At 69.7% G+C, this 111,070-nt stretch carries 112 protein-coding genes, 1 pseudogene and 1 riboswitch (2 of these 114 running past the window's edge); of the genes and pseudogenes, 49 read left to right on the top strand and 64 right to left on the bottom strand.

Annotation, left to right across the window (positions count from 1 at the left end; genetic code table 11):
* From C882_RS03315 to C882_RS03305, 3 genes are all read right to left on the bottom strand, one after another.
* Positions 1 to 915, bottom strand: the 5' portion of a protein-coding gene (locus C882_RS03315) for a formate dehydrogenase beta subunit (RefSeq protein WP_009539126.1). It extends 645 nt beyond the left edge of the window; only the first 915 of its 1,560 coding nucleotides appear in the window; the start codon lies at positions 913 to 915; its stop codon lies beyond the left edge, outside the window.
* On the bottom strand, positions 912 to 1,388 hold the full coding sequence (locus tag C882_RS03310) for a formate dehydrogenase subunit gamma (RefSeq protein ID WP_009539125.1): 477 nt from the start codon (positions 1,386 to 1,388) through the stop codon (positions 912 to 914). Before C882_RS03310 ends, C882_RS03315 begins: the two co-directional genes overlap by 4 nt.
* A 119-nt stretch (positions 1,389 to 1,507) precedes the next feature.
* Positions 1,508 to 2,431, bottom strand: a complete 924-nt coding sequence (locus tag C882_RS03305) for a LysR family transcriptional regulator (protein WP_009539124.1) — start codon at positions 2,429 to 2,431, stop codon at positions 1,508 to 1,510.
* 129 nt (positions 2,432 to 2,560) lie between these two features.
* On the opposite strand from C882_RS03305, the gene C882_RS22895 reads away from it, so the two are divergent.
* A complete protein-coding gene (locus C882_RS22895; RefSeq protein WP_009539123.1) occupies positions 2,561 to 3,133 on the top strand; it encodes a hypothetical protein in 573 nt (190 codons plus the stop codon).
* Between the two features lie 72 nt (positions 3,134 to 3,205).
* On the opposite strand, the gene C882_RS03295 is transcribed toward C882_RS22895, so the two are convergent.
* The 3 genes from C882_RS03295 to C882_RS03285 form a co-directional block, all read right to left on the bottom strand.
* Positions 3,206 to 3,901, bottom strand: coding sequence for a cytidylate kinase-like family protein (locus C882_RS03295; RefSeq protein ID WP_009539122.1), 696 nt, complete (start codon positions 3,899 to 3,901; stop codon positions 3,206 to 3,208).
* A gap of 137 nt (positions 3,902 to 4,038) precedes the next feature.
* Positions 4,039 to 5,025, bottom strand: coding sequence for a PDC sensor domain-containing protein (locus C882_RS03290; protein WP_009539121.1), 987 nt, complete (start codon positions 5,023 to 5,025; stop codon positions 4,039 to 4,041).
* 106 nt (positions 5,026 to 5,131) lie between these two features.
* Complete coding sequence (locus C882_RS03285) at positions 5,132 to 6,052, bottom strand: LysR family transcriptional regulator (protein WP_009539120.1); 921 nt, start codon at positions 6,050 to 6,052, stop codon at positions 5,132 to 5,134.
* Positions 6,053 to 6,194: 142 nt separating this feature from the next.
* Here C882_RS03285 and wrbA point away from each other — a divergent pair, with 142 nt between their 5' ends.
* Both wrbA and C882_RS03275 read left to right on the top strand, forming a co-directional pair.
* Positions 6,195 to 6,794, top strand: coding sequence for an NAD(P)H:quinone oxidoreductase (wrbA, locus tag C882_RS03280; protein ID WP_009539119.1), 600 nt, complete (start codon positions 6,195 to 6,197; stop codon positions 6,792 to 6,794).
* 80 nt (positions 6,795 to 6,874) lie between these two features.
* Positions 6,875 to 7,804 (top strand): glutathione S-transferase family protein, encoded by a 930-nt coding sequence (locus C882_RS03275; protein ID WP_009539118.1) that lies wholly within the window; start codon positions 6,875 to 6,877, stop codon positions 7,802 to 7,804.
* Positions 7,805 to 7,816: 12 nt separating this feature from the next.
* Here the strand turns inward: C882_RS03275 and C882_RS03270 are convergent, their stop codons facing one another.
* The 5 genes from C882_RS03270 to C882_RS03250 all read right to left on the bottom strand — a co-directional run bounded on the left by C882_RS03270 (position 7,817) and on the right by C882_RS03250 (position 11,290).
* The gene (locus C882_RS03270; protein WP_009539117.1) at positions 7,817 to 8,803 is read right to left on the bottom strand and encodes a hypothetical protein; all 987 of its coding nucleotides are present in this window, start codon (positions 8,801 to 8,803) and stop codon (positions 7,817 to 7,819) included.
* Positions 8,800 to 9,210 carry a hypothetical protein gene (locus C882_RS03265; RefSeq protein ID WP_009539116.1) on the bottom strand — a complete coding sequence of 137 codons (411 nt, stop codon included), beginning with the start codon at positions 9,208 to 9,210 and terminating at the stop codon, positions 8,800 to 8,802. Before C882_RS03265 ends, C882_RS03270 begins: the two co-directional genes overlap by 4 nt.
* Before the next feature lie 187 nt (positions 9,211 to 9,397).
* The gene (locus tag C882_RS24895) at positions 9,398 to 9,697 is read right to left on the bottom strand and encodes a hypothetical protein (protein WP_009539115.1); all 300 of its coding nucleotides are present in this window, start codon (positions 9,695 to 9,697) and stop codon (positions 9,398 to 9,400) included.
* 142 nt (positions 9,698 to 9,839) lie between these two features.
* Positions 9,840 to 10,778, bottom strand: a complete 939-nt coding sequence (locus C882_RS03255) for a PRC-barrel domain-containing protein (protein WP_009539114.1) — start codon at positions 10,776 to 10,778, stop codon at positions 9,840 to 9,842.
* Between the two features lie 161 nt (positions 10,779 to 10,939).
* A complete protein-coding gene (locus C882_RS03250; protein WP_009539113.1) occupies positions 10,940 to 11,290 on the bottom strand; it encodes a RidA family protein in 351 nt (116 codons plus the stop codon).
* 237 nt (positions 11,291 to 11,527) lie between these two features.
* Here C882_RS03250 and C882_RS03245 point away from each other — a divergent pair, with 237 nt between their 5' ends.
* The 4 genes from C882_RS03245 to C882_RS03230 all read left to right on the top strand — a co-directional run bounded on the left by C882_RS03245 (position 11,528) and on the right by C882_RS03230 (position 14,011).
* Positions 11,528 to 12,010 carry an acyl-CoA thioesterase gene (locus C882_RS03245; RefSeq protein WP_009539112.1) on the top strand — a complete coding sequence of 161 codons (483 nt, stop codon included), beginning with the start codon at positions 11,528 to 11,530 and terminating at the stop codon, positions 12,008 to 12,010.
* The gene (locus C882_RS03240) at positions 12,007 to 12,942 is read left to right on the top strand and encodes a 2-hydroxyacid dehydrogenase (protein ID WP_009539111.1); all 936 of its coding nucleotides are present in this window, start codon (positions 12,007 to 12,009) and stop codon (positions 12,940 to 12,942) included. The genes C882_RS03245 and C882_RS03240 overlap by 4 nt, the downstream gene beginning before the upstream one ends.
* Positions 12,943 to 13,035: 93 nt before the next feature.
* Positions 13,036 to 13,536 (top strand): hypothetical protein, encoded by a 501-nt coding sequence (locus C882_RS24890; RefSeq protein WP_009539110.1) that lies wholly within the window; start codon positions 13,036 to 13,038, stop codon positions 13,534 to 13,536.
* A gap of 178 nt (positions 13,537 to 13,714) precedes the next feature.
* Entirely contained in the window at positions 13,715 to 14,011 is a 297-nt protein-coding gene (locus C882_RS03230) for a hypothetical protein (protein ID WP_152415171.1), read from the top strand.
* A gap of 12 nt (positions 14,012 to 14,023) precedes the next feature.
* On the opposite strand, the gene C882_RS03225 is transcribed toward C882_RS03230, so the two are convergent.
* Together C882_RS03225 and C882_RS03220 are read right to left on the bottom strand one after the other, a co-directional pair.
* Positions 14,024 to 14,791, bottom strand: coding sequence for a protein phosphatase CheZ (locus tag C882_RS03225; protein WP_009539108.1), 768 nt, complete (start codon positions 14,789 to 14,791; stop codon positions 14,024 to 14,026).
* A gap of 82 nt (positions 14,792 to 14,873) precedes the next feature.
* On the bottom strand, positions 14,874 to 15,389 hold the full coding sequence (locus tag C882_RS03220; protein ID WP_009539107.1) for a bacteriohemerythrin: 516 nt from the start codon (positions 15,387 to 15,389) through the stop codon (positions 14,874 to 14,876).
* Positions 15,390 to 15,661: 272 nt separating this feature from the next.
* On the opposite strand from C882_RS03220, the gene C882_RS03215 reads away from it, so the two are divergent.
* Positions 15,662 to 18,328 (top strand): PAS domain S-box protein, encoded by a 2,667-nt coding sequence (locus tag C882_RS03215; protein WP_009539105.1) that lies wholly within the window; start codon positions 15,662 to 15,664, stop codon positions 18,326 to 18,328.
* A gap of 28 nt (positions 18,329 to 18,356) precedes the next feature.
* On the opposite strand, the gene C882_RS03210 is transcribed toward C882_RS03215, so the two are convergent.
* A complete protein-coding gene (locus C882_RS03210) occupies positions 18,357 to 18,932 on the bottom strand; it encodes a DUF2938 domain-containing protein (protein ID WP_201448327.1) in 576 nt (191 codons plus the stop codon).
* A 77-nt stretch (positions 18,933 to 19,009) separates the two neighbouring features.
* Here C882_RS03210 and C882_RS03205 point away from each other — a divergent pair, with 77 nt between their 5' ends.
* Together C882_RS03205 and C882_RS03200 are read left to right on the top strand one after the other, a co-directional pair.
* Entirely contained in the window at positions 19,010 to 19,423 is a 414-nt protein-coding gene (locus C882_RS03205; RefSeq protein ID WP_009539103.1) for a helix-turn-helix domain-containing protein, read from the top strand.
* Between the two features lie 64 nt (positions 19,424 to 19,487).
* Complete coding sequence (locus tag C882_RS03200; RefSeq protein WP_009539102.1) at positions 19,488 to 19,916, top strand: DUF4112 domain-containing protein; 429 nt, start codon at positions 19,488 to 19,490, stop codon at positions 19,914 to 19,916.
* Here C882_RS03200 and C882_RS03195 read toward each other — a convergent pair.
* The 3 genes from C882_RS03195 to C882_RS03185 all read right to left on the bottom strand — a co-directional run bounded on the left by C882_RS03195 (position 19,898) and on the right by C882_RS03185 (position 24,337).
* Positions 19,898 to 20,794, bottom strand: coding sequence for a 4-(cytidine 5'-diphospho)-2-C-methyl-D-erythritol kinase (locus C882_RS03195; RefSeq protein WP_009539101.1), 897 nt, complete (start codon positions 20,792 to 20,794; stop codon positions 19,898 to 19,900). The two genes, C882_RS03200 and C882_RS03195, sit on opposite strands and share 19 nt — an antisense overlap.
* A 6-nt stretch (positions 20,795 to 20,800) precedes the next feature.
* Positions 20,801 to 22,627, bottom strand: coding sequence for a tetratricopeptide repeat protein (locus C882_RS03190; RefSeq protein WP_009539100.1), 1,827 nt, complete (start codon positions 22,625 to 22,627; stop codon positions 20,801 to 20,803).
* A 75-nt stretch (positions 22,628 to 22,702) separates the two neighbouring features.
* Entirely contained in the window at positions 22,703 to 24,337 is a 1,635-nt protein-coding gene (locus tag C882_RS03185; RefSeq protein WP_009539099.1) for an electron transfer flavoprotein-ubiquinone oxidoreductase, read from the bottom strand.
* A 159-nt stretch (positions 24,338 to 24,496) separates the two neighbouring features.
* Between C882_RS03185 and C882_RS03180 the strand changes: the two genes are divergently transcribed.
* The 3 genes from C882_RS03180 (at position 24,497) to moaB (ending at position 27,904) form a co-directional block, all read left to right on the top strand.
* Positions 24,497 to 25,405: a uracil-DNA glycosylase gene (locus tag C882_RS03180; protein WP_009539098.1), complete on the top strand. Its 909-nt coding sequence runs from the start codon at positions 24,497 to 24,499 to the stop codon at positions 25,403 to 25,405.
* 92 nt (positions 25,406 to 25,497) lie between these two features.
* Positions 25,498 to 27,369 carry a lytic transglycosylase domain-containing protein gene (locus tag C882_RS03175; RefSeq protein WP_009539097.1) on the top strand — a complete coding sequence of 624 codons (1,872 nt, stop codon included), beginning with the start codon at positions 25,498 to 25,500 and terminating at the stop codon, positions 27,367 to 27,369.
* The gene (gene moaB, locus C882_RS03170; protein ID WP_009539096.1) at positions 27,350 to 27,904 is read left to right on the top strand and encodes a molybdenum cofactor biosynthesis protein B; all 555 of its coding nucleotides are present in this window, start codon (positions 27,350 to 27,352) and stop codon (positions 27,902 to 27,904) included. Before C882_RS03175 ends, moaB begins: the two co-directional genes overlap by 20 nt.
* Positions 27,905 to 27,910: 6 nt before the next feature.
* Here moaB and C882_RS03165 read toward each other — a convergent pair whose 3' ends face one another.
* The 6 genes from C882_RS03165 to C882_RS03140 form a co-directional block, all read right to left on the bottom strand.
* The gene (locus C882_RS03165; protein WP_009539095.1) at positions 27,911 to 28,210 is read right to left on the bottom strand and encodes a YrhK family protein; all 300 of its coding nucleotides are present in this window, start codon (positions 28,208 to 28,210) and stop codon (positions 27,911 to 27,913) included.
* A 27-nt stretch (positions 28,211 to 28,237) separates the two neighbouring features.
* Positions 28,238 to 28,834, bottom strand: a complete 597-nt coding sequence (locus C882_RS03160; RefSeq protein WP_009539094.1) for a TIGR04282 family arsenosugar biosynthesis glycosyltransferase — start codon at positions 28,832 to 28,834, stop codon at positions 28,238 to 28,240.
* A complete protein-coding gene (locus tag C882_RS03155) occupies positions 28,831 to 29,526 on the bottom strand; it encodes a TIGR04283 family arsenosugar biosynthesis glycosyltransferase (RefSeq protein WP_009539093.1) in 696 nt (231 codons plus the stop codon). The genes C882_RS03160 and C882_RS03155 overlap by 4 nt, the downstream gene beginning before the upstream one ends.
* A gap of 343 nt (positions 29,527 to 29,869) precedes the next feature.
* Complete coding sequence (locus tag C882_RS03150) at positions 29,870 to 30,658, bottom strand: response regulator (protein ID WP_009539092.1); 789 nt, start codon at positions 30,656 to 30,658, stop codon at positions 29,870 to 29,872.
* A 472-nt stretch (positions 30,659 to 31,130) separates the two neighbouring features.
* The gene (locus C882_RS03145) at positions 31,131 to 31,400 is read right to left on the bottom strand and encodes an anti-sigma factor family protein (RefSeq protein ID WP_009539091.1); all 270 of its coding nucleotides are present in this window, start codon (positions 31,398 to 31,400) and stop codon (positions 31,131 to 31,133) included.
* Between the two features lie 20 nt (positions 31,401 to 31,420).
* Positions 31,421 to 31,888: a sigma-70 family RNA polymerase sigma factor gene (locus C882_RS03140; protein ID WP_009539090.1), complete on the bottom strand. Its 468-nt coding sequence runs from the start codon at positions 31,886 to 31,888 to the stop codon at positions 31,421 to 31,423.
* A gap of 264 nt (positions 31,889 to 32,152) precedes the next feature.
* Here C882_RS03140 and C882_RS03135 point away from each other — a divergent pair, with 264 nt between their 5' ends.
* The 5 genes from C882_RS03135 (at position 32,153) to C882_RS03115 (ending at position 37,755) form a co-directional block, all read left to right on the top strand.
* Complete coding sequence (locus tag C882_RS03135; protein ID WP_009539089.1) at positions 32,153 to 32,542, top strand: hypothetical protein; 390 nt, start codon at positions 32,153 to 32,155, stop codon at positions 32,540 to 32,542.
* An 88-nt stretch (positions 32,543 to 32,630) separates the two neighbouring features.
* Positions 32,631 to 33,629 (top strand): protein-methionine-sulfoxide reductase catalytic subunit MsrP, encoded by a 999-nt coding sequence (gene msrP, locus C882_RS03130; RefSeq protein ID WP_009539088.1) that lies wholly within the window; start codon positions 32,631 to 32,633, stop codon positions 33,627 to 33,629.
* Positions 33,620 to 34,333, top strand: coding sequence for a protein-methionine-sulfoxide reductase heme-binding subunit MsrQ (locus tag C882_RS03125; RefSeq protein ID WP_009539087.1), 714 nt, complete (start codon positions 33,620 to 33,622; stop codon positions 34,331 to 34,333). Before msrP ends, C882_RS03125 begins: the two co-directional genes overlap by 10 nt.
* 68 nt (positions 34,334 to 34,401) lie before the next feature.
* A complete protein-coding gene (locus C882_RS22890) occupies positions 34,402 to 36,933 on the top strand; it encodes a sensor domain-containing protein (protein ID WP_009539086.1) in 2,532 nt (843 codons plus the stop codon).
* A 186-nt stretch (positions 36,934 to 37,119) separates the two neighbouring features.
* A complete protein-coding gene (locus tag C882_RS03115) occupies positions 37,120 to 37,755 on the top strand; it encodes a response regulator transcription factor (RefSeq protein ID WP_009539085.1) in 636 nt (211 codons plus the stop codon).
* Between the two features lie 941 nt (positions 37,756 to 38,696).
* On the opposite strand, the gene C882_RS03110 is transcribed toward C882_RS03115, so the two are convergent.
* The 8 genes from C882_RS03110 to C882_RS22885 all read right to left on the bottom strand — a co-directional run bounded on the left by C882_RS03110 (position 38,697) and on the right by C882_RS22885 (position 46,839).
* On the bottom strand, positions 38,697 to 39,233 hold the full coding sequence (locus C882_RS03110; RefSeq protein ID WP_009539084.1) for a F0F1 ATP synthase subunit B family protein: 537 nt from the start codon (positions 39,231 to 39,233) through the stop codon (positions 38,697 to 38,699).
* Positions 39,233 to 39,724, bottom strand: a complete 492-nt coding sequence (locus C882_RS03105; RefSeq protein ID WP_009539083.1) for a F0F1 ATP synthase subunit B family protein — start codon at positions 39,722 to 39,724, stop codon at positions 39,233 to 39,235. Before C882_RS03105 ends, C882_RS03110 begins: the two co-directional genes overlap by 1 nt.
* Positions 39,725 to 39,933: 209 nt before the next feature.
* Entirely contained in the window at positions 39,934 to 40,161 is a 228-nt protein-coding gene (locus C882_RS03100) for a F0F1 ATP synthase subunit C (RefSeq protein WP_009539082.1), read from the bottom strand.
* Between the two features lie 112 nt (positions 40,162 to 40,273).
* The gene (locus C882_RS03095; RefSeq protein ID WP_009539081.1) at positions 40,274 to 40,996 is read right to left on the bottom strand and encodes a F0F1 ATP synthase subunit A; all 723 of its coding nucleotides are present in this window, start codon (positions 40,994 to 40,996) and stop codon (positions 40,274 to 40,276) included.
* A 73-nt stretch (positions 40,997 to 41,069) separates the two neighbouring features.
* Complete coding sequence (locus C882_RS03090) at positions 41,070 to 41,441, bottom strand: AtpZ/AtpI family protein (RefSeq protein WP_009539080.1); 372 nt, start codon at positions 41,439 to 41,441, stop codon at positions 41,070 to 41,072.
* 259 nt (positions 41,442 to 41,700) lie between these two features.
* On the bottom strand, positions 41,701 to 45,192 hold the full coding sequence (gene smc / locus C882_RS03085) for a chromosome segregation protein SMC (protein ID WP_009539079.1): 3,492 nt from the start codon (positions 45,190 to 45,192) through the stop codon (positions 41,701 to 41,703).
* Positions 45,193 to 45,356: 164 nt separating this feature from the next.
* A complete protein-coding gene (locus C882_RS03080) occupies positions 45,357 to 45,947 on the bottom strand; it encodes a thioredoxin domain-containing protein (RefSeq protein ID WP_009539078.1) in 591 nt (196 codons plus the stop codon).
* 331 nt (positions 45,948 to 46,278) lie between these two features.
* Positions 46,279 to 46,839, bottom strand: a complete 561-nt coding sequence (locus C882_RS22885) for a DUF721 domain-containing protein (RefSeq protein WP_009539077.1) — start codon at positions 46,837 to 46,839, stop codon at positions 46,279 to 46,281.
* A gap of 46 nt (positions 46,840 to 46,885) precedes the next feature.
* Between C882_RS22885 and mutY the strand changes: the two genes are divergently transcribed.
* The 7 genes from mutY to C882_RS22880 all read left to right on the top strand — a co-directional run bounded on the left by mutY (position 46,886) and on the right by C882_RS22880 (position 55,047).
* Complete coding sequence (gene mutY / locus C882_RS03070; RefSeq protein WP_009539076.1) at positions 46,886 to 47,965, top strand: A/G-specific adenine glycosylase; 1,080 nt, start codon at positions 46,886 to 46,888, stop codon at positions 47,963 to 47,965.
* A gap of 136 nt (positions 47,966 to 48,101) precedes the next feature.
* Entirely contained in the window at positions 48,102 to 48,392 is a 291-nt protein-coding gene (locus tag C882_RS03065; RefSeq protein ID WP_009539075.1) for a hypothetical protein, read from the top strand.
* Positions 48,393 to 48,565: 173 nt separating this feature from the next.
* Positions 48,566 to 49,216 carry a uracil phosphoribosyltransferase gene (upp, locus tag C882_RS03060; protein WP_009539074.1) on the top strand — a complete coding sequence of 217 codons (651 nt, stop codon included), beginning with the start codon at positions 48,566 to 48,568 and terminating at the stop codon, positions 49,214 to 49,216.
* A gap of 144 nt (positions 49,217 to 49,360) precedes the next feature.
* The gene (gene tenA / locus C882_RS03055; RefSeq protein WP_009539073.1) at positions 49,361 to 50,050 is read left to right on the top strand and encodes a thiaminase II; all 690 of its coding nucleotides are present in this window, start codon (positions 49,361 to 49,363) and stop codon (positions 50,048 to 50,050) included.
* Between the two features lie 38 nt (positions 50,051 to 50,088).
* Positions 50,089 to 51,720, top strand: coding sequence for an alpha-glucosidase (locus C882_RS03050; RefSeq protein WP_009539072.1), 1,632 nt, complete (start codon positions 50,089 to 50,091; stop codon positions 51,718 to 51,720).
* A gap of 100 nt (positions 51,721 to 51,820) precedes the next feature.
* Positions 51,821 to 52,912, top strand: coding sequence for a TRAP transporter substrate-binding protein (locus C882_RS03045; protein WP_009539071.1), 1,092 nt, complete (start codon positions 51,821 to 51,823; stop codon positions 52,910 to 52,912).
* A 17-nt stretch (positions 52,913 to 52,929) separates the two neighbouring features.
* Positions 52,930 to 55,047, top strand: coding sequence for an ATP-binding protein (locus C882_RS22880; RefSeq protein WP_009539070.1), 2,118 nt, complete (start codon positions 52,930 to 52,932; stop codon positions 55,045 to 55,047).
* A gap of 21 nt (positions 55,048 to 55,068) precedes the next feature.
* Here C882_RS22880 and C882_RS03035 read toward each other — a convergent pair whose 3' ends face one another.
* On the bottom strand, positions 55,069 to 55,410 hold the full coding sequence (locus tag C882_RS03035) for a hypothetical protein (RefSeq protein WP_009539069.1): 342 nt from the start codon (positions 55,408 to 55,410) through the stop codon (positions 55,069 to 55,071).
* A 108-nt stretch (positions 55,411 to 55,518) separates the two neighbouring features.
* Positions 55,519 to 56,754, bottom strand: coding sequence for an O-succinylhomoserine sulfhydrylase (metZ, locus tag C882_RS03030; RefSeq protein WP_009539068.1), 1,236 nt, complete (start codon positions 56,752 to 56,754; stop codon positions 55,519 to 55,521).
* Positions 56,755 to 56,816: 62 nt separating this feature from the next.
* Positions 56,817 to 56,894, bottom strand: a riboswitch (SAM riboswitch).
* 182 nt (positions 56,895 to 57,076) lie between these two features.
* Here metZ and thrC point away from each other — a divergent pair.
* Complete coding sequence (gene thrC / locus C882_RS03025) at positions 57,077 to 58,474, top strand: threonine synthase (RefSeq protein ID WP_009539067.1); 1,398 nt, start codon at positions 57,077 to 57,079, stop codon at positions 58,472 to 58,474.
* A gap of 20 nt (positions 58,475 to 58,494) precedes the next feature.
* Complete coding sequence (locus C882_RS03020; protein ID WP_009539066.1) at positions 58,495 to 59,754, top strand: M16 family metallopeptidase; 1,260 nt, start codon at positions 58,495 to 58,497, stop codon at positions 59,752 to 59,754.
* A 218-nt stretch (positions 59,755 to 59,972) separates the two neighbouring features.
* Here C882_RS03020 and C882_RS03015 read toward each other — a convergent pair whose 3' ends face one another.
* The gene (locus tag C882_RS03015) at positions 59,973 to 60,548 is read right to left on the bottom strand and encodes a YqgE/AlgH family protein (protein WP_009539064.1); all 576 of its coding nucleotides are present in this window, start codon (positions 60,546 to 60,548) and stop codon (positions 59,973 to 59,975) included.
* Between the two features lie 198 nt (positions 60,549 to 60,746).
* Here C882_RS03015 and C882_RS03010 point away from each other — a divergent pair, with 198 nt between their 5' ends.
* From C882_RS03010 to C882_RS02995, 4 genes are all read left to right on the top strand, one after another.
* Positions 60,747 to 62,864 carry a protein-disulfide reductase DsbD family protein gene (locus C882_RS03010; RefSeq protein WP_009539063.1) on the top strand — a complete coding sequence of 706 codons (2,118 nt, stop codon included), beginning with the start codon at positions 60,747 to 60,749 and terminating at the stop codon, positions 62,862 to 62,864.
* A 69-nt stretch (positions 62,865 to 62,933) separates the two neighbouring features.
* On the top strand, positions 62,934 to 63,416 hold the full coding sequence (locus C882_RS03005; RefSeq protein ID WP_009539062.1) for a peroxiredoxin: 483 nt from the start codon (positions 62,934 to 62,936) through the stop codon (positions 63,414 to 63,416).
* Positions 63,417 to 63,483: 67 nt separating this feature from the next.
* Positions 63,484 to 63,702, top strand: a complete 219-nt coding sequence (locus C882_RS03000) for a hypothetical protein (protein WP_009539061.1) — start codon at positions 63,484 to 63,486, stop codon at positions 63,700 to 63,702.
* A 59-nt stretch (positions 63,703 to 63,761) separates the two neighbouring features.
* Complete coding sequence (locus C882_RS02995) at positions 63,762 to 64,157, top strand: hypothetical protein (protein WP_009539060.1); 396 nt, start codon at positions 63,762 to 63,764, stop codon at positions 64,155 to 64,157.
* Positions 64,158 to 64,226: 69 nt separating this feature from the next.
* Here C882_RS02995 and der read toward each other — a convergent pair whose 3' ends face one another.
* Genes der through C882_RS02980 form a run of 3 tightly spaced genes read right to left on the bottom strand, consistent with a single transcriptional unit; the run spans position 64,227 to position 67,755 of the window.
* Complete coding sequence (gene der, locus C882_RS02990) at positions 64,227 to 65,666, bottom strand: ribosome biogenesis GTPase Der (protein ID WP_009539059.1); 1,440 nt, start codon at positions 65,664 to 65,666, stop codon at positions 64,227 to 64,229.
* 26 nt (positions 65,667 to 65,692) lie between these two features.
* Positions 65,693 to 67,039, bottom strand: a complete 1,347-nt coding sequence (locus C882_RS02985; RefSeq protein ID WP_009539058.1) for an outer membrane protein assembly factor BamB family protein — start codon at positions 67,037 to 67,039, stop codon at positions 65,693 to 65,695.
* A 2-nt stretch (positions 67,040 to 67,041) separates the two neighbouring features.
* Positions 67,042 to 67,755, bottom strand: a complete 714-nt coding sequence (locus tag C882_RS02980; RefSeq protein WP_009539057.1) for a tetratricopeptide repeat protein — start codon at positions 67,753 to 67,755, stop codon at positions 67,042 to 67,044.
* Between the two features lie 171 nt (positions 67,756 to 67,926).
* Between C882_RS02980 and C882_RS02975 the strand changes: the two genes are divergently transcribed.
* Together C882_RS02975 and C882_RS02970 are read left to right on the top strand one after the other, a co-directional pair.
* Positions 67,927 to 68,298 (top strand): hypothetical protein, encoded by a 372-nt coding sequence (locus C882_RS02975; protein ID WP_009539056.1) that lies wholly within the window; start codon positions 67,927 to 67,929, stop codon positions 68,296 to 68,298.
* Positions 68,299 to 68,418: 120 nt separating this feature from the next.
* A complete protein-coding gene (locus tag C882_RS02970; protein ID WP_043643141.1) occupies positions 68,419 to 68,760 on the top strand; it encodes a DUF2794 domain-containing protein in 342 nt (113 codons plus the stop codon).
* A gap of 3 nt (positions 68,761 to 68,763) precedes the next feature.
* Here the strand turns inward: C882_RS02970 and C882_RS02965 are convergent, their stop codons facing one another.
* From C882_RS02965 to cobT, 3 genes are all read right to left on the bottom strand, one after another.
* Complete coding sequence (locus C882_RS02965) at positions 68,764 to 69,453, bottom strand: dimethylsulfonioproprionate lyase family protein (RefSeq protein WP_009539054.1); 690 nt, start codon at positions 69,451 to 69,453, stop codon at positions 68,764 to 68,766.
* A gap of 87 nt (positions 69,454 to 69,540) precedes the next feature.
* The gene (locus C882_RS02960) at positions 69,541 to 70,443 is read right to left on the bottom strand and encodes an OmpA family protein (protein ID WP_009539053.1); all 903 of its coding nucleotides are present in this window, start codon (positions 70,441 to 70,443) and stop codon (positions 69,541 to 69,543) included.
* 161 nt (positions 70,444 to 70,604) lie between these two features.
* Positions 70,605 to 71,642, bottom strand: a complete 1,038-nt coding sequence (gene cobT, locus C882_RS02955) for a nicotinate-nucleotide--dimethylbenzimidazole phosphoribosyltransferase (protein WP_043643138.1) — start codon at positions 71,640 to 71,642, stop codon at positions 70,605 to 70,607.
* A 77-nt stretch (positions 71,643 to 71,719) separates the two neighbouring features.
* On the opposite strand from cobT, the gene C882_RS02950 reads away from it, so the two are divergent.
* From C882_RS02950 to C882_RS23820, 8 genes are all read left to right on the top strand, one after another.
* A complete protein-coding gene (locus C882_RS02950) occupies positions 71,720 to 72,508 on the top strand; it encodes an adenosylcobinamide-GDP ribazoletransferase (RefSeq protein ID WP_043643135.1) in 789 nt (262 codons plus the stop codon).
* Positions 72,509 to 72,511: 3 nt separating this feature from the next.
* The gene (locus C882_RS02945; protein WP_009539050.1) at positions 72,512 to 73,102 is read left to right on the top strand and encodes a histidine phosphatase family protein; all 591 of its coding nucleotides are present in this window, start codon (positions 72,512 to 72,514) and stop codon (positions 73,100 to 73,102) included.
* A complete protein-coding gene (gene cobU, locus C882_RS02940; protein ID WP_009539049.1) occupies positions 73,102 to 73,707 on the top strand; it encodes a bifunctional adenosylcobinamide kinase/adenosylcobinamide-phosphate guanylyltransferase in 606 nt (201 codons plus the stop codon). Before C882_RS02945 ends, cobU begins: the two co-directional genes overlap by 1 nt.
* A complete protein-coding gene (gene cobW, locus C882_RS02935; protein ID WP_009539048.1) occupies positions 73,704 to 74,798 on the top strand; it encodes a cobalamin biosynthesis protein CobW in 1,095 nt (364 codons plus the stop codon). The genes cobU and cobW overlap by 4 nt, the downstream gene beginning before the upstream one ends.
* A 3-nt stretch (positions 74,799 to 74,801) precedes the next feature.
* Positions 74,802 to 78,530 (top strand): cobaltochelatase subunit CobN, encoded by a 3,729-nt coding sequence (gene cobN, locus C882_RS02930; protein ID WP_009539047.1) that lies wholly within the window; start codon positions 74,802 to 74,804, stop codon positions 78,528 to 78,530.
* On the top strand, positions 78,527 to 79,159 hold the full coding sequence (gene cobO, locus C882_RS02925; protein ID WP_009539046.1) for a cob(I)yrinic acid a,c-diamide adenosyltransferase: 633 nt from the start codon (positions 78,527 to 78,529) through the stop codon (positions 79,157 to 79,159). Before cobN ends, cobO begins: the two co-directional genes overlap by 4 nt.
* Positions 79,160 to 79,232: 73 nt before the next feature.
* Positions 79,233 to 80,189 (top strand): lipid-binding SYLF domain-containing protein, encoded by a 957-nt coding sequence (locus tag C882_RS02920; RefSeq protein ID WP_009539045.1) that lies wholly within the window; start codon positions 79,233 to 79,235, stop codon positions 80,187 to 80,189.
* A gap of 9 nt (positions 80,190 to 80,198) precedes the next feature.
* Positions 80,199 to 81,734, top strand: a complete 1,536-nt coding sequence (locus C882_RS23820; RefSeq protein WP_236262454.1) for a cobyric acid synthase — start codon at positions 80,199 to 80,201, stop codon at positions 81,732 to 81,734.
* Here C882_RS23820 and C882_RS25365 read toward each other — a convergent pair.
* From C882_RS25365 to C882_RS02895, 3 genes and pseudogenes are all read right to left on the bottom strand, one after another.
* Positions 81,734 to 83,203: pseudogene (locus C882_RS25365) on the bottom strand (phytoene desaturase family protein); the annotation flags it as partial. The gene C882_RS23820 and the pseudogene C882_RS25365 sit on opposite strands and share 1 nt — an antisense overlap.
* Positions 83,204 to 83,827: 624 nt before the next feature.
* A complete protein-coding gene (locus C882_RS02900; protein WP_009539043.1) occupies positions 83,828 to 84,160 on the bottom strand; it encodes a hypothetical protein in 333 nt (110 codons plus the stop codon).
* On the bottom strand, positions 84,160 to 84,708 hold the full coding sequence (locus C882_RS02895) for a hypothetical protein (protein WP_009539042.1): 549 nt from the start codon (positions 84,706 to 84,708) through the stop codon (positions 84,160 to 84,162). The genes C882_RS02900 and C882_RS02895 overlap by 1 nt, the downstream gene beginning before the upstream one ends.
* A 146-nt stretch (positions 84,709 to 84,854) precedes the next feature.
* Here C882_RS02895 and C882_RS02890 point away from each other — a divergent pair, with 146 nt between their 5' ends.
* Entirely contained in the window at positions 84,855 to 85,235 is a 381-nt protein-coding gene (locus C882_RS02890; RefSeq protein WP_009539041.1) for a DUF2237 family protein, read from the top strand.
* On the opposite strand, the gene C882_RS24885 is transcribed toward C882_RS02890, so the two are convergent.
* Together C882_RS24885 and C882_RS24880 are read right to left on the bottom strand one after the other, a co-directional pair.
* On the bottom strand, positions 85,214 to 85,816 hold the full coding sequence (locus tag C882_RS24885) for a DUF2269 family protein (RefSeq protein ID WP_009539040.1): 603 nt from the start codon (positions 85,814 to 85,816) through the stop codon (positions 85,214 to 85,216). The two genes, C882_RS02890 and C882_RS24885, sit on opposite strands and share 22 nt — an antisense overlap.
* On the bottom strand, positions 85,813 to 86,271 hold the full coding sequence (locus C882_RS24880; protein ID WP_009539039.1) for a hypothetical protein: 459 nt from the start codon (positions 86,269 to 86,271) through the stop codon (positions 85,813 to 85,815). Before C882_RS24880 ends, C882_RS24885 begins: the two co-directional genes overlap by 4 nt.
* Positions 86,272 to 86,398: 127 nt before the next feature.
* Between C882_RS24880 and C882_RS02870 the strand changes: the two genes are divergently transcribed.
* Positions 86,399 to 86,896, top strand: a complete 498-nt coding sequence (locus C882_RS02870; RefSeq protein WP_009539038.1) for a MarR family winged helix-turn-helix transcriptional regulator — start codon at positions 86,399 to 86,401, stop codon at positions 86,894 to 86,896.
* On the opposite strand, the gene C882_RS02865 is transcribed toward C882_RS02870, so the two are convergent.
* From C882_RS02865 to C882_RS02820, 10 genes are all read right to left on the bottom strand, one after another.
* Positions 86,870 to 87,367: a CIA30 family protein gene (locus C882_RS02865; RefSeq protein ID WP_009539037.1), complete on the bottom strand. Its 498-nt coding sequence runs from the start codon at positions 87,365 to 87,367 to the stop codon at positions 86,870 to 86,872. The two genes, C882_RS02870 and C882_RS02865, sit on opposite strands and share 27 nt — an antisense overlap.
* A 76-nt stretch (positions 87,368 to 87,443) precedes the next feature.
* Entirely contained in the window at positions 87,444 to 88,448 is a 1,005-nt protein-coding gene (locus C882_RS02860) for a BMP family ABC transporter substrate-binding protein (RefSeq protein WP_009539036.1), read from the bottom strand.
* A complete protein-coding gene (locus C882_RS22870; protein ID WP_009539035.1) occupies positions 88,445 to 90,973 on the bottom strand; it encodes a putative bifunctional diguanylate cyclase/phosphodiesterase in 2,529 nt (842 codons plus the stop codon). The genes C882_RS02860 and C882_RS22870 overlap by 4 nt, the downstream gene beginning before the upstream one ends.
* Positions 90,974 to 91,112: 139 nt before the next feature.
* A complete protein-coding gene (locus tag C882_RS02850) occupies positions 91,113 to 91,940 on the bottom strand; it encodes an acyl-ACP desaturase (RefSeq protein ID WP_009539034.1) in 828 nt (275 codons plus the stop codon).
* A 287-nt stretch (positions 91,941 to 92,227) separates the two neighbouring features.
* Positions 92,228 to 92,629 (bottom strand): F0F1 ATP synthase subunit epsilon, encoded by a 402-nt coding sequence (locus C882_RS02845; RefSeq protein WP_009539033.1) that lies wholly within the window; start codon positions 92,627 to 92,629, stop codon positions 92,228 to 92,230.
* A 123-nt stretch (positions 92,630 to 92,752) separates the two neighbouring features.
* Positions 92,753 to 94,177, bottom strand: coding sequence for a F0F1 ATP synthase subunit beta (gene atpD / locus C882_RS02840; RefSeq protein ID WP_009539032.1), 1,425 nt, complete (start codon positions 94,175 to 94,177; stop codon positions 92,753 to 92,755).
* 73 nt (positions 94,178 to 94,250) lie between these two features.
* A complete protein-coding gene (locus C882_RS02835; RefSeq protein WP_009539031.1) occupies positions 94,251 to 95,141 on the bottom strand; it encodes a F0F1 ATP synthase subunit gamma in 891 nt (296 codons plus the stop codon).
* A gap of 41 nt (positions 95,142 to 95,182) precedes the next feature.
* A complete protein-coding gene (gene atpA / locus C882_RS02830; RefSeq protein WP_043643114.1) occupies positions 95,183 to 96,718 on the bottom strand; it encodes a F0F1 ATP synthase subunit alpha in 1,536 nt (511 codons plus the stop codon).
* On the bottom strand, positions 96,718 to 97,275 hold the full coding sequence (locus C882_RS02825; RefSeq protein ID WP_009539029.1) for a F0F1 ATP synthase subunit delta: 558 nt from the start codon (positions 97,273 to 97,275) through the stop codon (positions 96,718 to 96,720). The genes atpA and C882_RS02825 overlap by 1 nt, the downstream gene beginning before the upstream one ends.
* A 229-nt stretch (positions 97,276 to 97,504) precedes the next feature.
* Entirely contained in the window at positions 97,505 to 99,760 is a 2,256-nt protein-coding gene (locus tag C882_RS02820; RefSeq protein ID WP_152415169.1) for a primosomal protein N', read from the bottom strand.
* Between the two features lie 139 nt (positions 99,761 to 99,899).
* On the opposite strand from C882_RS02820, the gene fsa reads away from it, so the two are divergent.
* From fsa to C882_RS02795, 5 genes are all read left to right on the top strand, one after another.
* Positions 99,900 to 100,562 (top strand): fructose-6-phosphate aldolase, encoded by a 663-nt coding sequence (fsa, locus tag C882_RS02815; protein WP_009539027.1) that lies wholly within the window; start codon positions 99,900 to 99,902, stop codon positions 100,560 to 100,562.
* A 3-nt stretch (positions 100,563 to 100,565) separates the two neighbouring features.
* Complete coding sequence (locus C882_RS02810) at positions 100,566 to 101,279, top strand: DUF484 family protein (protein ID WP_009539026.1); 714 nt, start codon at positions 100,566 to 100,568, stop codon at positions 101,277 to 101,279.
* Positions 101,276 to 102,259: a tyrosine recombinase XerC gene (locus tag C882_RS02805; protein ID WP_009539025.1), complete on the top strand. Its 984-nt coding sequence runs from the start codon at positions 101,276 to 101,278 to the stop codon at positions 102,257 to 102,259. The genes C882_RS02810 and C882_RS02805 overlap by 4 nt, the downstream gene beginning before the upstream one ends.
* A gap of 95 nt (positions 102,260 to 102,354) precedes the next feature.
* A complete protein-coding gene (locus C882_RS02800) occupies positions 102,355 to 102,546 on the top strand; it encodes an entericidin A/B family lipoprotein (RefSeq protein ID WP_009539024.1) in 192 nt (63 codons plus the stop codon).
* Between the two features lie 14 nt (positions 102,547 to 102,560).
* Positions 102,561 to 102,884 (top strand): hypothetical protein, encoded by a 324-nt coding sequence (locus tag C882_RS02795; protein WP_009539023.1) that lies wholly within the window; start codon positions 102,561 to 102,563, stop codon positions 102,882 to 102,884.
* A gap of 7 nt (positions 102,885 to 102,891) precedes the next feature.
* Here the strand turns inward: C882_RS02795 and C882_RS23810 are convergent, their stop codons facing one another.
* The 3 genes from C882_RS23810 to C882_RS24330 form a co-directional block, all read right to left on the bottom strand.
* Positions 102,892 to 103,236 (bottom strand): PGPGW domain-containing protein, encoded by a 345-nt coding sequence (locus C882_RS23810; RefSeq protein WP_160166763.1) that lies wholly within the window; start codon positions 103,234 to 103,236, stop codon positions 102,892 to 102,894.
* Between the two features lie 105 nt (positions 103,237 to 103,341).
* Entirely contained in the window at positions 103,342 to 103,908 is a 567-nt protein-coding gene (locus C882_RS24335; RefSeq protein WP_009539021.1) for an MFS transporter, read from the bottom strand.
* A gap of 9 nt (positions 103,909 to 103,917) precedes the next feature.
* Positions 103,918 to 104,562 (bottom strand): MFS transporter, encoded by a 645-nt coding sequence (locus tag C882_RS24330; protein WP_009539020.1) that lies wholly within the window; start codon positions 104,560 to 104,562, stop codon positions 103,918 to 103,920.
* 127 nt (positions 104,563 to 104,689) lie between these two features.
* Between C882_RS24330 and C882_RS02780 the strand changes: the two genes are divergently transcribed.
* Entirely contained in the window at positions 104,690 to 105,046 is a 357-nt protein-coding gene (locus C882_RS02780; protein WP_009539019.1) for a DUF427 domain-containing protein, read from the top strand.
* 119 nt (positions 105,047 to 105,165) lie between these two features.
* On the opposite strand, the gene C882_RS02775 is transcribed toward C882_RS02780, so the two are convergent.
* From C882_RS02775 to C882_RS02750, 6 genes are all read right to left on the bottom strand, one after another.
* A complete protein-coding gene (locus C882_RS02775; protein WP_009539018.1) occupies positions 105,166 to 105,666 on the bottom strand; it encodes a sigma-70 family RNA polymerase sigma factor in 501 nt (166 codons plus the stop codon).
* A 357-nt stretch (positions 105,667 to 106,023) separates the two neighbouring features.
* Positions 106,024 to 106,293 (bottom strand): hypothetical protein, encoded by a 270-nt coding sequence (locus C882_RS02770; protein WP_009539017.1) that lies wholly within the window; start codon positions 106,291 to 106,293, stop codon positions 106,024 to 106,026.
* 49 nt (positions 106,294 to 106,342) lie between these two features.
* On the bottom strand, positions 106,343 to 106,708 hold the full coding sequence (locus tag C882_RS25205) for a hypothetical protein (protein WP_009539016.1): 366 nt from the start codon (positions 106,706 to 106,708) through the stop codon (positions 106,343 to 106,345).
* Positions 106,709 to 107,042: 334 nt separating this feature from the next.
* A complete protein-coding gene (locus C882_RS02760; protein WP_043643434.1) occupies positions 107,043 to 108,683 on the bottom strand; it encodes a DUF3369 domain-containing protein in 1,641 nt (546 codons plus the stop codon).
* A 47-nt stretch (positions 108,684 to 108,730) separates the two neighbouring features.
* Entirely contained in the window at positions 108,731 to 110,770 is a 2,040-nt protein-coding gene (locus C882_RS22855) for a PAS-domain containing protein (RefSeq protein WP_009539014.1), read from the bottom strand.
* Positions 110,771 to 110,944: 174 nt separating this feature from the next.
* On the bottom strand, positions 110,945 to 111,070 hold the 3' portion of the coding sequence (locus C882_RS02750) for a hypothetical protein (protein ID WP_009539013.1). 396 nt of this gene lie beyond the right edge of the window; 126 of the gene's 522 nt are visible here — the last part of the coding sequence; its start codon lies beyond the right edge, outside the window; it ends in the stop codon at positions 110,945 to 110,947.

The following is a 111,070-nucleotide window of genomic DNA, read 5'->3' as shown; positions in this document are numbered from 1 at the left end:
GACGGTGGGCTTGCCGAACAGCCCCTCCAGCGCCGGCAGGGGCGGCTTGGGCCGGACCTCGCCGCGCCGGCCCTCCAGGCTTTCCAGCATGGAGGTTTCCTCGCCGCAGATGTAGGCCCCGGCGCCGACGCGCACCTCCAGGTGGAACGACCGCCCGCTGCCGTGCATGTCCGCGCCCAGCCAGCCCTCCGCCTCGGCCAGACGGATGGCCTCGCGCATGGTGGCGACGGCGTGCGGGTATTCCGACCGGATGTAGACGAACCCCTCCGCCGCGCCGACGGCCAGGGCGGCGATGGTCATGCCCTCGATCAGCAGGAAGGGGTCGCCTTCCATGATCATGCGGTCGGCGAAGGTGCCGCTGTCGCCTTCGTCGGCATTGCAGCAGATGAATTTCAGATCGCCCGGCGCCTCCAGCACCGTGCGCCACTTGATGCCGGTGGGGAAGCCGGCGCCGCCGCGCCCGCGCAGGCCGCTGTCCTTCACCTCGTCGCAGATCGCCGCCGGCTCCAGCGCCAGCGCCTTTTCCAGCCCGGCGAAGCCGCCATGGGCGCGGTAGTCCGCCACCGACAGCGGGTCGGTGATGCCGCAGCGGACGAAGGTCAGGCGCTCCTGCTCCGCCAGGTACGGGATAACCTCCGTCGGCCCCAGGGCCAAGGGATGAGCGTCGCCGAAGCCGGCGTCGAACAACCCCGGCACGTCGGCGGCGGTGACGGGCCCGAAGGCATGGCGGACGCCGTCGCGCACCACCTCCACCAGCGGCTCCAGCCAGAACATCCCGCGCGAGCCGGTGCGCATCATGTCGAGCGCGACGCCGCGCCGCCCGGCCTCGGCGGCGATGGCGTCGGCGACCTCCTCCGCGCCCACCGACAGGGCGGCAGAGTCGCGCGGCACGGACAGGATCAGGGCGCCGCTCATGCCGGTTCCTCCTGGCGCGTCAGGGCGTCGAAGCGGGCGGGTGTGACGCGGCCGTGCAGGCGGTCGTCGATCATCACCGCCGGCGACAGCGCGCAGTTGCCCAGGCAGTACACGGCCTCCAGCGTGAAGGCGCCGTCGGCGGTGGTTTCGCCCGGCGCGGCGGACAGGCGCCGCCGCGCGTGGTCCAGCAGGCGTTCGGCGCCCATGGACTGGCAGGCCTCGGCGCGGCAGACCTTGACCACGTGGCGACCGGGACGGGTGCGGCGGAAGTCGTGATAGAAGGACACGACGCCATGCACCTCCGCCCGCGAGAGGTTCAACTCGGCGGCCACAAGCGGCACCGCCGCGTCGTCGATACAGCCGAAATGCTCCTGCAGGGCGTGCAGGATGGGCAGCAGAGCGCCGCGCAAGGATCGGTGATCCGCGATGATGGTGCGGGCCCGGTCTTCCGACCAGGGGGCGGTGCCGGCCATGACGTGTCCTCCCGTGGCTGAGCCGCCGTTGCCCGGCGTGTTCGCGTGGCCACCAGAATGCCCCCGCCGAAGCCGGCGCCGCAAATTGCTTTTCGTCATCCCTTGATAGCCTGGAGCTATCAGGCGGCCAATGCTCTGGCGATGGCGCGGGGCACGCCGGCCTCCGCCACCGCGCGGGCCAGGGCGCGGGCGACGGGCGGGGCCGGGTCGCGGTCGGGATGGACCAGCCCCACCACCTGCGCCACGTCGGGCGCCACCAGGGGCAGCGCAACAACGGACTCGTCGGCCGGCAGCACGGTCAGCAGAGGGCCCGGCACGACGCTGGCGTACGGGCCGAGGCGGGCGTTGGTCAGCAGGTTGATGACCGAGTTGGTCTCCAGCGCCGGGGCCACCGATCGGTCGGCCATGCGGAAGGCGGCGTCAACGATGCGGCGGTTCTGCATGTCGGGCGTCAGCAGGCACAGCGGGTGCGCCGCCGCCTCGGCCCAGGTCGCCTGCCCGCGCCCCACCACCGCCTCCCCCAGCACCGCCCGCCGGCCGAGCAGGTGGTAGCGTTCCGAGTACAGCGGCACCATGCGCACATCGGCCAGCGGCTCGTTTTCCAGATAGGTGATCGCGGCATCCAGTTCGAAGGCCGCCAGGCCCCGCTCGATGGCGCGCGAGGACAGCGACAGCACCCGCACCGGCGCAGCCGGATGGCGGGCGGAGAATGCCTCCACCAGATGCGCGACCACGGGCAGGGCGGTGGGAATGGCGCCCAGGCGCAGGGGCGCCATCAGTCCGCCCTGGCGCTGCGCCAGGTCCTGCTCCAGCGCCTCCTGCAGGGCGAGGATGCGGCGGGCGTGGTCCAGCACCGTCAGGCCTTCGGGCGTGAAGCCCTGGAAGGTCTGGCCGCGCTCCACGATGGGCACGCCCAGGTCCGCCTCAAGCTGGCGGATGGCGTTGGAGAGCGTGGGCTGCGAGACGTGGCAGGCCGCCGCCGCACGGCCGAAATGCCGTTCCCGCGCCAGCGCCCGAAGGTAGAGGTATCTGCGCAGGCTCATGAACGGCCCCGGGGCTCCCGCTGGTGAAAGCCAAATCCTATCATGATCCGACGCCGGAGGGCCGCCCCTTGATCGTCGGGCCGGCGCGCCAAATGTGGAGGGATCGCGTCCCGCGCAGGAGGTTCCCCCATGCTCCGGCTGTCCGCCGTCGCTGCCGCCCTCGCGCTGATCCTGCCGACGTCCGTTCCGGCGGCCGCCCAGGGCTTCGGCGTGGACGAGCCGCCCGCCGACCTGACGGTGCGCTTCGAAGAGGGGATGGGCCCCGACCTCTTCCACGTGGAGAACACCGGCACCTGCCTCGCCACGGTGATGTCGGTGACCATCGACCTAAGCAGCACCGTCGGCGGGCTGGTCTTCGACACCGAGGCGGGGGGCGGCGGGGCCAACGCGGCCTATCCCTTCATTCTGCGGGAGGGCGGCGAGAAGATCACCGGCGCCGCCGGCGGCGAGGACGGCGGACGCCTGCTGACGCTGGAGCTTTCCGGCCTGCGGCAGGGGGAGCGCGTCGTGTTCTCCATCGACGTGGACGACGCGCTGGAGGACAGCCCCTGGGGCCGCACCCGCATTGCCGGGCCGGAATTCGACGGCGGCGGCGTGCGCGCCACGCTGCGGGCGCCCGACGGGCGGGAGATGGAGCACGTCGGGCGGTTCGGCCCCGACGCCCGTGCCTACGTCAATCCACGCAGTTGCGCCGTCGGCTGAGCGGCGCCCCAAACGCCAGAAGGGGCGCCGCAGCGCCCCCTTCGACCGGATGCCGCCCGACTCGGCGCCCGGTCATCCCGCCGCCGCGTCGGCCTCTGTCGTCATGCCGCCGATGGCGTGGTAGGCGTTTTCCAGCATGGCGGCAGCCTGGTTGAAGTCCACCAGGCGGTCGGTGTTGACCACGATGTCGAAGTTGTGGGCGTCGGACGTGCGGACGTGGAACAGGTCCCACACGAACTTGCCGCGGTTGTGGTTGATCTCGCGCACCTTGTCCAGGGCGTCGTCATAGGACAGCCCCTCGGCGGCGGCGACGCGGCGGGTGCACATTTCCGGCGAGCCGGTGATGCGCACGCGCAGGGCCGTGGAGGTCGACAGCACCACGTGCGCCCCGCGCCCCAGCAGCACACCCCCGGCGCGGCCCAGGCTGAGGATCACGTCCACCAGATGACGCTTGTAGGTGTCGGGCGACAGGTCCTGCCCACTGAACAAGCGCGTCAGCCACATCTCGCGCACCCGGCCGATGCCTTCGTCGAGCTGGCGGACCGTCTGCGGGTCGGTGCCGATGCGCTGGGCGACCTTGTCGATCATCTCGCGGTCATAGACCTTGAGGTGCAGGCGCTGCGAAAGAAGCTGGGCGATCTCGTCCCCGCCCGACCCGTAATCGCGCGAAATGGCGATGGCCGGCAGGCGCTCCCGCGGCTTGTCTTCGTGGCCGGGCGCGCTTGTGGCGGCGAGCATGGCTTGGATGATGGCTTGGACGTCGGGCATGGCTGCCTCCTCACCTGGCGGTCGCGGGTTTGAACATCGCCCGTCGGCCGGACCAATTCCCTGCCATTCATCCTATCAGATTGCGGGTATCCCGGTAAGGGAAACCACGGGATATGACCGATCGAATGCGAGCACCATCAGTCCCTTACCGCCCGTTCCACCGCCCGGGCGTAGGCCGCCAGTCCGATGAGCGCGATAAGCGCGAGGCCGCCGATCACGACGTAGTTGACCACCGACTCGCGCCACTCGGCGTCGATGGCGCGGCGGTCGAACCGCACCACGGCATAGACGGGCCATTCCGGCAGGCGGCGCATCCAGCCGACCGAATCGGCCTCCCGGAAACCGCCGACGGAGGCACCGCGCTCGATCCGCTCCAGCAGCGGCGCGCTCACCACCTCGCCGGTGCGGGCTTCGGGCTCGCTGACCAGCACCCGGCCGTCGGCGGCGCGCACCAGCATGATGCTGGCGTTGTACGGCAGGTCGAAGGTTTCGAGGAAACTGGAGAAATAGGCCGTGTCCAGCGTCACCGACACGATCCCGCGGAAGGTGCCCGTCTCCGGCGTGGTCAGCGGGCGGGTCAGCAGGAAGGTGGGCTTGTTGGTGACCCGCCCGACGATGGGTTCGCTGATGAACGGCCCGACCCCGCCATTGGCGAAGTGGCGGAAGAAATCGCGGTCGCTCGCATTGGACGCCGGCGAGGGAAACCGCAGGCTGACCTGCCGCAATTCGCCGTCGGCGTTGTTCAGCCACACGGCCTCGACGTGCTCGAACCGCTCGGCGTCTGCGGCCATGCCGCGCCACAGGGCGGCGTCGGATGCAATGTCGGCCCAGGGCCGTCCCTGAACCCGCTCGGCCACGTCATCGAGCAGGAAATCGGCCGAGTCCATCAGGCGGCCGGTGTTCTCGGCCAGAAGCTGCGCGGCGGTGCGCGCCTGGGTGTGGGCGGCGGCGCGGGTGGTCTCGCGCACCTCCAGCACATGGCCGACGATGCCGGCGATGATGATCGCCACCGCTGCCATGGACAGCCACACCAGAACCGGCCCGACGGTCAGCGGCGTCGCGCCGCTGCCGCGTCCGCCCGGCAAGCCCTTGTCCGCGGCCTCGGGGCGCCCGACCTCCGACATACGTTCGTATCCTTGAAATTATCTTAGCGTATCCCAGCGTGACACAAGACCTTCCGCTATGCCACCACAGGAGTCCAAGGGATGACCCGCACCGGCCGGTTGGGGGCTATCCGTCCCAGGAGTCCCAATAGGGATTCGGCCCGAAGGCCTCGGCCAGGAAGTCGACGAAGGCGCGCACCTTGACCGAGAGGTGGCGGCCCGGCGGATAGACGGCGTAGATGTGGATGGGCTCGGCCTCCCAGTCCGGCAGCACGCGCACCAGCCGTCCGGCGGCCAGGTCGTCACCGACGATGAAGGTGGGCGTGATGATGACCCCCAGCCCCGCCACCGCCGCCGAACGCAGGGCGTCGCCGTTGTTCACCCGCAGGCGCCCGGACAGGCTGACGTCGGCGCGGCTGCCGTCGGCGTGCACCAGGGTCCAGATGTTGGCGGTGGCCTGCAGCGTGTAGAGCAGGGTGTCGTGACCGGTCAGTTCGGCCGGATGCATGGGCATACCGCGCCGCTCCACGTAGTCGGGGCTGGCGACGACAACCCGGCGGCAGGGCGCCAGTTTGCGGGCAATCATGGAACTGTCGGCCAGCCGTGCGATGCGCACGGCCACGTCGAAACCTTCCGCCACCATGTCCACCAGCCGGTCGTCGTAGGCGGCCTCCAGCGTCAGGTCGGGGTAGCGCTGCAGGAAGGGGCAGAGCACCGGCCCCAGATGCTTGATGCCGAAGCTCATGGGCGCCGAGACGCGCAGCAACCCGCGCGGGCTGGCGTGCAACTGGCTGACCGCCAGCTCCGCTTCCTCGGCCTCGGCCAGGATGCGCAGGGCGTGCTGGTGGAAGGCCTGCCCCGCCTCGGTCAGCGCCAGCCGGCGGGTGGTGCGGTTGAGCAGCCGCGCGCCCAGGCGCTCCTCCAGCCGCGAGACCTGCTTGCTGATGGCGGACTTGCTGACCCCCAGCCGCTCGGCGGCGGCGGAAAATCCCCCGCAGTCCACCACGGCTGCGAATGTCGCATAGCCCTCCAACGGATCGCCCACCATGGCCGCCTCCAATCGTTCACGCTCTGGAAACGATATTATTCCAGAGGCGCCCATTGTCCACGAAAACGCAATCCTTATCCTTGTAGGCACGGAAACACCGAGGCCGCGACGCCGGCCCGCACGGAATGAAGGAGTTCAGATCATGGCGAAGGTTCTCGTCCTCTACTACAGCACCTGGGGCCACATCGAGACCATGGCCGAAGCCATCGCCGAAGGCGTGCGCGCCGTGCCCGGCGCCGAAGTGGTCATCAAGCGCGTGCCCGAACTGATGCCCGAGGACATCCAGGAAAAGTTCAACGTCAAGACCGACCAGGCCGCGCCCTTCGCCACGCCCCAGGAACTGGCGGACTATGACGCCATCATCTTCGGCACGCCGACGCGCTTCGGCAACATGGCCGCCCAGATGCGCAACTTCCTGGACCAGACCGGCGGCCTGTGGGCCGAGGGCAAGCTGATCGGCAAGGTCGCCAGCGTCTTCACCTCCACCGGCACCGGCGCGGGCAACGAGACCACCATCACCAGCTTCCACAACACGCTGATCCACCACGGCATGGTCATCACCGGCGTGCCCTACAGCTGCACCGAACTGTCGAAGATCGACGAGGTGCGCGGCGGCGGTCCCTACGGCGCCGGCACCATGGCGGGCCCCGACGGCAGCCGCCAGCCGACGGAGCGCGAACTGGCCATCGCCCGTTTCCAGGGCCAGCACGTGACCGAGATCGCCGCCAAGCTGGCGGGATAATCGACGGGCGACGGACGACGGACGAGGGATGATGGAGGCGGCATCGGCGCCGCCTCCGTCCCGCGACACAGGAGACCATCATGGGCCTGCTCATCGACGGCCAGTGGCACGACCAGTGGTACGACACCAAGTCCACCGGCGGCCGCTTCAAGCGCCAGGAAAGCGCATTCCGCGACCGCATCGGCACCGACCGCTTTCCGGCCGAGGCCGGGCGGTATCACCTCTATGTCTCGCTGGCCTGTCCCTGGGCGCACCGCACCCTGATCTTCCGGGCGCTGAAGGGGCTTGAGGAGGCCATCAGCGTCTCCGTCGTCGATCCGCTCATGCTGGACAACGGCTGGGAGTTCGGCGAGGGCGGCGATCCGCTCTACGGCCTGTCCTACCTGCGCGAGATCTACACCAGGGCCGACCCGCACTACACCGGCCGCGTCACCGTTCCGGTGCTGTGGGACCGCGAGGGCGAGACCATCGTCAACAACGAAAGCGCCGAGCTGATCCGCATGCTCAACGCCGATTTCGGCGCCCTCGCCAGCGGCCCGGACTTCTATCCCGAGGCCTTGCGCGGCGAGATCGACGCGGTCAACGCCCGCGTCTACGACGCCATCAACAACGGCGTCTACAAGACCGGCTTCGCCACCACGCAGGAAGCGTACGAGGAAGCCTACGACGCCCTGTTCGCGGCGCTGGACTGGGTGGAGGAGCGCCTGTCCCGCCACCGCTACCTGGTGGGCGACACGATGACCGAGGCCGACTGGCGGCTGTTCACCACCCTGGTGCGGTTCGACCCGGTCTACGTCGGGCACTTCAAGTGCAACCGCAACCGCATCGCCGACTTCCCCAACATGCTGGGATACCTGCGCGAGCTGTACCAGGTGCCGGGCGTGGCCGGGACGGTGAGCTTCGACCACATCAAGCGGCACTACTACGCCAGCCACACCATGATCAACCCGACGGGCATCGTCCCCAAGGGGCCGGCCATGGACCTGACCCTGCCCCACGGACGCGGGTGAGGCCGGCAGACGTCAGCTCCCGTTCTGGCCGTCGGAGGCAGCTCCCTCTCCCGGGCGCTTGTTCGCGGCGACGACCGGACGGCCGGCGCAGCTTCTCACGACGTCGGCGGAGATTGTCCCGCCGACGGCGTCCTTGGCGGCGGTGACGCAGGCCGCGACGGCCGCCGCATACTCGGCCCGGCCCTTGAACTGCAGGTAGTAGTTCTGGCCTTCCGTAAGCTGCTGGGCCGCGACACCGGTGGCAAAGACCTTCCCGAGGGAGACGCCCAGCGTCTGCGCGCCCCCGGCGTCCACGTCGGAGTCGAAGGAGCTGTAGACCGACAGCGAGTCGTGCATGACCTGCTTCTTTTCGTCCGCCGTGGCGAGGGCCGCGCCGTCCACGTCCGATTCCGTATCGGCATCACCTTGCACAGGAACCAGAACGTCACGAACCGGCAAGGCTGTCTGGAAATCCCCGGGCGAGAAGCTCATCGCCATCCGGTTGGCGGGGGCGAGAGTCACGTCGCGCGGCGCCCCGTTTCGCGACCCCGGCCGCGTCGAATGGGTCGCGCCTCGAGCGGTCGCCGCCGCGCCCGGGCCTGGCCCGCCCGAATTTTGCCGGGCGTCCCCCTCATCTTCGCCCGTTTCCCCGCCCGTTGCCTTGGCGGCCGCCTCTTCCGTAAGCTGCATGTCGCCCGCCCACGAATCCGCGCTGCACGTCACCAGCCCCGGGCCCTGGGCGGCGGTGTAACACCCCCGAACCGGATAGATCGTGTCGCCGGCGGCATTCATGACCGTCACCGGCACCAGCGAGACGTCCTCGGCGCTGTAGCCCAACGTGAGGCCGACCGTTCCGGTGGCGCTGGGCGACGTGTCGAGGGACACGCCGTAGACGTCCCTCGACACGAAGATCAGCGGCTGCTCCTGATTGGGCGCGCAGGCCGACAGCGGCACGGCCGCCCCGGCCGCCAGCGCGAGCGCCAGCGTGCGCCGGAACGCTCGCATGATGGTCGTGGTCATGGCTGGTCTTCCCCCTTCGTCTTCCCGCCCCCCGGCGGTGTCCCGATCACGCAGTGGCCCGGCACGTCCTTCAGGCGCGCCAGAACCGTCTCAAGCTCGGCGCCGGAGCGCGGCCAGACCACCAGCCGGCAGCCCGGCGCCACGGCAGCCACGGTCTCGCGCCAGGCGCCGACACTCAGCGCCCCGGGCCGCGCAAGGACGCCCGCCCCAATGGCCTCGGCCACCACGGCATCGGCGCCGTCGCCCGGTTCCAGGCGCACCACCAGCACGCCCGGATGCCACTCCGTCGCCACGACGTCTCCCGCTGGCGCGGTCACCTCCACGACGGCGCAGCCGGCAAGCCATGCCGGCACGACCGCGAGGATGACGGCGCGCGGAAGGCGCCCGCACAACCCGGCTGCCGACATGACAGGCCTTCCTCCCCGGCTTCTCCGGCGCGAAGATTAGACCACAAACACGTAAAGGGATAGCAAAAACATATATTGTGGGTTGCGCACACAGGATAACGCGCGCGCCGACGACCAAAAAAGATGCCCGACCCGCTGGGGGCCGGGCACAAGGTTATGCTGAGATGCCGAAAGAGCCGAAAACGGCTCACTCCCGGCCGTCGGGCGCCTCATCGGACAACGACGGGCCGTCGGTGGTCACCTCGTCCCAGGTGCGTTCCAGGTCGATGACCGCCTGGTCGAAGGTTTCCTTTGCCGACTGCCAGCGCTCGGCGGTGGCGGACTCAAGCTCTGTCCAAGCGTCCTCCACCGCCCGCAGGGCCTCGGACACCTGCTGCTGTTCCTCGCTTTCCAGCGGCGGCGCGGCCTGAGGCTCCTCCGCCATGGCGGGCGGAGAAAGCACCGGCAGGGCCGCCAATGCGGCGATCAGGATCAGGCGATGGCCCATGTCGATCCTCCAGCAACGGGCGCCAGGCCCTGTCCCATGAGTTGCCCGGCGCGGGGATACACCACCAACGCCGGGCACGATAGCATGGGATGCCGCTGTCGCACCTTTGCCACAGGTGCGTCACGGCGGACACAGTCCTCCGTCAGCCCGACACGGCCTGCTGGTACTGGGTCTTCAGTTCCTGCAGTTCGCGTTCGAAGCTCTGGCGGGCGGACTCCCAGTTCTCGGCACTGGCGCGGCGGACGTCGCCCCAGGCTTCGCGGACGGTGGTCCACTGGCGGTTCACCTCGGTGCGGACGTCCTCGGAGACGTCGGCCTCCTGCCACTCGTTGGACATGCGCTCGTACCAGGAGGCCATCCGGCCGCCCAGGGTGGTGACGTGCATGTCGATGCGCTCCAGCGCGTCGGGCGCATCGGAGGGCACCTGCATGGCAGAGGCCTCCGCCTGGTCGCGGCGCTGGGTGGTCATTTCACCGTCGCCGCCCTGCTGCTCGGCGGTCAGGTTCAGGTCGCCGGCCTGCTCGACCTCCACGTCCGACGGCACGTCGGCGGCGGCGGACTGCGGGGCGGTCATGGCGGCGGACGTGTCGCCGAAGCTGTACGCCTCAAGCGCCGCCAGTTCATCGGCCGACATGCGGCTGGTGAACAGCACGTCCTCGGGACCGCGGCCGGTGCGCAGGCGGATCTGGTCGAAGGGCACGGCGACCTGCCGGTCGTAATCATCCAGTTGCACCACGACGGCGCGCACGGTGTTGTCGGCACCAAGGATGATGTCCTCGATCTCGCCCACCTCGTCACCGAAGCCGGACGTCAGGTCCTTGCCGATCATCCGGCTGGCGGGAAAGGCGAAGCTGGGATCGCCGCCGGCGATGCTTTCCTGCTCCGCCATTTCGTGTTCCATTTCGCCGGTGTTGATGTTGCGGATATCCTCAACCTCGTCCGGCTGGTTGGCGGCGGCCTTCTCGCCGTAGCTCTTGCCGTTGTCCGCCTGGCCCTGATCCTGCGCGGCGGCAAGGCCCGGCATGGCGGCCGCGAGCGGCATGGCGAGCGCACTCGCCATCAGCATGGCGCGGAACTTCATATGGCTCCTCCCCTTTGCATCGATGGATTTGCTTTGCGAACGTCCCGCGAGGAAGCCCGGTTTCCCGACAACCGCCCCGCGCGTTCCGGGCAAAGGAAGGGCGGCGCCTCCACCATGGAGACGCCGCCCGTCCAGTCGATCCGATATGCCGGGGCGATGCCTCAGCGGGCGGCGACCGCCACCACCTCCACCAGCCACTTCTTGCTGGCAAGCTGGGCCTGCACCGCGGCGCGGGCCGGCGGGTTGGTGCGGTCGATCCAGGCGTCCCACACCTTGTTGATGGACTCGAAGTCGCCCGCCATGTCGGTGACGTAGACGGTGGCCGACAGCAGCTTGGACTTGTCCGTGCCCGCCTTCTTGAGCAGGCGGTCGATGTTCGCCAGCACCTGCTCCATCTGGCCCTCGGCGGGAAGGGTTGCGTCGTCCGCCACCTGCCCGGCCAGATACACCGTGTCACCATGGATGACGACCTGGCTCATGCGCGGTCCGGGGTCGATGCGTTCAATGCTCACGAGCAATCCCTTTCTTGAAAATGTCCTGTGGGGGCACCGGCATGGCGCCCTTGCCGGCCAAGTCTGACGCCCCGCCGCCGCCGGGGCAAGGCCCGTGCCCCGTGCGGCGGCGCGGGCGCCGGGTGACCGTGCATCCGCATCAACGGGATCGCCGGGCGGACAGTTGCGCCGCGCCGGGGGCCGTGGCAGGCTCGCCGCTCCGCTTCGAGCCCTTGTCGCCACCACCGGACACGCCGCATGACCGCAGCCCCCGCTCCCGATGCAGTCGACCCCACGGACCGCTCCGCCTACCGCCACTGGACGACGGAGAAAATCCGTTTCAACGACCTGGACGCCCTGGGCCACCTGAACAACTGCGCCTTCGCCGTCTTCTGCGAAAGCGCCCGCGTCGAGGTGCTGAGCCAGGCCCGCGGCCAGAAGCTGGGCGGCGGCGGCGATATCGACTGGGTGATCGTCAACCTGAACATCGATTTCCGCGCCCAGGGCCACTATCCCGGCACCTGTGAGGTCGGATCGCGGGTGGTGCGCATCGGCACCAAGTCGGTGACGCTGGGCAACGGCCTGTTCGTCGGCGACACCTGCATCGCCACCGCCACCGCGACGGTGGTGCTGTCGGACCTGAAGGCCGGAAAGGCCCTGCCCCTGCCAGACGACATCCGCGCCTTCATGGAAAGCCTGATGAGCCCGGACAACGCCACCACGACGGAGGCCGGCGCATGAGCATCGTCATCGTCGCCGCGGAAAGCGGGGAAGTTCTCGATACCTACCGTGCCGTTCTGGCCGAGGCCCTGCCCGACCTGGACGTCTGGACCTGGCCCGACGTGCCCGACCCGGCCGCCGTGCGCTATGCCCTGGTGTGGCAGCCGGAGCCCGGCGTGCTCGGGCGGTTTCCCAACCTGGCGGGCATCTTCAACCTGGGCGCGGGCGTCGACGCCATCCTGCGCGACACCACGCTGCCCGCGGGCGTGCCGCTCATGCGCCTCGCCGATGCCGGCATGGGCGACCAGATGGTGGAGTACTGCCTCTACGGCGTGCTGCACTTCCACCGCGACATGGACCTCTACCGCCGCGACCAGTCGGCGGGAGGCTGGCACCCGCGCCCCTTCGTCGCGCCGGGCCAACGCCGGGTCGGCGTGCTGGGGCTGGGCGCCCTGGGCGCGCAGGTGGCGGACGCCTGCACGGCCTTCGGCTTCGACACCGCCGGATGGAGCCGCTCGCCCAAGGTTCTGCGCAACGTCCATGCCTTCGCGGGGGCAGAGCGGTTCGACGCATTCCTGGCGCGCACCGACATTCTGGTGAACCTGCTGCCGCTGACCGACGCGACGCGCGGCATCCTGAATGCCGACACGCTGGGCAAGCTGCCGCGCGGGGCCTGTCTCATCAACGCCGCACGCGGGGCCCATGTGGTGGAGGCCGACCTGCTGGCGGCGCTGGACGACGGCCACATCCGGGGCTGCCTGCTCGACGCCTTCGATCCCGAGCCCCTGGCGGCCGACCATCCCTTCCGCCACCACCCGGGGGTGCTGATCACGCCGCACATCGCCGCGCAGACCCTGCCGCGCGAGGCGTGCCAGCAGATCGTCAACAACATCAAGCGGCTGGAGGACGGTCGCGCGCCCTACAACGTGGTGGACCGCACCAGCGGATACTAGCGGCACCCGTCTACCGTTCGGGCAACCGGACGGGCGGAGCATTGGTTGACGGGGGAGAACCACCCCGCAACCACGCCAAAGGAAGGATGGATCATGACCCGCCGTCCGACCACCACGACCGCCACCGCCACCGCCGCCGCCCTCCTGCTGGGCGCCACCGCCCTGTCCGCGCCCGCCCTGGCCGCCGATCCCGGCGACTACGGCGTCCTGAACGAGGAGCCGGGGGTGGAGTTGGACACGCCGCTGCCGCGCAACGCCCCCATCACCGACACCACGCCCGAGGCCCCGACCAGCACCACCATCGACGTCGATGTGGGCGAGGCCCCGGAATACGAGGTGACGGTGGAGGACCCCGACGACATCCCCGATGTCGGCGATTACGGCGGCGCGCCGGACCTTGAGCCCAACGTCGACGGTTTCGCGCCGCCGCCGCCCTACGAAACCCAGATCGGCGAAAGCCCCTCGGACCTTCTGTCGGGCCGCGACGAGGACACGCTGCTGGGCCGCCCCGAAACCGGCGACGTACCCGAATTCGAGATCACCGATCCCGAGAGCGACCCGCTGGCGCCCGACGTGGACATGCAGGTGGAGTAAGCGTCTCTTGCCTGAGCGCCGGGCTGATCCTTCCCCGGCGCCTGCGCGCGGATGCCGGGCTTCTGGGTCCGCGGGCAGTCGCCCGCTTGCGCGCGCGCCCGGGCGGCTCCATGTCACGGCGATGGGATGGAGTTACGTCAGGTTTTCAGCCGTGCCGGGCTTCGTGTGCGCCCTCGTCATGACAGGGATCGCGCCGCCGGTGCAGGCTGCCGACGATTCCGCGACGGCGCGCCGGGCGCCGCCCATCTTCGATGTGATGAAAGGGCCGGGCACGGCACGGTCGCGCGCCACCATCCCGACCATCACGCCGCCCGACATTCCCCGGCCGGAACACGTCCGCCCGCCGGACGACAGCCCGCCGGGCGGCAAGCCGTGGCCGCCGACCCTGCGGGAGCGCATGGGCTTTCGGGACAAGACGGAACCACTGGTGCCGAAGCGAAAGCCGTGCATCCCCGGAATGCCGGACTGCCGGTGACGCCGCGCGGCGTCAGTCGAACAGCTTGTCGATCTCGTCCTGGCTGATGCCGCTGTTTTCCAGTTGCGGGCCGTTGAGCAGGCGCTTTTCGTCGTCGGTGCTCGTGTCCTGCTCGATGACGATGTTGGCGAAGGTGTCGCGGCCCCAGATTTCGATCATCCGCTCCACCCGGTCCTCCACGAACTTGAGCGTGTTGACCACCTTGGTGATGCGCTGGCCGGTGATGTCCTGGAAGTTGCAGGCCTCGAAGATGCCCATCACGCGCTCGGTGATTTCGTCGGCCTGATGGCGGATGTAGCTGTCCTGCTCCTGCGCCTGAATGGTCTGCGCCAGCTGGTCGATCTTCTCCGCCGCGTCCAGGATGGACTCGGTCGCGCCTTCGGTCGCGCCCACCACCTCGTCAAGCTCGCTCGCCACCGCCATCAGGCGGTCCTGCTCGGAGTCGTTGGTCCGCAGCTGGGCGATTTCCTGCTTGGTCTGGTTGATGCAGTTCGCCAGCGCGTGAATCTCCATCTTCAGGAGCTCCACTTCCTGGCGCTGCTTTTCCAGCGCCGACATTTCCTCGCTCTCGCGGGCGAGCTGTTCCTCGACCTTCTGCTGCTCAATCTCCGGGTCGCCCAGGCGCTCGCGGATGAAGGTGTCCAGCGCCTTGAAGTCGGCGCGCAGGGCTTCCAGTTCGTCCCGCGAGACGCCGCCCCCGCCGCCGGCGGCCGCATGACCCGGATCGACACCCGCATCGCGCAGGCGGCGCAGTTCGGCGGAAAACAGCTTTCTTGTCATCGTGTCACTCGCCTTGCCGACGCCGCGGCGCGGCCGTCGTCCTCTGATCGCGGCGGCCTGGCCGCCGTCTCCCCCTACGCGCTCAGCCGCGGCCGGACCCGCTGCCCGCCAGCGCCTGCTCCCAGCCGTCCTCCTCGTCCATCGAGGCGTCTTCGAGGCCGAAGTTCATGGACGCCATCAACTCTTCCGGCGTCAGCGTCAGACCCTCGACATAGGGCGTGTACTTGCGGTCCACGCCCAGGATGTGGCCGGTCAGCCAGTTCTTGAGGAACTCCATCACCTCGGCGTCGACGCTGCCGATGTCGCCGGCGTTGTACCGATCGACGATGGCGCGGACCTGGCCGGTCAGCTTGGCGTGCTCCTTCTTGTGCGGCTCCAGTTCGGGGTAGCCGCCCTTTTCCATCAGCAGCTCTTCGCGGCCGAAGTGGGTCTCGGTGTACTCGATGAGCACGTTGAGCACGCTGCCCACCGTGTCGGCGCCCGCGCCCGACGCCATGGCGTCATCCAACTGGTTGATGAGGCTGACGAGCAACTGGTGATCGGCGTCGATCATGTCGACCCCGACGCTGTAGGAGTCCTGCCAGGTAATCAGCGCCATGCGGCGATCTCCCTCCCCCGCCGGCGGTGCCGGGGGGTCTGCATGTTCGTGACTTTCGACCGGACCGCCCACGCCGGGCGCACCGCACCTCGTGGATACACCACCACGCAGGCGCCGGACAAGATGGTCGATCCGCCGGAAGTATAATGCGTATACGCTTTTTTGTCGCCATGTTAACTAGGGACCGTGCAGACTTCCGGCGTCACGGGTGGAGGCATCCTGCCCCGACCCGCGACCAAGGTGGGACCCGCCGCCCGAGGAGAAAGACCGGCGTGAAGGACGACGCCACCAGGACGAGCCACGACGACGCCCACGTCGCCGCACTGACGGACGTGCTGGAGGCCCTGCACGAGGGCGTCGCCCTGTTCGATCCGCAAGACCGCCTGCTGAGCATCAACGCCCGCGCCGCGCTCATGCTTTCGCCCGCCGCCGCGCACCTGGACGAGGGCGCGCCGCTGGCCGAGCTTCTGCGGGCGCTGAAGGCGCGCGGGGTTGTCGGCCTGCCCGACGGCGACAGCAGCAGCGGCGCCGCCGGCGACGGCGCGCACGAGATCACCTTCCCCGACGGCCGCGTCGCCGAAATGCGGCTGAGCCGCAGCGCCCGGTCCCTCCGGGCCCTGACCCTGCGCGACATCACCGACCTGCGCCAGCGCGAGGCGCGGCTGGTGGACAGCGAACGCCGCACGGCCTCGGCCCGCGCGCTCCTGGGCCAGGCCGTGGAAAGCATGACGGAAGGCTTCGTCATGTTCGACACCGAGGACCGGCTGGTCCTGTGCAACGGCCATTACCTGAGCCTGCTGGAAGGGATGGAGGATGTCGTGCGCCCCGGCATCCCCTTCGAGACGATCCTGCGCGAGGCGGTGGCGCGCGACCTGATCGTGTCCGCCCGCAGGGACCCCGAAGGCTGGGTCGCCTCGCGCTTGGCCGACCACCGGGCGCCCAGCCTCCCGCGTGAGGTGGAATACGCCGACGGCCGGTGCATGCTGGTGCGCGAAGCCCGCATGCCCGACGGCGGCGTGGTGGGCATCCAGTCGGACATCACGCTGCGCAAGCGCGCCCAGAAGGCCCTGGCCGATTCGGAATCGCGCTACCGCCAACTGGTGGAGATGGCGCCGGACCTGATCTGCGTCGTCATTGACGGGCGGATCAGCTTCATCAACTCCGCCGGCGCCATGCTCCTGGCCCTGCCCGAGGACGACATCGTCGGCCGCCGCTGGCTCGCCTTCCTGCACCGCGACAGCCGCGACGCCGCCGAGGCCATGCTGGCCGACGGGCTGACCGCCGAGGACTGGACGCCGCTGCGCCTCATGACGCCCGACGGCGCCGGGGCGGAGATCGAGGCCGCCGTCATGCCCTTCAACGACGGCAACCGCCAGGGCGCCATGCTGGTGGGCCGCGACGTGACCGAGGTGCGCCGCGCCGCCCGCGAACTGCGCGACCGCCAGAACCTGCTGGAAGGCATCATGCACACCGTCGTCGACGGCATCATCACCATCGACGACCGTGGCCGCATCGAAAGCTTCAACGCCGCCGCCGAGCGCATCTTCGGCTATACCGCCGACGAGGTGATCGGCCGCAACGTCTCGGTGCTGATGGACGCCGAGAACGCGGCCCGTCACGACGGCTACATGAACCACTACGCGCGCACGGGGCAGAAGCGCATCATCGGCATCGGCCGCGAGGAGAAAGGCCGCCGCAAGACCGGCGAGACCTTCCCCATCGAACTGGCCGTGACCGAACTGCAGGTCCACGGGCGGCGCCTGTTCACCGGCGTGGTGCGCGACATCTCCGAGCGCAAGGCCGCCGAGCGCGCCCTGCGCCTGTCGGAGGAGCGCTATGCGCTCGCCATCGCCGGCTCCAACGAAGCCATCTGGGACTGGGACATGACGACCGACCGTCTGTTCTTCAGCCCCCACATGCGCGAGGTGCTGGGCGTCGACCCGGAACTGGTGCGCCGCCCCTACGACTGGCGGGCGCTGATTCACCCCGAGGACCGCGCCGCCTATCACGAGGCGCTGGCCGAGCACGTAAAGGGCCGCACGGCCACCTTCAACGTGGAGTACCGGCTGGTGGGCACGGTGGACGGCCGCACCCGCTGGGTGCGGCATCGCGGCATGGCGATGCGCCGCGAGGACGGCGTCGCCTACCGCATGGCGGGCTCCATCGGCGACGTCAGCCAGCGGCGCGAGGCCGAGCGCGACCTGCGCCGGGCCAAGGACGAGGCAGAGCTTGCCAACCGCGCCAAGAGCGAGTTCCTCGCCAACATGAGCCACGAGTTGCGTACGCCGCTGAACGCCATCATCGGCTTTTCCGAGGTCATCGCGCACGAACTGTTCGGCCAGGTCTCGCCGCCGCAATACAAGGAATACGCCGCCAACATCGAGGAATCGGGCCGCCACCTGCTGGACGTCATCAACGACATCCTCGACGTCTCGCGCATCGAGGCCGGCCACATGACCCTGACGCCCGAACCGGTGGACGTGCGCGCGGTGATCGAAAGCGCGGCACGCCTCATCTCGCAGCGCGCCGAGACGGCCGGCCTGACGCTGGAGCAGACGGTGGACACGGTCCTGCCGCCGGTGACGGGCGAGCCGCGGCGGCTCAAGCAGATCCTGCTCAACCTGCTGGGCAACGCCGTCAAGTTCACACCCTCAGGCGGCTCGGTCCGCCTGGGTGCGCACCCGGTCCGCGACGACGTGGGCGGCCACTGGGTGGAGATCACGGTGGCCGACACCGGCATCGGCATGGCCGCCGAGGACATTCCCAAGGCCCTCAAGCCCTTCCACCAGATCGACAGCCGCCTGCAGCGCCGCTACGAGGGCACGGGCCTCGGCCTGCCGCTGACCCAGGCCTTCGTGGAGATGCACGGCGGCACGCTGGACATCGCCAGCACGCCGGGGGCGGGAACCACGGTGACGCTGCACCTGCCCGCCGCCTGACGGGCCGGACGACGGACGGCCGGCGCGGTCAGATCGGTAGCAGGCTGACGGCCAGTCCCGCCAGATAGAGGCCGAGCCCGAAGGACAAGTGCGCGAGCAGGCTGCGGACCCGCGTCATCCTCGGGTTCGGCGTCTTCGCTCCCGCCAGGCCCAGGCCGAAGGCCGGCTGCATGATGAAGAACGGAAACACCACCGTGCCGGCGCCGACGATCAGGGCGGGCGGCAGGGTGGGCGCGCGGACCCAGTCCGTCCCCCAGCCTGCAACCAGCACCGCCGCGAAGGCGATCCCGACGACGTAATGCGTGAACCAGCCCAGCGCGGCCTCCCCCGGCACGGGCTCCGCCGCCGCAATGGACACATGCCGGATGCGCCCGCGCGGAAAATGACCCACCCATCGCCCGACCAGCGCCAGGTTCAGCATGGGCAGGCGAAACAGCGCCTGCTGGAGAATGGCCCAGACGTCGGCGACAAGGGTGGCGCCGATGCCGATCAGTACGACGTCGACCAGGGTGCTCCACGGCGCCATCATGACAGATCCCCCGGGACGGACGCGGAAACGGTTGCGGAAGCGGCCGTGCAGGGTACGAACGGTGCGGGACGACATGCCATCGGCTGGGTCTCCTCTTGCTCTTCAGCGGATCTCGTTTAAGGCTACAAGTTCAAGTGAACTTGAGGTCAACCGTGAAAGAACTGGATATCGCCGAAGTCGCGCGGCTCTCCGGCATCCCCGCCTCGGCGCTGCGGTACTACGAGGAAAAGGGCCTGATCGCCTCCGTCGGGCGGCGCGGCCTGCGGCGCCTCTTCGACCCTGACGTTCTGGAGCATCTGTCGCTGATCTCGCTGGGACAGGCGGCGGGGTTCTCCCTGGAGGAACTCGCCGCCATGTTCGGCTCCGACGGCCGCCCCCGCATCGACCGGGGCGCCCTGGCCGCCAAGGCCGACGCCCTGGACCGGACGATCCGCCACCTCGCGGCCCTGCGCGACGGCCTGCGCCACGCCGCCGCCTGCCCCGAGGCGGACCATTTCGCCTGCCCGACGTTCCGGCGGCTCATGAAGGCCGCGGCCGGCCGGCGCAAGCAGAAAGGCGGGCGGTAGAACGCAGCGGCCTGTCCCGGTGTTGATGGAAGGAGCCCGCAGCCGAAACCAGGGACAGCCACCCATGGCCCAGACGCAGCCTTTCCGGTCCAGCGCCACGCATGACACCGTCGCGGCCGCCGAGCGCGACCGCCGCATCAAGCGGCTGCAGACGCTCGGCTACTGGCTGGACGACCGGTTCCGCGTCCCCGGCCTCGGGCTGCGCATCGGCCTGGACGGCATTCTGGGCTTTATCCCCGGCATCGGCGACACGGCAACGCTGGCGCTGTCGGCCTGGATCGTGGCCGAAGGCTGGCGGCTCGGAGTCCCGAAGCGCACGCTCGGCCGCATGGCCGCCGAGGTCGGGGCGGACTACGCCATCGGGCTCGTGCCGCTGGTCGGCGACCTGATCGACGTCGGCTTCAAGGCCAACCGCCGCAACGTGCGCCGGATCCTGCGGCATGTGGGGGCCGAGGTGGGACCCGAGGACCTGCCCTACGGGCGGATTCCCTGACCGTTTGAGAGCAACGGCGCCGCCGTCGCCCACCAGTCCGGGCGGGCCTCTGACAGGCGGGCGGCGCCGGCGCGGGCGGCGGCTTCCGTCTCGAACAGACCCCAGCAGGTGGCGCCGGAGCCGGACATGCGCGCCAGAAGACAGCCCTCCAGCGCCCCCAGGTCCACCAGCAGCGAGCCGATTTCCGGGGCCAGCGACACCGCCGCCTTGGTCAGGTCGTTGGCCCGCACCGACAGCGCCCGCGCCAGGGTTCGGGCATCCGCCGGAGCCTCGGTCAGCGGCGCCGGCAGGTTGAAGCGGCCGCGCCGGGCCTTGAAGACCGCCGGCGTCGACACCCCCACAAGCGGATTGGCAAGGACAAGCCACGCCGGCGGCAGGGCCGGTGCATCCTCCAGACGCTCGCCCACGCCCGAAACGTTGGCCGCCCGGCCGTGCAGGCAGACGGGCACGTCGGCGCCCAGGTCGAGGGCCAGGGCGAACAGGTCGGGACGTGGCAGGTCGACCGCCCACAGCCGCGAGAGCAGCCGCAGCGCCGCCGCCGCATCGGCCGAGCCGCCGCCGATGCCCGCCGCGACCGGCAGGCGCTTGTCCAGCGTCAGCGCGGCACCGGCCGTCACGCCGACCGCGTCCGCCAGGCGGCGGCCGGCCTTGAGGACGATGTTGTCCGCACCCGCGGGCAGCGCCGCAGCCAGCGAGTCGGAAAAGGGGCCGGTGACCGTCAGCGACAGGGCGTCGGCGGGTTCGGCCGTCAGCACGTCGCCGATGCCGGCGAAGGCCATCAGGCTGTCCAGCAGGTGGTAGCCGTCATCGCGCTTGGCCACAACATGCAGGGTCAGGTTCACCTTGGCCGGCGCGACCTCCGTCAGCGTCTGCGACATGCCGTGTTACTGCCCCGGCACCGACGCCGGATCGGCCGGCGGCAGGCCCTCGGCGATCTTGCGTTCAAGCTCTTCCGCCTGGCCCGGCTCCGTCGGCCCCATGTCGAGCGCCCGGCGCCACTGGAAGCGGGCCTCGTTGCGCCGGCCGACGCGCCAGTAGGCATCGCCCAGGTGATCGTTGATGGTGGGGTCGTTGGGCGACAGCTCCACCGCGCGCTCCAGGTGGCGCACGGCGTCGGTGTAGTTGCCCAGCAGGTAGTGGACCCAGCCCAGGCTGTCGACGATGTAGCCGTCGCGCGGGCGCTGGGCGACGGCCTCCTCGATCATCTCGCGGCCGCGCTCCAGGTTCTCGCCCCGGTCGATCCAGGAATAGCCCAGGTAGTTGAGCACGAAGGGCTGCCCCGGCTCCAGTTCCAGAGCCTTGAGAAAATCGTCTTCCGCCTGCTCCCAGCGACCGGCGCGCTCGTGGGTGATGCCGCGGCTGTAAAGCCAGGCCCAGTGCTCCGGCCCGATCTCGCCGGCGCGCTCCAGCGCCCGGTCGTAGGCCTCGGTGGCCTTGTCCCAGCGTTCGTTGCGGCGCAGGATGTCGCCCAGCACCACCAGCGGCTCGGCGCGGTCGGGGTGGGTTTCCGCCACCTGTTCCAGCAGCGCCTCAGCGCCGTCCAGGTCGCCCATGCGTTCGCGGTTGTCGGCCATGCGCAGGCGCGCGGTGTACCAGCCGATCTCGCCGGGTTCCACCAGGGCATAGGCCTGGTTGGCTTCCTCCAGCCGGTCCATGCGCGTCAGCACGTCGCCGATGAGCAGGTCCGACAGGTCGAGGTCCGGGTCCAGGTGCTCCGCCAGGCGGGCGAACACCAGCCCGGTGTCCAGGGCGTTGCCCTGGGTCAGCGTCGAGGCGGCGCCGTAGAAGGCTTCCGCCATGCCCTCGCGCGCCGTGCCGACGATGGGCTCCGCCGCGGCTCCGGCGCGCATGTCCTCCACCGCCGCGTTCAGCAGGCCCGAGGACGCCATCTGGGCGTTGTAGGCGTCGATCAGGTTGGTCGCGCGATCCTCCTGCCCGCTGCGGCGCAGCCAGGAAATCCCGGCCTGCATGGCGCGCAGCGAAAGGTCCGGCGCATCGTCCAGCAGCGTTTCGTAGTGGGTGGCGGCCTCCGCCTCCAGCCCGCCCACGTCGGCGATCAGCGCCGCGTGCAGGGCGTGCAGGTCGAGGAACTGCGGCTGCTGGGCCAACGGCTCCAGCGCCGCCAGGGCGTCCTCGGGCCGGTCCTGCGCGGCCAGCGTCCAGGCCCGCACCAGCGGCGCCATGAAGGAATTCAGGCCGCGCGGATCGGTGCGGGCGATGATTTCCTCCGCCGCCCGGGCGCGCCCGTCGGCCATGGCGGAAACCGCCAGGACCAGGGGCGCCACGCCGCTGTCGGGCTCAAGCTCCAGCGTGTGGCGGGCCAGCGGGACGGCGTCTTCCACCCGGCCCTCGGCGATCATGTAGAAGAAGGCCCGGCGCAGAAGGGTCGGGTTGTCGGGGTCGCCCTTCAGCGCCTGCCCGAAGTAGTCCGCGGCGGCGCGGGTGTCGCTCTCGCGCTGGGCCTGGCGCGCGGCCAGGTACTTGCCGGCGGCGGCCGGGCCGGGCGTCAGCGGCGCGGCCTCGCGCACCTTGCCCAGGCCCCAGGCCCGCAGGTCGAGCACGCGGCCCTCGCCGGGTTCGGTGGCCGCCGTGCGCGGCGCGGAAGCCTCCCCTTCCGCCCCGGCGCTCGCGCAGCCGGCGGCGGAAAGCGTCAACACCACGGCGAGCGCCGTGGAGCGGAGAAGGCGGTGCGGCAAAGGGCTGAAGGTCATGCAAATCCTTCAATCAGCAGTCGGCGAACCGGACCGCCCCGCGCCGGAGAGGCGGGGGCGGTCCGGCGGATCACCTTACATATTGGGATAGTTCGGCCCGTCACCACCCTGCGGCACCACCCAATTGATGTTCTGGGTGGGGTCCTTGATGTCGCAGGTCTTGCAGTGCACGCAGTTCTGCGCGTTGATCTGCAGCTTCCGGCCGCCCTGGTCCTCGTCCTCGACGTACTCGTAGACGCCGGCGGGGCAGTAGCGCTGCTCCGGCCCGTCGAACTCGGGCAGGTTGGTGCCGGTGGGGACCTTGTCGTCCTTCAGCGTCAGGTGGACGGGCTGGTCCTCGGCGTGGTTGGTGTTGGAGATGAACACCGAGGACAGCTTGTCGAAGCTGATGACGCCGTCGGGCTTGGGGTAGTCGATCTTCGGGCAGTCCTTGGCCTTCTTCAGCGCCGTGTGGTCGGCGTGGTTCTTGAAGGTCCAGGGCGCCTTGCCGCGGAACAGGTAGGTGTCCAGCGCCGAATAGGCCAGCGCGTACCACAGGCCCTTGTGGAAGGACGGGCGCACGTTGCGCACCTTGTACAGCTCGTCCCACACCCAGCTGTTCTTCACCGCGTCAGTGTAGCTGGTGACCTCCTTGGCCGGCTCGTCCTTGCCCAGTTCGGCGAAGATGCTGTCGGCAGCCAGCATGGCGGACTTCATGCAGGTGTGGGTGCCCTTGATCTTGGGCACGTTCAGAAAGCCGGCCGTGTCGCCCACCAGAACGCCGCCCGGGAAGGTCAGCTTGGGCAGGGACTGCACGCCGCCCTCGGTCAGCGCGCGGGCGCCGTAGGACACGCGGCGGCCGCCTTCCAGCAGGGTCTTGATGGCCGGGTGGTGCTTGAATCGCTGGAACTCGTCGAACGGCGACAGGTGCGGGTTCTGGTAGTCCAGGCCGACCACGAAGCCGATGGCGAGCTGGTTGTTGTCCAGGTGATAGATGAACGACCCGCCGTAGGTATGGCTGTCCAGCGGCCAGCCGATGGTGTGCACCACGCTGCCCGGCTTGGACTTCTCCGGCGCGATCTCCCACAGCTCCTTGATGCCGATGCCGTAGGTCTGTGGGTCGCAGTCCTTGCGCAGGTCGAACTTGTCGAACAGCGTCTTGGTCAGGTTGCCGCGGCAGCCCTCGGCGAAGATGGTGTACTTGGCGTGCAGTTCCACGCCCGGCTCGTAGGCGGCGGTCTTCTCGCCGGACTTGGAGACGCCCATGTCGCCGGTGGCGACACCCTTGACCGAGCCGTCCTCGTTATACAGCACCTCGGCGGCGGCGAAGCCGGGGTAGACCTCCACCTCCAGCGCCTCGGCCTGCTCACCCAGCCAGCGACAGACGTTGCCCAGCGACACGATGTAGTTGCCGTGGTTGTGCATCTGCGGCGGCGTCGGCAGCTTGGTCGCCTTGCCCTCGGTCAGGAAAAGGAAGCTGTCGTCCTTGGCCTCGACGGTCAGCGGCGCGCCCTTGTCCTTCCAGTCGGGGATCAGTTCGTCCAGCGCGCGGGTTTCGACGACGGCACCCGACAGAATGTGGGCGCCGACCTCGGACCCCTTCTCGATGACGCAGACGCTGCACTCCTTGTCGTTCTCCATCGCGAGCTGGCGCAGCCGAATCGCGGCCGAGAGGCCGGCAGGGCCGGCACCGACGACCACGACGTCGAATTCCATCGATTCCCGTTCCATCCTTCACTCCAAATTCGTGCGGCCCGCTCATGCGCGGATGAGGCTTCCCGTTCCCGTGGAACGCCTTATAGCACACAGCGTCCCACTGTATCCAACGATCGCGCGCATTGCGGCGGCGCCATCTGTATTCGCCCGCGCGGTCGTGGTATGCAAACGGCCATGACCGAGACCGCCCGCCCCGACGCCATGGACCTGGATCTCTCGCCCGAAGCCATTCTGCGCTGGTATGCCGACGCGGGCGTGGACGAGTGCATCCTGGACGCGCCCGTCGACCGCTTTCACCTGTCGGCCGAGCTTTTGGCCGAGGCGGAGGCGCGGCGCCGTCAGGCCCCCGCCGCCCGGCCCGAAAGCCCGGCGCCCGGCGGGCGGGCCGCGCCTGCGCGTCAGGCACCGCCGGCGCAGCGTCCGGCTTCGCCGCCGGTGGCGCGCGGCCCCGGGGATCGCGCCGGCGAGGACATCCGCTCCGCCGCCCGCATGGCCGCCGAGGCACAGACCCTGGAAGACCTGCGCGGCGCCGTGGAACGCTTCGAGAGCTGCCCGCTCAAGGTCACGGCCACCAACACGGTCTTCGCCGACGGCAACCCGGACGCCGACCTGATGATCATCGGCGAGGCGCCGGGCGCGGAGGAAGACCGGCAGGGCAAGCCGTTCGTCGGCGCCAGCGGTCAGTTGCTGGACCGCATGCTGGCCTCCATCGGTTTCGACCGGAGCACCTTCTACATCACCAACGTCATTCCGTGGCGCCCGCCCGGCAACCGCAAGCCGACGCCGCAGGAAGTGGGCATGTGCCTGCCCTTCATCCGCCGGCATGTGGAGCTGGCCGCGCCCAAGGCCATCCTCATGGTCGGCGGCCTGTCGGCGCAAAGCCTGTTGGACAGGACGGAAGGCATCACCCGCCTGCGCGGCCGGTGGTTCGAGTACGCCTCTCCCAACCTGCCGGCGGCCGTGCCGGCCATCGCGTCCTTCCACCCGGCCTACCTGCTGCGCAGCCCGCAGATGAAGAAACTGGCCTGGCGTGACCTGCTGCTGCTGCGCGAACGCCTGCGTGAGTTGGGCGCAGCACAGTAGTGATCACATCGATCAACCTCGACCCCATCCAGTATCGGGGTTGAGGCATTTTACTTCTTTCGATATAAGCTTCCGCCATGACTTGTGAAGACTTGCCGCACCTTCGCCGGCGCCGCCGCCTGACGGCGGGCGCCCTGGCCCTAAGCCTGATTGCCCCGGCCCTGTCCGCGCCGGCGGCGGCAGAAACGGCCATGGTGCCCGCACCGCATCCGCCGGCGGCGGAGAACGGGACCCCGCCCGCCGCAACGGAGGCCCGGCAGGCACCGACGGTGCTGGGCGAGGAGGACGTCGCCCTCTACCGCCGCATCTTCGCCCTGCAGGACGCCGGCGAGATGGCAAAGGCCGACGCGCTCATCAAGCAGGTCTCCGACGACATCCTCATGGGGCACGTGCTGTTCCAGCGCTACATGCACCCTACCGCGTGGCGCAGCACGTTCCCGCAGCTTCAGGGGTGGATGGCCGACTACGCCGACCACCCCGGCGCCGACCGCATCCATGCGCTCGCCCGTCAGCGCGGCAGCGGACCGCTGGAGCGCCCGCGCCTGTCCACCCCGCTGACCGGAGCCGGCGGGGCGGAGCATCACGCCTGGCTGCCGCGCGACGATTACCGCCACCTGGGCGCCCGCGACCGCAAGATCGCCATCGGCCTGTGGCGCGCCTTTCGCAAGTGGATCGGCCGGGGCGCGACGCTCAACGCCAAGCTGGTGGTCACCGACGACGACGCCATCCGCCTGCTGACCAAGCTGGACCACGACCGCATGCGCGCCGCGCTCGGCTATGCCTACTTCATCGACGGCATGGACGACCGCGCCATGAAATGGGCCACCATGGCCGTGGAAGGCTCGGGCGACCGCGCGCCGGAAGGCCTGTGGACCGCCGGCCTCGCCACCTGGCGGCAGGGCGACCTCGCGGCCTCGGCCAAGTGGTTCGAGCGCCTGGCCGGCTCGGACAGCGCCTCGCCCTGGCTGCGGGCGGCGGGCGCCTACTGGGCGGCGCGCGCCTACCTGCGCACGCGCCAGCCGGAAAAGGTGTCGGGGCTGCTGGCGACGGCGGCCGAGGCGCATCACACGTTCTACGGCCTGCTCGCCCGGCGGGCGCTCGGCCTGCCGCTGCCCTTCCGCTGGCGCGACGGACTTCTGGACCCCGAGGAGTTCGCCCGGCTGGATGCCGAGCCCGCCGGACGCCGCGCCATGGCGCTGGTGCAGGTGGGCCGGCGCGACCTGGCGGAGGCGGAACTGCGCCACCTCTATCCCGGCGCCGACCCGGACCTCGCCCATGCGGTGGAGGCCCTGGCCGACGTCGCCGCCCTGCCCTCGCTCGCCATGCGGCTCGGCTTCGTGCGCTCCCAGCGCTTTCCCGAGACGCTGACCGGCCCGCGGCTGGACATGGCTGCACGCTACCCGCTGGGCCCGTGGAAGCCCATGGACGGCTGGGTGGTGGACCGGGCGCTGGTCCATGCCTTCATCCGCCAGGAAAGCGGCTTCAATCCCGGCGCCCGCAGCTGGGCCGGCGCACGCGGGCTGATGCAGCTGATGCCGACCACCGCGCAACTCATGCGCCGCCATGCGGGCATTCCGGCCGAAGCGGGCTCCATCCACGATCCGGCGGTGAACCTGGCGCTGGGCCAGGCCTACATCGACCGCCTGATGGAAGAGCCCGAAGTGGGCAACAACCTCTTCTTCGTCGCCGTGTCCTACAACGCCGGGCCGGGCAACCTGATGAAGTGGAAGGCGCGCGAGCGCCACATGGACGATCCGCTGCTGTTCATCGAGGCCATCCCCAGCCGCCAGACCCGCGTGTTCGTCGAGCGCGTGCTGTCCAACTTCTGGATCTACCGCCACCGGCTCGGCCAACCCCTGCGGTCGCTGGATGCGGTGGTCGCGGGCGACTGGCCGCTCTATACTGCGGCCGACCGACAAGACCCTCAGACGGCAGAGGCAACGTATGTCCAAGATCACCGGTGACCGCCCCTTCGTCCCCGTCCGCATCGCGGTGCTGACGGTCTCCGACACCCGCTCCATGGAAGAGGACCGTTCCGGCCAGACGCTGGTCGATCGGCTTGAAGCCGATGGCCACACGCTGGCCGACCGCCAGATCGTCAAGGACGACATCGAGGCCATCCGCGCCGTCGTCTCGGGCTGGATCAACCGCGAGGACGTGGACTGCGTCATCGCCACCGGCGGCACGGGTGTGACCGGTCGCGACGTCACGCCGGAAGCCTTCGAGAGGCTGTACGAAAAGGCGATCCCCGGCTTCGGCGAACTGTTCCGCTGGCAGAGCTATCAGAAGATCGGCACCTCGACGATCCAGAGCCGCGCCACCGCCGGCGTCGCCCGCGGCACCTACCTGTTCGCGCTGCCCGGCTCCACCGGCGCCTGCAAGGACGCCTGGGACGGAATCCTGCACCAGCAGCTGGACAGCCGCTTCCGCCCCTGCAACTTCGTGGAACTGATGCCGCGCCTGCAGGAGCACCTGAAGGATACCCGCGGCGTGCTCTGACCGCCGTTATCCGGCGCCGCCAGGGGCCTGGCGGTGCCGCCCGTCCCGGGACCGGTCCCGCCGGCCGTCGATGTCGCGCCAGTCCTTGTGGTGCTCGTGGTGGTGGCGGGCGAAGCTGACGACGCCCGAGCCGGTCGACCCGATCCACATGCCGCTCGCGCCCACGATGAACAGCCACGTGCCGATGGTCTTGGTGCTTTCCCACAGGAACAGCACCGAGCCGACGACGAAGCACGTGTTGCCAATGAAGCCCAGCGTCAGGTGAACCCATTCATACTTGCGCAGAAGCTGGCGTAGGGGATGCACGGCGTTTCTCCGGGACCGGTCGGTTCATCATTCCCGGAAAGGACGCCGGGGGGCACCGCACCGTTCAGAGATCGCGGGTTTGCGAAGATCCGCCGGTTCGTCCACATCGTCCAGCGTGTCCCCCAGTACGACGCCCGGCAGCAGCCTGGTCGTGTCGGCCAGCGCGTGCGCCGAGGACCAGCGCACTGGCGCCAGCCGCGGCACCGGCTTGCGCGCCCCGATGAGCCAGTACCCGCCGTCGGAGGCCGGGCCAAGCACGTAGGGATGCCGGCGGAGCAGCGTGAAGGCGCGGGCGATATGGGCGGGCGCCACACCGGGAATGTCGGCACCGATCAGCACCGTCGGTCCCGACGGAACGGCATTCAGGCAGCGCGCCATGCGGGCGCCCAGGTCTCCGCCGCCCTGGGGCAGAACCGCCCAGCCGCGCGGACGCCAGGTGTCCGGAGAGACGGCGACCACGGTGCGCCAGCGCGGATCATCGCCCAGCAGGCGCAGGGTGCGGGCCAGGGTGCGGCGGTAGAACGCGGTCGCCGCCACCGGACCGATGCCGGCCGCCAGCCGCGTCTTCACCCGGCCAAGCACCGGGCGCTTGGCCATTACGATCAGCGTCTGCCGCGCCCTCATGACCGTGCGCCCCGTCCCCGATAGAGCGCGGCCACCCGCGCCGCCGGCACGCCGAGCCACCACAGCGCCAGGCATGTCAGGTTGCGGGCCGGGCGCGCCGTCCAGCCGTCGCGCCGGTATCGCACGGCGGACGTGACGGCGGCGGTTTTCAGAAGCGCGATGCGTTTCCGGCCGAGGCGGCGGACAAGATCCACGTCCTCCATCAGCGGCAGCGGCCGGAACCCGCCGACCGCGTCGTAGAGGCCGCGCGGGATGAGCAGCCCCTGGTCGCCGTAGGGCAGGCCCATGCGCCGGCAGCGCCAGGCCACCAGACGCTCGATCCGCCGCGCCTGGGGGGCAGGGTCCTCCAGCGCGAAACGGAACGCCGCCGCCATCTGCGGCCGGTGCCGCATATGCGCCTGCACCTCGGCCCACCAGCCGGGGGCAAGGCGCGTGTCGGCGTGCAGGAACAGCAGCCACGCCCCCCGCGCCGCCGCCGCGCCGGCCGCCAGCTGCGATCCCCGTCCGCGGGGGGCGCTGACCGGGCGGGGCGCCAGGTCCGGCGTGCCGTCGGTGGAGCCGCCGTCAGCGACGATGACCTCGACCGCCGCACCGGCCTCGGCCAGCGGCACCAGCGTGGCAGGCAGCGTGGCGGCGGCGTTCAACGTCGGGATGATGACGGACAGGCGTGGCGGATCGGCGGGCGGGGTCATGGCGGGCGACGGCGGGTCCGGGCTGAAGGAGATCGGATGCCCAGCCTACCACCGGCCATCGCCCGCCCCCAGGTGCGGCGCGCACAAAAAAATGCGGCGGTCCGCCGGACCGCCGCCAAGGTCGAGGGAATTGGCCTGTCGGAGAGTGGTGACGTGCTTGGGATGCCGTACACGTCGAAACAGAGCCAACGCCTCTCAAACAGTCCGATGCCGCAAGAGTTCCATGGAGAATTCAGTTTTTCGACAAAGGTTGGCCGAAAACGGGAAAAGGGCCGGACAGACGTGTCCGGCCCTTTTCCGAATGATGGCGCACTCAAACTTCTGGACTGCTCGGTCCGCCTTATCAGGCCGCCGGCATGGTCATGGTCCGCCGGACCATGGTCTTGAAGGCGCTGGTGGAGAACGGCTTGGGCAGCACCCGGTCCTTGGATACCGCGGGATCGGCCAGCGGGATCTCGGGGAAAGCGGTCACGAAGACAACCGGAGTGTTGCTGCGGCCCGTCAGGCGCCGCGCCAATTCCACGCCCGAGTCGCCGTTGCTCAGCTTGACGTCGGCAATGATCAGGTCCGGCTCGCCGCCGGCCGCGGCCTCGAAGGCCTCGATGCTGTTGGCGGCATGGATGCAGTCGCCGTAGCCCATTTCTTCCAGGCTCGCGGCGATGTCCAGGCCGATCAACTGGTCATCCTCGATGATCATGGCGCGCAGGGCCCGGCGCGGAGTCGACAGGTGGCGACGGCCTTCGATGAGCAACTGTTCCAGCCGGCGCGCGTCCATGCGCAGGATCTTGGCGGCATCGGCGGGCGAGAAATTCTCCACCGTCACCAGCGCCACGACACGGCGTTCCATGGGCGCCAGGCCGAACAGCCGGTCGCGGGCGTCCGCCAGCTTCGGGTCCCGCTCGCAGGCGGCGTCCGGTCCGGGAACGGGGCGGGTCGGCACCAGCAGGCCCATGTGGAACGACCGGAAGAGGTCCATATCATCGGCCGCCGTCGGTCGACCGTCGTCGCCGCGGCGGAGCGCGCCGAGGCAGGCTTCCACGGCGGCATCGGCGCTGTGCATGTTGCCTGTCAGGAGGTAGGCGTGACGACGCAGGCGCGGGATACGCGCGCGCAGGTCCTGAATGGTGAACATCCGTTCATGTCTCCCCGAGTGCTTCCATTCCCCCTGAGCGCCGCCGCACCGCCTATGCCCTTAGTTATACCCCGCAGTATCCGTTCGGGCTGCATGTAACGCGGTAGACGCTCCTCGTATCCCCTGCTCATGATAGTGTCACAAGGCAGGGAACATTGTCAACGCGGCAATAATCCTAGGGTTGTTGCAATGCAGCATTGTCGACCGACCACACTTCAAAATACCCTGAAAGGACCAACCGGCTACCTCTTGTGGTTCGCAAGCAAGAGACCGTCTATGACGTTGGTCATATTTCGTCGCCGGGCATCCTGCCCGCGACTCGATGGGTGCATGTGTCGACGGTGTACTGCTGGCAGCATCTAGTGCGGCACGACGCCATGTCCAGATGCCGACTTGATTTCCCCGAGCGACGACGGGGCACGGCCGATCAGCCGCACCCCGCCCTGATGTCGCCGTCCGTGCGGCGGGGCTGTCAGCGCCCTGCGTCCGACTCGTCCTCCAGGTCAAGCCCGAGGGCCTCCAGCAGGCGGTCGGGCAGCGGTTCGTCGAGGATGTCTTCGCCCAGGTGACGCAGGGCCTCTTCCTGCGACTGCAGGGTTTCGACCCGATGCCGCACCTCGGGATTTTCGTCAATCAACGCTTCCAGGCGCGACCGTTCCTCGGCGGAGAGGCGCCCCGCGAGGTAATCGTCGATCGCCGCGTCCAGCGTTTCCGACGCCATGGGAGAGCGGTATTGCGTCATCGAGTCCCGATCCTTGACTGTCATTTGCCGCCGGCCTTCCGGTGCGACTCGAGAAACGCCCTGATGTCCTGGCGCGCCCGCGACAGGCGCGACTTCACGGTTCCCACCGGAACCCCCAGGACGGCAGCGGCATCCTCGTATTCCATGCCTTCCACGGCCACCAGCAGCACGACCTCTTTCTGGATGGGCGGCAGATGGTCGAAGGCGCGCTGCACGTCACGCATGGCGAGCGCCTCCTCCTGACCGCCGGAGATCGCCGATACCGGCTCCTCCGTCTGCTCCACCGACCGTCGCGCTTTCTTGGTCTCGTTGTAGAGCGTGTTTCGCAAAATCGTAAACAGCCACGCCCGCATGTTTGTTCCGGGCTGGAAGCTTTTCAATGCAGCGATCGCCCGGACGAGGCATTCCTGCACCAGGTCATCGGCGCGCGCCGAGTCGCGGACGAGCATGCGCGCATAGCGGCGCAGGCGCGGCAACTCGTCCAGCATCTGTTGTCTCGGATCGTCCATGTCCCCTCGTCATCCAGACTGCGTTCCCTTCCGCCCTGTTGCGAAAGCGGCTCCGGGGGACGCCGCGGTGGCCCGCCCCGCTGAATCGGCGCGGCATCCGGCTACCGCATGGCTTCACGTACCCTTCATGGCGTCTTTCCCGAAAGACAAGCATAATCAATGACACGCCGAAGGTCGCGGTTGCAGCCTGCGCCGTGATAACCAAAAAAGACTTACCCAATCCGGATGAGGGATCAACGTTTCATGCCCGCCGAAGATGCCCGCAGCCCCGCAATGACGGCCGCCCTCGACCTGGTGGACGAGCATGACACCTGGCAGGCGCTGCGCGCCGCCCTGGAGCGCGAGGGCCTGGCCTCGGCCATCGGCTCGGCGGGGATCGAAGACATCCTGAGGGCTTGGCAGGCGCGCGCGGCCTGGCGCATGGACGACGCCCAACTGAAGGTCGAACTGTCCCACTGGGCGGACGGGCTGGGCTATGCCGAACACCTGGACGGCTTCAACGCCATATCGCCGCGCGCCCTGGTGGACGAGGCGGAGCGGCGCGGCTGGTTCGTGCGACGCCTCGGCCCCGCGAAGGCCCTGGTGAACCCGCCCGACGGCCGGCCGCTGGCCATCCCCTTCCCCGCCGGCTGAGGCGCTTTCGCCCCTCCTCACGGGACCGTGACTCGCGTCGGCGCGCGGGCCGTCCCTATATGGTCGGCACGTTGAAGGAGGATTTGCCATGCTCATTCGCCGCCGCCGTCCGTGGGATCTTTCCGAGAATGCGGTCACGCCGCGCGAGACCTATCTCTCGCGCCGCGCCTTCATGGCCGCCGCCGGCGCCACGGCCGCCGCGCCCGCCCTGCTGGGTGCGGCCCGTGACGCCCGCGCACTGGTGGAGCGCCCGGGCCACAACCCGGCGCTGGAGCCCATCAGCGAAAGTTCGTGGAGCCAGCTGGGCCCCGACGATGCGCTGACGCCCTACGAGGACGTCACCACCTACAACAACTTCTATGAACTGGGCACCGGCAAGGAAGACCCGGCCGAATACGGCCATTACCTGAAAACCGATCCGTGGTCGGTGCAGGTGGACGGCGAATGCGCCAAGCCGGGCACTCTGTCCTACGAGGATTTCATCGCCCCCCACCCGCTGGAGGAACGCATCTACCGCCTGCGCTGCGTCGAAGCGTGGTCGATGGTCGTGCCCTGGGTCGGCTTTCCCCTCGGCGACGCCCTCAAGCGGTTCGAGCCAACCGGCAACGCCAAGTACGTGCGGTTCGAGACCATCCTGGACAAGGAGATGCTGCCCGGCCAGCGCGCCAACGTGCTCGACTGGCCTTATGTGGAGGGCCTGCGCATGGACGAGGCCATGCACCCGCTCACCATCCTTGCGACGGGCCTCTACGGCGAGGAACTGCCCAACCAGAACGGCGCGCCGCTGCGTCTCGTGGTGCCGTGGAAGTACGGTTTCAAGTCCATCAAGAGCATCGTCCGCATCACCTTCACCGAAGAGATGCCCACCACCAGCTGGGCCGCATACGGGGACGGCTCGGAGTACGGCTTCTATGCCAACGTCAATCCCACCGTGGACCACCCGCGCTGGAGCCAGGCCACCGAGCGCCGCCTGGACGGCGGGTCGCTGCTGTCGCTGTTCGAACGGCGCGACACGCTGATGTTCAACGGCTACGAAGAGGCCGTGGCGGACCTGTACGCGGGCATGGACCTGCGCAAGTGGTTCTGATGATGTCCTCCGCCGCCGCCACTCTCGCCCATCCCGGCCGCTGGGGCCGGTCGCCGGCGCTCAAGCCCGCGGTCTTCGCGCTGTGCCTGGTGCCCTTCGCCGAGCTTCTGCTGCGGGTGGCTGGCCTGGGACTGTGGGGCAGCCTGGGGGCCAATCCGGTCGAGAGCATCATCCGCTTTTCCGGCGACTGGGCGATCCGCATGCTGCTGGTCGCCCTGGCGGTGACGCCGGTGCGCGAGCTGACGGGCCTGCAATGGCTGGCGAAACTGCGCCGGATGCTGGGCCTGTTCGCCTTCTTCTACGCCGTCGTGCACGTCCTGGCCTACGTGGGCATGGACCAGTTGTTCGCCTGGGGCCGCATCTGGGCGGACATCGTCAAGCGCAACTACATCACGGTCGGCATGGCCTCCTTCGTTGTCCTCGCCGCGCTGGCCGCCACGTCGCCGAAGCGCATGGTCAAGGCCCTGGGCGGCAGGCGCTGGCAGCGGCTGCACAAGACCGTTTACGCCGCCGGCGCGCTCGCCGTGCTGCACTATGCGATGATGGTCAAGGCCGACCTCACCCAGCCCCTGATCCACGCCGCCATCCTGACCGCGTTGCTGGCCGCGCGGCCGCTGCTTTCGTTGCGCAATCGGCGCGGCAAACGGCCCGCCGGCCGGCAAGGCTCGCAAAAGGGCGACCCCAAGTTAGTCCATAGGTCATAATGCCTTTACGCAGTGGTTGTGCGCCGTAAGGAGAGGGCGCATCATGGTCCCGGCGGTTCCTGCGGATCATGGGACCGCGGTCGCCGGCGCGCGGCGCCGGCATCGGCAACATCAAGGGGGCACGCGACCGCATGGGGTCGACGGCGGTCATGGAGTATTGGGGACGCCAGTTCGCGGAACTGGTCGACGATCTGGTTTGCGTGTGCCGCGACGGCCGGCTGACCTGGATCAACCCCGCCGGCACACGTCTGCTGAACGACGGCACCACCGGCGGCCAGCCGGACCTGTCGGGCATGGCGTTCCGCGACCTGGTGCACGAGGACTACCGCGACATCGTCGATCTGGGCCTTGGCCTGCTGGCCGACGACGGCGGGAAGATGCCACTGCTGCTGACCACGCTCGCCGGCCGCGTGGTGGAGGTCGAGCTGGCCGTCACCCGCGTCGCGCCGCCCGATGGGGTCCCCGGCCCTTCCGATGCCGTGCTGATCCACGCCCGCGACGTCACCGACCGCGCCCGTGCCGTCGCGTCGCTGATGGAAAGCGAGCATCGCTACCGCAACATGGTGGAGATGTCGCTGAACCTGGTGTTCGTTGTCCAGGACAACCGCATGGTCGTGGTCAACGCGGCCGCGCGCGACCTGCTGGGTGGCGACGACCCGGATGCCCTGCGGGGCGCGCCGTTCATCGACCTCATCCACGACGACTACCGCCCCATCGTCGACCTGGGCCTGGACGCCCTGGCCGGCGAGTCCGACGTGCTGCCGCTGAAACTGCGGGGCCGGGACGGCCGCGTGCACGACGTGGAAACCCGCGTCATCCCCTTCGGCCGCGACGCCTTCATGGTGGAGGGGCGCGACATCTCCGAACGCATGCGCTCCGCCGAAGCCCTTCGCGAGCGCGAGGCGCGGCTTCAGGGCGTGCTCGACACTGTCGTCGACGGCATCGTCACCGCCGATGAACGCGGCATCATCCAGACCTTCAATCCCGCCGCCGAGCGCCTGTTCGGGCGCCGCAAGGACGAGGTGCTCGGCCGCAACCTGTCGATCCTCATGCCGTCGCGCTTCGCCGCCTATCACGACAGCCACATGCGCAACTACCACGCCGGACGCCAGGGCTGGGCCTTCGGCAAGGCGCGGGAGCTGGAAGGCCTGCATTCCAGCGGCCGGGTGTTCCCCATAGAGCTGTCGCTGGCCGAAATGCGCGTGGGCAAGGCGCGCATGTACACCGGCGTCATCCGCGACATCACCGCCCGCAAACAGGCCGAGGCGGCCCAAAAGCGCTACAACGAGGAACTGGAAGCCCGCGTCCGCGAGCGCACCGAGGAACTGCGCGCCCTGTCGCGGCAGAACGAGTCCATCCTCGAGTCGGCCGGCGACGGCATCGTGGCGCTGGACATGAACGGCCGCATCACCGTGGCGAACCCCGCCGCCGCGCAGATGCTGGGCTGGCCGGTCGCCCAGTTGACCGGCATGGACGCCACGGCCGTCTTCCGCTACGGCCCGGCGGAAGGCCGCCGAGCCGGCCGGCCGCTGCCCGTCCGCGCGGCGCTGCGCCGGGGCGTCTTCCACGAGCGCACGGACCTGACGCTCATGCGCCGCGACGGGTCGGAGTTCGCCGCCGAATACACCTCGGCCCCCATCGAGGACCATGACGCCGGCGGCACCGGCGCCGTCGTGTTGTTCCGCGACGTCAGCGAACGCCGGAAGGCTGAAGACCGGCTGCGCGTCGCCGCCACCGTCTTCGAGACCACGGCCGAGGGCATCGCCGTCTGCGACCGCGCCGGCTCCATCACCACCGCCAACCCCGCCTTCCGCGCCATCGTGCGCCGCCGGGCCGAGGACGTCGCGGGCACCGACCTGGGCACCGTCCTCGCCTGCGCCGACGATGAAGTGGCGGCCATGCTCGGCGCTCTGGACGACGGCGGACACTGGGAGACGGAGCGCTGGTCCACCCGCGCCGACGGCACCCAGTACGCCGCCCGCATCGCCTGCTCCGCCGTGCCCGAGGCCGAAGGGCCGGTGCGCCAGTTCGTGGCCGTCATCAACGACATCACCGAGCGCAAGCGGGCCGAGGAACGTATCCGCTATCAGGCCAGCTACGACGCGCTGACCGGCCTGCCCAACCGCGCCCTGTTTCTCGATCGGCTGGAGCACGCAGTGGCCGCCGCGCGGCGGCAGAAATACACGCTGGGCCTCATGTTCATCGACCTTGACGGCTTCAAGGCTGTCAACGACACGCTGGGGCACGAGGCCGGCGACCAGTTGCTCAAGGGCGCCGGCCAGCGCCTGCGCGCCTGCGTCCGCGAGTCGGACACGGTCGCGCGGCTGGGCGGCGACGAGTTCACGGTCATCATGGAAGGAGTCGAAGGCCGTACGGGGGCAGCCGTGGTCGCGCAGCGCGTCATCGACACGCTGGAGATCCCCTTCGACCTGGACGGCCGGCCCGGGCACGTGTCCGCCTCCATCGGCATCGCCCTGCTGCCCGAGGACGCCGCCGATTCCGAGGAACTGCTGCGCAACGCCGATACCGCCATGTACGCCGCCAAGAGCCAGGGCAAGGCCAACTACCAGTTCTTCACGGCCGCCGAACTGGCCGGCTGACCGGCCGGCGGCGGGCCGCGGGCAGCGGCTGCACACCCGTTTCCCGCCCAAGCGGGCGGGATGGACCCGCACTTTCGGTCATAACGGCATTTGCCTTCCGGGATACATGCTGTAGCCTATGGGCGCCTCGGGCCGAGGGGGTTCGGGGGAGGCAGTCCATCATCACGACCGAGTGGCGCCAGGTTCATGGCCAACGACAAAAAAGCCAAACGTCCCATCGAGATCGTCATCGCGGAAAAGAACCCGTTGCTCCAGAGCAGCCTGATCAAGCTGTTTGCCGGCGACGAACGGTTCACCCTGCTGCACATGTGCCCGGACGGCGAACGCTTCCTGGCCGTGTGCGACCGCATGACCTTCGATGTGGGGATCATCGGGTGGGAAATGCCCTACCTTGACGGCCGGGGCGTGCTGGAGGCGCTGAGCCGCCGGCAGGAGCGGCCCCGCATCATCGTCTACACCGGCAGCGGCAATCCCGACATTCCGCGCATGGCCATGAGCCTTGGGGCGGCCGGGTTCTGCTCCAAGTCCGATCCGCCGGCGCAGTTGCTGGAAACGGTCGCCGCCGTGGCCGACGGACGAATGATGTTCCCCTTCGTCGACGTCAGCAAACTGTCCGACGACCCGCTGGCCGGCCTCACCCGCCGCGAGCGCGAGCTGCTGACCAGCCTGGCCAGCGGCTTCACCAACCAGCAGATCGCCGAAAAACTCGACATCTCGCTGAATACGGTGAAATTCCACCTCAAGAACCTCTACGACAAACTGGGCGTCAGCAACCGCGCCCAAGCCGTCGCCTTCTTCCTCAAAGGCCGCGACCGAGGCTGACGCGCAACCAGCCAGCAAGGTTTGCGCCCCAGTGCCGGGCACGGGAGCGGGCTTGCGCGCGCCGGGGGTTTGGCCAGGCCCCGCGGGCCTCGCATCATCCCGTACGCGCAAAGCGCGAAAGCGGTGCCGGGGCACGCCGCTTGAGCGGGCTTGCGCCCGCTGGAGGATGCGAGGCGCCCGGCGCCTCGCGCTCGCGGTGTGTTGGTGCGCAGCGTGGCGGGGCGCTGCGCCGGAGAAACCGGGCTGGGATCGCTCCACCAGCACACCGCCTCATAACGCGCGAGCGCGAGGCCCCGCGGGCCTCGCGGCATCCCATTCGCGCGAAGCACAAAAGCGGTGCCGGGGCACGGCGCTTGAGCGGGCTTGCGCCCGCTGGAGGATGCGAGGCGCCCGGCGCCTCGCGCTCCCGGTGTGTTGGTGCGCGGCGTGGTGGGGCGCTGCGCCGGAGACTCCGGGCAAGGATCGCTCCACCAGCACACCGCCTCATAACGCGCGAGCGCGAGGCCCCCGCGGACCTCGCATCATCCCGTACGCGCGAAGCGCGAACGCGGCGCCGGGGTCCGGCGCTTGAGCGGGCTTGCGCCCGCTGGAGGATGCGAGGCGCCCGGCGCCTCGCGCTCGCGGTGTGTTGGTGCGCAGCGTGGCGGGGCGCTGCGCGGGAGAAACCGGACTGGGATCGCTCCACCAGCACACCGCGTCATAACGCGCGAGCGCGAGGCCCCGCGGGCCTCGCGTCATCCCATTCGCGCGAAGCACGAAAGCGGTGCCGGGGCACGGCGCTTGAGCGGGCTTGCGCCCGCTGGAGGATGCGAGGCGCCCGGCGTCCCGCATCGCGTCAGTCTCGCGTGCGGGATAGCGCTGCGTAGCGCCAGAACGACGAAACCCCGCCGCCGGTGGGCCGGGGCGGGGCTTGTCTGGTCGGGATGCCGCGGGTGCTGCGATCAATGCAGCTTGTTCGGCAGGTCCTTGATGGTCTGATCGACCAGGGCGTCGGCCTTGTCTGCCGGCATGTTCTCCTGCAGGAGCTTGCCGGCCGCGGCGACGGCCACGTCGACGGCCTGGTTGCGGACCTGGCGCATGGCTTCCGCCTCGGCGTGGGCAATGCGGTCCATGGCCTGCTTTTCACGACGCTTGATGGAGTCTTCCAGGGCCTGCTCCGACTCGGCGCGGATGCGGTCCGCTTCGGTGCGGGCGTGGGCGATGATGTCCTCGGCCTCGCTCATGGCGTCGCGCTGTTTGCGCTGGTACTCGGCGAGCAGGGCCTGCGCGTCCTCGCGAAGCTTGCGGGCCTCTTCGAGTTTGGTGCGGATCTGCTCGGCGCGGGTGTCCAGCGATGCCGTCAGGGCGCGGGCGACCGGACGGAAGAAGGCGACGATGACGAGGATGAAGGCAACGGCGACCCAGAAGGTCGGGTCCTCGTAGAACGCCATGGCATGTGCGTCACCGGCGGTTTCGGCGGCGATGGCGGCACTGATCATCAGCGGGTCTCCTTCAGGGCGGCAGCGACGGCGGCCTCGGCCTTGTCGTCGGCGATCGACACGCCGGCCACCTTGTCGGCGACGGCCTTGGCCGCATCGGTCGCAACCTCGCGAATGGAGGCCAGGGCCTCGTCGCGGGCCTTGGAGATGCGGGTCTCACCCTCGGCGATCTGCTGGGCGAGCTTTTCGGCGACGTCGCGGTTACGCTCTTCCGCCTTGCGGGACATTTCGTCCTGCGCGCCCTTCATGACCTCGTGCGCCTTGGCGCGCGCCTCGGCCAGGGCCTTCTCGTAGGTCTGGATGGCGGCGTCGGTGTCCGCCTTCAGTTGCGTGGCGCGCTCCAGATCGTCGTCGATCATCTTCTGGCGCTGTTCCATCACATCGCCGATGCGCGGGATCGCGAACCGGGAGATGATGAAGTACAGGGCGACGAAGGTGACCACCAGCCAGAAGATCTGGGACGGAAAGGACAAGAAGTCGAACTGCGGCATACCTTAGGCTCCTGGTGGCAAGACGGCCGCCTGTCTGGCGCACGCCGAAGGGCCTCCTCACCGTTCCATGGCGGATGCCATGGGATGAAAAGCCCGACGGCCGTGATGTGCCACGGCCCCCTTTCACGAAACGGGCCGGGAAGCCGGCCGGCGGGCGATGCAGACACATCCCCGCCGGCCGGCTGCCGGCGTCATTCCTTCGCTGCGGATTACGCGGCGAACAGGAGGATCAGCGCGACGACCAGGGCGAACAGCGCGATAGCCTCGGTCACGGCGAAGCCGATCCAGCCGTACAGCTCGACGCTGCTCTTGGCGGCCGGGTTGCGGCCGACGGTGGCGATCAGGTTGGCCCAAATGTTACCCACACCGATACCGGAACCGATCATGCCGATAGCGGCCAGGCCGGCACCAATCATCTTCGCAGCTTCAGGTTCCATCTCTCTCTTCCCTTAGTCAAAAAGGCACAGGTTAAGGCTCGAACGTGACCCGCAGGCAAGGCTACCAGGCGGCCCGAAGCGCGTGTGCGATCGGCCCGGACCACCCGATCCATCAGTGCATGTTGATGGCGTCGTTGAGGTAGATGCAGGTCAGGATGGTGAACACGTAGGCCTGCAGGGCGGCGATGCCGATCTCCAGCAGGGTGACGCCGAACACGACGGCCAGCGGGATGAACCCGAAGACGCCAAGCGCGACGACGAAACCGGCGAGCACCTTCAGCATGATGTGGCCCACCGTCATGTTGGCGAACAGACGGACGGACAGGCTGAAGGGACGCGACAGGTAGGAAATCAGTTCGATCGGGATCAGGATCGGGGCCGTGGCGATGGGCGCACCGTGCGGGAAGAACATCCGCAGGAAGTGCGTGCCGTGGCGGGCGAAGCCAATGATCGTGACCGCAATGAAGATGAACAGGGCAAGCGCCGCCGTCACCGCAATGTGGCTGGTGAAGGTGAAGCTGTAGGGCAGAAGCCCCAGCATGTTGCCCAGGAACACGAACATGAACAGCGTGAAGATGAAGGGGAAGTACTTCATCCCTTCCTTCCCCACGTTATCGCGGATCATGTTCGCGATGAATTCGTAGAACACCTCGTTCACCGACTGCCACCGGCCGGGCACCAGCGCGCGCTTGCGCGTGCCGTACCAGAAGAACAGCGCGGAAAGACCGACCGCGATGGCCATGAACAGGGCCGAGTTGGTGAAGGAGATGTCGACGCCACCGACCTGAATCTCGACGAGCGGCTTGATATCGAATTGCTCAACCGGACTAGCCACGGTCGTTCCTCTTCTTTATGGCCCTTGCGGGCCGGCCAACCCTGGGGTCACGCGGGCATAAAAAAACAGCCCGTCAGGACCCCGTGTCGTCGGAGCGGCGCTCCGCCTCCTTCTTGCGTTCCACCGCCTTGCCCAGGCCGACGCTCTGGTCGAGCCCCTGGACCGTGCGGTAGACGTTCATCGCCCCCGAGGCGAACCCCAGGAGGAGGAACAGCACCATCAACCAGGGCGCCGTCCCCAGCCAGTCGTCCAGGAAGTAGCCGATGGCGACTCCGACCAGGACCGCGGCCGTGAACTCGATGCTGATGCGGAAGGCAATTCCGATCCCCGAGACGTTGCGTGGTCCCGGGCCGTCTTCGTCCCTCCGCTTCCGATCCGCGCCCTCTCGGGCCGCCCGGATGCGGGCATCGATATCATCCAAGGTGGGCTTTTTGCCATCATTCATTTCGCGGTGCGGTCCTCAACCTTCGGAGCGGTGCGCTGACCGGTCCCGACATGCCGAGCACCGCGCGAAAAAGCGTGCGAGCCCCCTCAAAATCGCGCGCACCATAAGGTTTGCCCGCCCCCCTGTCAAGCCGTAAAACCCTGCCCATCTACAGGCCGGGAAGGCTGAAAACCGTTCCATAACAGAGGGTTAGGGACCACCCAGGCACGGCGCGGGTATACTACCCGTCAGGGCGGGTGCAGGCAAGAGGCGGCTGGCTTCAGCCGGCGTCGCGGATGCGCGCGGCCTCGTTCAGGTCCACCGACACCAGCGTCGAGACGCCGCGCTCGGCCATGGTGACGCCGAACAGGCGGTCCATGCGCGCCATGGTCATGCGGTGGTGGGTGACCACGAGGAAGCGCGTGGAGGCTTCGGACATGCGCGTCAATTCGTCGAGCATGTGGCAGAAGCGGTCGACGTTGGCATCGTCCAGCGGCGCGTCAACCTCGTCGAGCACGCAGATGGGCGCGGGGTTGACCAGAAAGACGGCGAACAGCAGCGCAAGCGCCGTCATGGCCTGCTCACCGCCCGACAGCAGCGAGAGGATCTGCAGCCGCTTGCCCGGCGGCGACGCCATGATCTCGAGCCCCGCCTGCAACGGGTCGTCGGATTCGGTGAGCGCCAGGTGCGCCCGCCCGCCGCCGAACAGCCGCACGAACAACTGGCGGAAATTGCGGTCCACCTTCTCGAAGGCGGCCAGCAGGCGCTGACGGCCCTCGCGATTCAGTTCATTGATACCCTGGCGCAGGCGGGCGATTGCGGCCACCAGATCGTCGCGCTCCGCCGTCAGGGTCTGGACCTGCTCCTCCAGTTCCGTCACCTCCTGCTCGGCGCGCAGGTTGACCGGCCCCATCATCTCGCGCTCGCGCGACAGCCGTTGCAGCCGGTCCTCGGCCGCCTTGAGGTCGGGTGCGGCCGGCGCCTCGGGATCGTCCAGCCCGGCCAGCGCGCGCGTGTCCTCGGGCTTGCAGTCGAGTCGCTCCGACACCGCCGCCGCGATCTGCTGACATTGGGAGCGGCCGTTCTCCACGGCGCTTTCCGCCCGCACGCGGTCCTCGCGGGCCTTGGCCAGCGCGTGTTCGGCATCGCGCAGCACTCGGTCGGCCTCGCGCAGACGGCTGTCGCCTTCCGCCAGCGCGTCGGCGGCCATGCGGCGCTGCGTGTCGGCGCGATCGATCTGCTCGGCCAGCGTCTCGCGCTGCTCGGAAATCTCGACCGGCCGTTCGGCGAGCCCCTGAAGCTCCTCCATCACAGCCTCGCGGCGGGCCTCAAGCTCGGCGAACTGCCCTGCCGCGCTTTCCTTGCGCCGCGCCCATGAGGCCAGGTCGTCCTCCACCGTCTTCAGGCGGGCGGCGCGGGTCTCGGCCTCGCGGAACACCCGGTCGTGGCGCGAGCGGGCCTCGGCCAGCCGGCCGCGCAGTTCGGCCACCCGGGTGCGCAGGGCGTCGATGCGGCCCCGGTCGGCGCCGCCATCGCCCAGGCGTTCGCGCGCCTCGCGGGCTTCCTCGGCCTGGGCGCGGGCCTCGGCGAGGTCGCCGGAAAGCTGTTCGATGGTCTGGTCCAGCGCCGACAGGCGACTTTCGGTCGCGGCGTTGCGGCGAGACAGCTCCACCTGCCGGTTGCGCGCCTCGGTCAGCGCGTGTTCGGCGGAGCGTTCGCGATCGCGCGCCGTGCGGGCCGCTTCCTGGGCGTGATCGACGGCGAGCCGCGCATCCTCCACCCGGCTTTCCGCCGCCTCCACGCGGGCGTCGTGCTCCTCCAGCGCCTCGCGCAGTTCGTTGAGCCGGTTGCGCTGACGCAGGCGCGTGGCGGCGGCGGACGGCGCACCGGCCTCCGACGCGAATCCGTCCCACCGCCACAGGTCGCCCTCGGCCGTGACCAGCCGCTGGCCCGGCGCGAGCGTGTGGGCGAGCGCCGCCCCCGTCTCGCGATCCTTCACCACCCCCGTCGCCGTCAGCCGCCGCGCCAGGGCCGGCGCGCCGGAAACGTGGCGGTCCAGCGGCTCCACCCCCGCCGGCAGCGGCGCGGGCTCGGCCAAGCGCGGCAAGGATTGCCAGCGGCGCGGGCCGTCGTCGCCTTCCGGGGCCGAAAGATCATCACCCAGCGCGGCGCCGAGGGCCTGCTCATAGCCCGGCGCCACCGTCAGGGCATCGAGCACCGGCGCACCCAGGCCTTCCAGGTCGTCGGCCTCGCGCTCCGCCGCCAGCAGGTCGGCCAGCGCGTCGATCTCGGCCGTGTGACGGGCACGGGCCGCGCTTTCTGTCTGGAGCGCGTCGCGGGCGGCCTCGTAGTCGGTCTGGCGGGCATCGCGTGCCTCGTCGGCCTCGGCGCGGGAGAGGCGGGCCGTTTCCACCGCGTCTTCCGCCGCCATCAGCCGTTCCTCGGCCAGCTCCAAATCTTCCACCGGGACCCCGGCGGCGGCGGCGGAGGCGCGGCTGTCCTCGGCCTCCTTGAGACGGCGCTCGGCCCGGTCGGCCCGCAGTTCGGACTCCTCCACCCGGCGGAGCAGGGCCTTGCGCTGGGCCTCGTCGGAGGCGGCCTGTTCCGTCAGGCGCGTCAGTTCGGCCTCGCGGTCGTTGACCTCGTCGGTGACCACGGCCAGCGCCTCGCGCACCTCCTCCTGCTCAATGGCCTCGTCGGCGGAGGCGTCGACCAGTGCGTCCCGCTCCTCGGTCAGGCGCGCGACCGCCTCTTCGGCGTCCTGGGCGCGGGCGGTTTCACGCTGGATGTCGTCGGAAATCTGGGCGAGGCGCCGCTCCGCCTCCTGCCGACCGGCGGCGAGGCGCTTTTCCTCGGCGTCCAGCTGTTCCCGCGCGAGCACCAACCGCTGCAGACGGGCGGCGGCCTCGGCCTCGGCCTCGCGCAGGGCCGGCATGGCCTCGGATGCCTCCATCTGCTCGCGGGAATGGGCGGCGGCGGCGCGGGTAAGGTCGGCAACCTGCGCCTCGGCGTCGCGGAAGGCGGCCTTGGCGACCTCCAGCCCGTCGATGGCGCGCGTCCAGCGCAGGTGCAGGACCAGCGCCTCCACCTGACGGATCTGTTCCGACAGGGCGCGGTAGCGGGCGGCCTGGCGGGCCTGCTTGCGCAGGTTGCCCAGCTGGCCGTTCAGCGCCTGGAGAACGTCCTCCAGCCGTTGCAGGTTGGCCTCCGCACCCTTCAGCCGCAATTCCGCCTCGTGCCGGCGGGTGTGCAGGCCGGAGATGCCGGCGGCTTCCTCCAGCAGGCCGCGCCGCTGGGCGGGCTTGGCGTTGATGAGCGCGCCGACGCGGCCCTGGCTGACCATGGCTGTCGACCGCGCGCCGGTGGCGGCGTCGGCGAACAGCAGCTGGACGTCCTTGGCGCGGGCCTCCTTGCCGTTGACCTTGTAGGCCGAGCCCTTGCCGCGCTCAATGCGGCGGACGATCTCCAACTCGTCGGCGGTGTTGAACAGGGCCGGCGCCGAGCGGTCGCGGTTGTCCAGGCCGACGGTCACTTCCGCGATGTTGCGCGCCGGGCGGTGCGACGTGCCGCCGAAGATGACGTCGTCCATCTCCCCGCCGCGCATCTGCTTGGCGGACGTTTCCCCCATGACCCAGCGCAGCGCCTCGACAAGGTTGGACTTGCCGCAGCCGTTGGGACCGACGATGCCGGTCATGCCCGGCTCGATCAAAAGCTCCGTCGGATCGACGAAGCTTTTGAAGCCGGTCAGGCGCAGGCGGGAGAAACGGATCAACGCGGGCTACCCTGGTACGCGGCGGCGGGAGTCACTTATGCGCGTCGATGATTGAAATCATCGACGCTGCGCTCAAGCGGCACGCAGCCTCACGCGCCACGAGGCGCGACGGCCGGTCGGCCTTGCCGGGCGACAAGTTTACGTTTTTCATGTGTCGCCCGGTATCATTCCACCGCCTCGGCCAGGGCGTCGGGCAGGGCGGTGTAGGCGGGCAGGACCTCGCCGTTCACGATCAGCGTCGGCGTGCCGGAGATGCCGTATTCCTGCTGTCCTTCCTGCTTGACCTGCTGGATGGTGTTGAACAGGCCCTCGTTGTTCAGGCAGGCCTCAAGCCCCTCGGCCGACAGACCGGCAAGGCGGGCATAGCCCTGGATGGCCTTCAGCGGCTCCTGGCTGCGGGTCCAGTTCTCCTGGCCGGCGAACAGGGTCTCCAGAAAGGGGAAGTAGTTCTGCTCGGGTACGCAGCGCGCGACCAGCGCGGCAGCGGCGGCCAGCGGGTCGAGGGGGAAGTCGCGGAAGACCAGCTTCGCCTTGCCGGTCTCGATGTACTTCTCCTTCACCTCGGGCAGCACGTCGGCGTGGAAGTTGGCGCAGTGGCCGCAGGTCAGCGAGGAATATTCAAGAATGGTCACCGGCGCGTCGGGATCGCCCATGACGCGCTCCTGGTACTCCTTGGTGGCAAGGTCGGACTGGGCGGCGGCCGGACCGGCCAGTACCAGGATGAAGGCGGCGAACAGGAACGCGATGCGGTTCACGGAGGTCTCCTCTGTGCGGCTTGGACTGCGGCGGTGGGAAACGACGCCGGCCGATGCCGGCGGACCTACCACCGACGGACAGCCTGCCGCGCCACTGTGGCGCATCTTAGGCGAGGCGACGGTGGGGCGGCAAGCGGCGGGATTCTTTATGAACCACCAAGACACCAAGAAAGCGCGCGAAGGCGCGCCATCCACTTTCCGGCAGCCGACGGCACCCGGCTTCAAGTTATGATGAACACGTAAACGGGGGAGCGCGAGGGAGCCCGTAACTCCCTCGCATACATATTCCGGCGCAGCCGGAAAGCCTTGGTGCCTTGGTGTCTTGGTGGTTCTACCTCTTCCCCGCCTTCCCCCGCCGCGTCATCGCCTCCCCCAGGCCGGAGAGGGCCGTCTTGAGTTTCGGGTTGTCGATGTCCTTCAGTTTTACGTCCAACGCCCTGCGATCTTCCTCGGCCAGCGGGGGCGGGTCGCCGGGGCGCTTGGGGCGGGGCGGCAGGGGCCGCTGGTGGATGCGCACATCCGCGATGGCCGGATAGCCGTAGTACCCGTTGATGCGCTGCATGATCTGCGGCTTCAGGTGAACCAGTTGCGCCGCCAGTGCGCCGTTGGGCACCCGCAGGTGCAGCACCCCGCCCGTCCGGCTGCCTTTCGGGAAGACGATGCGTTCCGGTGCCGACTCGCGCGCCAGCATGGAGCCGCCGACGATGCTTTCCCAGTGAAAGGCGATGTCCCCCTCGCCCAACCCGCGCTTGCCCAGCAGGGGGCGCATGAGCTTCATGCCCACCTGGTCGAGGCTGACGGCGCCGTTGCGCCGGTCGTCCGAGGGCCGGATGCCCCAGCCGCCGGCCTTGGGTTTGCGCTTCGCCGGCTCTTTCTTCCCGCTGTCGTCCATGGCACCGTACGCCGCTTCTCATTCCTGCGAGACTTAGACCCGATCCATGCCGCCGTCCAGAGCCTCCGCCGACGCCCTGCTCTCCTGGTACGACCGCCACGCCCGCCGCCTGCCCTGGCGCACGCCGCCGGGCGGGCCGGCGCCGGACCCCTACGCCGTCTGGCTGTCGGAGGTGATGCTGCAACAGACCACCGTTGCCGCCGTCATTCCCTATTACGAACGGTTCCTGAGCCGCTGGCCGACAGTGAGCGACCTGGCCGCCGCGCCGCAGGACGACGTGCTGACGGAATGGGCGGGCCTCGGCTACTACGCCCGCGCCCGCAACCTGCACAAGTGCGCCAAGGTGGTGGCCGACGAGCATGGCGGCGTCTTCCCGGATACGGAAGACGGCTTGCGCGCGCTGCCCGGCATCGGCGCCTACACTGCCGCCGCCGTCGCCGCCATCGCCTTCGGGCAGCCGGCGACGGTGGTGGACGGCAACGTGGAGCGGGTGATGGCGCGTCTCTTCGCCGTCACCGAACCCCTGCCCGACAGCAAGGCGGACCTGAAACGGCTCGCTGCGACGCTGACGCCGCGAAAGCGGGCCGGCGACTATGCCCAGGCCGTCATGGACCTGGGGGCGACGGTCTGCACGCCGCGCTCGCCGTCGTGCCTCGGCTGTCCGTGGCAGGAGCCTTGCGCGGCGCAGAGCGAGGGCATCCAGGATCAGTTGCCGAAGAAACGCCGCAAGACCGCCAAGCCGGTGCGCCGGGGCGTCGCCTTCTGGGTGATCGACGGCACCGGCCGGGCGCTGTTGCGCAAGCGGCCCGATTCGGGGCTGCTGGGCGGCATGACGGAGGTCCCCTCCACCCCCTGGCAGGAGGACGCGACCTGGACGCCCGACGCCGCCCTGCCCCACGCCCCCGTCACCGTGGAAGGCTGGCGGCCGCTGCCGGGGCTGGTGCGCCACACCTTCACCCATTTTCATCTGGAGCTTGCCGTGCTGACGGCGGCCCTGTCGCATCCGGGGCCGGAGGATGCGGGACGATGGGTGGACGTGGCCGACATGGGCGGGGAAGCCCTGCCGACGCTCATGCGCAAGGTCGTCAAACACGCGCTGCAAGCGGCTCTCGACCCTCATCACTAAAATTCCCGGAAAAACCGTGCAGAATTGATGCGGCGCAGCGTCGTTTCCCCCTAAAGGAGAGGGCCGGCCGGTGGTATCATCGGGGCATGAAGGACGATCGGTTTCATGTCGTCCACCGTCCAAGGGAGGTTCCGTCATGCTGACCCTTCAGGACTGCATCGCCTTGAGCGACCTGACCCCCGAGGAACTGATGGTCATCGCCCATCACGAGCACCTGCCCGACATCGTCGCGGTAGAGAAGGGTTACGCCTTCCTCCAGAAGGAATGGGGCAACCCGGCCCTGCGGCAGATGATGCTCGACGAAGTCTCCGCCGCCCTGCGCGACGGCCGCAAGCAGGCGGCACTGGAGCTTCTGGCCCAGTTGCGGGACTGCTGCGAGAAACATCCCGGCGGCCGCGACCGCCGCCTTCAGCACCGCGAGCACTGACCATCCCGATCCCCGCCCTGCCACCACCAACCCGCGCGCGCCCGCCCACCCGGCGGGCGTTGTCGCGTCCGGGGGGTGGGATCGGCGGCGGTGCGGTGCTATAAGGCGGCCAACCCGGACGCGCCGGATGCGCGTACCTCCACCAGAGACACCCGATCACGGACGGCGCGACAATGACCACGCACCCCGAGTTTCCCAACCTGCACGTTCTCGACCACCCGCTGATCCAGCACAAGCTGACGCACATGCGGGACAAGACGACCTCGACGCGCACCTTCCGCACCCTGCTGCGCGAAATCTCGCTGCTCATGGGCTACGAGATCACCCGCAACCTGCCGCTGGAGACCCGGCGCATCGACACGCCCATGGTGGCCATGGACGCGCCCGTCATCCAGGGCAAGAAAGTCGCCATCGTGCCGATCCTGCGGGCCGGCAACGGCATGGCAGACGGATTGATGGAGCTGATGCCCGGTGCGCGCGTCGGCCACATCGGCCTGGTGCGCGATCCCGTCACCCACACGCCCAGCGAATACCTGGTCAAGCTGCCGGAAGCCGGCGGCCGCACCTTCATCCTGGTCGACCCCATGCTGGCGACGGGCCACTCGGCGGTGCACGCGGTCGACGTACTGAACCGCCACGGCGTCACAGACGACCAGATCCTGTTCGAGGCCCTGGTGGCAGCACCCGAAGGCATGCGCACCTTCAACGAGAAGCACCCGAATGTGCAGGTCTACGTCGCCTCGCTGGACGAGCGCCTGGACGACCACGCCTACATCGTTCCCGGCCTCGGCGACGCCGGCGACCGCCTGTTTGGCACTAAATAAGACTTCAGGCGCCACTGGGGCTCACGCGGCTGACCGGCGCGCGGCCCCACTGTGTGCTTCGCACACGCCTACGGCTCCGGGACCCCGTTCGCCCATTTCCAGTCGAAATGGGCTCTGGTTCTTCATTTTTGAGGGGGAACAGGCATGAGCGCGGACATCTACCCGCACCTCAAGGCGTCCTGCGCCGATGCGTGGGAGGCCTACATCCACCACGCCTTCTGCCGGCAGCTGGCCAACGGCTCGCTGCCGGAGGACTGCTTCAGGCACTACCTGACGCAGGACTACCTGTTCCTCATCCACTTCAGCCGCGCCTGGGCGCTGGCCGTCGCCAAGGCAGAGCACCTGGACGAGATGCGCCACGCGGTCACCGTCACCGACGCGCTGCTCAACCATGAAATGGCGCTGCACGTGAAGTACTGCGCCGAATGGGGCCTGACGGAAGACCAGATGGCCGAGGTGGCTGAAGACCCCGCCAACATCGCCTACACCCGTTACGTGCTGGATCGCGGCCACTCGGGCGACCTGCTGGACCTGCTGGTGGCGCTCGCCCCCTGCGTCATCGGCTATGCGGAGATCGGCGCCTGGATGGTCAAGCACCCCGACACCAGGATCGAGGGCAACCCCTACCGCGCCTGGATCGAGATGTACTCCGACGCCGAATACCAGGAGGTCGCGGCCGGCGCGCGCGGGCTGATCGAAAAGGTCGCCGAACGCCGCATCGGGGCGGAACCCATCGCCAGCGGGCGCTGGAACACCCTGCGCCAGACCTTCGAAACCGCCACACGCCTGGAAATCGGCTTCTGGGACATGGGCCTCGCGCCGGCGCGCGGCTGATCCCGCCTCTCCCTTCCACCACAGACGGACCTTCCGACATGACCGGTGCCGCCACCCCCGAGGATCACTGGCGCGGAGCCGTGGTCTACCAGGTCTACCCGCGTTCGTTCCGCGACGGGTCGGGGGACGGCATCGGCGACCTGCCGGGCATCATCGAGAAGCTGCCCTACATCGCCTCGCTCGGCGTCGACGCGGTCTGGATATCGCCCTTCTTCGCCTCCCCCATGCACGATTTCGGCTACGACGTCAGCGACTACCGCGCCGTGGAACCCATGTTCGGCACGCTGGCCGATGCCGACCGGCTGGTGGCGGAGGCGCACCGGCTTGGGCTGAAGGTCCTCATCGACTTCGTGCTGGCGCATACCAGCGACGAGCACCCGTGGTTCAAGGACAGCCGCGTCTCGCGCGAGGGCGCCCACGCCGACTGGTACATCTGGGCCGATCCCAAGCCCGACGGCAGCCCGCCCAACAACTGGCTGTCGGTCTTCGGCGGCGGTGCCTGGGGGTGGGAGCCGCGGCGGCGGCAGTACTACCTGCACCATTTCCTCAGCACCCAGCCCAAGCTGAACCTGCGGCACGAGCCGGTGGTCAACGCGCTGGAGGAGATCGCCGCGTGGTGGCTGGACCGGGGCGTGGACGGCTTCCGCCTGGACGCCGTCGATTTCATGGTCAGCGACCCGGCCATGCCCGACAACCCGCCGCACCCGACGCGCCGCATCGCGCTGCGCCCCTACAACATGCAGCTGCACGAGAACGACCTCGCCCACCCCGAAACGGTGGACGTGCTCATGCGCCTGCGTCGGGTGATGGACGACTACCCCGACACCTTCGCCATCGCGGAAGTCGGCAGCGAGCCCGCGAAGATGACCCCACTGGAGCGCGCCGAGTACTACACCGCGCAAACCCACGATCCACGCATCCACATGGCCTACACGCTCGGCCTGATGAAGGGGCCCGGCACGGCGACGGCGATTCGAGACGCCATCGAGCACGTGGAGACGCACATCAATTCCGGCTGGCTGTGCTGGGCGTTCTCCAACCATGACGTCGAGCGCGTGGTCAGCCGCTGGGGCGACGGGTCGCCGGCGTCTGCCAAGCTGTTCAACGCCCTGCTGCTTTCCTTGCGCGGAGCGGTCTGCGTCTACCAGGGCGAGGAACTGGGCCTGACGGAGGCCGAGGTGCCGCAGGACCGCCTGCGCGACCCATACGGCATCACCTACTATCCGCACTTCAAGGGCCGCGACGGCAGCCGCACGCCCATGCCCTGGACCGCCGAGCCCCCCGCCGGCGGCTTCAGCGACTCGGGCGAGGCGGACCTCTGGCTGCCGCTGCCGCCGGAGCACCTGGAGCGCTGCGTCGCCCGGCAGGAAGCCGATCCCGAGTCCGTCCTGGCCCACTGGCGGCGGTTCATCGACTGGCGCCGCACGCAGGACCCGCTGCGCTTCGGCGCGCTGACCATGCTGCCCGCCGGGGACCCGGTGCTCGCCTTCGAGAGGGAGCACGACGGCGCCCGACTCGTCTGCGCGTTCAACCTTGGCGCGGAGCCGGCGACGGTCGCCGTGCCTGCCGGCTCCACGGCCGCGGAAGGCCACGGCTGGACCGCCACGGCCCCGGACGCGGACGGCGTCGTGCGGCTGGATGGCTGGGGCGCCTGGTTCGGCACGCGCTGACATTTCCGCACAGGCGGATGGCCCCAAGGGCGCGGACGTATTACAGTTCAGGGTGCCGAAGGGGTAAGGGCTGGTATTATGCCGAGTGGGGAGGATCGCCGTGGGCCAAAGGACCGTCATCCGCACGCGCCGCCGCCGCCGTTGGAAGACGGCGGTGCCGCGACGGGCGGCGGCGGGGCTGGTGATCCTGGCCCTGGCGGTGCTTTTTCCGCCGCGCGCCGACGCCCGCGACCTGGTGGTACAGAGCGCCTTCCCGTCGGGGATGGCCGCCTTCTCGGAAAGTGAAAGGCGCATCTCCGAGGGCGTCGAGTCGCTTACTGGCGGCAGCCTGACCCTCCGCTTTGTGGGGGCCGGTGGCATCGTCGAACCGCAGCACCTGCTGGAAGCCGTGCGCGAGGGCGCCGTTCCCGTCGGCTTCGACTGGATGGGCTATCACGCCGATCGCGTTCCCCTTGGCGGGCTTGTCGGCTCCATGCCGTTCGGCCCCACGCCCCGCGAGTTGTCGGGCTGGCTATATGCCGGCGGCGGCCTTTCCCTGCTTGAAAGGGGTTACGCACGCCTGGGCATCGTCGTCCTGCCGTGCGACATGCTCCCCTCCGCCGCCGGCGGGTGGTTCAAGACCGAGATCCGGTCGGTGGAGGACTTCAAGGGCCTGCGCATCAGGATCGCAGGCCTCGGCGCAGAGGTTCTGGAGCGCCTGGGCAGCGAATCCTCGCAGGAACCTGTGGCCCAGATCTACAACGCGCTGGAGGAAGGCCGCCTCGACGCGGTGGAATTCGCAGCCCCCCTGGTCGACCAGAGCTTCGGCTTCCATCATTTCACGAAGTACTATTATTTTCCCGGCTGGCATCAGCCGGCGAGCCTGAACATCCTGCTGGTCAATCGCGACGTCTGGGACAGCCTGAAGGAAGGCGAGCGGGCCGCCCTGCGCAAGACCTGCCGCGAGAATGTCCTGCTCGGGCTGGCTGAAGGCGTTGCGCGACAAACAGAGGCTGTGGACGCCGCCGTCGCGCGGGGCATAGAGGTGCGCCGTTTTCCCGACCCCGTCCTGGCCCGCCTCCGTGCCGTATCCCGCGAGGTGGTGGCAGAAGCCGCCTCCCGTGATCCACTTGCAGCCGACGCGCTGGCATCTCTCAGCGAATACGTCGAGCAGGCGCGCCGCTGGAGCGCCCTGCAGGCGTTGCCACGCTAGACGCGGGAGCCGGTACGATGTCGCGGACCGCACGCTACTTCCGCCGCACCGGCCGCCAGCCCGGCTCCTTTCTGGTCATCGGGCTGGCGCTGACGCTGTTGATCTGGCTGATGGGCGCCGGCTTCGCCTGGCATTCCCGCGCAACAGAGGAAGATCGCGCCCGCGACATGGCTCGCGGCGTCGCCGAAACGCTGGCGTTCAACGCCGCCGCCACCCTGGGAAACATCGACGCCGCCCTGCGCGAACTCTCGCAGGAATTCGGCGACAACTGGTCGCGCTACACCTTCGAGCGTTTCCGCGCCACGGCCCTGCTGCGCACGGGCCTCAGCGGCGTGCCCGCGGTGCGGGATGCGATCGTGCTGGACGCCCAGGGCGACGTCCTGCACCGCCACGACCGGCCGGAACCGGTGGACATGGCGCTCGCCGAGTGGACAGCCTTCGCCGCGCACGCCGCGGAAACCGACGACATCCTGCGCCTGTCGCTGCGGCCTGGGGCGGACGAGCCGCTCACGGCCAGCCGACGCATCACCGGCCCGGACGGGCGGTTCATGGGCGTGGTGCTGATGACGCTCGACCGCGCCGTCCTGCAGCGCGAAATGCATGCGGGGCGGCTGTGGGACGGCGCGGTAGTCGGTCTGCACGCGGCCGACGGTGCGGTGCTTGCGCAGACGTCCGATGTCTTGCCCCCGGACGCGCGCATGCCCGAGACCATCGCCCAGGCGCTGACGGGCGCCCAGGGTCCCGGCTCCGCCGCGCTCGACGGGTCGGACGCCAGCGACGGCAGCGACCACATCGTCGCCTTCGACCGCGTCGGCACCCTGCCGCTCGCCGTCGGCATCGCCGTTCCCAAGGCCGAGGCGCTGGCCCGGTGGCGCGAGGATACCACCCGCTACTTCCTCCTGCTGGTGACGCTGACCATTGTGCTGGTGGTGACGGGCCTGTCGCTGCGCCGGGCCGTGCGCGCGCTGTCAGAGAACCAGCGCAAGGTGATCGAGAACGAGCGCCGCTTCCGCTCCATCTTCAGCAACGCCGGCGCCGGCATCGCCCTGGTGGACGACCACGGCAAGGTGGCCGAGATCAACGAGGAATTCGCCCGCATCCTTCACCGCGACCGCGGCGACCTCATCGGCCGCGACCTGCTGGAGCTGAGCCACCCGGACGACCTGGAAAGCAGCGCCGAGCAGGCGTGGACCGTGCGCCGGGGCGAGGCGCTGTCGGCACAGTACGAAAAGCGCTTCCTGCTGCCCGGCGGTGGAACGGTCTGGGTCGAAGTGACCCTCAGCCCGCAGCTGGACGTGGCCAGCCGCGACCTGGCGCCCGTCCGGCCGCGCGGCAGCGTCGTGGTGGCGCGCGACATCACGTCCCGCCGGGCGGCGCGGGAGGTGATCCAGGAAAAGACCCGGGCGCTGGAGCGCTCCAACGTGGAACTGGAGGAATTCGCCTACGTCGCCTCCCACGACCTGCAGGAACCGCTGCGCACGGTGGCGAGCTACCTGCAACTCCTTCAGCGGCGCCACGGAGACAAGCTGGACGGCGACGCGCGCGACTACATCCGCTATGCGGTCGACGGCGCGCACCGCATGTCCGGGCTCATCCAGGACCTGTTGCAGTATTCCCGCGTCGGCCGCATGGGGCGTCCGCTGGCGCCACTGCCGCTGGAGCGCCCGCTGACGTCGGCGGTGCACGGGCTGGCAAGCGCCATCGCCGAGAACGCGGCGACCGTGTCGCTGCCCGACGACCCGCCGGTGATCCTGGGCGACGAGCCCGAAGTCACGCGCCTGTTCCAGAACATGATCGGCAACGCGATCAAATACCGGCACCCCGACCGGCCGCCCGAAGTGCACGTCACCTTCGCCGAGGACGACGGCGAATGGGTCATCGCGGTCGCCGACAACGGTATCGGCATCGAGCGCCGCTACTTCGAAAAGGTCTTCAAGATCTTCCAGCGCCTGCACGGCCGCGACGAGTACGACGGGACGGGCGTCGGGCTGTCCATCTGCAAGAAGATCGCCGAACGCCACGGCGGCCGCATCTGGGTCACCAGCACGCCCGGCGAAGGCTCGGTGTTCCGTGTCGCCCTGCCAAAACTGACGGCGGACACGGCGCAGGACCGGCGGGACGCGGCTGTCGCGTGACAAGCGCCCGTCGCTGCAGCCTCAGCGCATCCACATGTCGGCGCCCATGGCGTTGCGGGCCACCTGCACGTCGGCCGGATCGGCATAGCTGGAGTCCACGACGCGGGCAAAGAATTCGTCGCGGCAGGTGATTGCGTCCGCGCCCGCCGCCGCCCAGCACTCCAGCGCCTCCTCGGCGGGGCGGAGAGCGCGGGCGGGCGTGCCGTTCTGCTTCAGCGACTCCAGCAGGTCGCGGGCGTCGGCCAGTTCGCCCAGCCACTCCTGGGGCAGCGTCTCCTGGGGCGAGGCGGCCGACGCGGGCGCCGAAAGGCCGATGACAGCAGTCACGGCGGCGGCGGCGAAAGTCGTGGCGAGGCGGATCATGATTTCCTCCTGATCATCCGTGCCTGGTCCATTACAAAAACAATGGCCGAGGACTTGGGCAGGAGGCAGGACGAAACCGTGTCAATTGTCGGGCATCTTGAGCGTCTGTCAGCCGAGAGCCCGCTCCACGTCGCGGATCAGGTCGCCGGCATCCTCCAGCCCCACCGACAGGCGCAGCAGGCCCGGCGTCAGGCCCTGGGCCGCCTTCTCCTCGTCCGGCAGAGAGGCATGGGTGGTGGTGGCGGGATGACAGGCGAGGCTTTTTGCGTCGCCCAGGTTGTTGCTGATGTCGATCAGCCTGAGCGCGTTGAGGAAGGCAAACGCCGCGTCCTTGCCGCCCTCCAGCTCCACGGCGACGATGCTGCCGCCGGCCTTCATCTGGCGCATGGCGGTGTCGTGCTGCGGATGGCTGGCAAGGCCGGGGTACAACACCCGCGCCACGCCCATGCCCACCCGCGTCTCCAGGAAGCGCGCCAGGTCCAGCGCGTTGGCGCAGTGGCGGTCGACCCGCAGGTCCAGCGTCTCCAGCCCCTTCGCCAGAACCCAGGCGTTGAAGGGGCTCAGGCACGGGCCCGTGTGGCGCAGGAACAGGGCCAGCCGGTCGGTAAACCATTCCTCGTCGTCAGTCAGCACCGCGCCGCCCAGACATCGGCCCTGGCCGTCGATGTGCTTGGTTGCGGAGTAGATCACCACGTCGGCGCCCAGCGTCAGGGGCCGCTGCAGGATGGGCGTGGCGAAGACGTTGTCGACCATCACCTTGGCGCCGGCGGCGTGCGCCAGGTCGCAGACGCGGGGAAGGTCGATGATCTCCAGCGTCGGGTTGGACGGCGTCTCGATGAACACCGCCGTGGTCGGCTTGGACAGCGCGCCCTCCCACGCCGCGAGGTCGGGGCCATGGACGAATTCCACCTCGACGCCCCAGGTGGGCAGGATCTCCGCGATGATGTGGCGGCACGAGCCGAACAGGGCGCGGCTGGCGACCACGCGGTCGCCCGCCTGCACCGTGCAGGCCAGTGCGGCGAAGACCGCCGCCATGCCCGACGATGTGGCACGGCAGTATTTCGCCCCCTCCACCAGGGCCAGGCGGGTCTCGAACACCTCGATGGTGGGGTTGCGGAAGCGGGAGTAGACGTACCGGTCGGCCTCGCCGTTGAAGCTGGCCTCTGCTTCCTCCGCCGAGCCGTAGACGAAGCCGGAGTTCAGGTACAGCGCTTCCGACGTCTCACTGAAGGCCGAGCGCGTCATTCCGCCGCGCACCATGCGCGTGCGGGGCGCCCAATCGTCGGCCGAAGGCGCGGCGGGCAGATCGATGGCGGGAAAGCGCGGGGTGGCGTCGTCGGCCATGGCGGGGGTGCCTCCTGAAACACAAAAAAGCCCCGACCGGTTTGCGTGGCGGTCAGGGCTGCGTCTCGGCGGCCTCGACCTTTTAGCGGTTTGTTTTACGTGGCCGCAAGCCGGTCGCCCAAATCACCACGTCCACTTTCCGTAACGGAAACCGGGACCTGCGTCAACCGCTCGCTTGACGACCCTGTGCGGACGCCCCACATGCGGGCGCCTGACCCGGCGTTGCGTGTTGCCGTTGGGTTCCCCGCGCTGTACCCTGCGCCGCACTCTGTGAAGCGGGCGCCGGACCACCTTCGGCGCGGGAGACGGGAGCGAGAAGACGGTGAAGTACGTGAGCACCCGGGGCGAGGCTCCGGCTCTTTCCTTCGACGACGTGCTGCTGACGGGCCTGGCCCGCGACGGCGGGCTGTACGTGCCCGAGTCCTGGCCGCACTTCTCCTCCGACGAAATCCGCGCCCTTCGCGGCCTGTCCTACCCGGACCTGGCGGTCGCCGTCATGCGCCCCTTCGTGGAAGGCTGCCTGACGGACGAGGAACTGACCGACCTCGCCACCCGCTCCTACGCGCCGTTCGAGCACAAGGCGATCGCGCCGCTGAAACAGCTCGGCCCCGACCGCTGGATGATGGAGCTGTTCCACGGCCCCACGCTGGCCTTCAAGGACTATGCGCTGCAGTTCGTCGGAAACGCCTTCGAGCATGTGCTGAAGAAGCACGGCAAGCGCATCACCATCGTCGGCGCCACCTCGGGCGACACGGGCTCGGCGGCCATCGAGGCGACGCGCGACCGCGACAACATCGACATCTTCATCCTGCACCCCAAGGGCCGCGTGTCCGAGGTGCAGCGACGCCAGATGACGACGGTGACCTCGGCCAACGTCCACAACGTCGCCCTGGAAGGCACCTTCGACGACTGCCAGGATACGGTGAAGGCCCTGTTCGCCGATAGCGCCTTCCGCGACGAGATGGGGCTGAGTGCGGTCAACAGCATCAACTGGGCGCGCATCATGGCCCAGGTAGTCTACTATTTCTGGGCCGGGCTGGCCCTGGGCGCGCCGGATCGCGCCGTGTCCTTCGCCGTGCCGACGGGCAACTTCGGCAACGTATTTGCCGGCTACGTCGCCCGCCGCATGGGCCTGCCGGTTGAGAAGTTCGTGGTGGGGTCCAACCGCAACGACATTCTGACGCGGTTCTTCGAGACCGGGTCCATGACCATGGAAGGCGTGGTGCCGACCATCAGCCCATCCATGGACATCCAGGTGTCGTCCAACTTCGAGCGCCTGCTGTTCGACGCCACCGAGCGCGACGGCCAGGCCGTGAAGAACCTGATGAGCGGCTTCCGCCAGTCGGGCAGTTTCACCCTGGACGACGAGCCGCTTGCGGAAATCCGCAACCTGTTCTCGGGCCTGCGCCTGGACGACGAGCAGACGTCGAAGGTCATCGCCGACACCTACCGGCAGACCGGCGAGTTGGTGGACCCGCATTCGGCCATCGCGCTCGCGGCGGCGGACGCGCAGGGCCTGCCTGCCGGCGTGCCGGTGGTGGCGCTGGCGACCGCGCACCCCGCCAAGTTCCCCGACGCGGTGGAAGCGGCCAGCGGCATCCGCCCCGGCCTGCCTGAGCGCCTGGCCGACCTGCTGGAGCGGCCGGAGCGGTTCGACGTGGTGGAGAATGACGTCGCAGCCGTGCGCACCCATATCAAGAAGACCCTGCTGGTTTCCTGACAGCTTCACGAGGACCCTGAATGAGCATTGCCGTCACCACCCTGCCCAACGGCCTTCGCGTCTGCACCGACCGCGTGGACACCGTGGAGACCGTCAGCCTGGGTGCCTGGGTGGACGTCGGAACCCGCCACGAACCGGCGGAGATCAACGGCATCTCCCACCTTCTGGAGCACATGGCCTTCAAGGGGACGGAGACGCGCTCGGCCATCCGCATCGCCGAGGAGATCGAGGCCGTCGGCGGCATGCTGAACGCCTACACCAGCCGCGAGCACACGGCCTATTACGCCAAGGTGCTGAAGGACGACACGGAACTGGCGACGGACATCATCGCCGACATCCTCCAGAACTCTACCTTCGACGCCGAGGAACTGGCACGCGAACAGGCCGTGGTGGTGCAGGAGATCAACCAGGCCGAGGACACGCCCGACGACATCATCTTCGACCACTGGCAGGCCGCCGCCTATCCGGGGCAGGCGCTGGGGCGGCCCGTGCTGGGGACGGAAGAGATCGTGCGGTCCATGACCCGCGACACCCTGTTCGACTTCATGCGCGACCGCTACACCGCGCCGCACACGGTGCTGACGGCCTCGGGCAACATCGAGCACGACGCCTTCGTCGAGATGGTGGAACGGCGCTTCGGCGCCCTGCCCGCCCACTCCGGCCGCACGGAAGAGGACGCCACCTACGTCGGCGGCGAATTCCGCGAGGACCGCGACCTGGAGCAGGTGCACGTGGTGCTGGGCTTCGACGGCGTGAAGTACGACGATCCCGACGTCTATGCCATCCAGGTGCTCAGCCAGTTGATGGGCGGCGGCATGTCGTCGCGGCTGTTCCAGGAAATCCGCGAGAAGCGCGGGCTTGTCTACGCCATCTACAGCTTTGCGTGGTCGTTCCGCGACTCCGGCCTGTTCGGCATCTACGCCGGCACCGGCGAGGACGAGGTCGCGGAACTGGTGCCGGTCATGGCCGACGAACTGCTGAAAGCGGGCCGCGCCATCACCGCCGACGAACTGGCCCGCGCCCGCGCCCAGATCAAGGCGGGGCTGTTGATGGGCATGGAAAGCACCACCAACCGCTGCGAACAGCTGGCCCGCCAGATGCTGGCCTACGGCCGCCCCATCTCCATGGAGGAAATGGTGGAGAAGGTGGAAGCGGTGACGGTCGACGACATGACCCGCCTGGCCCGCCGCCTGGTGGAAACGCCCATGACGCTGGCCTCGCTGGGCCCGCTGGACCGGATGGAAACGCTGGACAAGGTGCGCGGCCGGCTGGCGGCTTGAGGGAGCCTCGCCCGCATGCAGAGCTATGGGAAGGGCGGCCGCCACCGACAGCTGAATGCGACACCTGCCCTCTGTGTTCGCCGGCTCCAATGGCAGGCGCCTGTGGGCTTACACGCAGTACCGGTTAGCCCGTCCTGCTGATGCAGATCGCGCCGTAGGGATTCGCAATCTTCTTCAAGAGGGCCCGAGTTGCAGTGGCCCGAGCGCCTTAGGCCGGGCTACGCATGCCCCGCCGTATCGCTCAGGCGGCTCATGTCGATGCCCATGAGCTTCATGGCCGTGTTCCACTTGGCCTCGTTGTCCTCTCCGAACAGAAGCTTTTCGTCCGGCGGGCAGATCAGCCAGGCGTTTTCCTTCAGTTCCTCGTCCAGCTGGCCCGAGCCCCAGCCGGCATAGCCCAGGACCATCAGGCGGCGGCGCGGGCCGCTGCCCTTGGCGATGTCCTTCAGCACGTCCGCCGTGGCGGTCAGCGAGATGTTGCTGTCCACCGGCAGCGTACCCTCGTCGCGGTAGTCGGCCGTATGCAGCACGAATCCGCGCGCCGCCTCCACCGGACCGCCGAAGTGGACACGGATGGACTGGGTGCCCACGCCCGGCTCGATGTCCATCTGCTCCAGGATATCGTCGAAGGAAAGCTGGTCGATGGTGCGGTTGACCACCAGACCCATGGCCCCTTCCGACGTGTGGGCGCAGACGTACACGACGGTGCGGCTGAAGTTGGTGTCCTGCATGGCCGGCATCGCCACCAGGCATTTGCCGACAAGATATCCGGACTCGGAAAGCGTCTTGGTCATGACACACCACTTATGCCGAACGGGCGCGCGGAGCAAGGTCGGCGAGGCCGTTTCCGCACTTCCATGCCCTGATAGTCTATCACGAGGGCGCGAGGGCCTCACCACCCCATCGGAATCGGCTTGTCCTTCCAGGGGGGCAAGCCATATCCTGGTCCAGTCCGTTTTGCCGCTTCCGGAACAAGAGGGGTCCGCCGTCCCGTGTCCGCCGTCCTGGTCCATCCCGTCCGCCTGCTGTCGCTCCTGCTGCTCGCCCTGCTGGCGGTCCTGACCGCCGCGCCGGCGACGGCGCAGTGGGCGGAGCTGAGTTCCTCCGCCTGGGTTGAAACGCCCGAGGCGGACATCCGGCTGATTTCCAAGGTGGGCGCAACGGGCGGGCGCGAGGAGATCACGCTCGGCCTGCACTTCGACCTGAAGGACGACTGGAAGGTCTACTGGCGCGACGCCGGCGACGCCGGTTACCCGCCCGAGATCGACTGGAGCGGGTCGGAAAACATCGCGGCGACGGAAATGCGCTACCCGGCCCCGCACCGGTTCAGCGTGCTGGGCATCCAGTCCGCCGGCTACAAGGACGAGGTGATCTACCCCATCACGGTGCGCCTCGCAGAGCCCGGCAAGCCGGTGACGGCCAGGGCCGCCCTCGACTATCTCATCTGTTCCGACATCTGCGTGCCCGGCTCGGCAGAGCTGACGCTCGCCGTCGCCGGCGGCCCCGGCGGCCCCAGCCAGTTCGCCCACGCCATTGAAAGCTGGGAGGCCCGCGTGCCCGGCGACGGCGCGGGCCACGGCCTGTCGCTGGCCGAGGCAGTGGTGGAGACCGGCGGCGAGCAGGCCGTGCTGCGCGCCATCGTCACCGCCGATCCGCCGCTCTCCGGCGACCCGGACATCTTCGTCGAGGGCCCGGAGGATCTGCGGGTCGGCCCGCCCGAGGTGACGCTGAAGGACGGCGGGGCCACCGCCATCCTGCGCGCACCCATCCGCGAGGGCGGCCTGCCCGATGCCGAGCCCGTCAGCCTGACCATCGTCCAGGGCGACCGCGGCATGACGGTGCCCGCCACGCCGCAGCCGGTGGCACCGGAGGGCATCGACTGGACGGTGTTCGCCACCATGCTCGGCCTCGCGCTGGTCGGCGGGCTGATCCTCAACGTCATGCCCTGCGTGCTGCCGGTTCTCAGCCTGAAGGTCATGGGCGTCGCCCAGCTGGGCGGGGCGGAGCGGCGCACGGTGCGCCTGTCGTTCCTGGCGGCGGCGGCGGGCATCGTCGCCACCTTCCTGGTGCTCGCGGGCTTGGCCGCCGGTCTCAAGGGCCTGGGCGTGGCGGTGGGCTGGGGCATCCAGTTCCAGCAGCCGCTGTTCCTCATCGCCATGGTCGTGCTGCTGAGCCTGTTCGCCGCCAACCTGTTCGGCTTTTTCGAGGTCCGCCTGCCCGGCGCCGTCTCCGACATGAGCGCCGGCCACGGCAAACCGCACTCCCTGGCCGGGCACTTCGGCTCCGGCGTTTTCGCCACCCTGCTGGCGACGCCCTGCACGGCGCCGTTCCTGGGAACCGCCGTCGGTTTCGCGCTGGCCGCCGGGCCGCTGGAGATCGTCGCCGTCTTCGCCGCGCTGGGGCTCGGCATGGCCGCGCCCTACCTGACGCTTGCCGCCGCTCCCGGATTCGCCCGCAGGCTGCCCAGGCCCGGTCGCTGGATGCTGACGGTGAAGAAGGTGCTGGGCGTGGCGCTGGCCGCCACCGCCGCCTGGCTGATCTGGGTGCTGTCGGCGCAGATCGGCGATGCCGGTGCGCTGGTGGTCGCGGCCCTGATGATCGCCGCCGTCGCCGTGCTGGGCGCCAAGGCCCTGCTCAAGCGGCCGCGCGGCGTGGTGGCCTCGTCGCTGGTGGCGGGGCTGGCCGCCGCCGCCTTCGCCGCACCCTATTACGCGCCGGTGGAGATGGCCGCGCCGGGCAAGGCCGCCGCCACCGACTGGCAGCCCTTCGACCGAGCGGCCATTCCCGATCTGGTCGCGGCCGGCAACATCGTGTTCGTCGACGTTACCGCCGACTGGTGTGTCACCTGCCTTGTGAACAAGGAAGCCGTGATCGAGCGCGGGGCGGTGGCCGAGGCGCTGAAACAGGCGGGCGTGGTGCCCATGCAGGCGGACTGGACAAACCCGGACGACACCATCTCGCGCTACCTGAACAGCTTCGGGCGCTACGGCATCCCCTTCAACGCGGTCTACGGCCCCGGGGTGCCCGAAGGCATCCCCCTGCCCGAGCTGCTGACCGAAGGCGCGGTGATGGAGGCGCTGGACAAGGCCCGCGCACCCGCCAGCGGCTGACGCTTGAACCCGATGCCGCCGCCGACCATGTAGGGGTCCCATTCCTTTTCACGGACAGGATTTCCCCACATGACCATTTCCGTCGGCGACAGCCTTCCCGCCATGGACCTGAAGCTCGGCGGTCCCGAGGGACCCGAGCCGGTGAACACCGGCGACCTGTTCAAGGGCCGCACCGTCGCCCTGTTCAGCGTGCCGGGCGCCTTCACGCCCACCTGCTCGGCCCGCCACCTGCCGGGCTTCGTGGAGAAGGCCGAAGAGCTGAAGGCCAAGGGGGTCGACGAGATCGTGTGCCTCGCCGTCAACGACCCCTTCGTCATGACGGCCTGGGCCGACTCCAACCACGCCACGGGCAAAATCACCATGCTGGCCGACGGCAACGGCGATTTCACCCGCGCCCTCGGCCTCACACAGGACGCCAAGGCCAATGCCATGGGCGAGCGCGGCCAGCGGTTCGCCCTGATCGCCCGGGACGGCAAGGTGACCGAGCTGTTCGTCGAGGAACCGAAGCAGTTCAACGTCTCCAGCGCCGACAACGTCCTGGCGCACCTCTAGGCTGAGCGCGAGGGGCCTCCCGTCCGTTGAACGGACAGGAGAGCCGTGCACGGAAGAGGGAGGCCCCATGCGACGCCTGATCGCCCCCGCCGCCGCCTGCGCCCTCGCGCTTGGGATGGCGGCCTGCGAGAACACCATTGAGGACGATTTCGGCGCCCGCCCGGGCGCCAACTACGACACCGAGTTCGGCGTTCCGGCGCCGACCCCCGTCCCGGACGAGCCGGACGTGCTGGATCAGGATTCGCCGGATTACGAGCCGTTGGCCCTGCCGGAGGGTGATCGCTGAGGTTGCCAAGGACGCGCGGCCGGGATACTCCGGTGGCACCACGACGGAAGGAGTTCCCGATGCTGCTGCGACCCTTGATCCTGGCCGGTGCGATGCTCAGCGCCCTGTCGGCCTGCACGCTCTATGATCCGCAGGGCCGGCCGCCGCCGGGAGCCGGGTTCGATACCGAAAGCGGCTTCGGCGCCTCGGCGCGCGGCGGCTACGTGGTGCCCAGCGTGCGCGACACCGACTCGCGCCTGTTCAGCGGCTTCGGCGGCGAGGCGGCGCCGGCGGAAAACCTGTCGCCGATCCAGCGCGCCGCCCTGGCCGACGGCTGCCGCACCCTGTTCGAGGGCGACGCCCAGGCGGTCAGCGAATGCAAGGCCGGGCAGCTTGGCCGCGAGGAAGCCCTGGCCGAGGGCTGCCGCCAGCGCTACGCCACCAATGCCGAAGCGATGCGCGCCTGCATGCCGTAAGGGACGCAGGAACGGAAAGGGGCGCTCTCCTCGTGGAAAGCGCCCCTTTTGTTCACGCCCCAGCGCGGATTACCGCGCGTAGGGATTCTTCGGCTTGCGGAAGTGCATGCGGATCGGCACACCGTCCATGCCGAAGTCGTCGCGCAGGCCGTTGACCAGATACCGCACGTAGCTTTCCGGCAGGTCCTCGGGCAGCGAGCACGAGACCGCGAAGGTCGGGGGCCGCGCCTTGGCCTGGGTCATGTAGCGCAGCTTGATGCGGCGCTTGGTCTTGCCCAGCGGCGGCGGATGCTGCGACAGCGTGTACTCCAGCCAGCGGTTCAGGGCTGCCGTGGAGATGCGCGTGTTCCACACCTTGTGAATGTCCAGAACCGCCTGCATCAGGCGGTCCAGCCCGTTGCCCTTCAGCGCCGACAGGGTGATGAAGGGAATGCCGCGCACCTGCGGCAGGCTGGTTTGCAGACGGTCGCGCATGCGCTGCATGGTCGCGCCCTTGTCCTCGGCGGCGTCCCACTTGTTGATGCCGATGACCAGCGCGCGGCCTTCCTCCACCACCATGCGGGCGATGGTCAGGTCCTGCTTGTCCATGACCATGTTGGCGTCCAGCATCAGGATCACCACCTCGGCCATGCGGATGTTGTTGAGCGTTTCCGACACCGACAGCCGCTCCAGGCTGTCGGAGATGCGCGCCTTGCGCCTCATGCCGGCCGTGTCGATGAGGCGCAGCTTGCGGTCGCGGAAGGTCCAGTCGACGGCGATGGAATCGCGCGTCACCCCCGCTTCCGGTCCCGTCAGCAGCCGTTCCTCGCCGATGAGCGCGTTGACCAGGGTCGACTTGCCCGTGTTGGGCCGCCCGACGATGGCCAGCCGCAACGGCTTTTCGGTGTCCTCCTCCGTGGTGACGGCCGGCGCGTCCGGGTCCTCGTCGGCGGCCAGCGTCTCGTCGTCCGAAAGGTCGACGGCGTCGAACACGTCCTCGTCCATTTCCGCCGCCGCGGCCTCGTCATGGGCGGCGGTGCGGGCGAAGGGCTGCAGGGCCTCGAACAGGTCGCCCATGCCGGTGCCGTGCTCGGCGGACACACCGATGGGCTCGCCCAGGCCCAGGGAATAGGCCTCAAGCAACCCGGGCTCCCCGGCCTTGCCCTCGCACTTGTTGGCGACCACCAGCACCGGCGTCGACTGCTTGCGCAGGACGTTGGCGAAGTGTTCGTCGGCGGGCGTCAGGCCGACCCGCGCGTCGATCAGCAGCAGGCAGACGTCCGCCTGGTCCAGCGCGCCCAGCGTCATGGCCGACATGCGGCCGGCCAGGCTTTCCGGATCGGCCTCTTCCAGGCCGGCGGTGTCGATGACGCGGAACTCAAGCCCGGCCAGCTGCGCGCGGCCTTCCTTGCGGTCGCGCGTCACCCCCGGAAAGTCGTGCACGATGGCCTCGCGCCGGCCGACCAGGCGATTGAACAGGGTACTCTTGCCGACGTTGGGTCGGCCGATGATGGCGACGGTAAAACTCATTGTCCTTCAACGCGCTTTTCGCGCGGTCAGCGGTACGCCACCAGGTCGGCGTCATTGGTCAGGAAGATCAGCGTGTCCTGGGCCACGATGGGGGCGAGGGTGATGCCGTCCGGCAGGTCGGTGCGGCCGAGCACCTTGCCCGTATAGGGGCTGACGCTCATGGCCTCGCCGTGGCTGCCGGCGATGATCAGCCGGTCCGACGCCAGCACGGGGCCGGACCACAGGATGCGGCCGGTGCGGTCGTCGGGGTCTTCCCACCGCGGCAGGGGCGTGACCCACAGCACGCGGCCGGTGCGGGCGTCGACGGCGGCCAGATCGGCATCCAGGCTCAGGGCGTAGAGCACGCCGCCGGCGGCCCAGGGCTGCTCGATGCCGGCCAGGGGGATATCCCACACGCGCTGGCCGGTGCGCATGTCGATGGCGGTCATCAGGCCGGAGGCGCTGACGACGTAGACCCGGCCCGAATCGATGACCGGACGGGCGTTGATGTCGGCCAGGTTGGCCGTGGCGTCGACCGGGCGCGGGGCCACGATGCTGTCCGACCACAGCGGCCGTCCGGTGTGCACCGTCAGCGCCATCAGCTCGCCCGAGCGCATGGGCGCGACCACCGTCCCGGCATCCACCGCCGGCGCGGCGCCGCCCAGAAGGCCGGTCGCTTCGGCGACGCCCGGCTGGCTCCAAAGGGTGCGGCCGTCCGAGGCCGCCAGGGCCAGAACGGTGTTGTCGATGGTCACCACGAAGACGCGGCCGCCGTCGACGGTCGGCGCGGCGCGCATGGGCGCGCTGACCGTGGTGCGCCAGGCTTCCGCCCCGGTGCCGGCGTCCAGCGCCACCACCTGCGCCAGGCCGGTGGCGGCGAAGATGCGGCCGTTGGCATAGGCGAGGCCCGCGCCCAGCAGGGTGTTGGTGTCTTCGTCCTCGGGCAGCAGGTCGGTTTCCCACACCTCCCGTCCGGTGGCCAGGTCGAAGGCCGTCACCCGGGCTTCGGTGTCGATGGTGTAGACGCGGTCCTCGGCGACGATGGGCTGGGCGAGCAGGCGGTCGCGCGAGCCCGCACCTTCGCCGATGTCGGCCCGCCAGACGCGCTGCGGGTTGTCGGCCAGCGTCATGTGCTGCATGGCGTGATGCGCCAGGCCGCCCGCCTGGGGCCACGCCTGGGCCGGCTCGGGCGGCGGCAGGACGATCTGCGGCGCGCCGCCGTCGGCCTGCGCCTCAAGCCCGGTCTGCATTTCCAGAACGCTGATGCGCTTGCCGGGCAGCGGCGGGTCCTCGGATTCGCCGAACCACGTCTCGCCGCCGCAGGCCGACAGCAGCGGCAGGGTGACGGCGGCCACGGCGAGCGCCCGCACGGAGAAGGAAACGCGACGCATCATGATCAGCCCTCCGTGCCGGCGTCATCGCCGGTCGTCGGCGCGCCGCCCAGGCTGGTGAGCATGGCCCCGGCGCGGCCGCGCAGGGCCTGCGGCGCGGCGGCCGAATCGACGATGCGGGCGTACAGGTCGCGGGCGCGGTCCTCGTCGCCCTGGCGCAGGGACAGCAGCGCCGTCAGTTCCATGGCCGAGAACCGGAACGCGTCCTCCTCGTCCATCAGCGGCTGCAGTTCGGCGATCAGCGCGTCGGGATTCTCGACGCCGCCCTCCATGGCGTGCAGCACGGCGAGCACCGTGGCAAGGTCCCGGAAGGCCGGGTCGACGGCGCTGTTGCCGGCGATGCCGCGGTAGGCCTCGACGGCCGCCGCCGCGTCGCCCTGCTCGGCCGCCAGCGCGGCGCCGCGCAGGGCCGCCACGGCGCCGTAGCCGGTGGAGGCGTCGTCGGCCAGGTCCTCCAGCCGCGACAGGGCGGCCTGCGTGTCGCCCTGCTCCAGCAGGGTCACCGCGGCCTGGTAGCGGGCGGCCTCGTCCTCGCGCACATTGGTCTGCCAGGCCTGCCAGCCCTGGTAGCCGGCGACCGACAGCACGATGGCGAGCGCGGCCGCAATGACCACGCCGCCGTACTTTTTCCACAGCGACGCCATTTGCTCATGGCGAAGGTCTTCATCCACTTCCCGGAACAAAGCGTCCTGGGCGGCATCTTCGCGACGGTCGGCCACGCGTAGCTCCTAACGACCCTTCAAAAAATCGAGCGCCAAACATAAGGTGTCGCGAAGGCTAAGGCAATCGCCGCGCCCATCGGGCGGCCTTCAGCACTCCTTAACGTCCATGCGCCATACTGCGGGCGTGGAATCGACCCTGCCCGAGCGCATGACTGGGGGATATCGAACGTGTCGCGCACCCGCCTGCCCTGGGCGCCCGTATTGGCCGCCGCCTGCACCGCCGCCGCGCTGTCGGCCTGCTCCGACGGCGGCGTTCTGCTGGCCGGGGCCGGCACGGCCAGCCTCATCAACACCGACAAGACACTGGTCGACCACGTCGCGTCCATGGGCCCGCAGGACTGCTCGACCGTGCGCCTCAGCCTTGGAGACGTCTGGTGCCTGCCCGACGACGAGGGACTGGTCGCCCCCCTGCCGGCGCAGACCAAGTACTGCTACCGCACGCTCGGCAACGTCACCTGCTATGCCCAGCCCAGCCCGAACCCGCACGATACGCTTGTGGGAATCGTGGTGCCCCGCACGCGGGGGCTGAACGACCAGTAGACCGGGCGGACACCGCCTTTTCCACCCGGCCGGACCGGCATTCCATCCTTGCTCCGTCGGCGTGAAGCGTGAACAATAGATGACGTTCACGCGGACCCGAGGGAGGCACGGCAGACCCCCATGTCAAAGGTCATCCGGCTCGCGGACCGCAGACGGCGCGGCAGCCCCGTGTACTTCACGCGCACGGAACTGAACGCCCTGCTGGCCCTGTACAGCCGCCACGTCGCCAAGGGCGAATGGCGGGATTATGCCATCGGGCACGAGCCCGGCATGGCCCGGTTCACGGTTCATCGCCACACCCACGAACGACCAGCCTTCACTTTCGTGAAGCTGGCCCCGCGCTCGGCCAACGCCAAGCCGGATTTCCTGCTCTACGACTCCGACCGCAAGATCCGACAGAGCACCAGCCTGCTGGAGGTGCTGTCGATCTTCGACAAGAAGGTCAAGCTGCTGTCGACGTGAGCCCTATTCCGGGTTGCGGGTCAGCGGCGCGGGCTTGCGCTTGCGGCTGAAGACCATCTCCTGGTTCGCAAGGTCCTCGGGGGCGCCCACCCAGGCATAAGCCAGCAGGGCCGGCTCGCGGTCCGAGGTGGTGATGGCGTGATCGTGCTCGGGCACGTTCAGGATCATCGCCCCAGGGACGTAGACGCCCGCATCGTTCTCCGACGTCGCGCCCGACAGGCAGATGTAGCTTTCCGTGATGCCGCTGTGGGCATGGGCGGGATAGGTGGTGCGCGGCGCGAACAGGACCAGCCCCAGCGTCAGTTCCTTGCAGTACACCGGGCCGTGCGGCCCCAGGATGTCGGCGTAGGCATAGCGTTTTTCCAGGTGGCGGGGCATGGAGGCATAGCCGTGCCGCCACGTCAGCCAGTCCTTCACCTTGTCGATGGCGCGGACCATGCCGCTCATGGTGTCGCGTTCGCCGTTGTCGAGCGCCCGGCCAAGGTGGGCGCAGACGGGCTTGCGTTCGGGCAGGGGAAAGTCCAGCGGCGGATCGCCGGCAATGCACCGCGACAGGCGTTCGCGCACCGCCTTCATGTGACCCCGGATGAGGCGGCTGCCGCCGGCCGAGCGATAGCGGTAGGCGGTATCGAACTCCGCCAGCAGGTAGCCCCAGTCGGGCACGTCGGCCAGGCGCCGGACGCTCTCGGTCATGGAAAGCCTTCCTTTCGGTCCAGCGGAAAAGGAAAGGCCCGCGGCCGGTGTGCCGCGGGCCTTGCCGGAAAACCGGACGAAGGCCGGTCAGTTGCCGGCGGTCTGGTTCATGCCACCGGCACCACCGGACATGGACATCATGTCCCCGGTCATCATGCCGCGGATGACGACGCGGCGGTTTTCGGGCTCGCGGACGCCGTCGCCGGTGGGCACGCGCGGGTCAAGCTCGCCCTTCCAGTCGACGTTCATGCGGTCCATGGGCACGCCGCGGGCGCTCAGCGCCTGGGCGACGTTGCGGGCGCGCTGTTCGGACAGGCGGTTGTTGTAAGGCACCGAACCGGCGCGGTCGGCGTGGCCGACGACCTGAAGTTCAAGGTTCGGGTTCTCCTGCGCCACCTCGGCGACCGAGTTCAGCAGCGGATCGGCCTCGGCGGGCACGCGGGCGACGTCGAAGTCGAAGAACACCAGCACCGGCGCCTGCGCCTGGGCCGGCTGCGGCGCCGGCTGCTCGCCCAGTTGGTTCATGGCGTTGATGAAGCCCTCGCGGCACTCGGCGATGTGGTCCATCTGCCAGCCTTCCTCGGACTGCTCAACCCAGCAATCGTAGTTGGACTGGGCCGAGGCGGCGACCACCGGGTTGTTCTCGCGGGCGCCATCACGGTAGGCGGCGACCAGGGCGTTGCGGGCCACCCGCAGGTCGGTGCGCCATTCCGCGTTGTCGATGTCCCAGTCGCGCGGGTCCTCGGGCGCCACGCGGCGGCCGTCGGCGGCGGCCAGGGTCTTCTCGGCGAAATGATCGGCGTCGGGCCAGTCGTACATTTCATCCGACTCGAACCGCGTGTAGTCGCTGTAGTTCTTCGCCAGGCTCTGGGTGAACTGCGAACCCTGCGGGGTCACCTGCTTGGCGCTGTCGATCTTGTATGGATTGGCGCAGGCGGCCAGCGTCACGGTCGCGACGGCGGGAACGGCAACGCGGATGATCGGATGCATGTCGCAAGCCTCCTCATAGGACAGAAACCGGCGCGCGAGAAGCCTCCGCGCGCTTTTCCAGCCAACGTCCCGCTTCTCCGGCCGGTTCCTAAACCCTGGGGACATAGCCCTTCGAGCCCTTTCCCCTTGCGCGCGTGCCTCTTTCGGCCGACTCCCTCCGGTCAGGCCTCCTCTGCCGCGGGTTTGTCGGCCACGCCCGCCTCGGCAAACGTCGCCATGCCGGCATGACAGGCCGCCGCCGCCTTCAGCACGCCGGCCGCCAGCACCGCGCCCGAGCCCTCGCCGAGGCGCATTCCCAGGTCCAGGATCGCCCGCTTGCCCAGTTTTTCCACCAGACGGCCGTGGCCGGGTTCGGCCGAGGCATGGGCGACGACGCAGTGGTCCAGGCTGCCCGGCCGCGCGGCCTCCAGGCAGGCCGCGGCGGCGGTGGTGATGTAGCCGTCCAGCACCACCGGCACCCGCGCAAGCCGCGCCCCGGCCACCGCGCCGGCAATGGCCGCCAGTTCGCGACCGCCCAGGCGGCGCAGCACCTCCAGCCCGTCCGGCGCATCGGCGGTGTTGGCGGTCACGCCGTCGGCCACCACGCGCGCCTTGTGCGACAGCGCCTCGCCCTTCACGCCGGTGCCGGGGCCGGTCCACTCCATGGGCGAGCCGCCGAACAGCGCGAGTGCGATGGCGGCGGCGCTGGTGGTGTTGGCAATGCCCATCTCGCCCACGCAAAGCGCATCGGGCGGCGCCGTCGTCACCTGCTCCAGCCCGGCGTTCAGCGCGGCGACCACCTCGTCCTCGGTCATGGCCGGGCCTTTGGTGAAGTCCGCGGTCGGGCGGTCCAGGTCCAGCGCCGTGACCGTCAGTTCCGCCCCCACCGCACGGCAAAGCTGGTTCACCGCCGCACCGCCGGCCTTGAAGTTCGCCACCATCTGCGCGGTGACGGACGCCGGAAAGGCGGAAACACCCAGGGCCGCCACGCCGTGATTGCCGGCGAAGACGCAGGCCCGCACGCTGTCCAGTCGCGCCGGATGGCGGCCCTGCCAGGCCGCCAGCCACGCCGCCAGGTCCTCCAGCCGGCCCAGCGATCCCGGCGGCTTGGTCAGCTGCGGCTCACGCGCGGCGGCGGCGGCGGCGGCCTCGGCATCCGGGCCCGGCAGGTCGGAGAGCAGGGCGCGGAACTCGGCCAGGGAGCGCACGGTCACGGACATCTTGCTTGCACCTTCGGCTGGGGAATGGAAATGTTCGGCCCGATCCATACACCCTCGATCCGCGAAAATCATTGATCATGGCGTCAAACCCGCCCCCCGCCGGCCGCATGGGCGAAGCCCATCTGGCGTTCGTCTTTCTCACCCGCCTGCCGCTTCCCCGGCTGACGGATGCTGCCGCGCGCGCGCCGGTCGGGCTGGCTTCCTGGGCCTTTCCGCTGGTCGGACTGGCCGTCGGACTGGCCGGGGCGCTGGCGCTGTGGGGCGCGGCGCTGGCCGGGCTGCCGCCGCTGGTGGGCGCGCTGGCGGCCCTGGCGGTGACCGTCGCGCTGACCGGCGCCCTGCACGAAGACGGGCTGGGCGACGTGGCGGACGGCTTCGGCGGCGGCCACACCCGCGAGCGCAAGCTGGAGATCATGCGCGACAGTCGCGTCGGCTCCTACGGCGTGCTGGCGCTGCTGTTCAGCGTGGCGTTCCGGGCCGGCGCCCTGGCGGCGCTGCTGGAGACCGGCGGACCCTCGGCGGCCGGCGCGGCGCTGATCGCCGCCATGGGCATGTCCCGCGCCGCCATTCCGTTGACCATGGTCCTGCTGCCGCCCGCCCGCCCCGACGGGCTGGGCGCGGCGGCCGGATCGCCCGGCGCCCTGCGTCTCGGCGTGGCTCTGGCGCTGGCGGGCGCCGCTTCGGCGGTGCTGCTGCCGGCGGCGACGCTGGCGCCCGTCTTCGCCCTGGCTCTGCTGGCCGTGCTGCTGACGACGGGTCTTGCGCGCCGGCAGGTCGGCGGCCACACGGGCGACGTTCTCGGTGCGGTGGAGCAGGTGGCGCAGGCCACCGTCCTTCTCACCCTCTCCGCCCTGGCCGGAGCCTGAGGCATGGAGGGCGCGACACGCTTCTGGTGGGTCCGGCATGCGCCGGTGGACGCGGCACCCGGCGAGATCGTCGGCGTGCTCGACCGACCGTGCCGCGCCATGGACGCCGCCGCCGTCTCCGCACTGCGCCATGTGCTGCCGCCTGATGCGGCGGCCGTCACCAGCGGCCTCGCCCGCTGCCGCGCCACGGCTGACGCGCTAGGCTTCTCGCAGGCCGTGACGGAGCCGGGCTTGCGCGAACAGGACTTCGGCGCGTGGCAGGGGCGGACGTGGGCCGACCTGCCGTTCTCCGAGACCGGCGATTTTTGGGAGGCTCCCGCCACCGCCCGTCCGCCGGGCGGAGAGAGCTTCGCCGATCAGGTGGCGCGCGTGCGTGCCTGTATCGAAAGGCTTGCGGAGGCCCGCGCCGGACACGACGTGGTGGCTGTGGTTCATGCCGGCACCATCCGGGCGGCGCTCGCGCTGGCGATGGGGCTGGAAGCGGACCCGGCTCCCGCCCTATGCTTCGGGGTGGAGCCGCTGTCGCTCACCCGCGTCGACCTCGTGGCCGAGGGCGCGGCGGTCCACCTGGTCAACTGGAGGCCCCGCCCCTGATGCTTCCCTCCGTCGTGCCGCCCTCTCCCGCCGACTTCAGCCCCCTGCCGCCGCTCACTGTCATCATCGGCGGCGCCCGCTCGGGCAAGAGCCGGCTGGCCGAGCAGATCATCCGGGCATCCGGCGCCGCGCGGGCGACCTACGTCGCCACCGCCCAGGCGTGGGACGACGAGATGGCTGCCCGCATCGCCATGCACCGCGAGCGCCGCAGCCGCTTCTGGCACACCATCGAGGAACCGCTGGAACTCTCCACCCTGTTGCCGCGCGTCAACCCCGGCGAGCCGGTTCTGGTGGACTGCCTGACGCTCTGGCTCACCAACCAGATGCTGGCCGACCCGCCGCGCGACATCGAATTCGCCATCGACGGCCTGCGCGAAGCCTTGCACGACACCATGGCGCCCGTCGTTCTGGTCTCCAACGAGGTGGGGCTCGGCATCGTGCCGGACAGCATGCTCGGCCGGTCGTTCCGCGATCAGGCCGGGCGGCTCAATCAGGTGATGAGCGAGGCCGCCGATCGCGTTATCTTCGTCGCGGCCGGAGTGCCTCTCATTCTCAAGAACATCCCATCCGACCCGTCACGGACAAGGAACAGCCCTTCATCATGAGTGCAGCCCGCAAGATCCCCGCGACCGTCATCACCGGCTTTCTCGGCGCCGGCAAGACCACGCTGATCCGCCACCTGATGGAGAACGCGCAGGGCAAGCGCATCGCCCTGGTCATCAACGAATTCGGCGACCTGGGCATGGACCGCGAAATCCTGAGCGGCTGCGGCGTGCCGGGCTGCGAGGACGAGAACATCGTGGAGCTGGCCAACGGCTGCATCTGCTGCACGGTGGCCGACGAGTTCCTGCCGACCATGGAAAAGCTGGTGCTGGCCGACAACCCGCCGGATGCCATCGTCATCGAGACCTCCGGGCTCGCCCTGCCCAAGCCGCTGGTGAAGGCCTTCCAGTGGCCGGAAATCCGCTCGCGCGTCACCGTCGACGGCGTGGTGACGCTGGTCGACGCCCATGCGGTCGCCGCCGGCCGCTTCGCCGACGACCCGGACGCGGTTCAGAAGCTGCGGGAGGCCGACGAGGCGCTGGACCACGACAACCCGCTGGAAGAGGTGTTCGAGGACCAGCTGTCCTGCGCCGACCTGGTGATCCTCAACAAAGCCGACCTCCTGGACGAGGCCGGCATGGACGTGCTTGAGCAGGACCTGCGCGCCCGCCTGCGCCCCGGCGTCAAGCTGGTCCCCGCCGCCTACGGCAAGGTGGACCCGGCCGTTCTGCTGGGCCTGGACGCGGGCGCCGAGGACGACCTGGACACGCGCCCCAGTCACCACGATGACGCCGACGGCGACCACGACCACGACGACTTCGACACCTTCGTGGTGGAGTTCGGCGCGGTGGAGGACCTGGAGGCCCTGGAGGCGCGTCTGGCGGCTGCCGTGGAGGATCACGACATCCTGCGCATCAAGGGCTTCCTCGACATTCCCGGCAAGCCGGCGCGCATGCTGGTGCAGGGTGTGGGCCCGCGCCTGGACCGCTGGTTCGACCGCCCCTGGAAGGCCGGGGAGGAGCGCAAGAGCCACCTGGTGGTGATCGGCCTGCACGGCATCGACCGCGCCGCCGTCGCCCGCGAAATCCGCGAGGGCCGCACCGCCGCCGAAGCGCAGGCCGCGCCGCTGTCCGGTTCCGCCGGCGCCGCCTGATCCATGCATCTTCTCGCCGCGACGCCCGGAGGCATCGACGACGGATCGGACGCCGTCGACCTGGGGCAGACGCCCGCCGACATCGTGGTGCTGTCTGCCGCCGACAGTGAACTGGCCTGCCTGTCCCACGCCCGCCGGGCGCTGGGGGAGGCGGTGCCGTCGCTGCGGCTGGCGAGCCTGCTGCACCTGGGCCACAACATGAGCGTCGACCTCTATGTCGACAGCGTCATCTCCGGCGCGAGGCTCGTGATCGTGCGGCTGCTGGGCGGGCGCGGCTACTGGCCCTATGGGGTGGAGGAACTGGAGCGGGTGTGCCGCCGCAAGGGCATCGCGCTCGCCTTCCTGCCGGGCGACGACAAACCCGATGAGGACCTGGCCCGCGCTTCGTCGCTTGATGCTTCCGCGCGGGACCGCCTGTGGCGCTACCTGATCCACGGCGGCACCGGCAACGCGGAGCACTACCTGCGCTACGCCGCGACCCTTCTGGGGCGCGACGTCGAGTGGCAGGAGCCCGCGCCGCTGCCCTCGGCGGGACTCTACCCGCTGGGGACGACGCTGGACGACATGCAGGCCGCATGGATGCCCGACGCGCCGGTGGCGGCGGTGGTGTTCTATCGGGCACTGGTGCAGGCGGGAAACACCGATGTGGTGGATGCGCTGTGCATGTCCCTGCGCGACCAGGGCGTCAACGCCCTGCCGCTGTTCGTGACCAGCCTGAAGGACCCCATGGCCGCCGGCGTGGTGGAGAGCGTGCTGGGCGATGCCGCGCCGGGCGTCATCCTCAACGCCACGGGCTTTGCCGTCGCCGCCCCCGGCAACCCCAAGGACACGCCGTTTGCCGTCGCCGACTGCCCGGTGCTTCAGGTGGTCTTCGCCGGCAGCGGGGAAGACGGCTGGCGCGAGGGCGCGCGCGGGTTGTCGTCGCGCGACATCGCCATGAACGTGGCCCTGCCGGAAGTGGACGGCCGGGTGCTGTCGCGCGCCATCAGCTTCAAGGGCCTCATCCGCCGCGACGAGGACACGCAGCATGACGTCGTCGGCCACAAGCCCGTCGCCGACCGGGTGCGCTTCGTCGCCGAGCTTGCCGCCCGCTGGGCGCGGCTGCGGCGGACGCCGGCGGAGGAGCGCCGCATCGGGCTGGTGCTGGCGAACTATCCCACCCGCGACGGGCGGCTGGGCAACGGCGTCGGCCTCGACACCCCGGCCGGCACGGTCGCGGTGCTGGAGGCGCTGAGGGAGGCCGGCTACAACCTTCCCGACGTGCCGGAGGACGGCGACGCGCTGATCCGCACGCTCCAGGAGGGCGTGACCAACGACCTCACCGCCCGCGACGCCCGCACGGTCCGCGTCGTCCTGCCGCTGGACGTCTACCGTGCAGGGTTCGAGGCGCTGCCCGAGGCCGTCCGCGCGCAAGTCTCCGACCGCTGGGGCGCGCCGGAAGACGATCCGCACTTCCGCGCCGACCATGGCGGCTTCGCGCTGTCGGTTCTGCCGCTGGGGAATGTGGCGGTCGGCATCCAGCCGGCGCGCGGCTACAACATCGACCCGGTGGAAAGCTACCACGACCCCGCCCTGGTGCCGCCGCACGGCTACCTCGCCTTCTACATCTGGCTGCGCGAGAGCTTCGGCGCCCAGGCCGTCGTCCACATGGGCAAGCACGGCAACCTGGAATGGCTGCCCGGCAAGGCCCTGGCGCTGTCCGAGGACTGTTTTCCCGAAGCCGCCCTCGGCCCCATGCCGCACCTCTACCCCTTCATCGTCAACGACCCCGGCGAGGGAACGCAGGCCAAGCGCCGGGCGCAGGCCGTCATCATCGACCACCTGACGCCGCCGCTGACCCGCGCCGAAAGCTACGGGCCGTTGAAAGACCTGGAAGCCCTGGTGGACGAGTACTTCGAGGCCGCCGGCGTCGATCCGCGCCGGCTCAAGGTGCTGCGGGAAGAAATCTTGTCGCTGGCCCGCTCCACCGGCCTGGACGACGACCTGGGCATCGCCCCCAACGACGACGCCGACACGGCGCTGGCGAAGCTCGACGCCCACCTGTGCGAGCTGAAGGAACTGCAAATCCGCGACGGCCTGCACATCTTCGGCCGCAGCCCGACCGGCGACCAGCGCACCGACCTTCTGGTGGCCCTCGGCCGCGTGCCGCCGGCGGGGCGGGAGGACCTGGCTCTGACCCGCGCGCTCGCCGCCGACCTGGAGTTGGCGGAGGGCTTCGACCCGCTCGACTGTCCGCCCGCCGATCCGTGGGAGGGGGCGCGGCCCGCCGTGCTGGCCGACATCGACAGCCAGACCTGGCGCACCACCGGCGACACCGTGGAGCGGCTGGAGCTGCTGGCCCGCGCGCTGGTGGAGGGCTCCGCCGACGCCGACCCCGCCTGGACGCGCACCGACGCCGCGCTGGCCCATGTTCGCGAAACCCTCGCCCCCGCCGTCGATACCAGTGGAGAGGCGGAGCTTGCCGGGCTCCTCACCGGCCTCGCCGGACGCTTCGTGCCGCCGGGACCGTCGGGCGCGCCGACGCGGGGACGGCCGGACGTGCTGCCGACGGGACGCAATTTCTTCTCCGTCGACACCCGCACCGTCCCCACCCCCGCCGCCTGGCACCTGGGATGGAAGTCGGCGGGGCTGCTGCTGGAGCGCCACTGGCAGGACAATGGCGAGTGGCCGCGCGCCATGGCCATCACCGCCTGGGGCACGTCCAACATGCGCACCGGCGGCGACGACATCGCCCAGGGGCTCGCGCTCATGGGCGTGCGGCCGACGTGGGACAGTGCCTCCCGCCGCGTGACGGGGTTCGAGATATTGCCCGCGAGCGTGCTGGACCGGCCGCGCGTGGACGTGACCTTGCGCATCTCGGGCTTTTTCCGCGATGCCTTCCCAGCGCTCATCGACCTGTTCGACAGTGCCGCCCGCGCGGTCGCCGACCTGGACGAGCCCGACGACGTCAACCCGCTCGCCGGCCGCGTCCGCGCCGACGCCGCCGTGCTGGGCGGGGACGAAACGGCCGCCCGCAAGCGCGCCGCTTCCCGCGTGTTCGGGTCCAAGCCCGGCGCCTACGGCGCGGGTCTTCAGGCCTACATTGATGAAGGCGGCTGGGACACCGACGCCGACCTGGCCGACGCATACGTCACCTGGGGCGGCTATGCCTACGGCGCGGGGACGGAGGGCGCGGCAGAGCACGAGCTGTTCCGCGACCGGCTGTCGAAGGTGGACGCCGTCGTCCAGAACCAGGACAACCGCGAGCACGACCTGCTGGACAGCGACGACTATTACCAGTTCGAGGGCGGCATGACGGCCGCCGTGCGCACCCTCTCAGGCCGCCAGCCGGCGACTTATCACCCCGACCACTCGCGCCCCGAAAGCCCGCGCATCCGCACGCTGGGGGAGGAGATCGCGCGCATCGTCCGGGGGCGGGCGGCCAACCCCAAGTGGATCGCCGGCGTCATGCGCCACGGCTACAAGGGCGCCTTCGAGATGGCGGCGACGGTGGACTACCTGTTCGCCTTCGCAGCGACCGCCAAGTGCGTGTCCGACCACCATTTTGACGCCATATTCGATGCCTACATGGTGGACGAGGATGTCCGCCGGTTCCTCGCCGACCACAATCCGGCCGCCCTTTCGGAGATGGCCGACCGGTTCGACGAAGCCCAGCGGCGCGGCCTGTGGCGGTCGCGGCGCAACGACGTGCCCCGCGTGCTGGACGAAATCAGGGAGACGACCAAGCCATGACCGACACCCCCGCCCCCGGCCCCGAGGACGACGACCTCAACGCCCGCCACAAGGCCAAGATGGCCAAGAAGAAGGCCATCCGCGACAAGATCCTGTCTGAAAAGACGGAAACGCGCGGCGTGATGATCGTCCACACCGGCGCCGGCAAGGGCAAGTCCACCGCCGCCTTCGGCATGGCCCTGCGCTGTGTGGGCCACGGCATGAAGGTGGGCGTGGTGCAGTTCATCAAGGGCGCCATGGACACCGCCGAGCGCGACGTGCTGGCGCGCTTTCCCGATCAGGTGACCTTCAAGGCCATGGGCGAGGGCTTCACCTGGGAAACCCAGGACCGCGAGCGCGACATCGCCGCCGCCCGCCGCGCCTTCGACGTCGCCAAGGAATGGCTGGCCGACCCCGACTACGGCATGGTGATCCTGGACGAGATCAACGTCGTCCTGCGCTATGGCTACCTGCCGACGGAAGAGGTGATCGAGGCGCTGGAGGCCCGCCCCATCCACCAGCACGCCGTCCTGACCGGCCGCAACGCGCTGGACGAGGTGATCGAGCGCGCCGACCTGGTCACCGAGATGAAGTTGGTCAAGCACCCCTTCCGCGCCGGCATCAAGGCCCAGGCCGGGGTGGAATTCTGACGCCCCGTCAGCGCATTATCGGCGGGCGGACACCCGACGCCCGCGCCCCTGTCGCCACTGCGGAGACGCCTTCATGATCCTGCGAGCCCTCACCCTCGGCCTGGCCGTCGTCTTCAGCGTCCTTGCCGGTGCCGCCGCACCGGCGCCGGCCGGCGCCGCCAGCGTCCAGGAAGACCTGGCCGACGCGCGATCGGTCCTGAACGAAAGCATATCCGCCGTCTACAGCGTGCGCGGCGACGAAAACTTCGAGAACAACTTCAACCGGTATCTCCAGCGCGCCAAGGGTGTGCTGATCGTGCCGCAGTTCTTCAAGGGCGGCTTCATCATCGGCGGCGCCTACGGCAACGGCCTGCTCATGAGCCGCGACCGCACCGGCGACTGGTCGGCGCCCGCCTTCTACCGCATGGGCGCCGGGTCTCTCGGCTTCCAGATCGGTGCGCAGCAGGTGGAAATGGTCTTCATGATCATGACCGACCGCGGCCTGACGGCGCTGATGAACGACGAGTTCAAGCTGGGCGCCAACGTGGGCGTCACCTTCGTGCACAAGGGCGCCAACCTGGAGGCCGCCACGACCACCAACATGCAGAACGACATCCTGGCCTTCGCCCACGCCAAGGGCGCCTATGGCGGCGTGTCGGTGGAAGGGGCGGTCATCAAGCCGCGCCACGACTGGAACCAGGCTTTCTACGGCCGCGGTGCCACGCCCAAGGCCATCGTGCTCGACCGCCGCTATCCCAATCCCGAGGCTGAACCGCTGTGGGAGGCCCTGTCGGTGGAGAACATCGGCGACGTCGACACCGCCCCCTACAGCCAGCAGCAATCGCCGGCCGGAGCCCAGGGCCAGGGCCAGGGCCAGATGCAGGCGCAGCCGCAGGGCCAGGACGACAGCTGGATGCAGGGCAGCCAGGGCCAGGGCCAGATGCAGCCTTCCGGCAACAGCGGGCCGACGCGCATCGCGCCGATCGAGAGCGAACCGCTGGACCCCATCCAGGGCGAGCAGCTGGCGCCGCCGTCGACCACCGGGCAATAGGCCCGCGGCATGACGGGCGGAACACGCACGCCGGCGCTGATGCTGCTGGGCACCGGATCGGACGTCGGCAAGAGCCTGTTGGTGGCGGGCCTGTGCCGGCTGTTCACCCGGCGCGGCCTGACGGTCCGCCCCTTCAAGCCGCAGAACATGAGCAACAATGCCGCCGTCACCCCCGACGGCGGCGAGATCGGCCGCGCCCAGGCCTTGCAGGCCCGCGCCTGCGGCGTGGCGCCCTCGCGCCACATGAACCCCGTACTGCTGAAACCTCAGACCGACGTGGGTTCGCAGGTGGTGGTGCAGGGCGAGGTGCTCGCCAATGCCACGGCGCGCGACTATTTCCGCCTGAAGAAAAGCCTGCTGCCCCGGGTGCTGGACAGCTTCCAAGCACTGGGCCGCGACGCCGACCTTGTGCTGGTGGAAGGCGCGGGCAGCGCCGCGGAAGTGAACCTGCGGGCGTCGGACATCGCCAACATGGGTTTTGCCGAGGCCGCCGACGTGCCGGTGGTCCTGGTGGGCGACATCGACCGGGGCGGCGTGCTGGCCCAGGTGGTCGGCACCCACGCCTTGCTGCCGGAGCCTGAGCGGACCCGCATCAAGGGCTACCTCATCAACAAGTTCCGGGGCGATCCGTCGCTGTTCGACCCGGCGCTCGACATCGTGACGGGCCGCACCGGCTGGCCGAGCATCGGCGTCGTGCCCTGGTTCGACGGCGCCCGCGCCCTGCCGGCGGAAGACGCCATGGCGCTCGACCAGCGCAGCGGACCGGGCCGCGCGGGGGCGCGGGTGACGGTGGCGGTTCTGCGGCTGTCGCGCGTCGCCAACTTCGACGACTTCGACCCGCTGGCCGCCGAGCCCGACGTGGCGCTGACCTGGGTCCAGCCCGGCGAGGCCGTACCGGGCAATGCCGACATCGTCATCATTCCCGGCTCAAAGGCGACGCTGGCCGATCTGGCGTTCCTGCGGGCGCAGGGGTGGGACACCGACATCACCGCCCACCTGCGGCGCGGCGGGCGCGTGGTGGGCATCTGCGCCGGCTACCAGATGCTCGGCCGCATGGTCCGCGACCCCGAAGGCATCGAGGGTCCGCCCGGCGAGGCGCCGGGCCTGGGCCTGCTGGACGTGGCCACCGTCATGCGCGGCCCCAAGACCCTGCGGGAGGCCGTCGGCACCGAGGCCCGCAGCGGCCTGCCTGTCGCCGGCTACGAGATGCACATGGGCGTGACCGATGGCCCCGACCGCGCCCGCCCCTGGCTGACGCTTGACGGCGGCGGACCGGATGGCGCGGTCTCGGCCGACGGACGGGTGCGCGGCTGCTACCTGCACGGCCTGTTCGGCGCCGACACCTTCCGCCGCCGGCTTCTCGGCCTCGACGAGAATGACGGCGGGCTGGACTATGCGGCGGGGGTGGACGCGGCGCTGGACGCGCTGGCCGACCACCTGGCGGCATCGGTGGACATGGACGCCCTGGCGTCGGCCGCCGGCATCAGCGCCTCCGCCGCCGCCAGGCCGGATATCACCACCGCTTCCACGCCCGATCCCGGCTGAGCGCTCGCGCCCGCCAGCACCAGTCCCGGGACCGGCGTGCGCACCGCCGGACGGTAGGCATCGACCGCCGGACCGTAGATCGCGCCGGCGTGGGTCGAGAGGTAGCGGCCGAAGGTGGCGGGCGTCGCATCCTGGCGGTAGACGATGTGGCGGCGAAGGCCGGGAATCAGGGCCTCCGCCAGCGCCAACGTGTGATCGCCCATGGCGCGCTTGGCGTCGGCATATGCGGCGTCGCCGCGATGCCAGCCCACCGCGTCGATGCGCGGCAGCAGCCTGATGACGGACACGGCCGCGCAGCCTGGCGGCGCCACCTGCGCCTCCGGCGGGGAAATGGTCAGGAACAGGCCGCCTTCGCCCGACTCCCGCAGCGTGCGCAGGGTCGGGCCGTCCGGCACATGGTCGATCAGCAGCAGCGACATGAAGGCCGAAGGCCCCGGCTCCGCCGCCGCCAGCGCACGGGCGTAGGCAGGCGGCAGGGCATCGTCCGGCAGCAGGTCGGGCAGGCGGCGCGCCTCGGTGTTCATCACGACGGCGGCGGCGGATACCATCTCGCCCGATGCCGTCTCCACGCCAGCGGCCGCGCCGCGCCGCATCAGGATGCGCGCCACCGGGGTGCGCGTCCGCACCATGCCGCCCCCGGCCTCCACCACCGCCGCCAGGGCGTCGGCCAGCGCCTGCGAACCGCCCACCGGATAGGCGCCGCCGTGAAAGGCGTAGGCGAACAGCGGCAGCATCTGCAGCACCGTCAGCCGGTCCGGCTGGTCGGTCAGGTAGCCCGCCAGGGCGTCGGCCGCCGCCCGCCCCTCGGGCGTCGAAACGAAGGCGGCGACGAACTCCGGCCACGGCCGCTCCATCCAGCGGAACAGGTGCGGGTGCGCCATCGGATAGGCGAGCGCCTCGTCAACCGTTGCCGGAACGTGCGGGGCGCCCCAGTCCGACCGGCTGCGCGCCATTTCCGCATCCATGCACGCGAGGTCGCCCACCAGCGCCCGCAGCCCGGCGGCATCGGCAGGCACAAGCGCGGCCAGCGACTCGGCCAATGCCTCGGCGCCCTGGCCGATGGTCAGGGTGCCGAACGGAAAGGTCACGCTCTGGTGCATGGGCACCCACGTCAGGCGCTCCGCCGCGCCCACCCGCGCCAGGAAGCGGTCCAGGGTGCCGCCGGAATGAACGCCCGACACGTCGTGGACGCCGGCATCGAAGATCACGTCGGCGCGGCTGCCCTCGGGCATGCGGACCTTGCGGACCCAGCTTGAACAGCAGCCGCCGGGCCGGTCGTGGCTCTCGAACACCGCCACCCGCGCCCCGCGGGCCGTCAGCGCGGCGGCGGCGGCCAGCCCGCCGATGCCGGCGCCCACGACCGCCACGTCGTATCCCTCCGCGCCATCCCTTTGGTGGACAAGCGGCGGCGCCCAGGGCCACGGGTCCTTCCGCCGCAGGCTCTGCCGGATGCTGAGGCGCGGCAGCATCTCCGGCAGCACCACCGAGGCGACGATGCCGACAAGCAGCAGCACGGGCCCGGCCCACAGCAGGACCGCCGTCCCCAGCCAGGCCAGTCCCGCCGCCGCCGTGAAGCACAGGCCCCACACGCTGGTGACGGCGGCGTTGACGGCCTTGAACTCCGGCGCGTCCCACAGCACGCGGGGCCAGCGTTCGCGGGCGTATTGCAGGGTGAAGGGCGTTCCCGCCGCCAGGCTGCCCCAGGCCATGACGGCCAGAACCGCAAGGACCAGCGCGGCGCCATTCTCCTCGAACACCGGCCAGCCGGCGGCGCTGGCGCCCAGGTGCGCGGCGAAGTAGACGGCGGCGACCAGGTCGGGCGCCTTCACCCGCCGCCGCCGCATGTCGGGGATTGCCAGCAGGATGGCCGCGCCCAGCCCCAGGGCGGCGGCGGCCATTGGCGCAGAGGCGGCCAGGCCGGCGCCGTAGACCATCCAGGGCGCGAAACCGATAGCGATGCGCAGCGGCGTGGGCAAGTGATGCATGGCGCGACTCCGGTCCAGAAGCTGCCGTCATGGGACCGGGCGCAGCACCGCCGCACAAGCTGTCCAGGAGTAAGGGGTGGGGGTAGGGCCGGAAATCCGGCTCCTTCGTCAGCCCTCCCCTTCGCGCGCCTCATGGCGGCGGCGGCTGCGTTCCTCGCGCTGCTGGGTTTCCTCCTCGCGCTTTTCCTCTCGGGCCCGGCGCATCATCTCGTCCAGGCCCAGCAGGTCGCGGTCGCGCGGCCGCAGCATGGCGATGCGTTCCTCGTCCACCACCGACAGGCGCGGCGGTACCGGCAGGTCCAGAAGCTCCGCCATCTCGTGCTCCTGGTCGCGCACGGCCAGAAGCTCGCGGTACATGCGCTTGCGGATCCACTTGGGCAGGTCCTCGGTCTTGCGATGGCCGCGAGTGCGGCGGTAGAGGCGCGACAGAAAGTCGATCATCACGGGGTCCCTCCGCCATTGTGGAAGGGCAGGACGGCCAGCGCCAGGGACAGGGTCGCCAGGGCCACGATCAGCAGGCGCAGGCCCCGCGTTCGGTCGCGCGCCGCCTGCTCGTTGCCGGCGAAGTAGCGGCGGTAGGCGATGTCGTAGGCCGCCGCCAGCAGGTCGTGCAGCTGGGCGACGACGCGGTCGTCGGTGACGCGCTGGTCATCCTGGCTGTCGTGGGCGCGCAGGCGCTTTTCCGCGGCCACCAGCTCGCGCAGGTCGGGCGGGTCCAGGTAGACGAAATCCATCTCGACCCGCACGATCATCACCGCCCCGGCGACCAGCGTCAGCACCGCCAGCCCGGCCAGCACCAGGATGGCGATGCCCGTCGCCGAGGACCAGGTGCCGGCATCGAAGTTGGCCGCCACGGCCGCCAGCGAGTAGACGGAAAATGCCAGCGCCGCCACGGGCGTTCCGACGCCGCCGCGAATCTCGTCACGGCGGGCACGTTCGGACTGGTAGAGATCGCGGTAGGTTTCGTAGCGCAGGCGGCTGGGAGTCATGTGCGATCGATCGGCTATCGCGGGAAGACGGTTGCACCGGAAGAACGTTCGGACCGGGCGAACCGTTGACGCGACAGGCCGTTGGGCGCTTGACGGCGCCTTGTCCCGCCGCCATCTCCAGGGCGTCGCAGAGGAAAGGAGATCCCATGTCGGACCGCTCGGAGCAGACCAACGTTTTCGGCGATGCGCTGACGCCGTGCAGCGAAAACCCGCGCACCGGCTTCTACCGCACGGGCTGCTGTGAGACGGGGCCCCAGGACCTGGGCCTGCACCTGATTTGCGCCGAAATGACGGCTGAATTCCTGGCGTTTTCCAAGAAGGCGGGCAACGACCTGTCCACCCCGCGGCCAGAATTCGGCTTTCCCGGGCTCAAGCCCGGCGACCGCTGGTGCCTGTGCGCCGGCCGCTGGCGCGAGGCGCACGAGGCCGGCGTCGCCCCGCGCGTGGTGCTGAAGTCCACGCACGAGGAAACGCTGGCGGTCATTCCCATGGACGTGCTCAAGGACTACGCCCTGGACCTGACCTGAGGCCCGGGCGCCCCCGTCCGCCAGGGCACAAGCCGGGGAACGGCCACGGTCAGGACCGCCGCCATCCCGGCCGCGCCGGCGACGGCGATCAGAATCGGCGCCCACTCCATAGGCCGGAACACGCCCAAGCCGATGATCACCAGCAGAATCGGCATGTCCAGGAAGTGCGTGAAGACGTTCAGCCGCGACTCCCGCGCTTGGCGCAGGGCCGCGCCCGGCTCGGGCCCCGCCTCCCGGGTCAGGCGGTTGAGCTTCAGGAAGGCGAGCCGGGTGATGGTGTTGCCCTCCACGAATTCCAGCGCGAACAGGGTGACCATGGCCAGCAGCCACGGCTGGCCGTACAGCCCGTCCCAGCCGTAGACGTCCCAGATCATCCAGGTTCCGGCCGCGCCCAGCAGCACCGCGCCCGGCACCACCAGTCCATCGTAGAACAGCGCCACCAGGGCGGCGGAGTCGCGGGCGGCGTCCATGGTGGCGGCGCGGCGGCCGCGCAGGTCGCAGACGAAGACGCCCGCAAGCCCGGCGAACATTACCATCACGCCGACCAGATGCCCGAATCGGGCCAGATCGAAAGCGGTCATGACAAGGCCTCCGTCCGGCGGCGCGACGGCCGCGCGATGGAAAGGACCACGATCGCCAGGATCAGGGCGACGTTGACCGGGCCGGCGATGGCTTCCCGTGCCAGGGCGTCGGGAGCCTGTGCACCGGCCGACGCCGCTTCGGCGATGCGTGCACCGGCCGGCAGCAGGACGAGCAGCCCATTGGCGGCAGCCGCAGCGACCAGTCCCAGCTTCACCGTCAGCCACGCCGGCCAGGGCCGCGGCATGCGCCGAACCATGACGATGCCGCTCAACCCCATGAGGACGAGGCCGGGGATCAGCACGAACTGGGTGCCGGTGTCCTTCAGCACCATCAGGGCGTGGTAGCGGACCGGATCCGACGGATCGGCGACGACGGACACGAGCACGTGCGACAGGACGGTGCCGACGAAGGCGGCAAGGCCAATCATATGGACGGTTCTGGCAAGGGTGCGCATGGCAAAACTCTCCCGTATGCGATGACGGGAAAAGCCTGCCATAGCAATACCTGCTGTACCATTGATTTGTGCGTAAGCGCGGGTGACCCTTGCCATGCCAAGGAGTTGCGGCCATGCTGTCGGCACCATGACCACCGACGACTCCTGGATCATCAACCGCGACTCCGCTACCGGCCCCTTCCGGGTGGACGACAGCCCCGGGTTTCTTATCAACCGGGCCGCCCGCCTGTTCGCGCAAGCGCTGGGGCAGCGGCTGGAGCCACTGGGGCTGACCATTGGCGCCTTCCCGGTGCTGCTGGCGCTGTGGGCGCAGGACGGCCGCAGCCAGCGCGAGATCGCCCGCGACCTGCCGCTGGACGAAACGACGCTCGTGCGCACGCTCGACCGCATGGCACGCGACGGGCTGGTGGTGCGCGAGCGCGATCCCGCCGACCGCCGCCGCATGATCGTCCGCCTGACGGATCACGGCCGGGCCCTGCGCGACCCGGCCCTGGCCGCCGCCGACGCAGTCAACGCGCGCGCCGAGGCCGCCCTGCCGCCCGCGGACCGGGGGAAGGCGCGCGACCTGGTGCGGGCGCTGGCTACGGGGCTGGCGCGGTCAGTCGATGAAGGCGATGCGGGATAGGGCCACGTCGGCCGGCGCGTCCTTCTCCGTCGCCACGATGGCCAGGCGCATCAGGCGGGCCGGGTCGAGCCGCGCGTCGGTCTTGTTGGGCGTGAAGGCGGAGAACGGTACGGGCAGCCGGTGCCAGGCACCGTCGCCGGCCTGGAGCGGAGCGCGGTAGCTCTGCCAGGGGCGCGACAGATCGGCTGTGCGGAGCGACAGTACATAGCCGCCGCCAAGGCCCCGCACGTCCACTTCGAGCCCGCTGAAACCGGACGCATCCACCTCGCGTCCGAAGCGGCATCCCAGCAGCAGGAAGCCGCCGTTGTTGGCCGACGACACCTCGCCGGTCAGGCGCAGGGCCGCGCGGCCCTCCACATGCTCGACGACGGCCCCGCCCTCGGACACACCGCCCATGACCTGATCCGTGGCGACATACCATTGTCCGGCGGGAACCAGTCCTTCGCCGGTGGCAACGTCGGTGATGAGCATGCAGGGCGCCTTTCCGTCCGTGATTCCGTCTCCTTAACCTGGGATGCGGGCGCGGCTGTGGAAAGGCGCTCCGCCGTCAGCGGATCGGGAACAGGGGTGCGGCAATGTCGATGCGGCCGGTGATGATGGCGCGCCGCGTCTGCTCCAGCACCGGAAGCAGGTCGCCGACCAGGGCCCCGTTGTGCCCGTCGATGGCGACGCCCACGGCGTCCTCCGCCAGGCCGAGGACGCGCGTCTCCGGCATCCAGGTCCCCCGGCCGATGGCATTGACGGCATGGACCACCGCCTTGTCCACCCGCTTCACCGCGCTGGTGAGCATGGTGCCGGGAAAGAGGTGGTTCTGATTGCTGTCCACCCCGACGGCCAGCACCCGCGCGTCGGCGGCGGCCTGATAGACGCCGACGCCGCTGCCGCCGCACACGGCGAACAACACGTCGGCCCCGCGGTCGATCTGCCGGCGGGCCGCCAGCAGGGCGCGGAAAGGATCGTCCCACACGCCCGCGCCGGCATCGGCGGCCAGCATGGTCTCGACCAGCCGCGCCCCCACCCGCGCGTGGGCCAGTCCCTGCCGGAATCCGCTCAGGAAGCGCAGCACCGGCGGCACCGGCGCCCCGCCGATGAAACCCGCCACGCCGGTCCCGCTCGCGTGCCCGGCCAGCACGCCGGCCAGAAAAGCGGCCTGATGGTCGGCAAACAGGATCGACGCCACGTTGGGCGCAACGATGGCGGCGTCAATCATGGTGAAGCGCACGCCCGGCTGGGCCGCGGCGGCGACATCGGCCACGGCCTCGCGGGCGCTGGCGCCGATGACGATGACGTCCCCGGACGCCGCCGCGGCCCGACGCAAAACCTCCGGCCGGTCGGCGGGCACGCCGACCTCGTACTCGTGCACCGTGGCCCCAAGCCGGCGCCGGGCCGCCAGCACGCCCTGGAAGCCGGACTGGTTGAAGCTCTTGTCCATCTTGCCGCCGAGGTCGTAAACCACCGAGACGGTCACAGCCCCCGCCGCCGCGCGCGCCGCGCCGCCCAGGCCTGACAGCACCGCCAGGGCGCCCAGGAGGCCGCGCCGCGTCATCATCATGACACCGCGGCCGCCAGATCGCGGCTGACATAGCCGTGGAAGTCGGCCGGTTCCATGGGCTTGCCCCAGAAGTAGCCCTGGCCCAGATGGCAGCCTTCCGCCTTGAAAAAGGCCGCGTGGTCGGCGGTTTCGATGCCCTCGGCCACCACTTCCAGCCCGAAGTCGCGGGCGATGTTGAGGATGGCGCGGGTGATGCGCACGTCCTCGTCGTTGCGCAGCATTTCGCGCACGAAGGACTGGTCGATCTTCAGGCAGTGCACCCGCAGGCGCTTGAGGTAGCTGAGCGAGGAATAGCCCGTCCCGAAATCGTCGATGGCGAGGCTCACCCCCAGGTCGCGCAGGCCGTCGAGCATCCGCATGACCTTGGCGGCATCGGTCATGATGACGCTCTCGGTGATTTCCACCTCCAGGTGGCGCGCCGGCAGGCCGGACTCGCGCAGGGCGCGCGCCACCATCTCCACCACGTCCTGGCAAAGGAACTGCACCGCCGAGACGTTGACCGCCACCTTGAGCGGCGGCAGGCCGGCATCCAGCCACGCCCTGTTCTGGCGGCAGGCTTCGCGCATCACCCACTCGCCCAGCGGCGCGATGAGGCCCGAACGCTCCGCCACCGGAATGAACTGGTCGGGGCGGATGCGGCCGCGCTGCGGGTGGTCCCACCGCACCAGCGCCTCCATGCCCACGCAGCGGCCCGAGGCGATGTCGATCTTGGGCTGATAGACCAGCGAGAACTGGCGGTTCTCGATGGCGCGGCGCAACTCCCCGCGGATGGCCTTGCGCTCCTGCTGCTGCTCCGACATGCGGGGCGCATAGACGCTCACGCCCCCGCCGGCGCCGCGGCGCTTGGCATCGTGCATGGCCATCTCGGCGCGCTGGAGCAGGTCCTGCGGGCGGCGCCCGTCGCGCGGGTGGAAGCTGATGCCGAAGGTGCCCTTGACCTCGATGGTCAGCCCCTCGACGTCCACCGGCTGGCCGAGACCCTGCGACAGCTGTTCCACATAGCCCACCAGCAGGTCCTCGTGCGCCTCGTCCATGGCCGGCACCACCAGGGCGAAATCGTCGCCGCCCAGGCGCGTCACCACGTCGCCCGGCCGCGCCCGCCGGCGCAGGCGCTCGGCCACGGCCACAAGCACGCGGTCGCCGGTGGAGTGCCCGAAGGTGTCGTTGATGTCCTTGAAGCCGTCCAGGTTCAGGTACAGCACCGCACCGCCCTGCGTCGTCCCCAGCCTCTGGGCGACGGCGTCCTCGAAGGCCAGGGTGTTGCCCAGCCCCGTCAGGCCGTCATGCCGGGCCAGGTGGGCGACCCGCGCCATGGCATCGCGGAAGGTCGTCAGCGCATATCCCATGGCCGTGACCTCGTCACGGCCGCCGACGGGAATGGGATGGTCCAGGTCGCCGGCGGCGATGGCGCGCATGCTGTGGTCGAGCTTCGTCAGGCGCCGCACCACGCTGCGGCCCACGTACAGCCAGGCGATGAGCAGCGCCGCCAGCATGGCCGCCCCGGCCACCAAGGCGAGCGTAATCTTGCTTTGGCCGAGCGCGGCGGTGGCGGCATCGCGATCGGCGGCGATGCGGCGCTGGGCGGCGCGGCTGAGCACGCCAATGGCGGAATCAAGCGCCGCCGAATGCGCCTGCAGGTCGACCAGGCGGGCCGCCGCCACCTCGCGCGCCAGACGCTCGCGCGCACGCAGGTCGAGCAGGTTGCCCTCGCCCTCCGCCAGGCGACGCAGCCGCTGCAGGAACGAGGCAAGCGCCTCGGCCGCCCCGGGGGCCACGGCAGCGCCGGTCTGCCGGTCGCGCAGGCGATCCACCGCATCAAGCGTTGCAGCAACCTTTCGGCGCAGATCCTCCACCTCGGCCGTCGTGGCCGCGTCGCGCACACCGCCCAGCAACACCAGCAGACGGTTGATTTCGGTCAGGAATGTCCAGCGGGCATCGGCGTCGGCGGCGGGTTCGCCCACCAGCATGCGGTATTCCTGGTGCAATACGTCCAGTTGCTCCAACTGCCGCGCCTGGCGCGCCGCAAGGTCCCACCGGTGCTGCATGGCCGAGCGGAGAAGCGCGAGGCTGGCGCTGATGCGCCCGGACACCTCGGCCACCTCGCGCACCGCCGGCGTGGCGCCCATGGCATCGCGCAGGCGGCGGTGGGTGGTGATGAAGGCTTCCTCCGCCTGGGCCACACGCGCCGACTCTGCGGCCAGTTCAGCCTCGCTGCCGGCGAACACGACGGAGGCCGCGCCGGCGATCAGCGCGTTGGACCGCTGCGCCAGGCGCGACAGCTCCACCAGGGTAGGGATGCGCTCGCCGGTGATGCGATCGAGCGTGCCGGCGGTATTGCTGAAGGTCGCCCACGCCAGCACGCTGACCAGGGCCGTGGCGCCGGCGATGGCCAGGAACGCCGCCCACAGCTTGGCGCGGATGCCGAAGCGGGGCGCGGGCGGCGGCGGCTGCCTTGCCGCGCCTTCGTGGGAGGCGGAGTCGGGAGCCGCGAGCGAACGCGGCGGCGGGGCGGCGGCTCCGGCCATGATGAGATCCCGGAGTCAGGGGAGAACGATCGGCGTGCCGTATGAGCCGAAAGTGTTAGCCAACCGTCGTGATCCGGGCCAGTGACACTTTTTTGGAACACCATCCTGCCGCCGCCGTGCCGGTCCGATGGCTCCGCCGTCAGGCCGCCGCCTTGAGATCCTCTTCCAGCCGGCGCGAGCGCTTGGAGACGTACTTCCACATCATGGTGCCGAAGAACCGCCCGAAACGGCCGTGCGGGCGGATGCCGGCCGCCTTGAGCACCATGTTCGACGCGCGCTCCACATGCGGGGCGCGATAGCAGCTGAAGGCCCGCGCCGCATAGGCCAGGTTGGCCGTCTTGCGGTCGTAGGGGTGGCTGTCATCGAAGTTGGCGCAGTAGTAGGCATAGGACAGTTCGTCGTCCTCGCTTTCCTTGATGCGCGACACCGCCACCATGATCCGCCGCCATGTCGGGATGTTCTCGCGGTCCAGGTACTTTTTCATGTGGGTGTAGAACATCTTGTAGTGGCGGAACTCGTCGCCGGCGATGCGGTGGCAGATTTCCTTCAGAACCGGCTCCTCCGCCGCATCGCGCAGGGCGCTGTAGAAGGAACTGGTGCCGGTTTCCACGATGCAGCGCGCGATCAACTCGCCAGTCCGCGAGCCGCGGGTGGAGGCGTCGACGTCGATGGGGATCTGGTAGCCCTCGCGGAACCGGCGGAAGGCGTCGCGATAGTCGAATCCGGGATCGGCCATCTCGGCCCAGCGGCCCAGGGCATCGCCGTGCTGGATCTCCTCGGCCTCCCAATGGGTGGCCATGTCCGCGAAGTAGCTGTCGTCGTGAAACACGTTGCGCAGATAGGCGGTGTAGTCCGCCGCGTTGCGCTCCACCATGGCCGCAGCCTTGATCACCTTGAGGATTTCCGGATCGACCTTGGCCGGGTCATAGCGGTCCCAGGGAATGTCCTCAAGCGTCCAGTGCTTCATGTCGGTTCCTCGGTTGCAACGTGGTGCCGTCCATCCTGATGATGGGCGTGCCGGCCATGGTTTCAACAACGCGGAAGCGTCGTGTCGCGTCGCACAATCGGTAATAATTCCATGCCCTTGCCGCTAAGGGAAGCACTCGCATGGCTGCTCTGCCGGGCCGCCGCCGCCTTGCGATGCACGGTCGCGGCGACCTGAACGGAAAGAGGGGCCGGCAGCAGCGCCAGCCCCTCTTTCCAGTGTTCCAGCCCCGGCCCGGACGTCCTGCCGGTCGGGCCGCCGACCGCCGATCAGGCGATGGCGTCGCGCATGGCTTCGGCGACGGCGACGTTCTTGGCGGCCTGCGCCTTCTCGACGTCGGTGTCGGCTTCCTGCTCGGCGTCGCGGGCGGCCTGCAGGCGCTTTTCAACGTCGTCGCGCGTCAGGTCCGACAGCACGACGGCTTCCTCGGCCAGCACCGTGCAGCGTTCTTCGGTCACTTCGGCGAAACCGCCGGCGACGAAGATCTGGTTGGCGACCTTGCCGTCCTTGTAGATGTCCAACACGCCGGGGCGCACGGTGGACAGCATGGGAGCATGGCGCGGCATGGCGCCGAAGTTGCCCTCGGACCCGGGCACGATCACCATCTCGACCGGCTCGGAGACCAGCAGCTTCTCCGGCGAGACCAGTTCGAATTCAAGCGTTTCCGCCATGGTTCCTCCGACGGCCCGTGTGTGCCGCAAGCGGCGCGTGGGCCCTGTACTTCCCGAAAGACGGGGCGCGATCGTGCGGAAACAGGATCGCGCCCCGGCCGTTGCGTTGCGTCAAGCGTCCGCTTACGCGGCCTCGGCCGCCATCTTCTTGGCCTTTTCGATGGCCTCGTCGATGGTGCCCAGCATGTAGAAGGACTGCTCGGGCATGTGGTCGTAGTCGCCGTTGATGATGCCCTTGAAGCCCTTGATGGTGTCTTCCAGGTTCACGAACACGCCCGGCGAGCCGGTGAACACCTCGGCCACGTGGAACGGCTGCGACAGGAAGCGCTGCAGCTTACGGGCGCGGGCGACCGTCAGCTTGTCCTCTTCCGACAGTTCGTCCATGCCCAGGATGGCGATGATGTCCTGCAGCGACTTGTAGGCCTGCAGGACACGCTGCACCTCACGGGCCGTCTCGTAGTGCTCCTGGCCGACGACCTTGGGGTCCAGCGCGCGGGACGTGGAGTCCAGCGGGTCCACGGCCGGGTAGATGCCCAGCTCGGCGATGGAGCGGTTGAGCACGGTCGTGGCGTCCAGGTGGGCGAACGAGGTCGCGGGCGCCGGGTCGGTCAGGTCGTCGGCGGGCACGTAGATGGCCTGCACGGACGTGATCGAGCCCTTGTTGGTCGAGGTGATGCGCTCCTGCAGGGCGCCCATGTCGGTCGACAGGGTGGGCTGGTAGCCCACGGCCGAGGGAATGCGGCCCAGCAGCGCCGACACTTCCGAACCCGCCTGGGTGAAGCGGAAGATGTTGTCGACGAAGAACAGCACGTCCTGGCCTTCCTCGTCGCGGAAGTATTCCGCCTGGGTCAGGCCGGACAGGGCGACGCGGGCACGGGCGCCCGGCGGCTCGTTCATCTGGCCGTAGACCAGGGCGGCCTTGGAGTTGCCGCCTTCGAGGTCGATAACGCCCGACTCGATCATCTCGTGGTAGAGGTCGTTGCCCTCGCGGGTCCGCTCACCGACGCCGGCGAACACGGAGTAACCGCCGTGGCCCTTCGCGACGTTGTTGATCAGCTCCATGATGAGCACGGTCTTGCCCACGCCGGCACCGCCGAACAGGCCGACCTTGCCGCCCTTGGTGTAGGGGGCCAGCAGGTCGATGACCTTGATGCCCGTGACCAGGATCTCGGTCTCGGTGGACTGGTCGGCGAACTTCGGCGCCTCGCGGTGGATCGGCCAGCGGGTCTTGGTGTTCACCGGACCACGCTCGTCCACCGGCTCGCCGATGACGTTCATGATGCGGCCCAGGGTCTCCGGGCCGACCGGCACGGCGATCGGCTGACCGGTGGCAGTCGCCTGCGCGCCGCGGGTCAGACCGTCGGTGCTTTCCATGGCGATGGTGCGAACCGTCGCCTCACCGAGGTGCTGGGCCACCTCCAGCACCAGCCGCTGGCCATTGTTATCAACCTCGAGCGCCGACATGATGGCCGGCAGTTCCCCCTCGAACTTGACGTCCACGACGGCGCCCAGAATCTGGGTGATCGTACCGACGTTGTTCTGCGCCATGGGTTTAAGCTCCTTACGAACCACGCTTAAGTGGATTTGAATTTCGTATCAGTCAGCGTTTGCCGGCCGCGCCCTACAGGGCCTCGGCGCCGGAGATGATCTCGATCAGTTCCTTCGTGATCATCGCCTGACGGGTGCGGTTGTAGGTCAGCGTCAGCTTGTTGATCATGTCGCCGGCGTTGCGGGTGGCGTTGTCCATCGCCGCCATGCGGGCGCCCTGCTCGGAAGCGGAGCTTTCCAGCAGCGACGAGAAGATCTGCATCGCAACGTTGCGCGGCAGCAGCTCGGCGAGGATGCCCTCTTCCGACGGCTCGTACTCGTAGGAGGCCTTCGGACCGGCCGGCGCCTCGTTGGCGTTGGCGGCCTCGGGCACCGGGAAGGGCACGAGCTGCTGGAGGGTGACCACCTGGCTGATGGCCGACTTGAACTTGTTGTAGACCACCGTGCAGACGTCGAACTCGCCGTTCTCGTACATCGCCAGGATGCGCGCGGCGATCTCGTCGGCTTCCGAGAACGACAGGCCCTTCTTGCCCACGCCCTCGTAGCCGTCGATGAGCTTGTCCTTGTGGTCGCGCTTCAGCGCGTCGCGGCCCTTGCGGCCGATGGTCAGCAGCTTGACCTGCTTGCCCTCGGCCTGAAGCTCGGCCACCCGGTTGCGGGTGGCGCGCACGATGGACCCGTTGAAACCGCCGCACAGACCGCGATCGGCCGTCATCACGACCAGCAGGTGCACCTCGTCCTTGCCCGTGCCGGACAGGAGCTTGGGCGCACCGGGCAGGCCGGCCATGGAGCCGGCCAGCCCGCCCAGCATGCGGTCCATCCGCTCGGCGTAGGGACGGGCGGCCTCAGCGGCGTCCTGGGCGCGACGCAGCTTCGATGCCGCCACCATCTTCATGGCGGAGGTGATCTTCTGCGTCGACTTCACCGAGGCGATGCGCCCGCGAAGGTCCTTCAAGCTTGCCATTGGGTACAGACCCTTCCTTCAGCCGTTGCGGATGCCGTCGATTACGCCGCGAAGGACTTCGCGAAGTTGTCAAGGAAGCTCTTCAGCTTGTCCTTGACCTCGTCGGTCAGCTTCTGCTCGGTGCGGATCGTCTCCAGGATCTCCGGCGCCTTGGCGTGGATTTCGTGGAGCAGTTCCTTCTCGAAGCGGTTCACGGCGGTGACCGGCAGCTTGTCGAGGTAGCCGTTGGTGCCCGCGAAGATGGACACGACCTGCTCCTCCACCGCCAGCGGCGAGAACTGCGGCTGCTTCAGCAGCTCGGTCAGGCGCTCACCACGGTTCAGCAGCTTCTGCGTCGCCGGGTCGAGGTCGGAGGCGAACTGCGCGAAGGCGGCCATCTCGCGGTACTGGGCCAGTTCCAGCTTGATGGAGCCGGCGACCTGCTTCATGGCCTTCACCTGGGCCGAGGAGCCCACGCGGGACACCGACAGGCCGACGTTCACGGCCGGGCGGATGCCCTTGAAGAACAGGCCGGTCTCCAGGAAGATCTGACCGTCGGTGATGGAAATCACGTTGGTCGGAATGTAGGCGGAGACGTCACCGGCCTGGGTTTCGATGACCGGCAGGGCGGTCAGCGAGCCGGCACCGTTCTCGTCGTTGAGCTTCGCGGCGCGCTCCAGCAGGCGGCTGTGGAGGTAGAACACGTCGCCGGGGAACGCCTCGCGGCCCGGCGGACGGCGCAGCAGCAGCGACATCTGGCGGTACGCCACGGCCTGCTTGGACAGGTCGTCGTAGAAGATGGTGGCGTGCATGCCGTTGTCGCGGAAGTACTCGCCCATGGCGCAGCCGGTGTACGGCGCCAGGAACTGCATCGGCGCCGGGTCCGACGCGGTGGCGGCGACGATGATGGTGTAGTCCAGCGCGCCGTGGTCGGCCAGGGTCTTCACGACCTGGGCCACCGTCGAACGCTTCTGACCGACGGCCACGTAGATGCAGTACATCTTGTCCTTTTCGGACTTCGCGGCGTCGTTGATCTTCTTCTGGTTGATGATGGTGTCCAGAATGATCGCGGTCTTGCCGGTCTGACGGTCACCGATGATCAGCTCGCGCTGGCCGCGGCCGACCGGGATCAGGGCGTCGATCGACTTGATGCCGGTCTGCACGGGTTCGTGCACCGACTTGCGCGGGATGATGCCCGGGGCCTTCATCTCGGCGCGGCGACGGGCAGAGTCGGACAGGTCGCCCTTGCCGTCGATGGCGATACCCAGGCCGTCGACCACGCGGCCGCACAGCTCCGGCCCGACCGGCACGTCCACGATGGTGCCGGTGCGCTTGACGGTGTCACCTTCCTTGATGCCCACGTCGGAGCCGAAGATCACCACGCCGACGTTGTCGGATTCGAGGTTCAGGGCCATGCCCTTAACGCCGCCCGGGAACTCGACCATTTCGCCGGCCTGCACGTTGTCCAGGCCGTGGATGCGGGCGATGCCGTCACCGACGGACAGGACCCGGCCGATTTCCGCGACGTCGGCCTCGGTGCCGAAATTGGCGATCTGTTCCTTAAGGATAGCGGAGATTTCCGCGGCGCGGATTTCCATCACCCAACCCCTTTCATGGCGAGCTGAAGTCGTTGCAGCTTCGTACGGAGAGAATTGTCGATCATGCGCGAGCCGACGCGGACGACCAGGCCACCGATCAGGCCCGGGTCGACCCGGGTCTCGAGGGCCACGTCCTTGCCCACGGCCTGCTTCAGGGAAGCGGCCAGGGCCTCGGTTTGCGCGTCGGACAGCGGTTTGGCGGAGACGACCTCGGCGCTGATCTCGCCACGCTTGGCGGCGAGGCGCTCGAGGAATGCGTCGATAACGGCCGGAAGAGCGAACAGGCGGCGGTTGGTCGCCACCAGGCCGAGGAAGTTGCGGGTGACGCCCTGCATCCCGGCCTTGTCGGCCAGGGCGGCGACGCCCTTCGCCTGCTCGGTCCGCGACAGCACCGGGCTGTCGATGAACCGGCGGAAGTCGGCGCTCTCGGCGACCATGGTCTTCAGGCCGCGCAGGTCATCGGCCACCTGGTCCAGAACGCCCTTTTCCTCCGCCAGCTCGAACAGCGCGGACGCGTAGCGGTCGGCCAGGCCGGATGATGCTGATTTGGATGCCACGTGCGACTAGCCCCGTTTTAGTGCGTTTCGGACACCGGAAGAATCGCTTAACGACTTGAATTAGCTCGCATATGCGCGGCAGCGCCAAGCTAGTCCCCCGCAAGCGCGTGAGCTAGGTAGCATAACCGCCATGGCAGTGCAAGCACTCGGGACAACCCGTTTGGGCAGGGTCTCCCCCTCCGGCGCGGCGGATTGTGCCACGATGATCCCTTCAAGGAAAGCCGCAGGATCAAAGAAAACTGTAAGGGTCCACATCCACCTGCACGCGGACCGAATGGGGCACCTTCACGCGGCCCAGCCACGCCGCCACCACAGGCTGCACGCGCACGCCCCGCGGCGCCTTCAGAAGGAACCGCCGCCGGTGCCGGCCGCGCAGCATGGCCAGCGGCGCCGGGGCCGGGCCCAGCACCTCCACGTTCGCCTCCCGGGGGGCGGCGCGGGAAAGCTGCGCGCAGGCGGCATCCACCGCCCCCTCGTCCTCGCCCGAGACGATGAGCGCCGCCAGCCGGCCGTAGGGCGGCATGGACGTGGCGCGCCGCCCCTCGGCCTCGGCCTCCAGGAACTGCGCCGTCTCGCCGGTGACCATGGCCTGGATCACCGGATGCTCCGGCTGATAGGTCTGAAGCATCACCCGCCCCTGCTTGGCCGCGCGCCCTGCCCGGCCAGCCACCTGGGTGAGCAGCTGGTAGGTGCGCTCCGCCGCCCGCAGGTCCCCACCCGACAGGCCAAGATCGCTGTCGACGACGGCCACCAGCGTCAGTTCGGGAAAGTGCAGGCCCTTGGCCAGCACCTGCGTCCCTATAAGAAGGTCGACCTCGTGGGCGGCGATTCGCTCCATCAGCGCCGCCGCCGCCAGCGGACCGCCCAGCGTGTCGGAGGCGACCACCACCGACCGCGCCTCCGGCCAGCGGCCGACGACCTCTTCCGCCAGGCGCTCCACGCCGGGTCCGCAGGCGGCCAGGCTGTCCTCGTCACCGCACTGCGGGCACTGGCGGGGCGTCGGCTCGGAATGGCCGCAGTGGTGACAGACCAGCCGCCGGACCAGCCGGTGCTCCACCAGCCACGCGGTGCAGTTGGGGCACTGGATGCGGAAGCCGCAGGTTCGGCAGAGTGTCAGCGGCGCATAACCGCGGCGGTTGAGGAACAGAAGCACCTGCTCGCCCCGCTCCAGCGTCTCGCTCACCGCGTCGACCACCGGCGGCGCCAGCCAGGAGCGGCCCCAGTCGCCTTTCTCGGGCGGCATGCGGCGCATGTCCACCACATCCACGTCGGGCAGGAGCGACCCGCCGTGGCGCTCTGGCAGGTGGAGCTTGTCGTAGCGGCCCGATTCGGCGTTGAGCACCGTTTCCAGCGACGGCGTGGCGCTCGCCAGCACCACCGGGACCGACCCCAGCTGCCCGCGCACCACCGCCATGTCGCGGGCGTGGTAGGACACGCCGTCCTCCTGCTTGAAGGCCTGCTCGTGCTCCTCGTCCACCACCACCAGCCCCAGATCGCGGAACGGCAGGAACAGGGCCGAGCGCGCGCCCACCACCACCGCCGCGCGGCCGTTGGCGACGGCGCGCCACACGTCGCGCCGCCGGGCCTGGGTCAGTTCGGAATGCCACTCCAGCGGCGGCACGCCGAAGCGGCGGCGGAAGCGCGACAGCCATTGGCTGGTCAGGCTGATCTCGGGCACCAGCACCAGCACCTGCCGCCCGCGCCGCAGGGCCTCGGCCACGGCCTCGAAATAGACCTCCGTCTTGCCCGAGCCCGTCACCCCCTCCAGCAGGGCGACGGAGAAGGCGTGGCCGCGCACCCGTGAGCGCAGGTCTTCGGCGATTTCTTCCTGACCAGCCGAAAGGGTGGGGCCCGGGTGGTCCGGGTCGGGGCGCGGCGGGTCGAGCTGCGGATGCACCAGGCTCGGCACCAGCACGCCGGCCTGCGCCAGCCCCTTCACCACGCCGTCGGACACGCCGGCCTCCCGCGCCAGGTCGCCCGCCGGCAGGGGCGGCAGGTCGGCGGCGACATTCAGCACGGCCCGCCGGGCGCGCGTCTCCTTGACGCCGAGCGCCGCCAGATCGGGCGGATGGTCCGGGTCGGGCAGGCCGTAGACGGTCAGCGGCCGCGGCTCCTCCAGCGCCTGGGGCACGCTGATCGCCATCTTGAGAACCGCGCCGGGCGGGCTGAGGGTGTAGGCTGCCACCCAGTCCACGAAGCGGCGCGTCACCTGGGGCAGCGGCGTGGCCGGCAGGACGCGCAGGATGTCGCGCACCTTCGCTTCGGCCACGGCGCCCTCGCCCGCGCCCCAGACCACGCCGATCTCGCGCCGTTTGCCCAGCGGCACCTCCACCGGCTGGCCCTCGGCCACGGCCGGGCCTGAGCGGGGCACGCGGTAATCATAAAGACCGCCCAGCGGCAGGGGCAGCAGCACACCCACCCGCGCGCCGGGCGGGTAGAGCGGCGCGGCGGCGTCGCACGCACTGGATGCAGAGGTTGCGGACATGGGCGCGACTGTGGCGGGGCGGGGTTCCATCCGCTACACTCTAGCCGACCCGGACGGGGACCGCCACGACAAGTCCCTGAACGGGAAGCGCTTTCCCGAACACCTGATCCTCCCCATCAGAAACGGCGACACTCTTTCCATGAAGTTCTTCATCGACACGGCCGACCTTGCCGACATTCGCGACCTGGCCGAGACGGGCCTCGTCGACGGCGTGACCACCAACCCGTCGCTGGCCGCCAAGGCGGGCATGAAGTTCACCGACCTGGTGAAGGAAATCTGCGACGTCGTCCCCGGCCCCGTCAGCGCCGAGGTCACCGCCCCCGACCACGCCACGATGATGCGCGAGGCCGACCACCTGCGGAAGATCGCCGACAACGTCTGCATCAAGGTGCCGCTGACGCCCGACGGGCTGAAGACCTGCCGCAAGCTGGCCGACGACGGCACTATGGTCAACGTGACGCTGTGCTTCAGCCCGGCGCAGGCGATCCTGGCGGCCAAGGCGGGTGCGGCCTTCGTGTCGCCCTTCGTCGGCCGCCTGGACGACATCGGGCAGGACGGCCTGGGCCTGATCGCCGAGATCGTGAGCATCTACGCCAACTATCTGGACATCGGCACGGAAGTGCTGGTCGCCAGCGTCCGCCATCCCATCCATGTGACGGAATCGGCCAAGCTGGGCGCCCACGTGGCGACCATGCCGCCGAAGGTGCTGCGCCAGCTCTACAACCACCCGCTCACCGACAAGGGCTTGGCCGCCTTCACCGCCGACTGGGAGAAGTCGGGCCTGAAGATCCTGGAGGACTGAGACGTGGCCGAGCAGGGCAACGCCTCCGACGACACACCCCCCCCGACCCCGCGACAGGTCAAGGCGTACCTGCGGGAGCACCCGGAGTTCCTGACCAACAACATGCCGTTGCTGGCGGAACTGCTGCCCGACCTGTCGCCGGAAAGCAACGTGGTCGACCTGCAGTCGGCCGTGGTCAAGCGCCTGCGCAAAGAGGTGGAGGACCTGAAGGCCTCGGCGAAGGCCCTCATCACCACCACGCGGTCCAACATGTCCACGCAGGAGCGCACGCACCAGGCCGCCCTCGCGGTCCTGGCCGCCGAGGGCATGGACAGCCTGGCGCGCATCATCACCGACGAGTTGCCGGTGGTGCTGCAGGTGGACGTGGTCACTATCGCCTTCGAACCCGGCCTGCCCAAGCCGGCGGCGCTTTACGTCCAGGAACTGGGCGCCGGGGAACTGGACGCGATGCTGGGCGAGAATGCTCCCGCCCGCCTGCGCGAAACCGTCGAGGGCGAACAGCCGCTCTACGGCGCCGCCGCGCGGCTGGTGACGTCGGACGCTCTGGTTCGGCTGCAGCCCGGCGAGGGCCTGCCCGAGGGCGTTCTGGCGCTGGGCACCCGGACCGAGGGCACCTTCCATCCGCAGCAGGGGACCGAGCTTCTGGGCTTCCTGGCGCGGGTGGTGGAACACATGGTGCGGCGATGGGCGACGGCGGACACCAGCGAACCGGCGTGATTCCGCAGACGGCGGACGAGGACCGGGCGGCGGCGGATGCCCTGCCGCCCGGCCTGCCGCCCGATCCGGCGTTGCGCGACGCCATCGTGCGCTGGCGCCGCTGGCTGACGGCCGAACGCGGCGCCAGCATCCATACGCTGACCAACTACCAGCGCGACCTGTTCTTCTTCCTGCGGTTCCTGACGGATTACCTGGGTGCCGAGCCGACGCTCGCCGACCTGGGCAAGCTGACGGCGGCGGACTTCCGCAGCTATCTGGCCCACCGCACCGCCGAAGGCATCGCCCGCACCTCGCTCGGCCGGGCCATGAGCACCCTGCGCGGCTTCTACCGCGCCTGCGACCGCATGGGGCTGATGCACAACCCGGCCATCGACCTGGTGCGCAACCCGCGCCCGCCGCGCAGCATCCCGAAGCCGCTGGCTGAGGCGGAGGCGATGGAGGTGCTGCCCACGGTGGGCGAGCTTACGGACACGCCGTGGATCGCCGCCCGCGACACGGCCCTCATCACCCTTCTTTACGGCTGCGGCCTGCGCATCGGCGAGGCGCTGGGCCTGACCGTCGCCGACCGTCCGACGGCGGAAACCATGCGCGTGCTCGGCAAGGGGCGGAAGGAGCGCCTGGTGCCCGTCCTGCCGGCCGTGCGGCAGGCCGTCGACGCCTACCTGGCCCTGCGCCCCCATCCCGCCCCGCCCGACAGCCCCCTGTTCGTGGGAGCGTGCGGCGGCCCGTTGAGTCCGCGCATGGCGCAGCGGACCATGGAGAAGGTGCGTCACCTGCTCGGACTGCCCGAGACGGCGACGCCCCATGCGCTGCGGCACTCCTTCGCGACCCACCTGCTGGGACGGGGCGGCGATCTGCGCACCATCCAGGAACTGCTGGGCCACGCCAACCTGTCGACCACCCAGCGCTATACCGAAGTGGACGCCGCCCGGCTTAAGAGCGTCTACGACTCGGCGCACCCGCGCGCCCGAAAGGGTTGAACGCGGCAACCGCCCCTTCCCCGAGCCCGTTTTGCCGGTAAGCCCGCCGCACGTCCCCCGCGGCGGAGATCGGACACCGGAAACGGGAGCAGCTCATGCGACGCGAGAACCCTGGTGAAGTCACCACCGCCGAACGCAGCGGCATCATGAAGGCCTTCCTGCTGACCCTGCTGCTGGCGGGCGGCACCATCATTCTGGCCGGCTGCAACACCATGGAAGGCATCGGCGAGGATACCCAGGCCGCCGGCCAGGCGCTCGAAGATACCGCCGAGGATGCGAGCGACTAAGGATGGCGCGGAACATGGCATCGCCGGAGATGGACCGCGAAACCTATTGCGCCAACCTTGAGGCGCGGGTCACGGCCCTCCGGCACCGCATCGAAGAAGTGGAGCGCGCGGAGGAGGCCGAGCGGGTGAACACGCCCGGCCATCCTCCGAGCGACGCCCTGAAGGACCTCCAGGCCCGCCACGACGAACTGTCGCGCAGCCTGGCGCGCTGCCAGTTCATCGAGGAAGACGACTGGGTCAGCGCCCGCGACGAGGCGGAATCCGCCTTCGCCCGGGTGGAAAACGCACTGGAGACGGCCACCGCCCGCTATCGCGGACGGGGCAGCGGCGGCGGCTGAAGTGCCGCTATTCCCCGCCCTCGCCCTGCGGCAGGGGATCGGTGGCCTCGATCATGCGCCGGACGCCGCGCGGCATCCGGTGCTTGAGGCCGTTCAGGCGGCGGGAGAAGCCCGGCAGGGCACGCCGGCGCTCGCGGATCACGCGGCGCACGGTTTTCGATTCGCGCGCCAACAGATACAGCCCCACCGCCACCATCGGCAAGCCGACAGGCACCGGCGTCGGGGCCGTCACCGCCCCCACGACCACCAGGATCCAGCCCAGCCCCAGGCGCACGAGACGCCCCAGAGGCGTACGGCCCGGCGGTGGGTCGAGATCGGGCACGGGATCATGGGGCGCATAAGGGGCGGTCACCGAACGGCATCCTTTTCCTGAACGGTCGCAAGGACGCTCGCACGGAGCCCGGCACGGCGCAAGCGTCTCTATGGTGACGATGACGCCGCCATCATGCGCGTCGGGTCACTGCGACAGGCGCCCGCGCAGGCCCCATGCCATGGCGAGCGGCCCCAGCAGGCCGACCACGCCCACCGAGGCGAACGCCCATCCCCAGGCCGTCCGGCCCGGCTCGGCGCCGCCGGCGGCGTCCAGCACGATCCCCATGACCAACGGCCCCACGAACGCCGCCAGGAAGCCCACCAGCGAATGCACCGCCAGCGTAGCGCCGCGTCGGCCATCCTCGGCGTGTTCCACCGCGCCCGTTGTCAGGGCCGCCGAATCAAGCTGGATGAAACCGGCGTACAGCAGCATCACCATCGCCATCACCGGATAGGAGGCACCCGCCGCCGGCCCGACGGCGAACGCCGTGGCGGCGGAAACAGCCATGTAGGCCATCACCAGGCGCCCGCGCCCCAGGCGCGTCGCCACCTCCGCCCCCGCCAGCGAACAGCCGAAGGCGACCAGCGCGCCCAGCGTTGCCACCGCGCTGGGCGCCAGCCACCCCTCGGCATGGGCCGCAGCGCCGGGAAGGGCGGCGGCGAAGGCCAGGAAGGCCACCACCCACGACCGGAAGGCGAACAACTCCCACATGTGCACGGCTTATCCCAGCACATAGCCCATGGCCGGCCGGTTGCGCAGGACGGGGCGGAAGTCCAGCAGGCGGGTGGGCGTCGGAGTGGCTTCGGGCGCGCGTGGTTTCAGCGCCAGGATCAGCACCACCGCCAGGGCCGCCGCGCCGGCCGCCAATCCGAAGGCGGCACGCCAGCCCGCCCAATCCGCCACCGCCGCCGAGGCCGCGTAGGACCCCGCCGTACCCAGGCTGAAGCAGGCGGTATACAGCGGCACCACGCGCGGCCGCACCTGCGGCGAAACGCGGTCGACCAGCACGCGCAGGCCCGGCATGTAGGTGCCCGCCAGTGCCGCCCCGCCCAGCGCCCGGAACAGCAGCGCCGCCCAGAAGCCGTCCGCCAGCAGCGCGAAACCGGCGCAGGCCACCACGTTCACCGCCGCGCCGACGGCATAGACCCGGCGCGCGTCCATGCGGTCGGTCAGGCTTACCAGCACGGGAGCGGCCAGCGCGTAGGCGGCGAAGTAGACGCCCGAAATCCAGCCGGCCTGCGTGTTGCTCAGGTCCCATGCCTCCATGAATCCGGGCAGCAGGGCCGGAAAGGTGAAGACGCCCACCATGGTGCAGACCTCGGCGAGGCAGACGGCGGCGACAAGCTTGGTCAGGGCGGCAGACATGCGCCGGCTATACGCCCTGAAGCCCCGGGTGAAAAGGGCCGTTGCCGCGTGCGTCGATCGCGATCCGGCCGACCGTCTCATCCGTTTCTATCAACCCTGACGCAATAAGCCCGAGGAGACGTTCGCCATGACCCGGACACGCCCGCCCGGATCGGACCACCCCATCTCCATCGTCCCGGCGCCCAACCCGGTCGAGGTGCGCCTGGGAGAAACCATCGTGGCCGATTCCACGGCTGCCAAGCGCCTGAAGGAGCAGGGCTACCCGCCGCGCGACTACATCCCGCGCGAGGATGTGCGCATGGACCTGATGGAGCCGACCGAGACCCGAACTTTCTGCCCCTTCAAGGGCGACGCCACCTACTACGCCGTCGTGACCCCCGAGGACCGGCGCGAGGATGTTGCCTGGTCCTACGAGGACCCGCCGGAATGGATGGCCGACATCAAGGGTCACCTCTGCTTCTACGACGAGCGCCTGGACGGCTGACGCCGCCGCCCACCCGTCAACCGATCCGCCCAGAAAAAACCCGCCGCGCCCAGAGGGCCGGCGGGTTTCTGCATGGGGCGCGCGGGGCGCCGCCGCTGCTGGGGATAAAGGCACTCGCGTCAGCTCAGGTCGCCTTCGCCCATCTGCATCGAGGTGCGCAGGTTGGCGCGGCCGCGCGACAGGCGGGACTTCATGGTGCCCACGGGCAGGTGCGTTTCCTCGGCCGCCTCGTGGTGGGAGCGCTCTTCCATGCCCAGCATGTGGACGGCGGCGCGTTCCTGCTCCGACAGGCCGTCCATGGCGGCCACCGTTTCCTTCAGGAAGACGCTGTGGACCTGACTGGGACGGGCGGCGGTGTTCTCGTCGTGCACGGCCTGCTGCATATACCGCATCGAGACGGCCTCGCGGCGCTTCTGGCTGATGAAGACGTTGCGCATCATGGTGAACAGCCAGCTGCGGAGGTTGGTGCCCGGCTTGTAGAGGTGCCACTTGCGGATGGCCCGCTCAACGCAATCCTGCACGAGATCGTTGGCATCGTCCTCGGTGCGGGTCAGCGAGCGCGCATAACGCTTCAGGTCGGGAATCAGGGTCTCGATCTGCTGGTTTGCGGCCATGCTCATCTCGAACTCCCTTCGACATTCAAGTCTTCGCGTCGCGGACCTCGGGAACCGGGCGGGCCGGCTGTTGCCGTCGACGTCATGGTCAAAGGATGGATCGGGACCCCGTAAAGCCTCCATGTGAGGATGTCCGTCCCAGCATAAAAAGAACGTTGGTGCCCGCCCGGCCTTCCCACGCCCCTGGAAATCGCGGGGCCACAGGCGGAAAACGGCGTCATGTGCGGGCCTTGGGTACGCCACCCAGGAAACGGGGAAGGCAGACAAACGCGTCAGCGCGGCGAGTCGCTGCATAAAGAGGACATAAAAAACGGCGCCTCGAAGGCGCCGCGCGAAAACGGGTCGGATGGGCGGCCCGCCGCGTCAATCCAGCGGGTTCGGCCGGTCGATAAGGCCCTCGGCCAGTTCCACGCGCGACAGGTGGCCGCGTGCCCGCTCTGCCTCTTCGCGCGTCACCTCGTTGGATGCCGAGCGCGCCTCCGCACTGCGTTTCCAGCGTTCCAGGATGGCGCGTTTCTGCTGGACGGTCAGGTGCGCGTGTGCGGCCACCTCGGTCGGGTCGTCGAAGACGGTGGTAGGGTCCAGCATGGCCGCCTCCAGATCGATGGGGCGTTCGTCGTCGCTCTCGGCCATGGCATCCTGCCCTTGTTCCGTTGCTGTCGTCGCGGTCCGTTCCTTGAGGCTACGACTCGCGGCGCGAAGCGGTTCCCGGCGCGCGTCGCGGCGTTGCCGAGCGGCGCGACCCGTCCCACGAGCCCCGCTCGGATGCCGATCCCTGCCCGCCGGCGAACGCGCCACCGAAGGTTCCGTGCCCCGGGGCGCGGCCGTGGGCGGCTGCCCGCCCGGCGCGCGTGCCCTGCGTGCCGTCGGGGCGGAGGCGGCGGTACATCACCGCGGCGCCGGCGATGGCAAAGCTGGCGGCGAAGATGACGGCCAGCAGCCGCGCCAGGGCGGCTGCGCCGGGCTCCCCGCCATCCTCGAAGGAGGTGAAGCCGAAGAGCCCGGTAAGCACCGCCAGAATGAAGAACGTCATCGCGGTATAGGTCATGGTGTCGGGCCTTGCGTCTCTTTCCTCTCGATCGACCGCCGGCCGTGGCGTGGCGCAGTCTTCTATAACGTCTCAGGTCGCGTCGGGTGCGGCGGACGTATGCCGTTTGTGCACGCGCGATATGATTTTGAACGCGACGGTACGGAATCGGTTGCGGCCGGCACAACCACTTTTCCGACGATGTTGCGCTGCAAAAACGCCATCATTTTTGAGACGCACCACGTCGAAAAAGGGCCCGAAAGCCGCGCAATCCGGGGCTTTCGGGCTGATTAGACCCTACGATCAAAGGCGTAGGAATGCCGCAATTTTACGCAAAAGTTTTTGGCGCCGTATCTCAGCCGGCAGCGTCGCCGGCCGCCAGTACCGCGAGAAACGCGTCCACAACGTTGGGATCGAACTGCTTGCCCGACTGCTCCCGCAGGTAGTCCAGCGCCTGTTCCCGCGGCCACGGCTTCTTGTAGGGGCGCTCGCTGGTCAGGGCATCGAAGACGTCGACCACCGCGACGATTCGCGCCGCCAGGGGAATGGCCTCGCCGGCAAGTCTGGCGGGATAGCCGCCACCGTCCCAGCGCTCGTGGTGGCCGGCGGCGATTTCCGCGCCCATGGACAGGTAGCTCGACCCTTCCACCAGCTTGGCCGCGCGCTCCAGGATCATCCCGCCGTTGGCGGCGTGGGTCTGCATCACGGACCATTCGTCGGGATCCAGCTTGGCCGGCTTCTGGAGGATGGCGTCGGGCACGGACACCTTGCCGACGTCGTGCAGGATGGAGGCCATGCCCACCTGCTCCAGGAACAGGTCGTCGATCTGGTCGGTGTAGTGGCCCGCATCGCGCAGGGCGCGGGCGACGGCCTCGGTCATGCGCTCGACCCGCAGGACGTGCTCGCCGGTGTCGGTGTCCTTGTGCTCGGCCAGATCGGCGAGCGCCACCACGGTCGCCTGATGGGCGCGCTTGAGCTGTTCGTACAGGTGGATGTTGTCGAAACCCACCGACACCTTGCCTATGAACACCTCCACCAGTTGCTGGTCCAGGGGCGTCAGCGTGCGGCCGGTGCGCAGGTAGGCCACCGCCTCCCGCGCGTTCGGGGTGCGGATGTAGAGCACCATGTGGTCGTGGCCGTATCGGTGTTCCCGCGCCGTCATGGCCGCGTTGACCGCCTCCACCACCGAGGCATCGGCGAAGTCCTCCAGCGTCGCCTCGTCCACTCCCTCGAAGGTGCCGGCGCCGGCCAGGATGAAGATGCGTTGCGCGTCGTCGCCGCGAGCGCCGGGACGCCCGCGCTGGGCGCAGACGATGCCGCTGACCGGGGTTCCCAGCACCGCCGAAAGCTGCGTCAGCACACCGCTCGCAAACAGGCTCATGCTGCGCAGGCGGAACAGGCTGGCCGAGGCGTCGATGATCTTCCGCAGGCCCAGCCGGCTGACCTCAAGCGCCAGGATGTCCTCGTAGGACCGCAGCGCCGCCACCAGCGTGGTGAACAGCTTCTGCGACGTCAGTTCGGTCTTGGCCTTGTAGTCGTTGATGTCGTAGGCAAGAATCACGTCGCGCTCGGGCGCCTGGCCGGGCTGGCCGGTCCGCAGGATGATGCGCACCGCCTGGTTGCCCATGGTTTCGCGAATGTCGCGCACCAGCCTGAGCCCGGCGTCGTCGGTCTCCATCACCACGTCCAGCAGCACCACCGCGATGTCCTGGCGCGCCGCGACGATCTCGCGCGCCTCGGCGGCGGAATGGGCCGACAGCATGGTGATGCTGCGCCCCTTGAAGCGGATGTCGGACAAGACCATCGAGGTCACGGCATGGACCTCCGGCTCGTCGTCGACCACCAGCACCACCCAGTTCTCCGCCGCCGGCAGGACGGGTGTCGGCGCCCCGCCCGCGCCGGGCTCGCCGCCGGCCTTCGCGGGCGCCGCCGGTTCCGGGACCGTGTCGTCCACCAGGAAATCGTCGTCGTCCTCGAACAGAAGATCGTCGGTCATGGGCTCGTCTCCTGGCCGGATGGCGGTCTTGTCGCTGGAGGAGGTCGTCATGCCGCGTCCGCCTCCGGAACGCGCGGGAAGCGGACGGTGAAGGTGGTGCCCCGGCCCGGCACGCTGTCGACGTCGACAGTGCCCTTGAGCGTCTGGCGCACGATGTTGAACACGATGTTCAGCCCAAGCCCCGAGCCGCCGCTGCCCCGGCGGGTGGTGAAGAAGGGCTCGAAGATGCGCGACAGGTGGTCGGGCGGAATGCCCCGGCCGTCGTCGCTGTAGCGCAGTTCCACCCGCGTACCGTCGTCGACCAGCCCGCCCTCGACCCGGATGGTGCCGGCGGCGTCGGCGTCGTCGCCCCAGGCGTGGATGATGGAGTTCATGACCAGGTTGGTGACAACCTGCGACAACGGCCCGGGCCAGCTGTCCACCTCGATGTCGGCAGGTACGGCGGCGATCACCGTGTGATTGGTGCGCTTGAGCTTGGGCCCCAGCGACAGCAGCACCTCGTCGACGTATGTCTTGAGGTCGAAGCGACGGCGCTCGTCGCTGGTCTGGTCGACGGCGACCTGCTTGAAGCTCTGGATCAGGTTGGCCGCGCGCTGGGTCGACGTCAGCATCAGGTCGGTGGACTGCATGGCGCTGCCCAGGTAGCTCTCGAAATCCGAGCGCTTGACCTTGCCGGTCTCGAAGATGGCCTTCAGCGCCTCGGTCTTTTCCTGCAGGAATGTGGCCGTGGTCACGGCGATGCCGACGGGCGTGTTGATCTCGTGCGCGACACCCGCCACCAGGCCGCCCAGGGATGCCATCTTCTCGGCCTCGATCAGGCTCGCCTGGGTGGCCTGGAGATCGGCCAGCGCGCGCTCGGCGTCCTCCTTCGCGCGATGAAGCTCGGCGGCCATGCGCTTGCGCTCGGTGATGTCGGCGGCCGTCACCAGCATCGCGTCGTGGCCCTGGTAGGTGAAGGCGTGGGCCGACAACAGCACCCACATGCGCCGGTCGGTTCCGATGGGCCGCCACTCCACCTCGAAGCCGTCGACAACCTTGTATTTCCGCACCTTGTCCACCAGCCGGCGGCGGTCCTCGGGGTCGACGTAGAGGGACAGAGCGTTGCCGCCGCCCTCGCAGCCGACGCACAGGTTGTAGGTGTCCTGGCTGTGGCTGTTGACGTAATAGATGGTGCTGTCGATCGTCGAGGACACGATGATCGGCAGCGGAATCGCCTCCAGGATCTCGGTGATCGCCTGCTCCTGGCGGCGGCGTTCCGAGACGTCGGTGAAGGTGCGGATGAAGCCGCCGTCGGGCAGCGTGGTGGTGCGGGCCTCAAGGATCGTGCCGTCGGGGCGGCGCACCTCGTGGGTGCGGCCGTCGACGCGCGCCGAGTCGCCCAGGAACCGTTCCTTCACCTCGCTCCACGGGGCGTCGGTGTCGCCGCGGTCGTGCAGGTGGCGCAAAATGTCCTCCACCCGCGCGCCGCCGTGACAGACCGAATCCGGCAGGTCGAACATGCGCTGGTAGCGGTGGTTGAAGGCCATCAGCCGACCGTGCGCGTCGGCCATGAAGATGCCCTGCTCCATATGCTCCAGCGTCGCCGACAGGACGGCGCGCTCCTGCTCCACGCGGGCCTCGGCTTCCTTCACCTCGGTGCAGTCGCCGACCGAACCGGTCAGGCGGACGGCCCGCCCCTCCCCGTCGCGCAGCGCGATGCCGTGCTGGCGCACCCAGCGCCAGCCGTCGTCGCCGGTGCAGAAGCGGTACTCGCAGACGAAGCGCTCGGTTTCGCCGCGCAGGTGGCGGACGTGGGCGTCGCGGTAGGCGGGGTAATCGTCGTCGTGGATGCGACGGGCCCAGCCGTCGGGCGTCATCTCCTCGTTCACGAGGCCGAATATCTCCGACGCCCGCTCGGAAAAGAAGATGCAGTTGTTGGGAATGTCCCAGTCGTAGATGCCGTCGTTGGTCGACCGCAGGGCAAGCTTATAGCGCTCAAGGCTGCGCCCGGCTTCCTCGCTGGCGGCCGCCTTGTTCTCCCCCTCCGACGCTGCCGCACGGGCCGGCACGCGCGCAGGCGTGTCGGGTGCCCGGATGGCCTCCGGCATGATCCTGTCCTCCCTGCGTCCCTGTCGGCGCCTTCAGGCGCTCTTTACGCTGCCCTTAGCATAGACAAGGGGGGAATGAGTGCCAACCGGATAAATCATAAATTGCAGGAAATATGAGAAAAAAGGCGCAGGTGGCGCTGCGACCTTGGGGGTAGACGGGGCGAGACGGCCCGCTCACCCGTCCGCGTCGTCCTCGTCGTCGGGCAGGCCGCCCGCCTCCACAAGTGCCAGCAGGCGGCGGGTGCCCGTGGCGTCCTGCGGGTCCAGGTCCACCACCTTGGCGAGGGCCGCCGTTCCCTC

Source organism: Caenispirillum salinarum AK4, assembly GCF_000315795.1.
GTDB classification, from domain to species: Bacteria; Pseudomonadota; Alphaproteobacteria; order Rhodospirillales; family Rhodospirillaceae; genus Caenispirillum; species Caenispirillum salinarum.
The sequence above is the reverse complement of the archived record's forward strand: the minus strand, read 5'-3'. Positions and strand labels throughout refer to the sequence as shown.

Excerpts from the sequence above, each read along its gene's own strand:
- C882_RS03110 (WP_009539084.1), bottom strand. The coding sequence starts at position 39,233 with ATGATCAGTGCCGCCATCGCCGCCGAAACCGCCGGTGACGCACATGCC.
- C882_RS02920 (WP_009539045.1), top strand. The coding sequence starts at position 79,233 with ATGATCCTGCGAGCCCTCACCCTCGGCCTGGCCGTCGTCTTCAGCGTC.
- msrP (WP_009539088.1), top strand. The coding sequence starts at position 32,631 with ATGCTCATTCGCCGCCGCCGTCCGTGGGATCTTTCCGAGAATGCGGTC.
- cobU (WP_009539049.1), top strand. The coding sequence starts at position 73,102 with ATGCTTCCCTCCGTCGTGCCGCCCTCTCCCGCCGACTTCAGCCCCCTG.
- C882_RS02900 (WP_009539043.1), bottom strand. The coding sequence starts at position 84,160 with ATGATCGACTTTCTGTCGCGCCTCTACCGCCGCACTCGCGGCCATCGC.
- C882_RS02945 (WP_009539050.1), top strand. The coding sequence starts at position 72,512 with ATGGAGGGCGCGACACGCTTCTGGTGGGTCCGGCATGCGCCGGTGGAC.
- C882_RS03140 (WP_009539090.1), bottom strand. The coding sequence starts at position 31,888 with ATGCTGGACGAGTTGCCGCGCCTGCGCCGCTATGCGCGCATGCTCGTC.
- C882_RS03305 (WP_009539124.1), bottom strand. The coding sequence starts at position 2,431 with ATGAGCCTGCGCAGATACCTCTACCTTCGGGCGCTGGCGCGGGAACGG.
- cobN (WP_009539047.1), top strand. The coding sequence starts at position 74,802 with ATGCATCTTCTCGCCGCGACGCCCGGAGGCATCGACGACGGATCGGAC.
- C882_RS22885 (WP_009539077.1), bottom strand. The coding sequence starts at position 46,839 with ATGGACGACAGCGGGAAGAAAGAGCCGGCGAAGCGCAAACCCAAGGCC.
- C882_RS03020 (WP_009539066.1), top strand. The coding sequence starts at position 58,495 with ATGAGCATTGCCGTCACCACCCTGCCCAACGGCCTTCGCGTCTGCACC.
- atpD (WP_009539032.1), bottom strand. The coding sequence starts at position 94,177 with ATGGCGCAGAACAACGTCGGTACGATCACCCAGATTCTGGGCGCCGTC.
- C882_RS02890 (WP_009539041.1), top strand. The coding sequence starts at position 84,855 with ATGTCGGACCGCTCGGAGCAGACCAACGTTTTCGGCGATGCGCTGACG.
- C882_RS24890 (WP_009539110.1), top strand. The coding sequence starts at position 13,036 with ATGACCCGCCGTCCGACCACCACGACCGCCACCGCCACCGCCGCCGCC.
- wrbA (WP_009539119.1), top strand. The coding sequence starts at position 6,195 with ATGGCGAAGGTTCTCGTCCTCTACTACAGCACCTGGGGCCACATCGAG.
- C882_RS02970 (WP_043643141.1), top strand. The coding sequence starts at position 68,419 with ATGTCAAAGGTCATCCGGCTCGCGGACCGCAGACGGCGCGGCAGCCCC.
- cobO (WP_009539046.1), top strand. The coding sequence starts at position 78,527 with ATGACCGACACCCCCGCCCCCGGCCCCGAGGACGACGACCTCAACGCC.
- C882_RS02795 (WP_009539023.1), top strand. The coding sequence starts at position 102,561 with ATGGCATCGCCGGAGATGGACCGCGAAACCTATTGCGCCAACCTTGAG.
- C882_RS02870 (WP_009539038.1), top strand. The coding sequence starts at position 86,399 with ATGACCACCGACGACTCCTGGATCATCAACCGCGACTCCGCTACCGGC.
- C882_RS24330 (WP_009539020.1), bottom strand. The coding sequence starts at position 104,562 with ATGTCTGCCGCCCTGACCAAGCTTGTCGCCGCCGTCTGCCTCGCCGAG.
- C882_RS03220 (WP_009539107.1), bottom strand. The coding sequence starts at position 15,389 with ATGGCGCTGATTACCTGGCAGGACTCCTACAGCGTCGGGGTCGACATG.
- C882_RS03160 (WP_009539094.1), bottom strand. The coding sequence starts at position 28,834 with ATGAGGGCGCGGCAGACGCTGATCGTAATGGCCAAGCGCCCGGTGCTT.
- atpA (WP_043643114.1), bottom strand. The coding sequence starts at position 96,718 with ATGGAAATCCGCGCCGCGGAAATCTCCGCTATCCTTAAGGAACAGATC.
- C882_RS03265 (WP_009539116.1), bottom strand. The coding sequence starts at position 9,210 with ATGTCGGCAGCCGGGTTGTGCGGGCGCCTTCCGCGCGCCGTCATCCTC.
- C882_RS24895 (WP_009539115.1), bottom strand. The coding sequence starts at position 9,697 with ATGGGCCATCGCCTGATCCTGATCGCCGCATTGGCGGCCCTGCCGGTG.
- C882_RS02760 (WP_043643434.1), bottom strand. The coding sequence starts at position 108,683 with ATGACCGACGATCTTCTGTTCGAGGACGACGACGATTTCCTGGTGGAC.
- C882_RS02860 (WP_009539036.1), bottom strand. The coding sequence starts at position 88,448 with ATGATGATGACGCGGCGCGGCCTCCTGGGCGCCCTGGCGGTGCTGTCA.
- C882_RS03290 (WP_009539121.1), bottom strand. The coding sequence starts at position 5,025 with ATGTCGGAGGTCGGGCGCCCCGAGGCCGCGGACAAGGGCTTGCCGGGC.
- C882_RS03105 (WP_009539083.1), bottom strand. The coding sequence starts at position 39,724 with ATGCCGCAGTTCGACTTCTTGTCCTTTCCGTCCCAGATCTTCTGGCTG.
- C882_RS02865 (WP_009539037.1), bottom strand. The coding sequence starts at position 87,367 with ATGCTCATCACCGACGTTGCCACCGGCGAAGGACTGGTTCCCGCCGGA.
- cobW (WP_009539048.1), top strand. The coding sequence starts at position 73,704 with ATGAGTGCAGCCCGCAAGATCCCCGCGACCGTCATCACCGGCTTTCTC.
- der (WP_009539059.1), bottom strand. The coding sequence starts at position 65,666 with ATGAGTTTTACCGTCGCCATCATCGGCCGACCCAACGTCGGCAAGAGT.
- C882_RS03015 (WP_009539064.1), bottom strand. The coding sequence starts at position 60,548 with ATGACCAAGACGCTTTCCGAGTCCGGATATCTTGTCGGCAAATGCCTG.
- cobT (WP_043643138.1), bottom strand. The coding sequence starts at position 71,642 with ATGTCCGTGACCGTGCGCTCCCTGGCCGAGTTCCGCGCCCTGCTCTCC.
- C882_RS03210 (WP_201448327.1), bottom strand. The coding sequence starts at position 18,932 with ATGTCGTCCCGCACCGTTCGTACCCTGCACGGCCGCTTCCGCAACCGT.
- tenA (WP_009539073.1), top strand. The coding sequence starts at position 49,361 with ATGAGCGCGGACATCTACCCGCACCTCAAGGCGTCCTGCGCCGATGCG.
- metZ (WP_009539068.1), bottom strand. The coding sequence starts at position 56,754 with ATGGCCGACGACGCCACCCCGCGCTTTCCCGCCATCGATCTGCCCGCC.
- C882_RS03005 (WP_009539062.1), top strand. The coding sequence starts at position 62,934 with ATGACCATTTCCGTCGGCGACAGCCTTCCCGCCATGGACCTGAAGCTC.
- C882_RS24880 (WP_009539039.1), bottom strand. The coding sequence starts at position 86,271 with ATGCGCACCCTTGCCAGAACCGTCCATATGATTGGCCTTGCCGCCTTC.
- C882_RS02820 (WP_152415169.1), bottom strand. The coding sequence starts at position 99,760 with ATGTCCGCAACCTCTGCATCCAGTGCGTGCGACGCCGCCGCGCCGCTC.
- C882_RS03000 (WP_009539061.1), top strand. The coding sequence starts at position 63,484 with ATGCGACGCCTGATCGCCCCCGCCGCCGCCTGCGCCCTCGCGCTTGGG.
- C882_RS03185 (WP_009539099.1), bottom strand. The coding sequence starts at position 24,337 with ATGGAACGGGAATCGATGGAATTCGACGTCGTGGTCGTCGGTGCCGGC.
- C882_RS02850 (WP_009539034.1), bottom strand. The coding sequence starts at position 91,940 with ATGAAGCACTGGACGCTTGAGGACATTCCCTGGGACCGCTATGACCCG.
- C882_RS03035 (WP_009539069.1), bottom strand. The coding sequence starts at position 55,410 with ATGATCCGCCTCGCCACGACTTTCGCCGCCGCCGCCGTGACTGCTGTC.
- C882_RS02775 (WP_009539018.1), bottom strand. The coding sequence starts at position 105,666 with ATGAGCATGGCCGCAAACCAGCAGATCGAGACCCTGATTCCCGACCTG.
- C882_RS22880 (WP_009539070.1), top strand. The coding sequence starts at position 52,930 with ATGTCGCGGACCGCACGCTACTTCCGCCGCACCGGCCGCCAGCCCGGC.
- moaB (WP_009539096.1), top strand. The coding sequence starts at position 27,350 with ATGTCCAAGATCACCGGTGACCGCCCCTTCGTCCCCGTCCGCATCGCG.
- C882_RS03050 (WP_009539072.1), top strand. The coding sequence starts at position 50,089 with ATGACCGGTGCCGCCACCCCCGAGGATCACTGGCGCGGAGCCGTGGTC.
- C882_RS22890 (WP_009539086.1), top strand. The coding sequence starts at position 34,402 with ATGGGACCGCGGTCGCCGGCGCGCGGCGCCGGCATCGGCAACATCAAG.
- C882_RS02950 (WP_043643135.1), top strand. The coding sequence starts at position 71,720 with ATGGCGTCAAACCCGCCCCCCGCCGGCCGCATGGGCGAAGCCCATCTG.
- C882_RS03090 (WP_009539080.1), bottom strand. The coding sequence starts at position 41,441 with ATGAATGATGGCAAAAAGCCCACCTTGGATGATATCGATGCCCGCATC.
- fsa (WP_009539027.1), top strand. The coding sequence starts at position 99,900 with ATGAAGTTCTTCATCGACACGGCCGACCTTGCCGACATTCGCGACCTG.
- C882_RS02965 (WP_009539054.1), bottom strand. The coding sequence starts at position 69,453 with ATGACCGAGAGCGTCCGGCGCCTGGCCGACGTGCCCGACTGGGGCTAC.
- C882_RS02895 (WP_009539042.1), bottom strand. The coding sequence starts at position 84,708 with ATGACTCCCAGCCGCCTGCGCTACGAAACCTACCGCGATCTCTACCAG.
- C882_RS03145 (WP_009539091.1), bottom strand. The coding sequence starts at position 31,400 with ATGACGCAATACCGCTCTCCCATGGCGTCGGAAACGCTGGACGCGGCG.
- upp (WP_009539074.1), top strand. The coding sequence starts at position 48,566 with ATGACCACGCACCCCGAGTTTCCCAACCTGCACGTTCTCGACCACCCG.
- C882_RS23820 (WP_236262454.1), top strand. The coding sequence starts at position 80,199 with ATGACGGGCGGAACACGCACGCCGGCGCTGATGCTGCTGGGCACCGGA.
- C882_RS24335 (WP_009539021.1), bottom strand. The coding sequence starts at position 103,908 with ATGTGGGAGTTGTTCGCCTTCCGGTCGTGGGTGGTGGCCTTCCTGGCC.
- C882_RS22895 (WP_009539123.1), top strand. The coding sequence starts at position 2,561 with ATGCTCCGGCTGTCCGCCGTCGCTGCCGCCCTCGCGCTGATCCTGCCG.
- C882_RS03245 (WP_009539112.1), top strand. The coding sequence starts at position 11,528 with ATGACCGCAGCCCCCGCTCCCGATGCAGTCGACCCCACGGACCGCTCC.
- C882_RS03150 (WP_009539092.1), bottom strand. The coding sequence starts at position 30,658 with ATGTTCACCATTCAGGACCTGCGCGCGCGTATCCCGCGCCTGCGTCGT.
- C882_RS02770 (WP_009539017.1), bottom strand. The coding sequence starts at position 106,293 with ATGGCCGAGAGCGACGACGAACGCCCCATCGATCTGGAGGCGGCCATG.
- C882_RS02800 (WP_009539024.1), top strand. The coding sequence starts at position 102,355 with ATGCGACGCGAGAACCCTGGTGAAGTCACCACCGCCGAACGCAGCGGC.
- C882_RS03200 (WP_009539102.1), top strand. The coding sequence starts at position 19,488 with ATGGCCCAGACGCAGCCTTTCCGGTCCAGCGCCACGCATGACACCGTC.
- C882_RS02960 (WP_009539053.1), bottom strand. The coding sequence starts at position 70,443 with ATGCATCCGATCATCCGCGTTGCCGTTCCCGCCGTCGCGACCGTGACG.
- C882_RS03270 (WP_009539117.1), bottom strand. The coding sequence starts at position 8,803 with ATGACCACGACCATCATGCGAGCGTTCCGGCGCACGCTGGCGCTCGCG.
- C882_RS03310 (WP_009539125.1), bottom strand. The coding sequence starts at position 1,388 with ATGGCCGGCACCGCCCCCTGGTCGGAAGACCGGGCCCGCACCATCATC.
- C882_RS03255 (WP_009539114.1), bottom strand. The coding sequence starts at position 10,778 with ATGAAGTTCCGCGCCATGCTGATGGCGAGTGCGCTCGCCATGCCGCTC.
- C882_RS02995 (WP_009539060.1), top strand. The coding sequence starts at position 63,762 with ATGCTGCTGCGACCCTTGATCCTGGCCGGTGCGATGCTCAGCGCCCTG.
- C882_RS03285 (WP_009539120.1), bottom strand. The coding sequence starts at position 6,052 with ATGGTGGGCGATCCGTTGGAGGGCTATGCGACATTCGCAGCCGTGGTG.
- C882_RS03230 (WP_152415171.1), top strand. The coding sequence starts at position 13,715 with ATGACAGGGATCGCGCCGCCGGTGCAGGCTGCCGACGATTCCGCGACG.
- C882_RS03195 (WP_009539101.1), bottom strand. The coding sequence starts at position 20,794 with ATGTCGCAGACGCTGACGGAGGTCGCGCCGGCCAAGGTGAACCTGACC.
- C882_RS03295 (WP_009539122.1), bottom strand. The coding sequence starts at position 3,901 with ATGCCCGACGTCCAAGCCATCATCCAAGCCATGCTCGCCGCCACAAGC.
- C882_RS03115 (WP_009539085.1), top strand. The coding sequence starts at position 37,120 with ATGGCCAACGACAAAAAAGCCAAACGTCCCATCGAGATCGTCATCGCG.
- C882_RS03100 (WP_009539082.1), bottom strand. The coding sequence starts at position 40,161 with ATGGAACCTGAAGCTGCGAAGATGATTGGTGCCGGCCTGGCCGCTATC.
- C882_RS03240 (WP_009539111.1), top strand. The coding sequence starts at position 12,007 with ATGAGCATCGTCATCGTCGCCGCGGAAAGCGGGGAAGTTCTCGATACC.
- C882_RS02780 (WP_009539019.1), top strand. The coding sequence starts at position 104,690 with ATGACCCGGACACGCCCGCCCGGATCGGACCACCCCATCTCCATCGTC.
- C882_RS02845 (WP_009539033.1), bottom strand. The coding sequence starts at position 92,629 with ATGGCGGAAACGCTTGAATTCGAACTGGTCTCGCCGGAGAAGCTGCTG.
- C882_RS02835 (WP_009539031.1), bottom strand. The coding sequence starts at position 95,141 with ATGGCAAGCTTGAAGGACCTTCGCGGGCGCATCGCCTCGGTGAAGTCG.
- C882_RS03155 (WP_009539093.1), bottom strand. The coding sequence starts at position 29,526 with ATGACCCCGCCCGCCGATCCGCCACGCCTGTCCGTCATCATCCCGACG.
- C882_RS03180 (WP_009539098.1), top strand. The coding sequence starts at position 24,497 with ATGACCGAGACCGCCCGCCCCGACGCCATGGACCTGGATCTCTCGCCC.
- C882_RS25205 (WP_009539016.1), bottom strand. The coding sequence starts at position 106,708 with ATGACCTATACCGCGATGACGTTCTTCATTCTGGCGGTGCTTACCGGG.
- C882_RS03225 (WP_009539108.1), bottom strand. The coding sequence starts at position 14,791 with ATGACAAGAAAGCTGTTTTCCGCCGAACTGCGCCGCCTGCGCGATGCG.
- C882_RS22855 (WP_009539014.1), bottom strand. The coding sequence starts at position 110,770 with ATGCCGGAGGCCATCCGGGCACCCGACACGCCTGCGCGCGTGCCGGCC.
- C882_RS24885 (WP_009539040.1), bottom strand. The coding sequence starts at position 85,816 with ATGACCGCTTTCGATCTGGCCCGATTCGGGCATCTGGTCGGCGTGATG.
- C882_RS03190 (WP_009539100.1), bottom strand. The coding sequence starts at position 22,627 with ATGACCTTCAGCCCTTTGCCGCACCGCCTTCTCCGCTCCACGGCGCTC.
- C882_RS03275 (WP_009539118.1), top strand. The coding sequence starts at position 6,875 with ATGGGCCTGCTCATCGACGGCCAGTGGCACGACCAGTGGTACGACACC.
- mutY (WP_009539076.1), top strand. The coding sequence starts at position 46,886 with ATGCCGCCGTCCAGAGCCTCCGCCGACGCCCTGCTCTCCTGGTACGAC.
- C882_RS22870 (WP_009539035.1), bottom strand. The coding sequence starts at position 90,973 with ATGGCCGGAGCCGCCGCCCCGCCGCCGCGTTCGCTCGCGGCTCCCGAC.
- C882_RS03065 (WP_009539075.1), top strand. The coding sequence starts at position 48,102 with ATGCTGACCCTTCAGGACTGCATCGCCTTGAGCGACCTGACCCCCGAG.
- C882_RS03135 (WP_009539089.1), top strand. The coding sequence starts at position 32,153 with ATGCCCGCCGAAGATGCCCGCAGCCCCGCAATGACGGCCGCCCTCGAC.
- C882_RS02985 (WP_009539058.1), bottom strand. The coding sequence starts at position 67,039 with ATGATGCGTCGCGTTTCCTTCTCCGTGCGGGCGCTCGCCGTGGCCGCC.